Annotated in this window: 106 protein-coding genes, 1 tRNA gene, 1 other RNA gene and 1 pseudogene (2 of these 109 cut by a window edge); 59 read left to right on the forward strand and 50 right to left on the reverse strand. The window is 54.6% G+C overall.

Annotation, left to right across the window (positions count from 1 at the left end):
- Both QE396_RS20555 and QE396_RS20560 read left to right on the forward strand, forming a co-directional pair.
- On the forward strand, window positions 1-1,093 hold the 3' portion of the coding sequence (locus QE396_RS20555) for an oligosaccharide MFS transporter (protein WP_020883649.1). The gene continues 173 nt to the left of window position 1, outside the view; the window shows 1,093 of its 1,266 coding nt (coding positions 174-1,266); its start codon lies off the left edge, out of view; its stop codon occupies window positions 1,091-1,093.
- A 27-nt stretch (window positions 1,094-1,120) separates the two neighbouring features.
- A complete protein-coding gene (locus QE396_RS20560; protein ID WP_020883650.1) occupies window positions 1,121-2,308 on the forward strand; it encodes a glycoside hydrolase family 88 protein in 1,188 nt (395 codons plus the stop codon).
- 58 nt (window positions 2,309-2,366) lie between these two features.
- On the opposite strand, the gene QE396_RS20565 is transcribed toward QE396_RS20560, so the two are convergent.
- From QE396_RS20565 to qseB, 4 genes are all read right to left on the reverse strand, one after another.
- The gene (locus QE396_RS20565) at window positions 2,367-2,681 is read right to left on the reverse strand and encodes a putative quinol monooxygenase (protein ID WP_014171627.1); all 315 of its coding nucleotides are present in this window, start codon (window positions 2,679-2,681) and stop codon (window positions 2,367-2,369) included.
- 30 nt (window positions 2,682-2,711) lie between these two features.
- A complete protein-coding gene (locus QE396_RS20570) occupies window positions 2,712-3,293 on the reverse strand; it encodes an NAD(P)H-dependent oxidoreductase (RefSeq protein WP_020883651.1) in 582 nt (193 codons plus the stop codon).
- A 105-nt stretch (window positions 3,294-3,398) separates the two neighbouring features.
- Window positions 3,399-4,748, reverse strand: coding sequence for a quorum sensing histidine kinase QseC (qseC, locus tag QE396_RS20575; protein ID WP_014171625.1), 1,350 nt, complete (start codon window positions 4,746-4,748; stop codon window positions 3,399-3,401).
- The gene (gene qseB, locus QE396_RS20580) at window positions 4,745-5,404 is read right to left on the reverse strand and encodes a quorum sensing response regulator transcription factor QseB (RefSeq protein ID WP_309952311.1); all 660 of its coding nucleotides are present in this window, start codon (window positions 5,402-5,404) and stop codon (window positions 4,745-4,747) included. The genes qseC and qseB overlap by 4 nt, the downstream gene beginning before the upstream one ends.
- 138 nt (window positions 5,405-5,542) lie before the next feature.
- On the opposite strand from qseB, the gene QE396_RS20585 reads away from it, so the two are divergent.
- The 4 genes from QE396_RS20585 (at window position 5,543) to ftsP (ending at window position 10,695) form a co-directional block, all read left to right on the forward strand.
- Entirely contained in the window at window positions 5,543-5,944 is a 402-nt protein-coding gene (locus QE396_RS20585; protein ID WP_020883653.1) for a YgiW/YdeI family stress tolerance OB fold protein, read from the forward strand.
- 118 nt (window positions 5,945-6,062) lie between these two features.
- On the forward strand, window positions 6,063-8,321 hold the full coding sequence (parC, locus tag QE396_RS20590; RefSeq protein ID WP_014171622.1) for a DNA topoisomerase IV subunit A: 2,259 nt from the start codon (window positions 6,063-6,065) through the stop codon (window positions 8,319-8,321).
- A 164-nt stretch (window positions 8,322-8,485) separates the two neighbouring features.
- Window positions 8,486-9,223 carry a 1-acylglycerol-3-phosphate O-acyltransferase gene (gene plsC, locus QE396_RS20595; protein WP_020883654.1) on the forward strand — a complete coding sequence of 246 codons (738 nt, stop codon included), beginning with the start codon at window positions 8,486-8,488 and terminating at the stop codon, window positions 9,221-9,223.
- Between the two features lie 59 nt (window positions 9,224-9,282).
- Window positions 9,283-10,695, forward strand: coding sequence for a cell division protein FtsP (gene ftsP / locus QE396_RS20600; RefSeq protein WP_020883655.1), 1,413 nt, complete (start codon window positions 9,283-9,285; stop codon window positions 10,693-10,695).
- Here the strand turns inward: ftsP and QE396_RS20605 are convergent.
- Window positions 10,679-12,205 (reverse strand): TrkH family potassium uptake protein, encoded by a 1,527-nt coding sequence (locus QE396_RS20605; protein WP_309952314.1) that lies wholly within the window; start codon window positions 12,203-12,205, stop codon window positions 10,679-10,681. The two genes, ftsP and QE396_RS20605, sit on opposite strands and share 17 nt — an antisense overlap.
- Window positions 12,206-12,405: 200 nt before the next feature.
- On the opposite strand from QE396_RS20605, the pseudogene QE396_RS20610 reads away from it, so the two are divergent.
- Window positions 12,406-14,578 (forward strand): annotated as a pseudogene (locus QE396_RS20610) (YgiQ family radical SAM protein).
- A gap of 35 nt (window positions 14,579-14,613) precedes the next feature.
- Here QE396_RS20610 and dkgA read toward each other — a convergent pair.
- Both dkgA and yqhD read right to left on the reverse strand, forming a co-directional pair.
- Entirely contained in the window at window positions 14,614-15,441 is an 828-nt protein-coding gene (dkgA, locus tag QE396_RS20615; RefSeq protein WP_020883657.1) for a 2,5-didehydrogluconate reductase DkgA, read from the reverse strand.
- Between the two features lie 105 nt (window positions 15,442-15,546).
- Complete coding sequence (yqhD, locus tag QE396_RS20620) at window positions 15,547-16,710, reverse strand: alcohol dehydrogenase (RefSeq protein ID WP_020883658.1); 1,164 nt, start codon at window positions 16,708-16,710, stop codon at window positions 15,547-15,549.
- Between the two features lie 195 nt (window positions 16,711-16,905).
- On the opposite strand from yqhD, the gene QE396_RS20625 reads away from it, so the two are divergent.
- Entirely contained in the window at window positions 16,906-17,805 is a 900-nt protein-coding gene (locus tag QE396_RS20625) for an AraC family transcriptional regulator (RefSeq protein WP_020883659.1), read from the forward strand.
- A gap of 47 nt (window positions 17,806-17,852) precedes the next feature.
- Here QE396_RS20625 and yghB read toward each other — a convergent pair whose 3' ends face one another.
- Both yghB and metC read right to left on the reverse strand, forming a co-directional pair.
- Window positions 17,853-18,512 carry a DedA family general envelope maintenance protein YghB gene (gene yghB, locus QE396_RS20630; protein WP_014171613.1) on the reverse strand — a complete coding sequence of 220 codons (660 nt, stop codon included), beginning with the start codon at window positions 18,510-18,512 and terminating at the stop codon, window positions 17,853-17,855.
- A gap of 149 nt (window positions 18,513-18,661) precedes the next feature.
- Window positions 18,662-19,849 (reverse strand): cystathionine beta-lyase, encoded by a 1,188-nt coding sequence (gene metC / locus QE396_RS20635; protein ID WP_020883660.1) that lies wholly within the window; start codon window positions 19,847-19,849, stop codon window positions 18,662-18,664.
- A gap of 251 nt (window positions 19,850-20,100) precedes the next feature.
- Between metC and exbB the strand changes: the two genes are divergently transcribed.
- A complete protein-coding gene (gene exbB / locus QE396_RS20640; protein WP_014171611.1) occupies window positions 20,101-20,832 on the forward strand; it encodes a tol-pal system-associated acyl-CoA thioesterase in 732 nt (243 codons plus the stop codon).
- Window positions 20,833-20,836: 4 nt separating this feature from the next.
- Window positions 20,837-21,262 carry a TonB system transport protein ExbD gene (gene exbD, locus QE396_RS20645; RefSeq protein WP_014171610.1) on the forward strand — a complete coding sequence of 142 codons (426 nt, stop codon included), beginning with the start codon at window positions 20,837-20,839 and terminating at the stop codon, window positions 21,260-21,262.
- A gap of 45 nt (window positions 21,263-21,307) precedes the next feature.
- Here the strand turns inward: exbD and QE396_RS20650 are convergent, their stop codons facing one another.
- Together QE396_RS20650 and QE396_RS20655 are read right to left on the reverse strand one after the other, a co-directional pair.
- On the reverse strand, window positions 21,308-21,760 hold the full coding sequence (locus tag QE396_RS20650; RefSeq protein ID WP_020883661.1) for a hypothetical protein: 453 nt from the start codon (window positions 21,758-21,760) through the stop codon (window positions 21,308-21,310).
- A gap of 1 nt (window position 21,761) precedes the next feature.
- Window positions 21,762-22,166, reverse strand: coding sequence for a hypothetical protein (locus tag QE396_RS20655; RefSeq protein WP_020883662.1), 405 nt, complete (start codon window positions 22,164-22,166; stop codon window positions 21,762-21,764).
- A 102-nt stretch (window positions 22,167-22,268) separates the two neighbouring features.
- Here QE396_RS20655 and QE396_RS20660 point away from each other — a divergent pair, with 102 nt between their 5' ends.
- Window positions 22,269-22,772, forward strand: a complete 504-nt coding sequence (locus QE396_RS20660; RefSeq protein WP_020883663.1) for an ESA_00282 family adhesion-associated protein — start codon at window positions 22,269-22,271, stop codon at window positions 22,770-22,772.
- Window positions 22,773-22,853: 81 nt separating this feature from the next.
- Window positions 22,854-23,342 (forward strand): TIGR00645 family protein, encoded by a 489-nt coding sequence (locus QE396_RS20665; RefSeq protein WP_014171606.1) that lies wholly within the window; start codon window positions 22,854-22,856, stop codon window positions 23,340-23,342.
- 52 nt (window positions 23,343-23,394) lie between these two features.
- Here QE396_RS20665 and QE396_RS20670 read toward each other — a convergent pair whose 3' ends face one another.
- Together QE396_RS20670 and QE396_RS20675 are read right to left on the reverse strand one after the other, a co-directional pair.
- Window positions 23,395-24,435, reverse strand: a complete 1,041-nt coding sequence (locus QE396_RS20670) for an aldo/keto reductase (protein ID WP_020883664.1) — start codon at window positions 24,433-24,435, stop codon at window positions 23,395-23,397.
- Between the two features lie 148 nt (window positions 24,436-24,583).
- Window positions 24,584-27,175 carry an autotransporter outer membrane beta-barrel domain-containing protein gene (locus tag QE396_RS20675; RefSeq protein WP_020883665.1) on the reverse strand — a complete coding sequence of 864 codons (2,592 nt, stop codon included), beginning with the start codon at window positions 27,173-27,175 and terminating at the stop codon, window positions 24,584-24,586.
- Between the two features lie 507 nt (window positions 27,176-27,682).
- Here QE396_RS20675 and QE396_RS20680 point away from each other — a divergent pair.
- The gene (locus QE396_RS20680; protein WP_020883666.1) at window positions 27,683-29,230 is read left to right on the forward strand and encodes a methyl-accepting chemotaxis protein; all 1,548 of its coding nucleotides are present in this window, start codon (window positions 27,683-27,685) and stop codon (window positions 29,228-29,230) included.
- Between the two features lie 80 nt (window positions 29,231-29,310).
- On the opposite strand, the gene QE396_RS20685 is transcribed toward QE396_RS20680, so the two are convergent.
- Together QE396_RS20685 and yghU are read right to left on the reverse strand one after the other, a co-directional pair.
- A complete protein-coding gene (locus tag QE396_RS20685; RefSeq protein ID WP_020883667.1) occupies window positions 29,311-29,643 on the reverse strand; it encodes a glycine zipper domain-containing protein in 333 nt (110 codons plus the stop codon).
- Window positions 29,644-29,803: 160 nt separating this feature from the next.
- Window positions 29,804-30,673: a glutathione-dependent disulfide-bond oxidoreductase gene (yghU, locus tag QE396_RS20690; RefSeq protein ID WP_020883668.1), complete on the reverse strand. Its 870-nt coding sequence runs from the start codon at window positions 30,671-30,673 to the stop codon at window positions 29,804-29,806.
- A 213-nt stretch (window positions 30,674-30,886) separates the two neighbouring features.
- Between yghU and gss the strand changes: the two genes are divergently transcribed.
- Window positions 30,887-32,749, forward strand: coding sequence for a bifunctional glutathionylspermidine amidase/synthase (gss, locus tag QE396_RS20695; RefSeq protein WP_014171600.1), 1,863 nt, complete (start codon window positions 30,887-30,889; stop codon window positions 32,747-32,749).
- A 65-nt stretch (window positions 32,750-32,814) separates the two neighbouring features.
- Here the strand turns inward: gss and pgaD are convergent, their stop codons facing one another.
- The 4 genes from pgaD to pgaA are packed head-to-tail and all read right to left on the reverse strand — an operon-like array spanning window position 32,815 to window position 39,017.
- Window positions 32,815-33,246, reverse strand: coding sequence for a poly-beta-1,6-N-acetyl-D-glucosamine biosynthesis protein PgaD (pgaD, locus tag QE396_RS20700; protein ID WP_014171599.1), 432 nt, complete (start codon window positions 33,244-33,246; stop codon window positions 32,815-32,817).
- Window positions 33,243-34,574, reverse strand: coding sequence for a poly-beta-1,6-N-acetyl-D-glucosamine synthase (gene pgaC / locus QE396_RS20705; RefSeq protein ID WP_041162851.1), 1,332 nt, complete (start codon window positions 34,572-34,574; stop codon window positions 33,243-33,245). Before pgaC ends, pgaD begins: the two co-directional genes overlap by 4 nt.
- A complete protein-coding gene (pgaB, locus tag QE396_RS20710; protein WP_041162850.1) occupies window positions 34,567-36,570 on the reverse strand; it encodes a poly-beta-1,6-N-acetyl-D-glucosamine N-deacetylase PgaB in 2,004 nt (667 codons plus the stop codon). Before pgaB ends, pgaC begins: the two co-directional genes overlap by 8 nt.
- An 8-nt stretch (window positions 36,571-36,578) precedes the next feature.
- Window positions 36,579-39,017: a poly-beta-1,6 N-acetyl-D-glucosamine export porin PgaA gene (gene pgaA / locus QE396_RS20715; protein WP_309952324.1), complete on the reverse strand. Its 2,439-nt coding sequence runs from the start codon at window positions 39,015-39,017 to the stop codon at window positions 36,579-36,581.
- Between the two features lie 671 nt (window positions 39,018-39,688).
- Between pgaA and QE396_RS20720 the strand changes: the two genes are divergently transcribed.
- The 4 genes from QE396_RS20720 (at window position 39,689) to QE396_RS20735 (ending at window position 44,269) form a co-directional block, all read left to right on the forward strand.
- Window positions 39,689-40,216 (forward strand): LuxR C-terminal-related transcriptional regulator, encoded by a 528-nt coding sequence (locus QE396_RS20720; protein ID WP_044857798.1) that lies wholly within the window; start codon window positions 39,689-39,691, stop codon window positions 40,214-40,216.
- 257 nt (window positions 40,217-40,473) lie between these two features.
- Complete coding sequence (locus QE396_RS20725) at window positions 40,474-42,939, forward strand: SIR2 family protein (RefSeq protein WP_047366603.1); 2,466 nt, start codon at window positions 40,474-40,476, stop codon at window positions 42,937-42,939.
- Window positions 42,940-43,020: 81 nt separating this feature from the next.
- Complete coding sequence (locus QE396_RS20730; RefSeq protein ID WP_007945884.1) at window positions 43,021-43,887, forward strand: hypothetical protein; 867 nt, start codon at window positions 43,021-43,023, stop codon at window positions 43,885-43,887.
- Entirely contained in the window at window positions 43,880-44,269 is a 390-nt protein-coding gene (locus QE396_RS20735; protein ID WP_020883675.1) for a hypothetical protein, read from the forward strand. Before QE396_RS20730 ends, QE396_RS20735 begins: the two co-directional genes overlap by 8 nt.
- Before the next feature lie 123 nt (window positions 44,270-44,392).
- Here QE396_RS20735 and QE396_RS20740 read toward each other — a convergent pair.
- The 4 genes from QE396_RS20740 to QE396_RS20755 form a co-directional block, all read right to left on the reverse strand.
- Window positions 44,393-45,513 (reverse strand): IS3 family transposase gene (locus QE396_RS20740; RefSeq protein WP_127353198.1). Its coding sequence is split into 2 segments (ribosomal slippage): window positions 44,393-45,255 and window positions 45,255-45,513, totalling 1,122 coding nucleotides; the frame shifts between segments, so codons are not numbered across the junction.
- Between the two features lie 241 nt (window positions 45,514-45,754).
- Complete coding sequence (locus tag QE396_RS20745) at window positions 45,755-47,644, reverse strand: DUF262 domain-containing protein (RefSeq protein ID WP_020883678.1); 1,890 nt, start codon at window positions 47,642-47,644, stop codon at window positions 45,755-45,757.
- A gap of 774 nt (window positions 47,645-48,418) precedes the next feature.
- Window positions 48,419-48,494 (reverse strand) — tRNA-Phe (locus QE396_RS20750).
- 95 nt (window positions 48,495-48,589) lie between these two features.
- Window positions 48,590-49,303: a DUF554 domain-containing protein gene (locus QE396_RS20755; protein ID WP_025203244.1), complete on the reverse strand. Its 714-nt coding sequence runs from the start codon at window positions 49,301-49,303 to the stop codon at window positions 48,590-48,592.
- Between the two features lie 255 nt (window positions 49,304-49,558).
- On the opposite strand from QE396_RS20755, the gene QE396_RS20760 reads away from it, so the two are divergent.
- Entirely contained in the window at window positions 49,559-51,694 is a 2,136-nt protein-coding gene (locus QE396_RS20760) for an ornithine decarboxylase (RefSeq protein WP_309952329.1), read from the forward strand.
- A 50-nt stretch (window positions 51,695-51,744) separates the two neighbouring features.
- Here QE396_RS20760 and QE396_RS20765 read toward each other — a convergent pair whose 3' ends face one another.
- On the reverse strand, window positions 51,745-52,437 hold the full coding sequence (locus tag QE396_RS20765; RefSeq protein ID WP_014171591.1) for a response regulator: 693 nt from the start codon (window positions 52,435-52,437) through the stop codon (window positions 51,745-51,747).
- Complete coding sequence (locus QE396_RS20770) at window positions 52,427-54,052, reverse strand: sensor histidine kinase (RefSeq protein WP_073396400.1); 1,626 nt, start codon at window positions 54,050-54,052, stop codon at window positions 52,427-52,429. Before QE396_RS20770 ends, QE396_RS20765 begins: the two co-directional genes overlap by 11 nt.
- A gap of 345 nt (window positions 54,053-54,397) precedes the next feature.
- Between QE396_RS20770 and QE396_RS20775 the strand changes: the two genes are divergently transcribed.
- The 8 genes from QE396_RS20775 to citG are packed head-to-tail and all read left to right on the forward strand — an operon-like array spanning window position 54,398 to window position 61,715.
- Window positions 54,398-55,759 carry a 2-hydroxycarboxylate transporter family protein gene (locus QE396_RS20775; protein WP_309952332.1) on the forward strand — a complete coding sequence of 454 codons (1,362 nt, stop codon included), beginning with the start codon at window positions 54,398-54,400 and terminating at the stop codon, window positions 55,757-55,759.
- 17 nt (window positions 55,760-55,776) lie between these two features.
- Complete coding sequence (locus QE396_RS20780) at window positions 55,777-56,640, forward strand: fumarylacetoacetate hydrolase family protein (RefSeq protein WP_014171588.1); 864 nt, start codon at window positions 55,777-55,779, stop codon at window positions 56,638-56,640.
- Window positions 56,641-56,650: 10 nt separating this feature from the next.
- Complete coding sequence (gene citC / locus QE396_RS20785) at window positions 56,651-57,676, forward strand: [citrate (pro-3S)-lyase] ligase (RefSeq protein ID WP_014171587.1); 1,026 nt, start codon at window positions 56,651-56,653, stop codon at window positions 57,674-57,676.
- 16 nt (window positions 57,677-57,692) lie between these two features.
- Entirely contained in the window at window positions 57,693-57,986 is a 294-nt protein-coding gene (gene citD, locus QE396_RS20790; RefSeq protein WP_020883681.1) for a citrate lyase acyl carrier protein, read from the forward strand.
- Window positions 57,983-58,858 (forward strand): citrate (pro-3S)-lyase subunit beta, encoded by an 876-nt coding sequence (gene citE / locus QE396_RS20795; RefSeq protein WP_014171585.1) that lies wholly within the window; start codon window positions 57,983-57,985, stop codon window positions 58,856-58,858. The genes citD and citE overlap by 4 nt, the downstream gene beginning before the upstream one ends.
- Before the next feature lie 10 nt (window positions 58,859-58,868).
- A complete protein-coding gene (citF, locus tag QE396_RS20800; protein WP_262105210.1) occupies window positions 58,869-60,386 on the forward strand; it encodes a citrate lyase subunit alpha in 1,518 nt (505 codons plus the stop codon).
- Between the two features lie 2 nt (window positions 60,387-60,388).
- On the forward strand, window positions 60,389-60,928 hold the full coding sequence (gene citX / locus QE396_RS20805) for a citrate lyase holo-[acyl-carrier protein] synthase (RefSeq protein WP_032680312.1): 540 nt from the start codon (window positions 60,389-60,391) through the stop codon (window positions 60,926-60,928).
- Window positions 60,906-61,715, forward strand: a complete 810-nt coding sequence (gene citG / locus QE396_RS20810) for a triphosphoribosyl-dephospho-CoA synthase CitG (protein WP_309952340.1) — start codon at window positions 60,906-60,908, stop codon at window positions 61,713-61,715. Before citX ends, citG begins: the two co-directional genes overlap by 23 nt.
- 18 nt (window positions 61,716-61,733) lie before the next feature.
- On the opposite strand, the gene QE396_RS20815 is transcribed toward citG, so the two are convergent.
- The 4 genes from QE396_RS20815 to mutY form a co-directional block, all read right to left on the reverse strand.
- A complete protein-coding gene (locus QE396_RS20815; protein WP_020883685.1) occupies window positions 61,734-62,990 on the reverse strand; it encodes a nucleoside permease in 1,257 nt (418 codons plus the stop codon).
- Between the two features lie 245 nt (window positions 62,991-63,235).
- Window positions 63,236-64,312, reverse strand: a complete 1,077-nt coding sequence (gene mltC, locus QE396_RS20820) for a membrane-bound lytic murein transglycosylase MltC (RefSeq protein ID WP_025203253.1) — start codon at window positions 64,310-64,312, stop codon at window positions 63,236-63,238.
- Window positions 64,313-64,368: 56 nt separating this feature from the next.
- The gene (locus QE396_RS20825) at window positions 64,369-64,641 is read right to left on the reverse strand and encodes an oxidative damage protection protein (RefSeq protein WP_032678953.1); all 273 of its coding nucleotides are present in this window, start codon (window positions 64,639-64,641) and stop codon (window positions 64,369-64,371) included.
- Between the two features lie 26 nt (window positions 64,642-64,667).
- A complete protein-coding gene (mutY, locus tag QE396_RS20830; protein ID WP_181012589.1) occupies window positions 64,668-65,720 on the reverse strand; it encodes an A/G-specific adenine glycosylase in 1,053 nt (350 codons plus the stop codon).
- A gap of 144 nt (window positions 65,721-65,864) precedes the next feature.
- Between mutY and trmB the strand changes: the two genes are divergently transcribed.
- From trmB to QE396_RS20845, 3 genes are read left to right on the forward strand one after another with little or no spacing between them, the layout of a single operon-like run.
- Window positions 65,865-66,584, forward strand: a complete 720-nt coding sequence (gene trmB / locus QE396_RS20835; RefSeq protein WP_020883687.1) for a tRNA (guanosine(46)-N7)-methyltransferase TrmB — start codon at window positions 65,865-65,867, stop codon at window positions 66,582-66,584.
- Window positions 66,584-66,910: a YggL family protein gene (locus QE396_RS20840; RefSeq protein ID WP_020883688.1), complete on the forward strand. Its 327-nt coding sequence runs from the start codon at window positions 66,584-66,586 to the stop codon at window positions 66,908-66,910. Before trmB ends, QE396_RS20840 begins: the two co-directional genes overlap by 1 nt.
- Before the next feature lie 56 nt (window positions 66,911-66,966).
- The gene (locus QE396_RS20845; RefSeq protein WP_020883689.1) at window positions 66,967-67,683 is read left to right on the forward strand and encodes a DUF2884 domain-containing protein; all 717 of its coding nucleotides are present in this window, start codon (window positions 66,967-66,969) and stop codon (window positions 67,681-67,683) included.
- 61 nt (window positions 67,684-67,744) lie between these two features.
- Here QE396_RS20845 and QE396_RS20850 read toward each other — a convergent pair whose 3' ends face one another.
- From QE396_RS20850 to QE396_RS20875, 6 genes are all read right to left on the reverse strand, one after another.
- Window positions 67,745-68,107, reverse strand: a complete 363-nt coding sequence (locus tag QE396_RS20850; RefSeq protein ID WP_020883690.1) for an endonuclease domain-containing protein — start codon at window positions 68,105-68,107, stop codon at window positions 67,745-67,747.
- 63 nt (window positions 68,108-68,170) lie between these two features.
- On the reverse strand, window positions 68,171-69,313 hold the full coding sequence (hemW, locus tag QE396_RS20855; protein ID WP_020883691.1) for a radical SAM family heme chaperone HemW: 1,143 nt from the start codon (window positions 69,311-69,313) through the stop codon (window positions 68,171-68,173).
- Window positions 69,306-69,899, reverse strand: a complete 594-nt coding sequence (locus QE396_RS20860) for an XTP/dITP diphosphatase (RefSeq protein ID WP_020883692.1) — start codon at window positions 69,897-69,899, stop codon at window positions 69,306-69,308. The genes hemW and QE396_RS20860 overlap by 8 nt, the downstream gene beginning before the upstream one ends.
- Window positions 69,900-69,902: 3 nt before the next feature.
- Entirely contained in the window at window positions 69,903-70,199 is a 297-nt protein-coding gene (gene yggU, locus QE396_RS20865; protein ID WP_014885193.1) for a DUF167 family protein YggU, read from the reverse strand.
- Window positions 70,196-70,762 (reverse strand): YggT family protein, encoded by a 567-nt coding sequence (locus QE396_RS20870; protein ID WP_309952350.1) that lies wholly within the window; start codon window positions 70,760-70,762, stop codon window positions 70,196-70,198. The genes yggU and QE396_RS20870 overlap by 4 nt, the downstream gene beginning before the upstream one ends.
- A 21-nt stretch (window positions 70,763-70,783) precedes the next feature.
- On the reverse strand, window positions 70,784-71,485 hold the full coding sequence (locus QE396_RS20875; RefSeq protein ID WP_020883693.1) for a YggS family pyridoxal phosphate-dependent enzyme: 702 nt from the start codon (window positions 71,483-71,485) through the stop codon (window positions 70,784-70,786).
- Window positions 71,486-71,502: 17 nt separating this feature from the next.
- Between QE396_RS20875 and QE396_RS20880 the strand changes: the two genes are divergently transcribed.
- Window positions 71,503-72,528 carry a type IV pilus twitching motility protein PilT gene (locus QE396_RS20880; protein ID WP_020883694.1) on the forward strand — a complete coding sequence of 342 codons (1,026 nt, stop codon included), beginning with the start codon at window positions 71,503-71,505 and terminating at the stop codon, window positions 72,526-72,528.
- Here QE396_RS20880 and ruvX read toward each other — a convergent pair.
- The 8 genes from ruvX to metK all read right to left on the reverse strand — a co-directional run bounded on the left by ruvX (window position 72,494) and on the right by metK (window position 79,605).
- Window positions 72,494-72,910, reverse strand: coding sequence for a Holliday junction resolvase RuvX (gene ruvX, locus QE396_RS20885; RefSeq protein ID WP_014171567.1), 417 nt, complete (start codon window positions 72,908-72,910; stop codon window positions 72,494-72,496). The genes QE396_RS20880 and ruvX overlap by 35 nt on opposite strands.
- Window positions 72,910-73,470 carry a YqgE/AlgH family protein gene (locus tag QE396_RS20890; RefSeq protein ID WP_020883695.1) on the reverse strand — a complete coding sequence of 187 codons (561 nt, stop codon included), beginning with the start codon at window positions 73,468-73,470 and terminating at the stop codon, window positions 72,910-72,912. Before QE396_RS20890 ends, ruvX begins: the two co-directional genes overlap by 1 nt.
- 86 nt (window positions 73,471-73,556) lie before the next feature.
- Window positions 73,557-74,504, reverse strand: a complete 948-nt coding sequence (gshB, locus tag QE396_RS20895; protein ID WP_020883696.1) for a glutathione synthase — start codon at window positions 74,502-74,504, stop codon at window positions 73,557-73,559.
- Window positions 74,505-74,543: 39 nt separating this feature from the next.
- Entirely contained in the window at window positions 74,544-75,275 is a 732-nt protein-coding gene (gene rsmE / locus QE396_RS20900) for a 16S rRNA (uracil(1498)-N(3))-methyltransferase (protein ID WP_020883697.1), read from the reverse strand.
- Window positions 75,276-75,327: 52 nt separating this feature from the next.
- Window positions 75,328-76,035 (reverse strand): deoxyribonuclease I, encoded by a 708-nt coding sequence (endA, locus tag QE396_RS20905; RefSeq protein WP_020883698.1) that lies wholly within the window; start codon window positions 76,033-76,035, stop codon window positions 75,328-75,330.
- Between the two features lie 94 nt (window positions 76,036-76,129).
- Window positions 76,130-76,627, reverse strand: a complete 498-nt coding sequence (locus QE396_RS20910; protein WP_032670169.1) for a SprT family zinc-dependent metalloprotease — start codon at window positions 76,625-76,627, stop codon at window positions 76,130-76,132.
- Between the two features lie 58 nt (window positions 76,628-76,685).
- Window positions 76,686-78,083: a galactose/proton symporter gene (gene galP / locus QE396_RS20915; RefSeq protein ID WP_014171560.1), complete on the reverse strand. Its 1,398-nt coding sequence runs from the start codon at window positions 78,081-78,083 to the stop codon at window positions 76,686-76,688.
- Window positions 78,084-78,450: 367 nt separating this feature from the next.
- Window positions 78,451-79,605, reverse strand: a complete 1,155-nt coding sequence (gene metK / locus QE396_RS20920; protein WP_014171559.1) for a methionine adenosyltransferase — start codon at window positions 79,603-79,605, stop codon at window positions 78,451-78,453.
- A gap of 662 nt (window positions 79,606-80,267) precedes the next feature.
- Between metK and yqgB the strand changes: the two genes are divergently transcribed.
- The 3 genes from yqgB (at window position 80,268) to speB (ending at window position 83,514) form a co-directional block, all read left to right on the forward strand.
- A complete protein-coding gene (gene yqgB, locus QE396_RS20925; RefSeq protein WP_071605459.1) occupies window positions 80,268-80,399 on the forward strand; it encodes an acid stress response protein YqgB in 132 nt (43 codons plus the stop codon).
- 8 nt (window positions 80,400-80,407) lie between these two features.
- Window positions 80,408-82,384 (forward strand): biosynthetic arginine decarboxylase, encoded by a 1,977-nt coding sequence (gene speA / locus QE396_RS20930; protein ID WP_020883700.1) that lies wholly within the window; start codon window positions 80,408-80,410, stop codon window positions 82,382-82,384.
- A 209-nt stretch (window positions 82,385-82,593) separates the two neighbouring features.
- On the forward strand, window positions 82,594-83,514 hold the full coding sequence (speB, locus tag QE396_RS20935; protein WP_309952357.1) for an agmatinase: 921 nt from the start codon (window positions 82,594-82,596) through the stop codon (window positions 83,512-83,514).
- Between the two features lie 3 nt (window positions 83,515-83,517).
- Here speB and QE396_RS20940 read toward each other — a convergent pair whose 3' ends face one another.
- Complete coding sequence (locus tag QE396_RS20940) at window positions 83,518-84,729, reverse strand: MFS transporter (RefSeq protein WP_020883701.1); 1,212 nt, start codon at window positions 84,727-84,729, stop codon at window positions 83,518-83,520.
- A 416-nt stretch (window positions 84,730-85,145) separates the two neighbouring features.
- Here QE396_RS20940 and QE396_RS20945 point away from each other — a divergent pair, with 416 nt between their 5' ends.
- The 14 genes from QE396_RS20945 to QE396_RS21010 all read left to right on the forward strand — a co-directional run bounded on the left by QE396_RS20945 (window position 85,146) and on the right by QE396_RS21010 (window position 97,840).
- Window positions 85,146-85,469: a non-heme iron oxygenase ferredoxin subunit gene (locus tag QE396_RS20945; RefSeq protein WP_020883702.1), complete on the forward strand. Its 324-nt coding sequence runs from the start codon at window positions 85,146-85,148 to the stop codon at window positions 85,467-85,469.
- Window positions 85,466-85,774: a recombinase-like helix-turn-helix domain-containing protein gene (locus tag QE396_RS20950; protein WP_014171555.1), complete on the forward strand. Its 309-nt coding sequence runs from the start codon at window positions 85,466-85,468 to the stop codon at window positions 85,772-85,774. The genes QE396_RS20945 and QE396_RS20950 overlap by 4 nt, the downstream gene beginning before the upstream one ends.
- Before the next feature lie 10 nt (window positions 85,775-85,784).
- On the forward strand, window positions 85,785-86,807 hold the full coding sequence (locus QE396_RS20955; RefSeq protein ID WP_020883703.1) for an aromatic ring-hydroxylating dioxygenase subunit alpha: 1,023 nt from the start codon (window positions 85,785-85,787) through the stop codon (window positions 86,805-86,807).
- Complete coding sequence (locus QE396_RS20960) at window positions 86,807-87,556, forward strand: SDR family oxidoreductase (RefSeq protein WP_020883704.1); 750 nt, start codon at window positions 86,807-86,809, stop codon at window positions 87,554-87,556. The genes QE396_RS20955 and QE396_RS20960 overlap by 1 nt, the downstream gene beginning before the upstream one ends.
- Before the next feature lie 12 nt (window positions 87,557-87,568).
- The gene (locus QE396_RS20965) at window positions 87,569-88,357 is read left to right on the forward strand and encodes an IclR family transcriptional regulator (protein WP_020883705.1); all 789 of its coding nucleotides are present in this window, start codon (window positions 87,569-87,571) and stop codon (window positions 88,355-88,357) included.
- A gap of 78 nt (window positions 88,358-88,435) precedes the next feature.
- Entirely contained in the window at window positions 88,436-89,362 is a 927-nt protein-coding gene (locus QE396_RS20970; protein ID WP_020883706.1) for a VOC family protein, read from the forward strand.
- Window positions 89,359-90,546: an NAD(P)/FAD-dependent oxidoreductase gene (locus QE396_RS20975; RefSeq protein WP_020883707.1), complete on the forward strand. Its 1,188-nt coding sequence runs from the start codon at window positions 89,359-89,361 to the stop codon at window positions 90,544-90,546. The genes QE396_RS20970 and QE396_RS20975 overlap by 4 nt, the downstream gene beginning before the upstream one ends.
- Before the next feature lie 25 nt (window positions 90,547-90,571).
- Window positions 90,572-91,828: an MFS transporter gene (locus QE396_RS20980; RefSeq protein WP_020883708.1), complete on the forward strand. Its 1,257-nt coding sequence runs from the start codon at window positions 90,572-90,574 to the stop codon at window positions 91,826-91,828.
- Between the two features lie 10 nt (window positions 91,829-91,838).
- Window positions 91,839-92,369, forward strand: a complete 531-nt coding sequence (locus QE396_RS20985) for a cupin domain-containing protein (protein ID WP_020883709.1) — start codon at window positions 91,839-91,841, stop codon at window positions 92,367-92,369.
- A gap of 9 nt (window positions 92,370-92,378) precedes the next feature.
- Window positions 92,379-93,149, forward strand: a complete 771-nt coding sequence (locus QE396_RS20990) for an alpha/beta fold hydrolase (RefSeq protein WP_020883710.1) — start codon at window positions 92,379-92,381, stop codon at window positions 93,147-93,149.
- Window positions 93,133-93,927: an SDR family oxidoreductase gene (locus QE396_RS20995; protein WP_020883711.1), complete on the forward strand. Its 795-nt coding sequence runs from the start codon at window positions 93,133-93,135 to the stop codon at window positions 93,925-93,927. The genes QE396_RS20990 and QE396_RS20995 overlap by 17 nt, the downstream gene beginning before the upstream one ends.
- A gap of 9 nt (window positions 93,928-93,936) precedes the next feature.
- The gene (locus tag QE396_RS21000) at window positions 93,937-94,707 is read left to right on the forward strand and encodes an aspartate dehydrogenase (protein WP_020883712.1); all 771 of its coding nucleotides are present in this window, start codon (window positions 93,937-93,939) and stop codon (window positions 94,705-94,707) included.
- A 9-nt stretch (window positions 94,708-94,716) separates the two neighbouring features.
- The gene (locus QE396_RS21005) at window positions 94,717-96,186 is read left to right on the forward strand and encodes an aldehyde dehydrogenase (RefSeq protein ID WP_014171542.1); all 1,470 of its coding nucleotides are present in this window, start codon (window positions 94,717-94,719) and stop codon (window positions 96,184-96,186) included.
- A gap of 13 nt (window positions 96,187-96,199) precedes the next feature.
- Window positions 96,200-97,840 (forward strand): thiamine pyrophosphate-binding protein, encoded by a 1,641-nt coding sequence (locus tag QE396_RS21010; RefSeq protein ID WP_014171541.1) that lies wholly within the window; start codon window positions 96,200-96,202, stop codon window positions 97,838-97,840.
- 59 nt (window positions 97,841-97,899) lie between these two features.
- Here QE396_RS21010 and QE396_RS21015 read toward each other — a convergent pair whose 3' ends face one another.
- Both QE396_RS21015 and QE396_RS21020 read right to left on the reverse strand, forming a co-directional pair.
- Window positions 97,900-99,168, reverse strand: coding sequence for an OprD family outer membrane porin (locus QE396_RS21015; protein ID WP_020883713.1), 1,269 nt, complete (start codon window positions 99,166-99,168; stop codon window positions 97,900-97,902).
- A gap of 220 nt (window positions 99,169-99,388) precedes the next feature.
- Entirely contained in the window at window positions 99,389-100,147 is a 759-nt protein-coding gene (locus tag QE396_RS21020; protein WP_020883714.1) for a M48 family metallopeptidase, read from the reverse strand.
- A 272-nt stretch (window positions 100,148-100,419) separates the two neighbouring features.
- Here QE396_RS21020 and tkt point away from each other — a divergent pair, with 272 nt between their 5' ends.
- The 7 genes from tkt (at window position 100,420) to QE396_RS21055 (ending at window position 108,852) form a co-directional block, all read left to right on the forward strand.
- Window positions 100,420-102,411 carry a transketolase gene (gene tkt, locus QE396_RS21025; protein ID WP_020883715.1) on the forward strand — a complete coding sequence of 664 codons (1,992 nt, stop codon included), beginning with the start codon at window positions 100,420-100,422 and terminating at the stop codon, window positions 102,409-102,411.
- A 382-nt stretch (window positions 102,412-102,793) separates the two neighbouring features.
- On the forward strand, window positions 102,794-103,813 hold the full coding sequence (epd, locus tag QE396_RS21030) for an erythrose-4-phosphate dehydrogenase (protein ID WP_014171537.1): 1,020 nt from the start codon (window positions 102,794-102,796) through the stop codon (window positions 103,811-103,813).
- A gap of 49 nt (window positions 103,814-103,862) precedes the next feature.
- A complete protein-coding gene (pgk, locus tag QE396_RS21035) occupies window positions 103,863-105,026 on the forward strand; it encodes a phosphoglycerate kinase (RefSeq protein ID WP_020883716.1) in 1,164 nt (387 codons plus the stop codon).
- Window positions 105,027-105,117: 91 nt separating this feature from the next.
- Window positions 105,118-106,197, forward strand: a complete 1,080-nt coding sequence (fbaA, locus tag QE396_RS21040; RefSeq protein ID WP_014171535.1) for a class II fructose-bisphosphate aldolase — start codon at window positions 105,118-105,120, stop codon at window positions 106,195-106,197.
- A 187-nt stretch (window positions 106,198-106,384) separates the two neighbouring features.
- Window positions 106,385-107,239 (forward strand): small-conductance mechanosensitive channel MscS, encoded by an 855-nt coding sequence (gene mscS / locus QE396_RS21045; protein WP_020883717.1) that lies wholly within the window; start codon window positions 106,385-106,387, stop codon window positions 107,237-107,239.
- 145 nt (window positions 107,240-107,384) lie between these two features.
- Window positions 107,385-108,020, forward strand: a complete 636-nt coding sequence (gene argO, locus QE396_RS21050; protein WP_014171533.1) for an arginine exporter ArgO — start codon at window positions 107,385-107,387, stop codon at window positions 108,018-108,020.
- Window positions 108,021-108,111: 91 nt separating this feature from the next.
- Window positions 108,112-108,852: an oxidative stress defense protein gene (locus QE396_RS21055; protein WP_020883718.1), complete on the forward strand. Its 741-nt coding sequence runs from the start codon at window positions 108,112-108,114 to the stop codon at window positions 108,850-108,852.
- A 47-nt stretch (window positions 108,853-108,899) separates the two neighbouring features.
- Here QE396_RS21055 and argP read toward each other — a convergent pair whose 3' ends face one another.
- Window positions 108,900-109,793: a DNA-binding transcriptional regulator ArgP gene (argP, locus tag QE396_RS21060; RefSeq protein WP_008499727.1), complete on the reverse strand. Its 894-nt coding sequence runs from the start codon at window positions 109,791-109,793 to the stop codon at window positions 108,900-108,902.
- Window positions 109,794-109,920: 127 nt separating this feature from the next.
- Here argP and rpiA point away from each other — a divergent pair, with 127 nt between their 5' ends.
- Both rpiA and serA read left to right on the forward strand, forming a co-directional pair.
- A complete protein-coding gene (rpiA, locus tag QE396_RS21065) occupies window positions 109,921-110,580 on the forward strand; it encodes a ribose-5-phosphate isomerase RpiA (RefSeq protein WP_014171530.1) in 660 nt (219 codons plus the stop codon).
- A 272-nt stretch (window positions 110,581-110,852) separates the two neighbouring features.
- Entirely contained in the window at window positions 110,853-112,085 is a 1,233-nt protein-coding gene (serA, locus tag QE396_RS21070) for a phosphoglycerate dehydrogenase (RefSeq protein WP_014171529.1), read from the forward strand.
- A 45-nt stretch (window positions 112,086-112,130) separates the two neighbouring features.
- Here serA and QE396_RS21075 read toward each other — a convergent pair whose 3' ends face one another.
- The 3 genes from QE396_RS21075 to zapA all read right to left on the reverse strand — a co-directional run bounded on the left by QE396_RS21075 (window position 112,131) and on the right by zapA (window position 113,307).
- On the reverse strand, window positions 112,131-112,727 hold the full coding sequence (locus QE396_RS21075) for a 5-formyltetrahydrofolate cyclo-ligase (protein WP_032670177.1): 597 nt from the start codon (window positions 112,725-112,727) through the stop codon (window positions 112,131-112,133).
- A 25-nt stretch (window positions 112,728-112,752) separates the two neighbouring features.
- A non-coding RNA gene (gene ssrS / locus QE396_RS21080) (6S RNA) lies at window positions 112,753-112,936 on the reverse strand.
- Window positions 112,937-112,977: 41 nt separating this feature from the next.
- A complete protein-coding gene (gene zapA / locus QE396_RS21085; RefSeq protein WP_020883720.1) occupies window positions 112,978-113,307 on the reverse strand; it encodes a cell division protein ZapA in 330 nt (109 codons plus the stop codon).
- A gap of 168 nt (window positions 113,308-113,475) precedes the next feature.
- Here zapA and QE396_RS21090 point away from each other — a divergent pair, with 168 nt between their 5' ends.
- Window positions 113,476-114,054 (forward strand): YecA family protein, encoded by a 579-nt coding sequence (locus QE396_RS21090; RefSeq protein ID WP_025203274.1) that lies wholly within the window; start codon window positions 113,476-113,478, stop codon window positions 114,052-114,054.
- A gap of 31 nt (window positions 114,055-114,085) precedes the next feature.
- On the forward strand, window positions 114,086-115,343 hold the 5' portion of the coding sequence (gene pepP, locus QE396_RS21095) for a Xaa-Pro aminopeptidase (protein WP_108648580.1). 56 nt of this gene lie beyond the right edge of the window; 1,258 of the gene's 1,314 nt are visible here — the first part of the coding sequence; its start codon is at window positions 114,086-114,088; the stop codon falls past the right edge of the window.

Consider the following 115,343-nt stretch of genomic DNA (forward strand, 5'->3'; position numbering starts at 1 on the left):
CTCCGTCATTCTGAAGCCCATCTATGGCTATATTCTCGATAAGATCGGCATGAGCAAATACCTGCTCTATTTTGTGGTGGCAATGTCTGCCCTGATGGCGCCGTTCTTTATTTATGTCTATCAGCCGCTGTTAATGTCCAACACGCTGCTGGGGATTATTATTGGCGCACTCTATTTAAGCTTTGCCTGGTATGCGGGCGTGGCGGCGTGCGAATCCTATTCTGACCGTTTTAGCCGTTTAAACGGTATGGAGTTTGGTCAGATCCGGATGTGGGGCTCCCTTGGCTGGGCAGTGGCGTCTTCCTTCTCCGGCCTGCTGTTTAATCTCTCGCCAGCGTATAACTTTATGATGGGCAGCGTGGCATCGGTGGTGATGCTGATTGTCCTGTTGAGCCTGAAAGTGAATACTAACTCCGCACATGCCGGCGAAGTGCTGACGAAAGAGAAAATTGCCCCGTCAGACGTTTACGCGCTGCTGCGTAACCGTAAATTCTGGGCTTTCTGTCTGTACGTGGCGGGTGTGGCGTGGATGATGTTTATCGCCGAGCAGCAGTTTTCGCGCTATTTCGTGACCTTCTTTGATGATATTCACCAGGGCAATGCGGTGTTTGGTTATCTGGGGACCGTGCAGTCGGGAATGGAGTTTGTCATGTATATGGTGATCCCGCTGCTGGTGAACGCTATTGGTGCCAAACGTGGGCTGTTAATTGTCGGGCTGGTGGTCGGTGCGCGTCTGATTATTTCCGGTCTGTGTGATTCACATCTGTTAATTTCCATTCTTAAGCCGCTGTACGGTCTGGAAATTTGTCTGCTGCTGGTCTCCGTCTTTAAATATATTGCCGAACATTTCGATAAGCGCGTTAACGCCACTATGTATTTGCTGGGATATCAGGCGATGCTGTACGTCGGCAATGTCGTGGTCTCGTCGCCTGCTGGCTATATGTATGACCGCATCGGTTTCGAGAACACCTATATCATCATGGGCGCCACGGCGCTGATCTTCACGTTTATTTCTGCCTTTACGTTATCTGCCTGCCAGAGTAAATGGCGCGGCCCCCGCGCGCTGAACGTAGCAGAACCCTCATCACGATAATTAAGCCGTCAAAGAAGGAACCGAAATATGTTAAGTCGTATCGCAGAGGAACGCCTGCCCGCTATCCCCGTGCCCGTTGATTCGCGCGTATTCCGCGATGAACTGAGTTCAGCGCGCGACCATGTCCTCGCGCTGATTAGCCGCCATTTAACGGCGTTTGGTGAGCAGTTCCCGGCGGAAACCTGCCAGCAGGGTTTTTATCCGCTGACCGACAACGTGGAGTGGACCACCAGCTTCTGGACCGGGCAGCTGTGGCTGGCGTGGGAGATGAGCGGCGAAGCGAAATTCCGCGCGATGGCGGAAAAACATGTGCGCTCGTTTGGCCTGCGTATCGCCGGGCGCCACGACACTAACACCCACGATCTGGGCTTTTTGTATACGCTCTCCTGCGTGGCGGCCTGGCGACTGACCGGTAACCGTGAGGCGCGTGGCTTCTCGCTGCTGGCGGCAGAGGCGCTGCTGGAGCGCTTCCACGAGAAGGCAAAAATTATTCAGGCGTGGGGCGATCTGGCTGACCCGGAACAGGCCGGGCGGATGATTATCGACTGCAATATGAACCTGCCGCTGCTCTACTGGGCGAGCGAACAGACGGGCGATCCGCGCTTTGCCGATGCTGCTAAAGCACACGTGATGCAGGCAGCGAGGTACCTTATCCGTGAAGATGCCTCAACGTTCCACACCTACTATATGGATGTGCACACCGGCGCGCCGCGCTACGGCAATACTCAGCAAGGCTATGCCGATGACTCCTGCTGGTCACGCGGGCAGGCGTGGGGAATTTACGGCTTCCTGTTGAGCTACATCTATACCGGTGATGCGACGATGATTGCCCTGTCGAAACGGCTGGCGAACTACTTCCTCAACCGTCTGCCGGAAGATTACGTCTGCCACTGGGATCTGGCGCTGGTCGGCACGGATGCGCTACGCGACGCGTCCTCGGCGGCGATTGCGGTATGTGGCCTGCTGGAGCTGGTGAAGCACCTGCCGGTGACCGATCCGGATCGCGAGCGGTATTCTGAATGGGCAAAAGGAATGATGTCGTCACTGACGAAACACTACCTGATGGGCAAAGATGAGAAGGGCACTGGGCTGCTGAAGCACTCCGTTTATCATCTGGCAAGCAATAAAGGCGTGGACGAGTGCGCGAGCTGGGGGGACTACTTCTACGTGGAGGCGTTGGTCAGGTTTACCCAAAGCTGGAAGTTGTACTGGTAATATGCCTCCCTGACCCTCTCCCGGAAGGGGGAGGGCAGGAATCAGGAACAGGGTAAACTTACACCCCTTGCTCCAGAATGCGGATATGCGTTTCCAGCACATCGCCCTTCACCGCGTCGCTCCACGCTTTCATGTGCGCGGTCTGCAGGTGGGCTTCAAGATGGGCCACGGTTTCCCACTGCTCAATCATAATGATCGAGTCTGGGGCCGTAGCCTGGAAGCTGGCGGTAGTGGTGGCGTCGACCATCGGCGCGTAACCGTGGCAGCCTTCTTCCTTCAGTACAGTGGGGATAATTTTCACGAACTCATCCAGCACCGCCTGGCGGTGATGTTGGCCTGGACGAGTACGGATTTCAGCAATAACAGTAAGCATGGTTAACTCCTTCTAATTCCAGGTTACCAGTTAAGCAAAAATTTCCGCGAGATGCTTGCGATATTCTGCGATATAGCGCGGGACGTCAGGCATTTTGATGACGTCGTTCACGATAAAGGTTGGCAGCGGCGTCATTCCGAGGAACTGGTTAGCTTTGTGGAACGGCAGATATGCGCCGTCAACGCCCACCCCTTCGAAGAACTGATCTTTCTCGGTGAACGCTTCCAGCGGTGCGTTCCAGGTCAGGGACAGCATATATTTTTTGCCCTGAATCAGGCCGCCAGAACCGTATTTTTTGGATGCGTCGGAGCGGGTGCGACCGTCGCTGGCGTACAGTGCGCCATGGCCTTCGGTGAAGACATCATCCATGTATTTTTTCACGGTCCAGGGGGCGCCCATCCACCAGCCAGGCATCTGCCAGATAATCACGTCAGCCCACAAGAAGTTCTGCACTTCCGCGTTGACATCGTAATCGCTGTCCGCGCGCACGATCTTAACATCATGCCCGGCGTCGCGCAGAAAACCGTCCGCGACCTCGGTCAGGGTGTCATTCAGCTGGCCTTTAGAGTGCGCAAATTCTTTTGCACCGTTGATAATCAGAATGTTGCTCATGAGGTGTCCTCGAAGATGAAAGTATGGCGAGGATTCTACGCGCGCGAGCGATGCGGTTAAATGAGCAAAATGTGCAAAGTCTTTTGCATTAAACGCAATAATCCCTTACCAGCTGACCTTCACTTCGAAGCCGCCTTCTGCCGCATTGCCCAGCGCGACGCGCATACCATGCAGGGCGGCAATGCGCCTGACGATAGATAACCCCAGGCCGCTACCCGTTGCATCCTGTCCCGGTGGGCGATAAAAACGCTCACCAATACGCGCCAGCGCATCGGTGGAAACGCCGGGGCCGGTGTCACGCACGGTAAAACGCCGGGTGTCCAGCGTGACGTCCACCACGCTGCCATGCGGGCTATAACGCACGGCGTTGTCCAGCAGGTTACGCACCAGCAGGCTCAGCAGCAGCGGCTGGCCCTGACGTGTGACCTGCGGGGCATGAATGTTCAGGCGAATATCAATCCCGGCCTGCTGTGCCGGATGCCAGATATCCAGCACCGCCGACTGCAGGAGATCGGCCATCACGATCGGTTCGATATCGTCGAGGTTATCCAGCGAGTCCAGACGCGACAGCGTAAGGAGCTGATCCACCAGCCGGGATGCGCGATCGATACCCGCATGCAGCTGCGCCAGCGCTTTTTGCTGCGCCTGCGGATCGTCCTGATACAGTTGCGCCACGTCGGTTTGCACCTTCAGGGCCGCGAGAGGGCTGCGTAGCTCGTGCGCGGCATCTGAGGTAAAACGACGCTCGCGAGTCATCATCTCCTGGGTTCGCGTGAACAGATGGTTCAGCGAGTCGAGCAGCGGGCGCACTTCAGTGGGAACCCCCTGAGTCGGGAGCGCGTCGGTGGCATCCGGTGAGCGGGAGCGCAGGGTCTGCGCCAGTTTTTTTAACGGTTTCAGTTCCCGGCTCAGCAAAACGATCAGCAACAACAGCATCAGGGGCAGCGCCACCAGCCACGGGGTCAACTGGGAGCTGACCACATCTACCGCCATCTCCTGGCGATACTCCCACTCTTGGCCGACCACCACGCGGTACTTCCCGTCGGGTGAGGTGAGCCATAAAAAACGCCACTCGTCGTTGTCGCCCTGTAGCCGTCCATTATCAAACCCGTCGCGGCGATAGTGGTACGGAATGTCCCGCCCGTTTTCGCCGTCATTTAACATCATCTTGCCGTCGGTGGCGTAGATGGCGAAGGCCAGCGCGTCGTCATCCAGACGACCGTGCTTCGCTTTTTTGGGGATCTCACGCATCCGTTCGGGGGCCCGGATCTCATCCAGATCCATGGTCAACAGCCGTTTGGCAAACAGCATCTGCTGCGTATCGAACAGCTTATCCAGCGTGTGGGTGGTCTGCTGCCAGGCGACCAGGCTTGCGGCAAACCACGCCGTCAGCGACAGCACTAAAAAGAGGAGCGTCAGGCGCAGCTTCAGGCTCAGGCGTTGGGTCAGTTTCATGCGTCACCCAGGGTATAGCCGATACCGTGCACGGTGCGGATAAATTCGCTGCCCAGTTTACGACGAAGATGGTGGACGTGGACTTCAACGGCGTTGCTGGAGACGTCGTCGTCACAGGTGTAGAGCTTTTCCTCGATCAGCTTGCGCGGCAGCACGCGGCCCGCGTTACGCATCAGCAGCTCCAGCAGGGCGAACTCTTTCGGCTTGAGCGTCAGCGTTTCGCCGTCCAGCGTGGCCACGAGACTGGAGGGATCGAGCGTGACCTTTCCGTGGTGCAACTCGCTGCGGGTCTGGCCGTGGCTTCGGCGCACCAGCGCCTCAAGGCGGGCAGCCACTTCGATCAGTGCAAAGGGCTTGCACAGGTAATCATCCGCCCCCAGACGCAGCCCTTCGACACGCTGGTTCAACGCATCCCGCGCCGTCAGAATCAATACCGGCTCGCGGCGTCCGCTTTCGCGCCAGGCGCGCAGAATCTCCAGTCCGTCGATTTCCGGCAGCGTCAGATCCAGCACTACGGCATCATACGGTGCAGAATGAAGCGCGGTCTGGCCGGTTTTTCCGTCGGTGAACCAGTCCACGCTAAAGCCCATTTTGCTTAAACCCGCCTTGATGCCATCGCCGATCAACTTGTCGTCTTCAACCAGTAAAATGCGCATGTTCCCTCCTTGATAACGTCAGTAAACCCTCTGCATCAGCCTGCTGTACAGTAATAATAAATAAATTTTTCCCTTAAGAAGTTGTTAAGGTTTACCCTGTTAAATGGACTGCGAAACCACATTAAAGGGAGAGTTAATATGAAAAAATTCGCTGCGATTGCCGCCATCATGATGATGACCACTGCCCCTGTTTTTGCTGCACAGGGCGGATTTAACGGCCCCTCTGCCGCACAAACCCAGGCCCAGACGCAGGCGGGCGGTTTTGTCGATAATGACGCGAACCTCACCACCGCGGTGAAAGTGAAGGACATGAAGGACGACAGCTGGGTGAAGCTGCGCGGGAACATCACTCAGCGCCTGTCTGATGACCGCTACACCTTCCGCGATGAGACCGGTACGGTTAACGTGGAGATTGACCACAAGCGCTGGAACGGCGTGACCGTAACCCCGCAGGATAAGGTGGAAATTCAGGGTAAAGTCGATAAAGAGTGGAACGATTTTGAAATCGACGTGAAGCAGGTTATCAAACTGAACAAATAACCCCGAAAGGGCCGCGGATGCGGCCCTTTTTCTTTGTGACTCAACACGCCAGATAAGGTAGTATCTGCGGCAATATTGCCTGAAACCTTTCGGTTTCTGAGTTGAGGAATCACACATAATGAGCGATATGGCAGAGCGCCTCGCGCTACATGAATTCACGGAAAACGCCTACCTGAACTACTCCATGTACGTCATCATGGACAGGGCGTTGCCGTTTATCGGGGATGGCCTGAAGCCCGTTCAGCGCCGCATCGTCTATGCGATGTCCGAACTGGGGCTAAATGCGACCGCCAAGTTCAAAAAATCCGCCCGTACCGTCGGTGACGTACTGGGTAAATACCATCCGCACGGCGACAGCGCCTGTTATGAAGCGATGGTGCTGATGGCACAGCCGTTCTCTTACCGTTATCCGCTGGTGGATGGTCAGGGGAACTGGGGCGCGCCGGACGATCCGAAATCCTTCGCAGCGATGCGTTATACCGAATCCCGTCTCTCCCGCTACGCTGAAGTGCTGCTGGGCGAGCTGGGTCAGGGAACCGTGGACTGGGTGCCAAACTTCGACGGTACGATGCAGGAGCCGAAAATGCTGCCTGCGCGTCTGCCGAACATCCTGCTGAACGGCACTACCGGTATCGCGGTGGGTATGGCGACGGACATTCCGCCGCACAACCTGCGTGAAGTGGCGAAAGCCGCCATCACCCTGATTGAACAGCCGAAAACCACGCTGGACGATCTGCTGGATATCGTGCAGGGGCCGGACTACCCGACCGAGGCCGAAATCATCACCTCGCGCGCGGAAATCCGCAAAATCTACCAGAACGGCCGCGGCTCCGTGCGCATGCGTGCGGTGTGGACCAAAGAGGACGGCGCAGTTGTCATCACCGCGCTGCCGCACCAGGTCTCCGGCGCGAAAGTGCTGGAGCAGATTGCCTCCCAGATGCGCAATAAAAAGCTGCCGATGGTGGATGATCTGCGCGACGAATCCGACCACGAAAACCCGACGCGTCTGGTGATCGTGCCGCGTTCCAACCGCGTGGACATGGAGCAGGTGATGAACCACCTGTTTGCCACCACCGATCTGGAAAAAAGCTACCGCATCAACCTGAACATGATCGGCCTCGACGGTCGTCCGGCAGTGAAAAACCTGCTGGAGATCCTGAGCGAATGGCTGACGTTTCGCCGCGATACCGTTCGCCGCCGTCTGAACTATCGACTGGAAAAAGTGCTTAAACGCCTGCACATCCTTGAAGGTTTGCTGGTGGCGTTCCTCAATATCGACGAAGTTATTGAGATTATCCGTTCCGAGGACGAGCCGAAGCCGGCGCTGATGTCGCGCTTTGGCATCAGTGAAACCCAGGCCGAAGCGATCCTTGAGCTGAAACTGCGTCATCTCGCCAAACTCGAAGAGATGAAGATCCGCGGTGAGCAGAACGAACTGGAAAAAGAGCGCGATCAGCTGCAGGCGATCCTCGCGTCCGAACGCAAGATGAACAACCTGCTCAAGAAAGAGCTGCAGGCTGACGCCGATGCATTCGGTGACGACCGTCGTTCTCCGCTGCATGAGCGCGAAGAAGCGAAGGCGATGAATGAGCACGACATGCAGCCATCTGAGCCGGTCACCATTGTGCTGTCTCAGAGCGGCTGGGTGCGCAGTGCTAAAGGTCACGATATCGACGCGCCAGGGTTGAGCTACAAGGCGGGCGATAGCTTTAAAGCGGCCGTGAAAGGTAAGAGCAACCAGCCGGTCGCCTTTATCGACTCGACGGGGCGCAGCTACGCCATCGACCCGATCACGCTGCCTTCTGCCCGCGGACAGGGCGAACCGCTTACCGGTAAGCTGACGCTGCCGCCGGGTGCGACGGTTGACCATATGCTGATGGAAGCCGATGACCAGAAACTGCTGCTGGCGTCTGACGCGGGGTACGGCTTTATCTGTACCTTTAACGATCTTGTTTCCCGCAACCGTGCCGGTAAGGCGCTGATCAGCCTGCCTGACAACGCGCATGTGATGCCGCCGCTGGTAGTGGAAAACGACAGCGATATGCTGCTGGCGATCACTGCCGCCGGACGTATGCTGATGTTCCCGGTCAGCGACCTGCCGGAATTGTCAAAAGGCAAGGGCAACAAGATCATCAGCATCCCGTCAGCGGAAGCGGCGAAAGGGGTAGATGGTCTGGCGCACCTCTTTATTCTGCCGCCGCAGAGCACGCTGACCATTCATGTCGGCAAACGTAAAATCAAGCTTCGTCCGGAAGAGTTGCAGAAAGTGGTGGGCGAGCGCGGTCGACGCGGCTCGCTGATGCGCGGCCTGCAGCGTATTGACCGCGTGGAGATTGACTCTCCTGCGCGCAGTACCGCGGGCGACAGCGAAGAGTAACGCCGTTATCTCCCCCTCTGTTCCGGAGGGGGAATTTCAATAAAATTTCCCGTAAAATCGTTGTTAATTCGTGCGTTGCGATTAACAATACGCGCTCGTAATAAAGTCCTTACCTGGCCACAGGTGAAGTATAATTGTCAGCTGTCAGGGCTTCAGAGGTCGCTATGCTATTCATTGTTCGTTTAATTCTTACCATTATTTACTGCATTCTGGTCTGTATTTTCGGCTCTATTTATTGCCTGTTCAGTCCGCGCAATCCGAAACATGTCGCCACCTTCGGCCATATGTTCGGCCGCCTTGCGCCGCTGTTTGGCCTGAAGGTAGAAAAACGCCTGCCGGAAGGGGCTGAGAACTTCGGTAACGCCATCTTTATCGCTAACCATCAGAACAACTACGATATGGTGACGGCCTCCAACATTGTTCTGCCACCGACCGTGACCGTGGGCAAAAAGAGCCTGCTGTGGATCCCTTTTTTCGGCCAGCTGTACTGGCTGACCGGTAACCTGCTGATTGACCGTAACAACCGCGCGAAAGCGCACAGCACTATTGCTGAAGTGGTTAATCACTTCAAAAAGCGCAGGATCTCAATCTGGATGTTCCCGGAAGGGACGCGCAGCCGTGGCCGTGGCCTGCTGCCGTTCAAAACCGGTGCGTTTCATGCTGCAATTGCGGCAGGTGTTCCAATTATTCCTGTGTGTGTTTCCAATACTTCTAATAAGATTAATCTTAACCGCCTGAATAACGGGCTGGTGATTGTCGAAATGCTGCCGCCGGTGGATACCAGCAAATACGGTAAAGATCAGGTTCGCGAGCTGGCAGCACACTGCCGTGAACTGATGGCTCAGCATATTGCGCTGCTCGACAAAGAAGTCGCAGAGAGAGAAGCCGCCGGTAAGAAGTAAGCCGGCGTTAAAAGGGAAAACGAATTCCCGCGTTGTTAGTCGTTTCAGATGGAGCTTATATGTCATTCAGTCGGCGTCAGTTTATTCAGGCTTCCGGGATCGCCCTTTGTGCGGGTGCGCTGCCGCTGACAGCCAACGCCGCCGGGCAGCAACAGCCGCTGCCCATTCCGCCGTTAATAGAATCCCGTCGCGGGCAGCCGCTTTTCCTGACGCTACAGCGCAGCCACTGGTCCTTTACCCAGGGCACGCGTGCGCCGGTGTGGGGCATTAACGGACGTTACCTTGGGCCGACCATACGCGTGTGGAATGGCGATGACGTTAAGCTGATCTACAGTAACCGTACGACAGAAAATGTCGCCATGACCATCAGTGGCTTACAGGTGCCTGGCCCGCTGCTTGGCGGCGCGGCACGCATGATGTCGCCTAATGCTGACTGGGCGCCCGTTCTGCCGATTCGTCAGAGCGCGGCGACGCTCTGGTATCATGCCAATACCCCTAACCGCACGGCCCAGCAGGTATATAACGGCCTGGCCGGTATGTGGCTGGTGGAAGATGAAATCAGTAAATCCCTGCCAATCCCGAACCACTATGGCGTGGATGATTTTCCGGTCATTATTCAGGACAAACGGCTGGATAATTTCGGTACGCCGGAATACAGCGAGCCGGGCAGCGGTGGCTTCGTTGGCGATACGCTGCTGGTTAACGGCGCGCAAAGTCCGTATGTCGAAGTGTCGCGCGGATGGGTACGTCTGCGTCTGCTGAACGCCTCTAACTCGCGCCGCTACCAGCTGCAAATGAGCGATGGCCGTGCGCTACACGTCATCTCCGGCGACCAGGGTTTTTTACCGGCCCCGGTTTCCGTGAAGCAGCTGGCGCTGTCGCCAGGCGAACGCCGCGAAATCCTTATTGATATGACCAACGGTGATGAGGTGTCGATCACCTGTGGCGAAGCGGCCAGCATTGTGGACCGCATTCGCGGTTTCTTTGAGCCGTCGAGTATCCTGGTCTCCACCCTGGTGCTGACCCTGCGTCCTACCGGCCTGCTGCCGCTGGTGACCGACAGCCTGCCGATGCGCCTGCTACCGCAGGAGATCATGAGCGGTTCGCCGGTGCGCAGCCGCGATATCAGCCTGGGCGACGATCCGGGGATCAACGGCACGCTGTGGGACGTTAACCGTATCGATATTACCGCGCAGCAGGGTACCTGGGAGCGCTGGACCGTTCGCTCGGACATGCCGCAGTCGTTCCATATCGAAGGGGTGAGTTTCCTGATCCGCAACGTCAATGGCGCGATGCCGTTCCCTGAAGACAGGGGCTGGAAGGATACCGTCTGGGTGGATGGGCAGGTCGAACTGCTGGTCTACTACGGACAGCCTTCGTGGCCGCACTTCCCGTTCCTGTTCCACAGCCAGACGCTGGAGATGATGGACAGGGGATCCGTCGGCCAGATGCTGGTCAACCCGGCACCCTAAACCACGATACGATTCCCGGTTCGCCGGGAATGTTTATGCCCGCCAGAAAAAAGCGTGAGCACAGGATCAGTACCGGATAAATTTCCAGACGCCCCATAATCATCGCCGCACACATCAACAGCTTGGCCTCGTCTTTTAACGTCCCGAAGGTTGATGCCGTTTCGCCGAACCCCAGCCCCATATTGTTAATGCAGGCCGCAACGGTGGCAAATGACGTGAACAGATCGTATCCCAGCAGGTTCAGCGCCCAGACGAAAAAGCCCGTTATCATCACGTAGAGAAAAAAGAAGCTCCACACCGAGCGCAGAACGCGTTCATTCACGACGCTTTTGCCGACCTTAATGCTCAGCAGCGCGCGCGGATGCGCAAGTTGATTCATCTCCTGAATACACTGCTTAAACATGATGAGAAAACGCAGCGCTTTGATCCCGCCGCAGGTAGAGCCGACGCAGCCGCCAAAAAAGCTGGCGCTCAACAGCAGGAAAATGGTGTGGGGAGGCCAGTGAGCGTAATCGGCCGTCGAAAGACCGTTGTCGGTCATCATGGAGCTGGCCAGAAAGAAGGCATGTACCAGGCTGTCGGTACCGTTGTACATCCCCGCGTGCCACACCTGCCAGGCGGTGATGGCGATAATGACGGTGGCGGCACCAAGAAAGAACTTCACCTCCGGGCTGCGCCGAATCGGTTTCAGCGTGCGGCGCGCGATGACGACATACCAGAGGGTAAAGTTAAACGCGGAAAGCAGTGAAAAAGCCCCGGCGACAAGCTCAATCGCGTGGCTGTCGTAAAACCCGATGCTCTCACTTCGGGTTGAAAACCCACCCAATGAGACGGTGGAAAGCCCGTGACAGACGGCGTCAAAAAAAGGCATGCCCGCCAGCCAGTACGCCAGCGTGCAGACCAGTCCCAGCGCCAGATAGGTTACCCACAGCGTACGCGCGGTATCGGCGAGTCGGGGCGTCAGGCGTTCCTCCTTAAACGGCCCAGGCATTTCCGACTGATACAGCTTCATGCCACCGATACCGAGCAGCGGCAGGACCGCGACGGCCAGTACGATGACCCCTAATCCGCCAATGAAATTGAGCTGAGCGCGGTAATAAAGGTACGATTTCGGCAGGGCACTGACGTCTCCAATCACCGTCGCCCCGGTGGTGGTGATCCCTGAGACCCCTTCAAAGAGCGCATCGGAAAAGGAGAGTTGCAGACCGTCATCCATCCATAACGGCATGGCGCTAATCAATGAAAACAGCAGCCAGAACAGAACGATAATCACGAAACCGTCACGGGTGCGCAGCTGTATACCGGAATGACGTGTTGCCCGCCAGGTAAGTCCGCCAAGGGTAAAAAATGTCAAAAAGGTGGTTAAAAAAGCAAAGTAGGTTCGCTCTTTATTCAGCAGGGCGATAACCATCGGCGGCAGCATGGACAGGCTGTACAGAAGAACCAGAAAACCGCAGAGGTGAAGCACAACCCGCAGCTGGGACACATGTAACGAATCGTTGAACTTCACAAAGAAACTCCGTGCCAGAATGCATCCCGGTAACTGATTACCGCAAGATATAGTGGATATTATGATCCAAAATTAACAGTGCGCTGTATTTTAACGGCTTCCTGGATTTTCTGTTTACTTCTTGCATCCTTTTCTTCAAATCCGGCGGACTAACAGCGTATAATCCCGCTCCTTTTGTCTATTTTTTCTTCGGAAGCACTATGAGCGCAATTTCCCTGATCCAGCCGGATCGTGACCTCTTCTCCTGGCCCCAGTACTGGGCGGCCTGCTTTGGACCGGCGCCGTTCCTGCCGATGTCCCGGGAAGAGATGGACCAACTGGGCTGGGACAGCTGCGATATCATTCTGGTGACGGGCGATGCCTATGTCGACCACCCGAGCTTTGGCATGGCTATCTGTGGCCGTATGCTTGAAGCGCAGGGCTTCCGTGTGGGGATCATCGCCCAGCCTGACTGGAACAGCAAAGACGACTTTATGCGTCTGGGGAAACCCAACCTGTTCTTCGGCGTGACCGCAGGCAACATGGACTCGATGATCAACCGCTATACCGCCGACCGTAAGCTGCGTCATGACGATGCCTACACGCCGGATAACGTCGCGGGTAAACGTCCTGACCGCGCGACGCTGGTCTACACCCAACGCTGCAAAGAAGCCTGGAAAGACGTGCCGGTTATCCTGGGCGGCATCGAGGCGAGTTTGCGCCGTACCGCGCACTACGACTACTGGTCAGACACCGTGCGCCGTTCGGTGCTGGTGGATTCCAAAGCCGATATGCTGATTTACGGTAACGGTGAACGTCCGCTGGTGGAAGTGGCGCACCGTCTCTCACAGGGTGAGCCGGTGAGCAGCATCCGCGACGTGCGCAACACGGCGATCATGGTGAAAGAGGCGCTGCCGGGCTGGAGCGGGGTGGATTCCCGTATCATTGATATGCCGGGTAAAATCGACCCGATCCCGCACCCGTACGGCGACGATCTGCCGTGTGCGGATAACAAGCCGGTAGAGCCAAAGAAAGCCGAAACGAAAGCTATCGTTGTTCAGCCACCGCGCCCGAAACCGTGGGAAAAAACCTACGTGCTGCTGCCTTCCTTTGAGAAGGTCAAAGCCGATAAAGTGCTCTACGCGCATGCGTCCCGTATTCTGCACCACGAAACCAACCCGGGCTGCGCGCGTGCGCTGATGCAAAAGCACGGCGAGCGCTTTATCTGGATCAACCCGCCGGCAATCCCGCTTTCCACCGAAGAGATGGACAGCGTCTTCGCGCTGCCGTACAAACGCGTGCCGCATCCGGCATACGGCGAGAGCCGAATCCCGGCGTATGAAATGATCCGTTTCTCAATAAACATCATGCGCGGCTGCTTCGGCGGCTGCTCCTTCTGTTCCATTACCGAGCATGAAGGGCGCATTATTCAGAGTCGCTCCGAAGATTCGATCATCAATGAGATCGAAGCCATTCGCGATACCGTGCCTGGCTTCACCGGGGTGATCTCCGATCTGGGCGGCCCGACTGCGAACATGTACATGCTGCGCTGTAAGTCACCCGCGCGCGGAACAGACCTGCCGTCGTCTGTCGTGCGTGTATCCGGATATCTGTCAGCACATGGATACCAATCATGAACCGACGATCAACCTTTACCGTCGTGCACGTGACCTGAAAGGGATCAAGAAGATCCTGATCGCTTCCGGGGTGCGTTACGATATTGCCGTGGAAGATCCGCGCTACATCAAAGAGCTGGCGACGCATCACGTGGGTGGCTACCTGAAGATTGCCCCTGAGCATACCGAAGAAGGCCCGCTGTCCAAGATGATGAAGCCGGGTATGGGCAGCTACGATCGCTTTAAAGAGCTGTTTGACACCTACTCGAAGCAGGCGGGTAAAGAGCAGTATTTGATCCCATACTTCATCTCCGCGCACCCTGGCACGCGCGATGAGGACATGGTGAACCTGGCGCTGTGGCTGAAACAGCGTCGCTTCCGTCTGGATCAGGTGCAGAACTTCTATCCATCACCGCTCGCGAACTCAACGACCATGTATTACACCGGCAAGAACCCGCTGGGTAAAATTGGCTATAAGAGTGAAGATGTAGTGGTGCCGAAAGGGGATAAACAGCGCCGTCTGCATAAAGCACTGCTGCGCTACCACGATCCGGCTAACTGGCCGCTGATCCGTCAGGCGCTGGAAGATATGGGTAAAAAGCATCTGATCGGCTCGCGCCGCGACTGCCTGGTGCCTGCGCCTACGCTTGACGAGATGCGTGAAGCGCGCCGCCAGAACCGCCATACGCGTCCGGCATTGACCAAGCACACGCCGATTGTGCATCAGCGTTCAAACGGTAACGCCAGTGCGAAGAAACCCGTGAAACGTAAAGCGTAAAAAATAAAAACCCCGGCGAGCCGGGGTTTTTTTATTCACCCGCCAAACTGATCGGGATCCGGGCCTAAACGCTTGCCCTTGTCCAGCTTCGCAATTTCACTCAGTTCATCTTTATCCAGGCGGAAATCCCAGACGTCGAAATTCTCAGCGATACGCGATGGCGTGACCGATTTCGGGATCACCACCAGGCCGTTATCCAGATGCCAGCGAATAACGATTTGCGCCGGCGTCTTGCCGTATTTATCCGCGAGATCGCGAATAATTTTCTGGTCGAACACCCCTTCACCGCCCTGTGCCAGCGGGCTCCAGGACTCGGTCTGGATCTTGTGCGTGGCGTTCCAGGCGTGAAGCTGACGCTGCTGCATCAGCGGGTGCAGCTCAATCTGGTTGATAACTGGCGCGACACCCGTCTCGTCAATCAGGCGCTGCAGGTGGTGAACCTGGAAATTACACACGCCGATGCTTTTCACCAGCCCTGCCTGCTGCAGCTCAATCATCCCTTTCCAGGCGTCAACATAGTGATCGATAGCCGGGACTGGCCAGTGCATCAGATAGAGATCGACGAAATCGAGCTGGAGTTTGTCCAGACTCTCCTGCAAGGCTTCGCGGGGGCGTTTTTGATCGTCGTTCCACAGTTTGGTGGTAATGAAAAGGTCGTCGCGGGGCATGCCAGCGCTGGCCAGTGCCTTACCCACGCCGTCCTCATTTTTGTACGCGGCGGCGGTATCAATCGACCGATAGCCGACTTCCAGTGCTTTATGAATGGCGGAGACGACCTCGTCGTTACCGGCTTTCCATACACCTAGCCCCAGTTGGGGCATCACGTTGCCATCCTGCAGCTTGATTACGGTTTGGTTTGCCATTTTTCCTCCTTCAGGTGCTCATCGTCGGAGGGAACCCCCGACGATGTGATGTGCATTAAGTCTGGACGAAATGTCAAAAAACGAAAGGCGGGATGTCAAAAACGCTTAGCGTGCCGCTTCGTAGATACGACGGCTCACTTCCAGCGTAATGTCGCCGTGCTCGCCCAACTGGGTCATACCGTGTTCTTCAAGTTTCGCCAGCAGGGCAGGGATGGAGCTGCCATCCAGGCCATAGCCGGACAGACGCGTTGGCACGCCCAGACCTTCAAAGAAGCTGCGGGTTGCTTCGATAGCCGCGTCGATACGCGCATCGTCAGAACCTTCGGTGATGTTCCATACGCGCTCAGCGTACTGCAGCAATTTAGCGCGTTTGGTATCACGTTTTTCGTTCCACAGTGCAGGCAGGACGACGGCCAGCGTTTGCGCGTGATCCAGACCGTGCATGGCCGTCAGTTCGTGGCCCAGCATATGGGTTGCCCAGTCCTGCGGCACGCCGGCACCGATCAGACCGTTCAGCGCCTGGGTTGCCGCCCACATCACGTTGGCGCGCACATCGTAGTTTTCCGGCTCTTTCAGCGCTGTCGGGCCGTCTTCAATCAGCGTCAGCAGAATGCCTTCCGCGAAGCGATCCTGAATTTTGGCATCTACCGGGTAGGTAACGTACTGCTCAACGGTGTGCACAAACGCATCAACCACACCGTTCGCGACCTGACGTGCAGGCAGGGTGTAGGTGTAAACCGGATCGAGGATGGCGAATACAGGCTGAACGTGATCGTTCATAAAGGCCTGCTTATCACCCGTGGTTTTACGGGAGATAACGGCACCTTTGTTGGATTCAGAACCGGTCGCAGGCAGGGTCAGCACGGAACCCATTGGGATCGCGCTTTTGATATCGCTGCCGCGGGTTTCCAGAATGTGCCACGGGTCAATACCGTCCGCGTAGTGCGCCGCAGCGGCGATGAATTTGGTGCCGTCCAGGACGGAGCCGCCGCCGACTGCCAGCAGGAAGGTGACTTTTTCATCACGGGCGATCTTGACCGCGTTCATCAGTGTTTCATAAGACGGGTTAGGCTCGATACCGCCGAACTCACGCACGTCCAGACCTTCCAGCGCGCTGTAAACCTGATCCAGTACGCCGGTTTTTTTCACGCTGCCGCCACCGTAGGTGATCAGTACGCGGGCATCAGCGGGGATCTGTGCGCGCAGGTCGGCGATAGCGCCTTTACCAAACAGAATGCGGGTTGGGGTGTGGAGATTAAAATTATTCATTGCTCGTTCCCTTATGTGGGTGAAAAACCGTGGTGGCGCTGAAGGCGACCTGATGCTGCACATTGTGGCCGTCCGGGGCTATCCTCTCAATGCACATTCCTGCCGATGTCTTGCCCATTTCTACAGAGCGCTGGAGAAAACACGGTAAACTGCGCACACTGTCAACGTCGGAAACCGTAGCCGGAGTAACGTAAAATGAACCGTGAAGCGATCTGCCTTCAGCTTACTGCGCAGATTAAAAGACTGATTGATAAAGAAAATGGCGTCGGTGACATGTTGCCTGACATTCGTCTTCTGTATGGGACGCAGCCAGGGACACGCACACCGGTCATGTACCAGCCGGGCATCGTTTTTCTCTTTTCAGGCCATAAAATTGGCTATATCAATGAGCGCGTGTTCCGGTATGACACCAATGAATATCTTCTGCTCACAGTACCTTTACCCTTTGAATGTGAAACTTTCGCGACAGAAGCGGTACCGCTGGCGGGCATTCGTTTAAATGTTGATATCCTACAGCTGCAGGAACTGCTGATGGAGATTGGCGAGGACGCATTGTTCCGGCCGTCGATGCCCGCGAGCGGGATTAACTCCGCGACGTTATCCGAGGAGATCCTCTGCGCCATTGAGCGTCTGCTCGACGTTATGGAACGGCCGCTGGATGCACGCATCCTGGGCAAACAGATTATCCGCGAAATTCTTTACCATGTGCTGCTGGGGCCGGGCGGTGGGGCATTACTCGCGCTGGTCAGCCGCCAGACGCACTTCAGCCTGATTAGCCGCGTGCTCAAGCGTATCGAAAGCCAGTACACGGAAAACCTGAGCGTTGACCAGCTGGCGGCGGAAGCAAACATGAGCGTCTCGGCGTTTCATCATAATTTTAAGTCGGTGACCAGCACCTCACCGCTGCAGTATCTTAAAACCTATCGGCTGCATAAGGCTCGTATGCTGATGATCCACGACGGCATGAAGGCCAGCGCGGCGGCGATGCGGGTGGGCTATGAAAGTGCGTCGCAATTTAGTCGGGAGTTTAAGCGTTACTTCGGCGTCACGCCGGGGGAAGATGCGTCGCGCATCAGAATGATGCAGGGGACCTGAGGGGAGAGTCCAGCCGGGTAAGCGTAACGTCACCCGGCTTTTTTATATCACGCGCTGCAGTATTTCTTCTTAATCACAACCGCAATCGTCCCGAGCAGTCCCGCGACCAGCAGGAAAAGCGGGAGGATCATCAGGAAGGTCATTACCTGGTCTTCGTGGTGTTTCACAAAGGGGATCATATTCAGCGCGTAGCCAAGCGTGGTCACCACGCCTACCCACAGCAGGGCACTCAACCAGTTGAAGAACTGGAAGCGGCGGTTTGACAGCCCGGAAATGCCTGCCATGGTCGGCAGCAGCGTGCGAACAAACGCCAGAAAACGCCCGGCCAGCAGCGCCAACAGACCGTGGCGGTCAAACATGCAGGTCGCACGTTGATGATATTTATGCGGTAACTGCGCCAGCCAGCCTTTCACGACGCGCGTATTGCCGAGCCAGCGGCCCTGCAGATAGCTCAGCCAGCAACCGAGGCTGGCAGCGGAGGTGAGTATGACCATCGTCGGCGTGAAGTCCATGACGCCTTTACCGATTAACGCCCCGGCCAGTAAAAGCAGGCTGTCACCGGGTAAAAATGAGGCTGGCAGTAATCCATTTTCCAGAAACAGGGTTGCGAACATCACGAAATAGACGATACCTACAACGTGAGGGTCCGCCAGCGCGGCAAAATCGTGTTGCCAGAGCGCCGCAATAATATCTTGAATAACAGCCATGGACTTTCCTGTGGAACAGCAGATGCAGATATAGCGCTATTGTACTCCCTAATTCGCCTGTGGGGTTTGATCGCGGGCGCAACTAATGCAGACTTTTCTGGTGGCAGTGTTCACAAAAGCGTCCAGGGAGTACATTTTCAGCATGCACTCTACACGATACGTTCAAACCCTGCCGCTAAATCCGCAATTAAATCGTCAACATCTTCTAAACCAATATGCAGTCGAATCAGCGTGCCGCTGAAATCCACTTCTCCACCGGGGCGCAGAGCCGCAATTTGCTCCGGCTGGTTAGGCAGGATCAGGGATTCAAACCCGCCCCAGGAGTAAGCCATGCTGAAGAGGGTAAAATGATCCAGGTAGTTCGCCAGTTCGTCGTTATTGAGCCGTTTTTTAAGAACAAATGAGAACAACCCGCTACTGCCCGTAAAGTCACGTTGCCAGAATTCATGGCCTTTGCTGCCCGGAAGCGCCGGATGATTAACGCGCTCGACCTGCGGGTGCCGGGCCAGCCATTCGGCCACCTTCAGACTGCTTTCATGGTGCTGACGCAGGCGCACTCCCAGCGTACGGATACCGCGGCTGGTCATGTAGGCCGTATCCGCATCCACCATCTGGCCCATCAGGTAGGCATTCTCCCGAAGTTGATCCCAGCAGCGCGCGTTGGATACGGCAGTACCGATCATGCCATCAGAGTGGCCAATCAGATATTTGGTCGCTGCCTGAATAGAGATATCAATGTCGAATTCCAGCGCCCTGAACAGCACGCCCGCCGCCCAGGTGTTGTCGATCATGATGATTGCCTCGGGGGCTTTGCTGCGCACTGCTTTCACAATAGCCGGGACGTCGTGCACTTCCATGGTGATAGAGCCTGGGGATTCCAGAAACACAATGCGCGTGTTCGGCTGGATAAGTTCAGCGATACCTTCGCCAATCAGCGGATCGAACCAGCCGGTGGTCACGCCGAGCTTGCTGAGGATTTTGGTGCAAAAATCCTGGCTTGGTTCATAAGCGGTATTGGTCATCAGGATATGGTCGCCCTGTTCCACAAACGCCAGAATGGTATTGGCAACTGCCGCCGCACCACAGGGGAACAGGGCGCAGCCCACGCCGCCTTCCAGTTCGCACATGGCTTCCTGAAGTGAAAAATGGGTTAGCGTGCCACGACGGCCATAGAACAGCCCGCCTTTGGCGCGGTTGCGCGTGGCGATTTTTTTATCCTCGACGGTATCAAATACCAGCGAGGAGGCGCGTTGAATCACGCTGTTGACCGATCCCTGTGTGTATTTTTTGCTGCGTCCTGCCTGTACCAGCGTGGTATCAAGATGCTTCTTTGTCATGTTCGCTAACCCTGTTTTTATACGTCTGGACGTCCAGACTACCACGATTGTAAAAATCTGCACCCGGGGGCTTATCGAATAAGCAGAAAATATTAGCAAAAATACGCATAAGAAATTTTTACTGCGTAAGCGCAAGGAAAGTGAACGAAAATTACGGCAGTATGTAAATACTAATGAGAACTACTATCAATTCGACGACGTTTTGATATTATTACGGTCAGATTTTGTGATTTGCGTCCTGGAGATACAGAGTGGGTAATAATTTGATGCAGACGGATCTCTCCGTCTGGGGCATGTATCATCATGCTGACATCGTGGTTAAGATTGTGATGATCGGCCTGGTTCTGGCGTCCGTGATCACCTGGGCTATCTTCTTCAGTAAGAGCGTCGAACTGCTGTCGCAGAAGCGTCGCCTCAAGCGGGAACAACAGCAACTGGCTGAAGCCCGCTCCCTGGATCAGGCCTTAGACATGACCTCATCCTTCCATGGAAAAAGCCTGACCACCCTGTTAGTCAACGAAGCACAGAACGAGCTGGAACTCTCCGCAGGCAGTGAAGATAACGAAGGTATTAAAGAACGTACCGGTTTCCGCCTGGAGCGTCGCGTTGCTGCCGTTGGCCGCCATATGGGCCGCGGTAACGGTTATCTGGCCACTATCGGGGCGATCTCACCGTTTATCGGTCTGTTCGGTACGGTCTGGGGCATCATGAACAGCTTTATCGGCATTGCGCAGACGCAGACCACCAACCTGGCGGTGGTTGCGCCAGGGATTGCCGAAGCGCTGCTGGCGACCGCAATCGGTCTGGTCGCGGCCATTCCTGCGGTCGTCATCTATAACATCTTCGCGCGTATGATTGGCAACTATAAAGCCACGCTCGGTGACGTCGCCGCGCAGGTGCTGTTGCTGCAAAGCCGCGATCTTGACCTCAATGCCAGCTCCGTTAAACCGGTGCATGCGGCGTCTAAACTGCGCGTAGGTTGATTGTATGGCGATGCGTCTTAACGAAAATCTGGACGATAACGGTGAAATGCATGAAATCAACGTGACGCCGTTTATCGACGTCATGCTGGTTCTGCTGATTATCTTCATGGTGGCTGCGCCGCTGGCGACGGTCGACGTGAAGGTGAATCTGCCTGCCTCTTCCAGCCAGCCGCAGCCGCGTCCTGAGAAACCTGTCTATTTGTCGGTGAAAGCGGATAAATCGATGTTCCTCGGCAACGACCCGGTGACGGATCAGTCTGTTATCCCGGCGCTGGATCAGCTCACCGGCGGCAAGAAAGACACCACGGTCTTCTTCCGCGCGGATAAAACCGTCGATTACGAAACCATGATGAAGGTAATGGACACGCTGCATCAGGCGGGTTATCTCAAGATTGGGCTGGTCGGCGAAGAGAAAGCGGCCGCGAAATAACAAAGAAGCTGGCGAAAGCCGGCTTTTTTTATGCGTGTCGGGCGATCAGTTTTTTGTCTCAGTGGACGCAGGCGCAGGCGCGTGGGACGCCAGCGCGTCTTCATCAAGCGCAACGCAGGTGACGTTTGACGTGCGGTACTCGCCGTCGGACAGTTTGCGCGTCAGGCGCAGGGTGGCCACTTCTCTGGCGAGCAGATACTGATAATTGGCCTCCAGACGCCCGAGAAGCTTCTCTTTCAGCTCAGGCCGCTGTTCGATGAGGGTATTCATCACCGCGCCGTATATCTCTTCCTTCACCTGCAAAGGATAAATCTCGCGGCGATTATGCCATTTCAGGCGTACCAGCGTCGCCGGGATCGATACCAGGTCCTGAGTTATTCGCGTCATCTCGGCATTTTTTGTGTTTCGCAGTGCATCGAGATTTTGCTTTAAGATAAATTCATCACTTTTTTTGTTATCTAAAGCCAAATAAACGTCGTTATCTTTAATTTCTTTCACGTTACTCTTCCCCCAGGTTATAAAAAATAGGGTTATTGGTTTCGCGCGTAATGAGATTAAGCCAAATTTCATTGCCGGCTTCGTTTATTTCTTTGGTTTTTTCCGCGATTATTTGACTTAATTTCTGGGCATCTATTTCACCTTCGGCCTGCAGGTCATTCAGCAGGTGGACAAAGGCTTCTATTTTAACGGCGCGAAATAACCGGTCCTTTATATGACGGTCGTGCTCTTCCAGTAACATATTACGGGATTTACCGGTGCGAGAAACGCCTATTAATATGTCAGACTCGTAATCAGAGAGCTTTCTTTTCCCCTGAGTGAAATTAGCCTCTTTTTCTGCTTCCGTCGTTTGCTGTTCCACAGGCGCAATGTGGTACTTAGCCGGGACGAGGTAGTCGGGCAGCATTTTAATTTCCTTTAATTACAACAGGGTGGGGTTGGTAAAGGCGTGAGATTCGTTGACAATATCATGAGGCAATTTTAAAATCAAAAAAAATGGAGCCTACCCATGAACAGCATTTTTTTTACGGTCATCACATTACTATTACTGACCGCTGGTGTTCTTTTATTGATGCAGGAGTTCAATAAAACGCAAGTGTCGAAAGACGCCAGTGAACCTCCGCTACCTGAACTGATGACAAAAGAGGAAGGCGAAGACCATTTCTCCGTATTGATGAACTCGGTTACACCGGTTTGGTACTGGCGGGTGAACCATGAATATATCGACTTTTTGCACGCGACAATTAAGCGAATGAAAATGTCGGAAATTAATGACACGCCTGGGTTGTTTGAAGCGCAGCGCCGCTGCAGCGACCTGAATTCCGCGGTGTATAAATATTATGACAATATCAAAAAGCGTTGCCTTAACGGTGAGAAGGTCTCCTGTTCCGATCTGGACGTATTAAACCTGCGCCAGTGTTTTCGTGAGTTCAGCCTGGAGGCGTATCCGGAACTGGTGGTGCTGGTCTGGCCGGAGTATGCGCGCCCGGACGTCAATCCTGACAATGTCTGAACGTACAACGAGTGAGTTGTTGCAAACAGTCAGCGCCGTTGAGATATACTGGGCGCTGGTTTCGTTTGCAGACAGGACTTTATGGAACGCTTCTTTGAAAACGCGATGTACGCCTCTCGCTGGATACTGGCACCCGTCTATTTTGGCCTTTCGCTGGCGCTGATTGCGCTGACGATTAAGTTTTTCCAGGAAATCTTGCATGTTCTGCCGAACATCTTTTCCATTGCCGAAGCAGATTTGATTCTGGTTCTGCTTTCGCTGGTGGATATGACGCTGGTGGGCGGATTACTGGTGATGGTGATGTTCTCCGGCTATGAGAACTTTGTCTCTCAGCTCGATATCGACGAGCGCAAAGAGAAGCTCAACTGGCTGGGCAAAATGGATGCCTCGTCGCTGAAGAATAAAGTGGCCGCGTCGATTGTGGCGATCTCATCTATCCACCTGTTACGCGTATTCATGGACGCCAAGAATGTCCCGGACAACAAACTGATGTGGTACGTGATTATCCATCTGACGTTTGTGCTGTCTGCGTTCGTGATGGGGTATCTGGATAAGATCAGTAAGAAGTAATTTTCCCCCCTCTTCCCAAGGGAGAGGGGGGGCGTGAGCGCGACAGACCGCGCTATTTATCCGACGACGCCTGCCACAAATTCAATTCCCCATCCGCAACATGCTGGTCAATCCTTTTCAGCTCATCGTCGCTAAAGCGCAGGTTATTCAGGGCCTGCACGTTCTCTTCGATCTGCTCCGGACGGCTCGCACCAATCAGTACGGACGTCACGCGTTCATCCTTCAGCAGCCAGCTCAGTGCCATTTGCGCCATCGTCTGACCACGGGCCTGTGCCATCTCATTCAGTAAACGCAGGCTGTTCAGGTTGGCTTCAGTCAGCATGTTCTCCGTCAGACCGCGCACCTTCTTGCCTTCACGCTGCATACGAGAATCTTCAGGAATACCGTTCAGGTATTTTCCGGTCAGCAGACCCTGCGCCAGCGGCGTAAACGCAATGCAACCCGCCCCATTTTTCTCAAGCGTATCCAGCAGGCCGGTGTGATCGACCCAGCGGTTGAGCAGGTTGTAAGATGGCTGGTGGATAAGCAGCGGGATCTTCCACTCATGTAACAGGTCCGCCATTTTCTGGGTGCGCTCCGTGGAGTAGGAGGAGATACCGACATACAGCGCTTTACCGCTCTGCACAGCCTGGGCCAGCGCAGCGGCGGTCTCTTCCATCGGCGTATTTTCATCCACGCGGTGAGAATAGAAAATATCCACATACTCCAGCCCCATGCGCTTGAGGCTCTGATCGAGACTGGCGAGCAGGTATTTGCGCGACCCGCCCGACCCATACGGCCCCGGCCACATGTCATAGCCTGCTTTGGTTGAGATGATCAGTTCATCGCGATACGCGGCAAAATCTTCCCGCAGCAGACGACCCATGTTTTCTTCCGCGCTTCCCGCCGGCGGGCCGTAGTTGTTGGCAAGATCGAAATGGGTAATGCCGAGGTCGAAGGCTTTATGCAACAGCGCCCGCTGAGAGTCGAGAGGCTGTACGTGGCCGAAACTATGCCACAGACCAAGCGACAGCGCCGGCAGGCGCAGGCCGCTTTTTCCGCAATAGCGGTACTGCATATTTTCGTAGCGGGCGGGGTAAGGGTGCCAGGACATGATGTCTCCTTTCTTGTCGATGAATTTTCGAAACAACGTTTTCATTCTGTGCTTATCAAATCACAAATCCTGTTGATAAGCGATGACATGCCTGACCACCCTGAATGATTAAAGCCCGGCAGCATCAGACTGACCGGGCGTTCACTCGTCAGAAGCTGTAGCTCATCCCCGCCTGCACGCTGGCATCGTTGTCCACGTCACCGGTGCCGACATACACCCCGGTATTGAGCGTGAAGTTATGCGCTATCGTTGCATTGATGCCTGCTCCGAAGATCCCCATCGTGTTGTTATGGCCGGAGGTGGTGTGGTAATCCGCCGCCTGAATATCAGTATCGTCGCTGAACTCTTTCTGGAAGCGTGCGTCGATCCACGGCATCATCTGCACGTTCTTGCTCAGATCGCGAAGCGTTGTGGTGAGTCTCAACCCGACCCCACTGTTCCAGGAAGAGACCTGACTGTCGGCGAAGGCCACTTCACTGTCGGAGAAGCCGTTTGCTTTGGTTTGATCCCAGCCTAAGGTGGCGTAAGGCTGCAGCAGGGTTTCACCTGGCAGCAACACGTTCACACCGGTACGCGCCTGCGCCATATACAGGGTGCCATCCGTCGAACCGTGCAGTGCTTCGGTCATGCCGCTGGTATTCCCCGTCACGTTATTCGCAGACAGGGTGTACCGCATATCGCCATAGCTGAAGCTACCGTCGGCAAACATACCCCATGTTCTGCCGTTAAGCGCCTGCTGCCAGCCACCGTACAGGCTGTAGTAATTTCCGTAGACGCTGTCATTAAAGCTATCAGCGCCGTCATGGGTATCCTGCACGCGGCTGCGTGTCCATGCCAGTGCAATACCGCCAGTGACGCTATCACCGTTGTCCAGATGCGCCGTCCAGTCCACCCCACCCTGAGCGCCCTGGGTGATGCTCTTATAGTCAACATCATTGCTGAAATTGCCATTCTGATAGAGGAAATCACCCCAGACCTGCGCACCTTCCTCCTGCTTGCCGAGCAGGTTAGCCAGATGCACCTGATTCATATGGTTGCTGATATCATCAGCCACCTGATGTCCGGCCTGCTCGGCAGCGTCCAGACCGGCAACAAGGCCCTGAACGTCGCTCGCGAGGCTGCCCTTCTGGCTGTTAAATTCGATATTCCACGACTGCGTATTATCGGCGGTAAGGCGTGTCTGCGGCGCGGTATCTGCGGCCACAATATTCAGACTGTTGTCATAGTTATAAGCGCCGCTACGGTTTTCAACATTCTGTTGGCCATTTGTGAAGGTGGCCGCCGCATAATTTTGCGGGGTGCTGGTGCCTGAAGTGGTGAACGTACCCAGAATCACGTTCTGCTGATTTTGTGCCGAGGGAGTAATGCTGTTGACGACAACGGCGTTATTAACCCCGGTGATATTGCCGAAATCAACAAAGCTGTCGGTGCTCATATTTACCATCGCATTACTGCCGGTGGTAGTAGCGACAAGCGTTGAGCCATTTTGCAAACTCCAGTTGGTGGCATCGTTAATTTTATCAATGGCGATGCTGTTATTGCTGGTCGTGTTCACCGTCTCGAACTGACTAATTTCACCAGAAACAGAACTGCCGGCATCCATTGACAGCGTGTCGCTACCGTCACCGCCATCAACATTGCCGTTAACATGAGAATTATTGGTCAGCACGACCGTATCATCGCCCGCACCGGTTGTAATATCACCATTTACAGTGGCATTGTTTTGCAGCGTGATGGTGGTATTGCCGCTGTTTTGACCGGTATTTACCGCACCATTAATGGTGCTGTTATCCACCAGAACAGAATTCGCTGAACTGCCGTTCAGGGTAATATTGCCATTCACGACGCTCTTATTAGTAAACGTAAGTGATGTCGACCCCTTTTCATTAATAACGCCAATATCGCCAGTGACGGTACTGTTATTCAGGGCCAGGGAATCGGCCTGGGTGCCGTACATGGCGATAGCAAGATCGCCCACGCCATCCAGGTTGATGTCACTGAACGGCTTATACTCGCTGAGTTTTTCGGCCAAATGATCCATGTTCTGCGCGATTTCACTCTGCGAGGCATCGACGGTGGCTCCGGTCAGCGTAATGCGGGTATTTGATTGATCGCTCCCTGCATAAATACCGCCCTTATCCATTGTACTGTTGCTGAGGGTAATATCCTGTTCGCCAGCACCGGCGCTTACAATGCTGCCGTGCAGCACGCTCCCATTCTCAATATTGACGGTGTGGTAGCCTTTATCCAGTGGATCGAGATAAATCGCTGAGCCCATCATATAGGTTTTATCACGCTGGTAATTGCCTGTGCTGTTTTCACCGTTCAGCGTCGCGCCATCAACCGTCACGGTGGTATTGGTGGTCGCGCCTCCGCTACCGACTTCAATCATATCGGCCGTAGCGCCGTTATTCAGGGTGATATTCGCGGTACCGCCGTTGCTTCCCTGGATATAGTGGCCTGACATATCCGTTCCGGATACCGTTAATGACTGCGTGTCGCCATCACCTCGATGACCATCCATGAAAATATTATTCGCCGTGGCGTCGGCCATAACCGCATTTGTCACACCGGGATTTTGATAAAAGCTGTCATCGGTATATTTCGTTAATCCACAGGTTTGCGTCGTCACGCCATCCTCACACGGTGTCGCTGTCGTCATTGCTGCCTGGGTACCGAAAGAGGTTAAAGCCATTAAGACACACTGCGAAAGCAATGTGCGGTTCATAAATTTACGCATCTGAAACTCCGTTAATAAAAAATCGTCGACATCCTTGTAAAGGAATTTATTTAATTTAAGAAATTTCTCATAAGTAAAGGATGTAATGAAATTTAAAAGATAAGGAGTAAGTTATTGGGGTATTTAAATCAGGAAATCTGATAATTAGGTGTTAATATATTTATGTGATAAATAGAACTGAATAGTTACCCTGCAAATTAAGCGGGTTTTCGCGAAAGGGTAGCGCTATTGATTGACGCAACCTGTTGATGATGTACTCCTCAGGAGGTATGGCCGTTAATTTAATGCGCTGCAGTTTTACATTTATTTATCCACTGACAAAGTAAAACACATTCTTAGCAGGGTAATTTTCCCCTTCGAAAATGTCTCTTTTTTCTGAATGAACGCAGGGGCAGTAAAAATTTTAATAAAAATAATGCGTGAAAGGTGATGAATTTGCTCATTCCTGCCGATAACGAGGGTAAGACTCGCCTCTGGGCGAATTCACCCTCACGGCAAGGAAGACTTATGAATATGTTGCGTAATTTCACGATCCGTTTCGTCATGCTGACGATTCTCGGGATCTTTTGTTTAATGTGGGCGGGCGTGGGGCTTTACAGCACCTGGTCTCTGTCACGGGTATCAGAGGGCAATGAGGTGGATCGCCAGCTGGTCAAACAGATGACCATACTCAGTCAGGGTAACGATCAGTATTTTCGCTTTGTGACCCGGTTGAGTCGCGCGATGGAAGTGAAAGCCGCGGGCGGCACACCGGACCTGGCCCCTGCCCAGCAGGCGCTGGACAATATGGGGAAGAAACTGGCTGAGATGAAGGCAATCTCACCAGGACCGATGGATGAGCAAGTTTCAGCTCAGGTGATCGGTAGCTGGCAGGCTTTGCTTGAGCAGGGCGTAACGCCGCAAATGCAGCAGGCGAAGCAGTCCTCTCTGGAGGGCTACCGTCAGCAGGCGAATAACATCACCCCTCCGCTGAGTCGTGCGTTTGGTGCTGCTGCGGAGAACTTTAACAACGCGGCCGCCCGGGCACTCGACAGCACCCGAGTGGTCGTGGACAGCCTGACCAGCATGACCCGCACGGTAATTATCACCGCCACGATTATTGGCCTGTTAATACTGCTCTTCACCGACCGTTACCTGGTGGCGATGCTGGTAAAACCGCTGGCTCGCATTCGCCAGCAGTTCCGCCAGATTGCCCAGGGCGATCTCAGTCAACCGATTGAACCGTTCGGTCGCAACTGCGTGGGTCAACTGGTTCCTCTGCTGAGCGCGATGCAGGATAGCCTGCGAGAAGCGGTGAGCTCTATTCGCTCCGGCAGCGAGAATATCTGGCGCGGCGCGACGGAGATCTCCAGCGGTAATAACGATCTCTCGTCCCGTACCGAAGAGCAGGCCGCCGCACTGGAAGAGACGGCGGCCAGCATGGAACAGCTGACCGCCACCGTGAAGCTGAACGCGGAAAGCGCGCGTCAGGCCAGCCAGCTGGCGGATGTGGCGTCAACAACGGCCAGCCGCGGCGGCTCGCTGGTGGAAGAGGTGGTGACCACCATGAGCGGTATTTCTGAGAGCTCGAAGAAGATTGCTGAAATCACCAATGTGATCAACAGCATTGCCTTCCAGACCAATATCCTGGCGCTCAACGCTGCCGTGGAAGCGGCGCGCGCGGGCGAGCAGGGACGTGGGTTTGCCGTCGTGGCCGGCGAGGTGCGTAGCCTGGCAAGCCGCAGCGCCAACGCGGCAAAAGAAATTGAGGGATTGATTACCGATTCCGTTTCCCGCGTTGAGCAGGGCGCAAAGCTGGTGGGCGACACGGGCACCACCATGGATGCCATTTTGCGTGATGTGACGGAAGTGACGACCATCATGAAGCAAATCGCGTCTGCGTCTGAGGAGCAAAGTAAGGGGATTTCGCAGGTGGGTATTGCTATCACGCAAATGGATGGCGTGACACAGCAAAACGCCTCGCTTGTGGAAGAGGTCTCGGCAGCGGCCTCCGCGCTTGAACGTCAGACCGAAGAGCTTCAGCGGTCGGTGCAGAAATTCCGCCTCTCGGCATAAACACTGCTAAAAGGCCGCCGTGTGCGGCCTTTTTTTCGATTAAATGCAGGCGAGCCAAACGGAGCGCCGCCCGCCGCTTATCAGTGGGTGGCTTCACCAATCAGTGCGCCAGAGCCGGCACCGACGGCGGCCCCTTTCAGTACGCTGTTGCCTGTTACCGCCGCAGCACCTGCACCCACCACGGCACCCACCGCACCGCCTTTACGCGCAGCTTTACCTTTGTCGCCGTTTTTGAACATCGCACCGGTACCCGCGCCAACGACCGCACCGCCTACCGTGGATTTCAAATCTTTGCCCGTGGCTGCGCCAATTGCTGCACCGGCCACTGCACCGGCGGCGGTTTTATCTATCGCCATACCAGAAGTGGAAAAGATCAGGGTGCTGATAATCAGCGCTGTTTTCATCAATTTCATAACAAATCCTTTGTGACTGCTGTCGGTTGAGTCCGCTTTTCTCGTCATCTGACCTGAGAAAAACGTCCGCATAGTGCCAGTAATATCGGCTCAACCCTTAAGCAAATCATGCCCCTGGCAGGGATCCCTGTTGCCGGGCGGTGGTCCGCCCGGCAGAGAATTACGCCTGACGCTTGTCTTCCGTATTGGTCTCGAAGTCGCTCGCCGCGTGGCGTTCGTGGAGCTGCTCGTTGAGCTCGCCGCTGGTGCGGTTAACGATACGCCCGCGCTTCACGGCAGGGCGGTGTGCCACATCTTTCGCCCAGCGCTGAACGTTGGTGTACTTCTCAGCGTCGAGGAACTCTGCGGCGTTATACACGCTACCCAGTGCCACGCAGCCGAACCACGGCCAGACCGCCATATCGGCGATGGTGTACTCTTCACCGGCCACGTAGCGGCTACGCGCCAGCTGTTTATCCAGCACGTCGAACAGGCGTTTGGCTTCCATCGTGAAGCGGTCAATCGCGTACTCAATCTTCACCGGTGCGTAGTTATAGAAGTGGCCGAAACCGCCGCCGAGGAACGGGGCCGCGCCCTGCAGCCAGAACAGCCAGTTCAGGGTTTCCGTACGTCCCGCCGGATCTTTTGGCAGGAAATGGCCGAACTTCTCTGCCAGATAGAGCAGGATGCTGCCGGATTCAAATACGCGCGTGGGCGGTGTCGTGGAGTGGTCACGCAGCGCCGGTATTTTCGAGTTCGGGTTCACTTCAACAAAGCCGCTGGAGAACTGGTCGCCTTCACCAATGCGAATCAACCATGCATCGTACTCGGCACCCGTCACGCCAAGCGCCAGAAGCTCTTCCAGCATGATGGTCACTTTCTGCCCGTTTGGTGTGCCCAGAGAATAGAGCTGCAGCGGATGCGAACCCACGGGTAACTCTTTCTCATGCGTCGCACCGGAGATCGGACGGTTAATATTGGCGAACGCGCCGCCACCGTTCTTTTTCCATTCCCACACTTTGGGTGGCTGATAGGTATTTTCGTCTGACATGTTGGCCTGCCTTTTTTGTGATGTGTTGAGGGAGTGTAGCAGGAGTTCATGGGAGGGTTTAGCGAACTGAGCGCAATACATTTCCCCTTCGCGCCACGCTACACAGACAGCGGAACGGGTGTATGATAAATCCCACCTCTGTCAGGTTAATTACAACGTGCAGACGACGACAACCCTTTCAACATTGCCGCCTGCCCGTCTTAGGTTGGATACATGCGTAAAGGAAAGTTAAGCAGTGACGCGCCATTCGGGACGTTATTAGGTTATGCGCCGGGTGGCGTGGCGATTTACTCTTCAAACTACGGCAGTCTCGATCCGCGTCGTTATCCGGAAGACGCGGATTTTCGCAGCTATATTGGCAATGAATACATGGGCCACAAGTGGCAGTGTGTTGAGTTCGCCCGCCGTTTTCTGTTCCTCAATTATGGATGTGTTTTCACCGACGTCGGTATGGCGTGGGAGATCTTCTCTCTGCGCTTTTTGCGCCAGGTCGTGAACGATAACATCCTGCCGCTTCAGGCCTTTGCCAATGGGTCGAAACGTGCGCCGCAGGCCGGGGCGTTGCTTATCTGGCAAAAGGGCGGGGAGTTTCATGAGACCGGCCACGTTGCCGTGATCACGCAACTGTTAGACGATAAGGTGCGCATTGCCGAGCAGAACGTTATTCACTCCCCGCTCCCGCTCGGACAGCAGTGGACGCGCGAGCTGCGAATGACCGTTGAGAACGGTACTTACACGCTCCATGACACCTTTAACGATACCGAAATTCTCGGCTGGATGATCCAGACGGACGACACGGAGCACAGCATCCCGCAGCCGGAACTCGACGGTGAACTGCTCAAAATCAGCGGTGCGCGGCTGAAGAATAAACGTCAGTTTGACGGGAAATGGCTCAACGAAAACGACGCCCTGCAGCAGGCGTATGTCCGCGCAAACGGCCACTTTATCAATAAAGATCCCTGCCAGTATTTTACCATCACCGAAAGTGCCGAGCAGGAGCTGATCAAAGCGACCAATGAACTGCACCTGATGTACCTGCACGCGACCGACAAAGTGCTGAAAGACGATAACTTACTGGCGCTTTTTGACATCCCTAAAATCCTCTGGCCGCGTCTGCGCCTCTCATGGCAGTGGCGTCGTCACCATATGATCACCGGTCGTATGGATTTCTGTATGGATGAGCGTGGCATCAAGGTTTACGAGTACAACGCCGATTCCGCCTCCTGCCACACGGAAGGGGGATTAATCCTCGAAGAGTGGGTGAAGAACGGTTACCGCGGTAACGGCCACAATCCGGCGGAAGGTTTGCTGGAAGAACTTACCGGCGCGTGGAAGCACAGCCATGCGCGTCCGTTCGTGCACATCATGCAGGACAATGACGTCGAAGAGGATTATCACGCGCTCTTTATTCAGCGCTCTCTGCTGCAGGCCGGGTTTGAAACCAAAATTCTGCATGGACTTAACGCTCTCAGCTGGGATGCAGCCGGGCAACTGATTGACGATGAAGGCCGTCACGTTAACTGCGTGTGGAAAACCTGGGCGTGGGAGACGGCGATAGAGCAGATCCGCGAGGTGAGCGAAACCGAATACGCCGCCGTGCCGATCCGCACCGGGCATCCGGCAGGTGACGTACGGCTGATTGACGTCCTGCTGCGTCCGGAAGTGCTGGTGTTCGAACCGCTGTGGACGGTTATTCCCGGCAACAAGGCGATCCTCCCGGTGCTCTGGCAGCTGTTCCCGAATCACCGTTATCTGCTCGATACCGATTTCGAGGTTAACGACCTGCTGAAACAGACCGGTTACGCCATCAAACCGATTGCCGGACGCTGCGGCAGCAATATCGATCTGATTAGCGCCGGGGATGAAGTGCTGGACAAGTCGAGCGGCAAGTTTGTCGATCGCAAAAATATCTACCAGCAGCTGTGGTGCCTGCCGAAGGTGGATGGCAAGCATATCCAGGTCTGTACGTTTACCGTGGGCGGTAACTACGGCGGCACCTGTCTGCGCGGGGATGATTCGCTGGTGGTGAAGAAAGAGAGCGACATCGAACCGTTGATTGTGGTGAAAGACAAGTAAGCTGTTCCGGCTGTCAACACACACCCGCAAGTGTTCCTTGCGGGTGTTTTTCGTTTTCTGGCGGCTCAGGGATGCTCGTCGTGCTGCTGACTTATCTTCAGGTCAATGATGCGGCCGATCTGGTCATGATAGACCGTCAGCAAATTGTACTGACTCATCTCTGAAATGATTTGCGGGGGGACGTTAAAGCTTCTCGCCAGCTCATCGTGACGCCAGGCATCGGGACGCCGCCGCCTTACCTGAGCGCGACGGCGATTGTACTGATACCACAGAATGAGCAACCAGCCGTTTAGCGCGGCGATCAGCAAATAGATCAGCACCGTATTAAACGAGGCAATAATAATGCCCCAGCGGTAGTTGCTCTCCTCGGTTACCTGCATCCACAGATTGGCATAGAGGAAAAACAGAAAACCTCCCCATGCCAGCAGCGTCAGCACCGCATCAAAAAGACGGGGCAATAGCCGATGTTCAGTCAGAATTAGCGTATTTTCGTTCATTGAATGCTTCCTTTTCCCCGGTCCGGACTGATCCAGCGCGCACGTGCACGCTGACGTTTAAGCATGACTTTTGGAAAGGCGACGAGGGTGGTGAACAGACCAATCATCCAGTACACCATCGGGAACCAGATCACCCAGAAAAGTGAACTCGCCACGTTTCTTTCATAGCGCCGCTCGATATACAAACTGACGAGGAATTGCATCAGACACATGACCCCCAGAAGCAACCCGGTAAATTCAGGAGGAAACAGACTCTCGACGGTCAGGTTTGTGGGTAACGTAATGATATGGCTGACAATGAACAGCAACACGGTTACCGCATAGGCGAATGCCCACAGCGTTGACAACGCGTACTCTAAAAACAGCGGCCACATGCGATGATGTTCCCAGCGCACGATCTTGCGAAGGTTAACCAGAAAGACCTCTGCACCGCCCTGCGCCCAGCGTAAACGCTGTTTCCACAGACCTTTTAACGTCTCTGGCATCAGGATCCAGCACAGTGCCCGCGGCTCAAAAAAGATATCCCAGTGTCGAAGCTGAAGCTTCCAGCTGATGTCGATATCTTCGGTGATCATATCCGGGCTCCAGTACCCCACATCTGCCAGCGCCTGTCGGCGAAAGGCCGCAATAACCCCGGAGACGGTAAAGACCCTGCCGTAGATCCGCTGCGTCCGTTTGATGAGACCAATAATCGATGAGAACTCGCCTACCTGAATACGGCCAATCAGCGTTGATCGTGTGCGAATACGCGGATTCCCGGTGACGGCCCCGACGTGGGGATACTTAATCAGCGGCTCTACCAGATAGGCTGCGGTATCACGATCGAGCAGGGCGTCGCCATCAATACAGACCAGCAGATCGCCGCGCGCCGCCGCCGCACCGGCCTTAAGCGCCACCGCCTTCCCCTGGTTTTCTGCGAGGTGAATGACGCGCAGGCGCGGCTGTTCCTGCGCCAGCTGCTGCAGCACCTCTGCGGTGTTGTCAGAAGAACCATCGTTGATCGCGATAACTTCGATATGGGGGTAGCGCTGATCCAGCGCGGCGCTAATGGTCTCCCGGGCATTTCTTTCCTCGTTGAAACACGGGATCAGGATTGAAATTAACGGATCGCCGGCTAACGTGGGAGCAGGCGTCTGCTTATCCCATGACCAGTGCCGTTCAAGCTGAAACCAGAAATAGAGCCCCCCGGTTATCCAGAGCACGGACATGAACAGTGGCCAGAAGAAGACAAAATCCAGAATCAGTTCTCCGGTAAAAAGGGCAGCCACGCCCAGAGGCAACCCGAATACCAGGCATAAAATAGAGAATGCGATAATGCGATCAGTCATTGTCAGGGTACCAGTACGAAGAGAATTCAGGCCTGATGCGTGAAATATCAGGTTGGTTGTTGATGAAATCGTCGGGGTAGTAACCATAATTTTTGATGCCGTTCAGCTGGAGTATGCGCATCCACTGCGCCAGACGCGTGTCGGGCACGGCACGTTGAGGTTTCTGCTCCCAGTCCCGGGCCTGTAGCTCGAAAATGGTTTTATTGAGCGCACTGGGCCGTGCGGCAACGGCGGCGATCAACCGCGTGAGCCAGGCATCGCTTTCCTCTGCCGGAACGGATTCCATCAGCGGCATAGCCATCGGAACCGTCCAGTCGTAGGTCATCAGAAAATCATCCAGATTTTGTGCAAACCACGCTTCGCTCTCGGGCTGCAGGATGGGCAGGGCGAACATATTCCGCGCAGTTTTAATCTGCGGGCCGCGTATGTTTTTTACCGCCTGGCTAAGGCTGCGGGTAAAGCCGATGAGCGTCTGACTTTTAAAGCGACTCCAGGCATGAAGGGCGGCCGGATCGTGTTGCATTGCGGCGATGCTGCGGTTATTCCAGGCGCGCAGGGCATCCGGGCCGGCATCTTCAAAGTCTGTCAGTACCGCATCGTCGTGAAATAAGATCCCATTGAAGCTGGCGTAGCGGGCAAGATCTTCATAGATTTCCGTGACCTGCTGACGAACCTCGGGGTTCCACGGGGAGAGGCGGATGTAGGGGTCGGTAGCCTCGTGCAATTGGCCCGTTTGACGATCCCAGCGCTGTACCCGCGGGAGTGCGGGGGAGAGATCGAAAGAGAGCACCGGCATCCACGCATAGACTTTTACGCCTGCACGGGTTTGCAGCTGCCAGGCGACAAAATTAAACAGATCGGCGCGCACCGGAAGCCGGCTGTTAGGGAAGTAGAGCGCTTTGATCGTGCCATCGCCCAGCGGATCGGAAAACGCCTGCAGGAAAACATGACTGATTTTCATGTCGTAAACCCGCTGGACAAGTTTGTTGATGTTGTTGGTTTGCTGGGCCGGATCGGGATCGTAAACATAATCGAGATCGACATGCATGACGCGCACGGGATCGGCCTCCTGAATCTGGCTGACCGTGCTGGCAAAGGATTTGAGCGAGGGATTTCCGGAAATCAAAAGACGCGGAATATTGCCGAGATCGCGCACATCCGCCAGCCCATCCTCAAGGGTAAAAGCCAACTGATAACCCTGCTTTCTGGCGATGGCGAGCGATGTGCCGTTCGCGGCGCCATAGGGCCAGACCCAGGCGCGGGGCGCTTTTCCCGTCACCCGGGTAATTTTGTCGGTAACTTTGCGCACGTCATCAGCGATCCGCTGGTTGAACTGCCGATCGGTTTCATAACGCCCCGTCGCTTTATCGTAAAAGCGGTTGGCGATGGCGGGTTCACGGCTTCCCTGTGGGTTAGCCGGTATGCCGTAATGCGAAGCCCAGGTATGCGAGCCAATCTCAACCAGCGGAGACTGGCTTAGCTCCCGCACCATATCCCAGGTTGCAAAGCGCTCGCGGGGTGTCATCAGTCCGCCGAAATTGACCTGCTGATTCGCTGGCGTATCTACCCAACTGCCCACCGGTGCCCACAGCGCAGGGACGTTCCAGGCCTGAAGGAGTGGCCAGACGCGGGTGTAGAAACTGCTGTAGCCATCATCAAAACTGAGTAAATAGGCTCTGGGCGGCAGCGTTTTTTTGCCCTCATGCGCATCCAGAATATCCTGCACGCTAATGGCGTGATAACCGTGATGCACAAGCCAGCCGATCTGCTCGTTTAGGGCGCTGGTACGAACGGACAGGTAGCGCTGATCGGCTGCATCATCTTCAACGTCATGGTAGGCCAGAACCAGAAAATGGTTTTTTGGCCAGGGTTTACTCGCCTCAGGCTGTGGTCGTTCCTGGGGGGACATAAACGAGAGGGCCTGAGCGCAGACGCTCGCGCTGAGGCATAACCAGCCGATAATTATCAGGCTCACAGAAAAACGTTTGTTCAGCATATTCATCCTTAAAAGCGTAAATTCGCATCAAACGTGACGGAGAGATTGCTTTCTCGTTTACCGTCGAAAGGGCGCTTGTCCCAGTTCAGCATCACGCCGCTATCAATGACGTTGTTCCATTGAATGCGCTGCCCGTAACCCAGCAGGGCGATGGCACCAGCGGGCTGATTTTTCTGCCAGTATTCCCCGCCTCCGAGAACGACCTGCTGGCTCCAGAGCGTGTCGTAATGGCGGTACATCTGGTGATTGACGGACAGGGCCGCCGTTACGGAGAGATCCCGCTCCGGGTTGTAATAGAGCGTGTCCCGCAGGGTGTTGGTACTCGCTGATATACCCGGTTCGAGATCCAGCGTCAGGGTGGGTGTCTGCCACAGCCGCTCTTTACCCGTAAGGGCGAACTCCTGGCGGCGGTTATGGTCGGAAAAGTGGCTGGCAGAGGCGTTAAACTGGTACTCACGGCGTTCGTTTTGATACCAGCGGACCCAGCCTTCTCCCCGGTTTGCGCTGACGCCATTACGCAGTGCCCGTAAAGGCGTCGTGCGTGAAAGACGTTCGAGGTTTCCACCCACCTGCCAGCTATCGTTCAGGCTGTACGCCGCCGAGAGGCGAGCACCGGGCTTGTTTGCACCGTGATAATGGTTACCGGAGAGTTCTGCTTCGACCAGAAGGTCGCGAGGCCGCCATTCGATGCCGGCAAACAGGTGGCTGCTGCTGCCTTTGCCTTCGTCGAAATTGCCCTGCGCAAATCGGGTTCCACCAAACAGCCGCCAGTTATCCGCGACGGGCGGACCGTAGATCGTGGCATCCCAGCTCAGATCGTGTGTGCCGCTGACGGGGTTATCAGAGTGCAGTCCTTTGCCCGCGTTCAGACGCAGTTCGGACAGATGATGGACGTTTCTGAGCCTGTCCAGACGTCGGGCGCTCCCGTCGACAGGCGCGCGGGCGATAACGTCATCGGCCAGTAAGTCCATCTGTCGCCACTCCTGCAGATCCATTGCGACGTAGGCCTGCTGCCGTTCCAGCTCGATATTGGATGGCTCCAGCGTCTCGGCCATTTTGAGCTTTTGCTCCGCCGCCCGCGGCAGACCCCGCGCCTGAAGTAAGGTGGCGTAGTCAATCTGTAATCCCTGATTTCCCGGCGCTGACGCAGCCAGACGTTGCGCCAGCTTTTCGGCTTGCGGAAGGGCATTGGTCATCAGCAAATAGTTAAAGGTGAGCGATTGCCCGATGAGCCATTGATCGTTGGGTTGCGGGGTTGGCGAACCGAAATCGTAGCGGGTCCAGGGCGTGTTACGGGTTATCTTCTCAACATACTGGCGAGCGGCCTGATACTGCCCGGTATCCAGCCAGGCGTAGAAAAGCGCATGATCGTCGTCCTGCGGATCCGGCGCATAGTCTGGATAACGTTTGAGAAGCGAGAGGGCGGCATCGGCATTTTTCTCCTCCAGATACGCGGAGATAACCCAGCCAATTGCCCAGGTCGGCACGGGATGCTGAGCCGACGTTAACGCCTGATATTCCCTGATGACCTGTGGATAATCACCGTGGGCGTAAAGCGCGCCAAGCCGATCGACACGGGCCCGGATAACGTCCTCCGCTGCCTGAGGTTCGTTTTGCCAGCGGGACAGCAGCTCGTCATAGCGGTTCAGCGCCGCTTGCGCGAGCTGCAAACGCTCTGTTTCAGTACGGGCAGGCACATCGGCAAGGCGTACCATTTCAGCAGCGGCGTTGAGTGCCAGACGGCGGCGTTGCGCGGGGAGCAGCGTCACCGTTTGTGAAAGCCGCAGGGCAGGCGTGTCGGCCCGGTTGTCTGTTAACGCATCAATCAACTCAGTACGAAGGGCGTCATCCGCTGGCGCACTATTCAACGCACGGATGTCTGCCAAAAGCCGCTCCTGGTTTTTCCCCTGACGTGAATAGACATAAGAGAGCGTCTGGAGGTGAGCCAGAGAGGGCTTTTCCGCCACCCGTTGCCGGGCTTCCTGCAGAGCCAGTGTATCCATGTGGGCGTCGGCGAGGGTTTTGATGTAGCCGATGCGATAATCGTCGTTATCCGGTGCAAGGTTACACGCCTCCTTCCAGAGCATTAACGCAGGTTGCCACGCCTTTTGGTTTCGCCTTGCCTGAGCAGCAGCAGCCACGCCACGGGCAGGAAGAGGCATATAGACCTTATAACGCAGCCAGACCTGAATAACGTCGTCATCACGACCCGCCCAGGACGCCACCTGCAACCAGTCCGCAACCTGCTCAGGCGTCAGGGCATGTTGCTGCTGATAACGCTGAAGATATTGCAGAAAAGGTGCGTAATTACCGTTACGCGCCTGCTGAATCTGTTGTTCATATACTGATTCTGCTGCCTGAACCAGAAAGGGGAAAAGTAATAACAGAAACAATAAAGCGGGAGTGCGGTAAAAGAATAACGTATTGAAGCGAAGTGATCTTTCCATATCTATTTGCCATTTGTTTATCATAAATCCATTGCATAACACGGCCGCCTTTAAGCACGGGGTTAAAGGCCATAAATGAGAACGTTTAATCTGAATGCAGTTACGTTATGGGGTACTTACTTAAAGGTAATTATGGGTCCTTATGGTCAGGGCTAAGTGGCTGGTAATGTACACCCGATATGTTGGCAGATAAATATGTTGAAAAGCAGGGTGGTTGTTTTGAGATAATTCTGTAATGAGCTGTCCTAAGCGATTATTTTGAAATGAGTTTATATTTGTAAGTTTATGATTTTGTTGGTTTTTATTTATATTGTGACAAATTTGTTTATATTTTTAATGTGCCTTATTGGTGTGAATTAAAGTACTTTCCGGTGCATGTTTGGGAAGTTTCATGACAAAAATTCTTAATATCCATAAAAGTGACTTTTCTGAGATTGTTTTTTACTTATAATTAATGGCAGCCATTGAATGATAGTCTATGGGAAGACGTATCAATGAATGTGCGAATTGAGGGTCAATCAAAGCCAGAATACATTTATCGTTAATATAAAAGCGCTATAAAACGAAGGCGGACTTCTTTCCGAAGGGTCGTTCTTGCTTTAATCTAAAAGGGATGGTTAGTGGCAACTTCAATAGTGTTAGTGACACAGGATCGCTACCTTGTCAGGGGGATGAGGATATTTTTTCCGGATATAATCCTGCTGGACTCCATTGACAGAAAGATATTTGATAACGGCGCAGATGAATATTCTGTATTGATTGATAGCCGTGCACCGCTGCGTTTATATGATTACCTGATACGCCATCCGGCCAGAACGAAAAAAACAATCTGCTGCGTTATGCTCGATATGCGGCATCGCGAGGAGAATCTGCTCAGCATGAAGTTGTTCATGAACACGTCGCTCACGGCACCCGATATGGCGTCGTTATTCAACCTGGTGCTCAACATGAAGGGCAAACGTCTGACAACAAAGTGGCTGCTGAACTTACGGCTGAGCACGCATGAAGCCATTATGCTGCGGTTGCTCAGGGCTGGCATGGCGATGGAAGAGGTGGCACAGGAACTGAATACGTCGATTAAAAGCCTCTACCGTAAACGGACCGCGCTCTCAGAACGGCTGGGGGCAGAGAACTTCAACGAGGCTTGTTTGTTTATCTTTAAAAATAAACTGCTGGATTCGGATGGGAACGATCCCTAGCTTTGCTTTACCCCAAAAGCAAAAACCCGCCACGAGGGCGGGTTTTCTGAAGAGTGGTGCCCCGGACTCGGAATCGAACCAAGGACACGGGGATTTTCAAAACTCGTGTCAGCTGTAACTACCGCGAACGAGCATCCAACTGTCCAAAAAAGGCTTCACAGAAAAAGAGCTTTCTCTTACTCTGTACTAAGTTTATCAGTAACACTGATTTAAAAGAAAAAGTAGGCCTCTTATTAATTCAAATTCAAGGATGTCCCATGAACCTAAGCATTCCTTCAAAAGATGATGATCATTATGAACTTAACGAGCTGCTGAGACGCATTGTTGGGGGGAATGCAGTACTCTTTCTTGGATCAGGTTTTTCTGCTGATGCAAGAGGTGTGACCGATGAGGAAATGCCCTTAGCTGGCCCTCTTGCAAATGCTATAGGTGAATTAGGCCATTTTGATGGCGAGAGCGATTTGCGCTATGCAGCAGATCGCTATATAGATGAAAATGATCCTCGTTCCATGGTTGATCTTCTTCGCCAAAAATTTACAGTCAAAACTGTCGGACAGCATCATAGAGACATTGCTAATGTACCGTGGCGATGCATTTATACGACAAATTATGATCTTTGCATTGAACGTGCTGCCTCCGATGTGGGAAAAATAATTACGACTGTTGATGTTTCTGATTCTCCTGCATCTTTCACTGGTATGAGTGATATTTGTGTTCATCTGAATGGCTCCCTTAAAAATTTGAGCACAGAAACCCTAAATAATGATTTTAAACTATCTACTGCATCATACCTTTCACCTGAATCCTTCCTGACATCTTTATGGCATTTTCCATTCCAAAGGGATCTTGAATTCTCAAGTGCAATAGTTTTTGTTGGTTATTCAATGTATGATATCGAGATTCAAAAAATTTTGCATCTGAATGCGCATTATGCTGAAAAAACCTACTTTATAACTAGGAAGTCTACGAACTCTCGCTCGACATATACTTTGTCTAAATATGGTAAAGTTCTTCCCATAGAAACAAAAGGGTTTGGGCTAGCGTTATCTTCTTATATAAAAAATAATCCTATTGGAAAAACAGAGTTCTTTCTAACAAGCTTATGGCGCTACGAGAGTACTCCATATGATAAAGCTATTAGGGATTCAGATGTTGATAGTTTTTTAATGAGGGGGGATATAGCGGATTCTATTATCGACGCATCTCACTCAGAACAAAATGGGTCCCCAATATTGATCAATAGAGTAATGTTGAAATATGCAAAAGAATTATTATATTCTGGTGCAAACATTGCTGTTATAGGTGATTTTGGAAATGGCAAATCTGTTTTCATTCGACAGTTACGATCATTATTGACAGGGCAGTCTTTTGATGTTTACACGGCAGATCACAAAGATATCCATCAACATGATGATCTTGATAAATTAATAAAAAGTGGTGTTAAAGCATTCCTTGTTGTTGACTCGTACGAGCAGAATATGGAACTTGTGCAGCATTTTGCCGAACAAAGTCCACCGAACATTCAACTCATTTTGGGTGCCCGTACTAATAATCATGAACGATGCAGAAAAACTCTTCTTCAGCAGGGACTAAACCTCAGTGAAGTTGCAATAGATGATCTGGAGGAAGAGGATGTCAGAGAATTTATAAATATAGTTAGCAATGCGGGTTATTGGGGGGATAAGGCCGCAATATCCATGGCTGCTAAGCGTAATCTAGTAATTCAAGATTATAGAAGGCATTTATCTTTAAATTTGTTAGGGCTACTTGAATCTCCTCAAATGGTTAATCGCGTTCAAGTATTACTGACTGATTTGATTAAAAATAAGGACAAAAAGGATACAATCTTTGCGATTGCACTCCTCTCAATAATTGACTTCCCATTGACATCAAGCCTAATTTCTGACGTGGCAATGAATGCAGAGATCTATAGTTCTGAATTACGGAGTGATGAAAATTTTAGCCAGTTATTCCATATACATGGCTCTCTTATTACTACGAAATCTAGCCTTTTCGCACTTGCAATGATCACCCATCAGTTCACTTCAGCTTATATAGTTGATCAACTTTTAAAAATTGTGGAGATGTTAGGCGATACTCGTGCTGAAGTACAAGAAAGGAAAGATATACAAAAAAGTTTGCTTCGATTCTCTGTAGTAGAGCGTTTACTACCTGAGAAACAAAAGAAAAACAATCTTGTTCGTTATTATGAACAAGTTAAATTGAAAGTTTCATGGCTTCAACATGACCCACATTTTTGGCTTCAATACGGAATGAGTCAAATTACGTACAAAGAGTATGAAAAAGCTCAAGATTTCTTTAAACAAGCATATGCCCTTGCATCACGGAGAGACGGGTATCACACGATTCAAATTGATACGCAGCAAGCGCGCCTTTATTTACTTCGTTCATTAGAGTCGCAGGATAATGCTCAGACTCAAAAGTACTTCGTCGATGCAAATCAACTAATAAGAAAGTTGCCAAATGATTCACACACATATCGCCAAGTTGAATTATATCGAAATGTGTTTGAGCAAAACTATCCCAATTTTTCAGGTAGTAGCAAAGCTTATTTTGAACAAGCCTGTCGTGCAATATTGCAAGATATAAATAATGTGATTCGTGATCAAGAGAGATCCACTCAGCCTTCCAAAGTCCATGAAAGAGTAAAAAGAATGCTTGAGAAAATTCTAGATGAGGTCAAAACAATGCGAGTGAAATGAAGGTTATCTTGCAGATTGAACAATGTAGTCCTCAATCATTAGCACTCTTGGATGACATCATTTTAATAAAAGGATAGTTACATGGATTTGCAATACTCTATCAGGATTAATTTCGACGAAGAATTGATGGAGAGACCTGAAAGGGTTTTTGAGGCAATGGGGCTTTATGTAAAAGGATTTAATGGACTTTACACTGCTTTTGTCAAGGGGGTCGATCACAATCTTAACATTCAATATGGATTAAGGAAAACTAGAGATGGTTCTTTAATTGCAGACGTTGGCCATATATTAAAGGATAAAACTAAGCATTTAAATATCTTTTCAGTTTGGGATGGTATTTATAGGGGACTAGAAAAAGCTATTGTTGATGTAGGAAAAATAGATTGTGAAGGCGATGTAAAATCATTTGTCGATAATGTCAATGCTCAATTACCAGCTAATGACAGCCGTATTTGTGAATGTGATGCGAATCTTTATGAAGTGGCAAAAAACCTTAAGTTAGTTTTTGAAGGGATGCAAAAATTGTCACCAAATGAAACGACCGAGTTTGGTATAAATGATAAGTTTCATAAAATTAGCTCAAGTTTCAATTTCCCTCGCGCCCCAGATGAGCTTTTTGAGGATAAGATAATACCTTTTCCGTCTCGGGATTTACTCACTATTAAACGACCTGATTATGTCGGTAACGCCCAATGGGATTTTCTAAGTACTAAAAGGAAATCAAAAAAAATCAGTGCTAAAATTTTAGATGAGATATGGATAAATCGTTGGAGAAATCATGAGGTTCAGTTTTGGCCTGGTGATGCACTTCTTGTTAAAATAATCACGAGGCGCTATGTGAGTGGTACTGATGGCGTTGTAAGTTATAAAGATGAAATCATTAATGTTCTGGATGTAATATCTCAGGATAAAATAGAACAGGCACTTTTGGATTTGAAAGATGAATAATCCAAAATACTCTTCCGCTATTACTGATGCTCTATTTATATTACTCCCGTTTTTCGTGTTGTTTTTAATTAAATTTATGCAAAGTGATATTTATGCAATGTTCAGGTTATCTGATTATTCTCTGGCTATTTCAATTATGTATGGGCAGTTATTGGGGAAGACATTGAGTGTACATGAACGAAAGAAAAAAGATGGTAACTTTCAACTCTTTCAGGTGATAGTATTTATTGTGTCTATATTAAGTATTGTTCTTTATGCAGGATTCCAGTTAATAGTTAAAGTCCCTGACTTTGTTTATACCACCCAGTTGATAATTTTTGTTTTAGGCGTTTTCTTTTACATTCCAATTGGAACGTTAGTGAATAAAATTATAGACAAGTGAGTATGTAATTGTCAGGTTATTATTCCCCCTCCCGAAAAATATAAGCATCGCGGTAAAGCGAACCATTCACTTTTAGAGAGCTCCCGACATATTGTGACCTGCCCCCAAGATTAGATACAACCTTCAGCTAGTAATGTCGGTTGTTTTTTCTTCATATTTCCCGTTTCTCCAGTCCGCTGCAAATACAGCCGGAGTCTGGTAGTTCAGCGAAGAATGTGGACGGCATTCGTTATAATCCTGTCGCCAGTCATTAATCGTTTTCCTGGCATGAACAATATCGCTGAACCAGTGCTCGTTCAGGCACTCATCTCTGAATCGTCCGTTAAAACTCTCAATAAATCCGTTCTGAGTCGGCTTGCCTGTCTGGATAAGACGCAATTCCACGCCATGCTCATAGGCCCATTGATCCAGTGCGCGACAGGTGAACTCTGGTCCCTGATCGGTTCTTATCGTAGCCGGATAACCACGAAACAGCGCGATACTGTCCAGAATACGCGTGACCTGCACGCCTGAAATCCCGAATGCGGCGGTAATCGTCAGGCACTCCTTCGTGAAATCATCCACGCAGGTCAGGCACTTGAACCTGCGACCGTTGGTCAATGCGTCCATCACAAAATCCATCGACCAGGTCAGGTTCGGTGCATCTGGGCGCAGAAGCGGAAACCGTTCGGTCGCCAGCCCTTTACGGCGTCGTCTGCGTTTTACGTTCAGTCCATTAAGATGGTAAATGCGGTGTACCCGCTTATGATTGACGTTAAGACCCTCCCGACGCAGTAGCTGCCAGATGCGCCGATAACCAAAACGTCGGCGTTCAAACGCCAGCTCAGTGATACGCCCTGATAAATGCGCATCAGAAGATGGAGGCTGAGCATCATAACGGCAAGTCGACAGAGACAAACCTGTAAGCCTGCAGGCACGACGTTGCGACAGACCGGTCGCATCACACATCACCACCACGGCTTCCCGCTTCTGGCCTGTCGTCAGTACTTTCGCCCAAGAGCCACCTGAAGCGCCTCCTTATCTAGCATAGCTTCGGCAAGTAACTTCTTGAGTCGGGCGTTCTCCTCTTCAAGCGACTTAAGTCGCTTTACCTCAGGAACTTCCATGCCACCAAACTTCTTGCGCCAGGTGTAGAAAGTAGCGTCTGAAATAGCGTGCTTACGGCAGAGTTCCCGGGCAGAAACCCCGGCTTCAGCCTCACGGAGAATACTGATGATCTGTTCGTCGGAAAAACGCTTCTTCATAGGGATGCCCTCACGTTGCTGATGAAGACATTACTAACATCACGGTGTATTAATCAACGGGGAGCAGATCAGAGCCTCTTTAGGAAAATATCCTTTTGATAATAATTTCTCTAATAAAGTCATTTTTGTATTTCTCAATTCAATGTCATTATGGTTCTAATCGCAGTGGACTAGCTATATTGTCGATACATCAAAATGCTAATAATGTTGTACCTTATATAATGCCGCCAGAATCAGTTTATTAATCGCCTTTCGCCCACATTCTCAGTGCAGCATTCCCCAGCAACTCGCTTCGGGCGAGAATTTGCTCCTCATCCCATTTATCCATAGCGATCAGTGGCACGTTCAAGCGCAGGCTGGTATGGGTAATAAGACCATCCCGTTTCTTAAGGAACGCAGAGTGTTGGGCCGAACGATTCACGCTGAGGTTGAGCAAGGTTAGATTTCCCAGCGTTGCGATAGCTTGTTGCCGTTTCCAGACAAGTTGCTGCTCGTGTGTAAGCTCAGCGCCGGCCAGAACTATCTGATTCACTGACGTAGCGTCTAAATTTGTCACGGTATACCCATTTTCGAGAGGCCAATGGGAGTACCAGTTTTGAGGCATGAGGTGATCAATATCGAGACTGGAAAGGTTTGGAACAACTGGCTCCTCAGTTTTCACCGAGCGACGAAGTTCCCCCTCAAGCTCGGTTAGCATTGAGCGCATCTTCTGCGCATCAAGCCTGCCAGGGTAAAGTCGTGCAGAGGTGCAAGCATTGAGGAATTCTGAGTCAGTCGGCCAACGGGAGGCCTCACCATTCAAGCTATTAAGGGTGCTGCGTAACTCAATACTGGAAATGCCGGTTTTAGCTAAGTGACGCACGACATTCATAAAGACGTTGTTATAGTTCTTGGGCGTCAGGCCACACACCGCTCTTCGTACCACATACGAGACAAGATCGTTGTACATGGTTGTCTTTTCAGCATCAGAAATGTCAGCAACTGAAATGAGCAATGCAAGAGGATAAATCGTGGTCACGTCATAGGCTGAGATACGTCGACCAAGGCACGCGATAGGAGTTGTGCCCAAACCACCGATCAGTTCTTTGTATTGAAGAGCATATCTATTGAGGAGTTCAACCTGCTGATCGGCTCGGTGTGAAGGCGAGCCCTTAGTTACATAGTCCCGATATTCATTGTAAAGGCGAGAAAGGTCTACTTCACGTTGCTTTTCTGCTTGCAGTGTTGCGTGAATTAGCCACTCTAGGCGAGGTTTGTTTATACGACCACGGCGTTGTTTTTCAGTCCAGTACGAGTCTTCAAAGGGTTTCCAGTTATTTTCATACAACGTAGCGGCATTGATGCCATCATGTTCAGCGCGCATAAAAATATAGTTGCGAATGAGGTCCGTCGCATGAAGTTCAGCGCCCCGGCCATTTAACGTTTCAAAAATGATTTGAGCGTCGTCTTCTGCCTCAAGAGATATGCTGACCAGTTTCAGGTCTGCCATGACAGCTTCAATCAACGCCTCTGCATTTTGTTGTAAGGAGTGACCCTCCGAGCTAATCCACTTGATAAAGTTGCCACTAAAGAACCACAGCGCCTCCAGTGACGGAGGATGGCTGAAATGCTTACGCAGTGTGCCATGCAATGTAAAGCTATCAGAGAAAACCTTACGGAGGTCATCGAAATTATCAACGTTAAGACTTTTAATAAAGTGAGCTTGATCGCGAAATGTTGGCCACAGCTTGAAGCGTTCGACCTCTTTATTTCGCATTGTTGCTTCGTTTGTGTTTTGCAAGCAAGGCAGCACTAGCATCTCTAAATCGGAAAGGCCAGTTGCACGCAAGGCCAGTCGGATGGATGCCAGAATATATTGGAGCGTAGTCAGTCGTTGCTGACCATCGATAATGTGCAGAGTGTCCACGCCCATCAAGCCGTTCTTGAGTTGTGGCTCCAGCACTACCGCGCCAAGAAAATGGGGAGTCGGTTTTGTACCCGAGAGGCGGATCTGAGCTTTTTCGGTGATATCCTCCAGCAAAGCAGACCACTGATTTCGTTGAGTCCATACATAGGCTCGCTGATAGAAAGGAACGCAATATTGTCGGCGATCCTGGAATATTTGCTGGACAGTTAGCGTCTCGGATTTCATGGGTTACCTTTATGCGGCATAAAACAACAGTGAGAGATTCAGGAGCGTCAGAAACGGTTTCAGCTAACCGCCATCCTTCGGTCATAGTTTGTGAGTCCACTGGTTCAATGGATTAAATTACACATATTCGATTTTACCTATAATCAACTGATTTTATTAACTTCATTTGGATAATACAAACGAATAGTACTGCCAGTACTGTACAGGTCGTGTGGTTCCTGTTGAGGTATATCAAGGATATAAAAAGATACTGGTTCTTTCGGGGGGGCAGTCTAGTGGCCTAGTAAAATTGTCTATCTAAATAGTGGTGTAAAATGCCCTCTTATGGCTGCGAGTTCACAGCATCACTTACTGGAGACGGGAGAAAGTTGGTTGAAGGAGGGCTGGTAACCGATTGTATTGAGGACCGTGAACAAGGTCGGGAATCCTTCCCAGGGTTGTGAGGGGTTGAGCAAGCCTACCGGCGCAGTAGAGTTTTGCACACATCAAAAGTGAAGTGATGCTGCTTACCTTCTCCTGACCGGACAAAGACCGGATTCTGTCTTGCTGTGATGAATCCACCAGATAGGCATACAAGTTGGAAATAGTGTTTATTGACCGTTTGAAGTCGAACAGACAACGACACTGTGACCGGAAGGGCAGGGAGTCGCTAAAGGGAAATGCTCGAGTGGGGCACAAGGGGTAAAGCAGCGGGCATCTGTGACTAGAACACCCAGAAATCTACCGGAACCCTGAAAAGCAAAAACCCGCCTTGTGAGCGGGTTCTTTAAATAGTGGTGCCCGGACTCGGAATCGAACCAAGGACACGGGGATTTTCAATCCCCTGCTCTACCGACTGAGCTATCCGGGCAACGGGGCGCATTAAACCTGATATGCCCTCTGCCGTCAACGAAATTTGTTGTTTTCGTAACGGACTGCACACTCTCTCACCAGTTCGCCGTAAACTTAAGCAAAAAAGTGCGTCCAGAGCGCGGATAGCGGCATTGCAATCAACAACGCGGGCAGCATATTCACCACCGCAAACATCTTTATTCCGCATATCCGCAGCCCTGTCGCCAGCAGCAGCAGGCCACCGACGGCGGTGAAGTCGGCCATCATCGCCGGCGTGGTGAGAGGAAGGATCAGTGTGGCGCAGGTAGCGAGGGCCAGCTGGATAAGCAGCATGGGCACGCAAATCGCGGCGACGGCGATGCCGAGGGTCGTGGCGAAAATGGTGGCCGTGAAGAAATCAAGAAACGCCTTCGCAATCAATATGCTGGGGTCGCCAGTCATGCCTTCCTGCATTGAACCGAAAATGCCTGTGCCGCTGGCGCAAAAAAGAATAATTATCGCGACGTAGTTCTGAATAAACGACTCGTGAGTGCCGTTTTTCGCCTTGCCCGGGTGGGCAATCAGGTTTTTGGCTTTGCTGACCGCATTGTTAATACCCTTTTCCAGATAGCAGAACTCGCCAATGAGCGCGCCGAGCAGGGTAGCAAGCACCATCACCGGCAGGTTGGCGCACTTAATCACCAGCAAAATGCCGATACCTAACGAGGCCAGGCCGAATATTGAGGGCATGGAAGAGCGAATACGCTCCGGCAACCGCTGACTTAATACGGCGCCAAGTACGCCGCCCAGCAATACGGCACCGGCATTGATAAAGGGTCCGATAACCACCGTGAACTCCTGTTAGTTAATCATGGGTATTGCAGGATTATGACACGCCAGGGGCCTGTTAAGCTTAGGTTTAGGCGGGTTAACACATACTGATTGCTTCTTGCACCTCAAAATAAAAGGTGACATGATTGCGCGAAATTTCTCCTTCCTGTGTACGGAGCCGCCAATGATGATGTTGTCTGTCGCTGCGCGAACGCTCACCCGTATCGATATTATCTACTCCTGTCTCACCGTTCGGTGAGGGTAACTGCACTTATGAAAACCATGAAAATCGCCGTCAGCCGCGAGCTGGTCTCTACTGTGTCTACGCACCGCGAAAAGGTGACGCTGGATAACACTGATTTTACGGATGTGGCGGCAGTCGTCATTACCCCCACGGAAAGTTGCAGCGGCATTCTGGCATTGCTTAAACGCACGGGCTTTCAGCTTCCGGTGTTTATTTACTCGCAAGAGCCGTCTGACGTTCCTGATGGCGCAACGGCAGTGATATCAGGTAAAGCTCAGGAGTTTCTGGAACTGGAGACGGCGGCCAGCCGGTATGAAGAGAATCTGTTGCCGCCATTTTTTGACACCCTGAGCCAGTACGTGGCGATGGGCAACAGTACTTTTGCCTGTCCGGGACACCAGCACGGTGCATTTTTTAAAAAACACCCTGCGGGACGGCAGTTCTATGAATTCTTCGGTGAGAACGTATTTCGCGCCGATATGTGCAATGCCGATGTGAAACTGGGCGATCTGCTGATCCACGAAGGCTCCGCCAAGCATGCCCAGAAGTTCGCAGCAAAAGTCTTTAATGCTGATAAAACCTACTTTGTGCTGAACGGCACTTCCGCTGCAAATAAGGTGGTCACCAATGCGCTGCTGACCCGCGGCGACCTGGTGCTGTTCGATCGCAACAACCATAAGTCCAACCACCACGGTGCGCTGATCCAGGCGGGTGCTACGCCGGTTTATCTCGAAGCAGCGCGTAACCCGTTTGGTTTTATTGGCGGGATTGACGCGCAGTGTTTTGACGACGCGTACCTGCGAAATCAGATCCGTGAAGTTGCGCCGGAAAAGGCCATGGAGAAACGCCCGTTTCGTCTGGCGATCATTCAGCTTGGCACCTACGATGGCACGATCTACAACGCCCGTCAGGTGATCGAGAAGATCGGCCATCTTTGTGACTACATCCTGTTTGATTCGGCCTGGGTGGGCTACGAGCAGTTTATTCCGATGATGGCGGAAACCTCTCCGCTGTTACTGGATCTGAACGAGAACGATCCGGGCATTTTCGTGACGCAGTCGGTGCATAAACAGCAGGCCGGGTTCTCGCAGACTTCGCAGATCCATAAAAAGGATAATCACATTCGCGGCCAGGCGCGTTTCTGTCCGCACAAGCGCCTCAACAATGCGTTCATGCTCCATGCCTCGACCAGTCCGTTCTATCCGCTGTTCGCAGCTCTCGATGTGAACGCGAAAATCCATGAAGGGGAGAGCGGGCGCCGGCTTTGGGCGGAGTGTGTTGAGCTGGGTATTGAGGCCCGCAAGGCGATCATTGCCAACTGCCATATGATCAAACCGTTTATTCCGCCGATGGTGGCCGGGCGTCCGTGGCAGGATCATCCCACTCACGCCATCGCCAGCGAGCGCCGCTTCTTCAGCTTTGAGCCGGGGGCTAAATGGCACGGGTTTGAAGGCTATGCCAGCGAGCAGTATTTCGTCGATCCGTGCAAGCTGCTGCTGACCACGCCGGGTATTGATGCGGAAACCGGGGAATATACCGAGTTCGGCATTCCGGCGACCATTCTTGCGCACTACCTGCGTGAAAACGGCATTGTGCCGGAGAAATGCGATCTCAACTCGATCCTCTTCCTGCTGACGCCTGCCGAAAGCAGTGAGAAGCTGGCGCAGCTGGTGGCGATGCTGGGTCAGTTTGAACAGCATATTGAAGACGATACGCCGCTTGCTGACGTCCTGCCGACCATCTACCAGAAATACCCGGTACGGTATCGCGATTACACCCTTCGCCAGCTCTGCCAGGAGATGCACGATCTCTACGTGAGCTTTGACGTTAAAGATCTGCAGAAGGCAATGTTCCGTAAAGAGAGTCTGCCAGAACGGGCGATGAATCCGCAGGATGCGAATCAGGCGTATATTCGCGGGAAGGTGGAGCTGGTGCGCATCCGTGATGCCGGCGGACGCATTGCCGCCGAGGGCGCGCTGCCGTATCCCCCTGGCGTACTGTGCGTGGTACCGGGTGAAATCTGGGGTGGGGCGGTACAGCGTTACTTCCTGGCGCTGGAGGAGGGAATCAACCTGCTGCCTGGCTTCTCGCCGGAACTGCAGGGCGTTTACAGCGAAAAGGATCCCGACGGGATTAAACGACTGTACGGGTATGTTTTGTCATAGTCGCCGTCATCCGTAATCCCGGCCCTCTCCCCAAAAGAGAGGGTCAGGGCTCACACCGCACTTCTTTTATACATCCTGCGTGGATGCCCAATCTTCCCGTACAACATCTCTACGCTCAGAAACCCCGCCTCCACGCAGTGCTCCAGATAGCGTCGGGTGGTGGTTTTACTTAATCCTGTCTCCTGCACGACCTCGTCGACGGAAAAACAGTGTGTCGCCTTGTCGTTAAACAACGCCTGCACCCGTGCCAGCGTATTCTCCTCAATGCCTTTGCTGCCGTTATCCAGACGGTAGTTTTTCGCCTGCAGCTGGTAGAGCGAGTCGACGTTCTGCTGGTCGACAATCTTCCAGACCCGCTGTTGTTCGGCAAACTGCACAAAGCGTTCAAGCGACTGGCTGAGGCGTTTCCAGGAGACCGGCTTCAGGATGTAATCAAAGGCGCCATTCCGGATGGCCTGGCTGCAGGTGTCCATGTCGCTGGCAGCAGTAATGAAAATCACCGAACAGTTGGCGCGGGTGAGCATGGGGTCATTGATCAGTGTGATCCCTTTACCGTCCGGCAGATAGTTATCCAGCAGCATAAGCTGCGGCTGTTTGCTTTCAAGCTGGACCTGGGCGGCAGCGAGAGACGAGGCGATCCCTACCAGCCTCAGGCGCGGATGTTTACCGATAAGTTCCGCGTGCAGTTGCGCCAGTTCGTTCTCGTCTTCAACAATCAATACGTCGATAAGTTCATGTTGCATAGTCGGTATCTTCCAGTTGCTGGGCGGGACGCCGGGCGGGAATAAACAGTGAGAAAATGGCGCCGCGCGGGGTGTTATCGGCAATTTCTATCGCGCCGCCAGCCTGCGTAACAAAGCTTTCGATCAGATACAGGCCAATCCCGTGATCGCCGCGTGTTTTGGTGGTGATGCCGCGTTCAAATATCCTGTCACGGATCTCCGGTTTGATGCCAACGCCCTGGTCGGCCACTTCGATAATCAGCTCCTGCTCGCTCAGTTTGATCAGCACTTCGACCGGTGCATGGGGAAGCGGTGAGCGCTGCGTTGCTTCGATGGCGTTATCCAGCAGGTTGCCGATGATTGAGATCAGCTCTTCTTCAGCCAGCGACGGGAACGGCCTGTCCAGCCGGCAGGCCGGGTCAAAACTGAGCTCGACTCCTTTCTCCCGCGCGCGGGCGGCTTTACCCAGCAGCAGGCCACACAGGGTCGGGGAGCTGAAGCGGGAAGAGATAAAGTCCAGCAGCTCCTGAGCGTGTTCCGACTGCGCCTGAATATAGCCAATCGCCTCTTCATAGCGGCCCATGTGCAGCAGGCCGGACAGAGTGGTCATGCGGTTCAACTGCTCATGACGCATGATGCGCAGGTTATCGACATAGCGTTTAACCTGGCTGAGCTGGGCGCTAAGCGAGTCAATTTCATTCCGATCGCGGAAGGTGATCACCCAGCCCTGCAGCGAATCCTCAAGCATGATGCGCACCCGGCTGGCAATCACCGTGAGGGTGTTAAAACGGCAAATTTCATCATGGGTATCTTTCGCCAGCATCGTCTGCGTCGAGAAGAACGGGACAGGGTCGATAACCTGGCTAATCAGCTGCCCGCGCAATTCACGGGCTGGCTGGCTCAGGCCAAGCAACTTGCGCGCCGCCTGGTTGATCACCTCAATGCGCAGCTCATCATCGATGGCGATCACCCCTTCATAGATAGACTCCATCATCGCCTTTTGCTGGCGCACCAGCAGGCCGATTTCTCGTGGCTCCAGGGAGAAGATCTGCTTCTTAATACTGCGGGTAAAGAACCAGGAGAAGATAAAGAGCGCAATCAACAGCAGCACGGCGGCCAGCAGGATATTGACCACTTTGCTGACGGTAATGGTATCAAGGTAGCTGGTGAGATAACCCACCGAGACAATCCCCACCACTTGCCCCGCATCGTTGAAGATGGGCGCTTTGCTGCGCAGCGAAATACCCAACCCCCCTTTGCGGATGGTGGTGGTGCTTTTTCCCAGCAGGACCTCCTCATTGTCTCCACCGATAAGCGTCTTGCCCACTCTGTCGGCAAAGACCGAATGAAAAAGATGCAGACCTTTATTATCTCCAATCACAATAAAGCTGGCGTCACTGTGAGCGGCAATTTTCTGCATAAAATCATGGATGGCTTTGATATCTTTTTGTTCAACCTCATCACGTAATGAGGGAATAAGTGCGATCTCTTCCGCCTGTATTTTGGCACGTGCGCTCATTTCCTGATAAAGCTGCTTGCCGACATCGACGTAATAATATCCGCCCAGTAACGCAAAAAGTACTGAGAAAAAGGCGACCAGCGAAATAAACAGCTTAATCTGAAACGATACTTTCATAACTATCACGCGAGGTAGCAGCAAAGATTGCCAATATATCATCTTTTTTCGCGCGGATACCCGGTTTGCCGAAAACTTGTGATCCCTTGCACAGCAGGCCCTGTAAAAGAATTTTCCGAATAGCCTATGCGCCTGAAGCCGTCTGGAGAAATGTTATTTGATTGTTCGTTTTAGAAAAGAAACCATAAAAACCACGGCAATAAATAAGGCGTAAATCACATTAAATAAAAGAAACCATTAAAACCATAGCTGCCATAAAAACTTCGCTTTTAATATGCCATCCCTCACATAAAGTAAGCCTTTGTGACTCTAAGCTGAACGCACAAAATAACTAAGGGGCTTATTATGAGCACAACTGACGATTCTTTCTCTGTTACCCACGACCCGATTGATATTCAGCGACCATCACTCAAAGAGCGCTGGTGGCATATTATGGATACGTGGAAAATCGGAATTATCCCTCTGCCACTGTTTGTCCTGGCCGGCGCGCTGATTGCCATTGATTGCCTCGGCGGCATACTGCCCAGCGATATCGTGGTGATGGTCGCCACGCTCGCGTTCTTCGGCTTTGCCTGCGGTGAGTTTGGCAAGCGCCTGCCGATTGTCGGTAAACTCGGCGCGGCGGCGATTTGCGCCACCTTTATTCCTTCGGCACTGGTCTATTACGGTCTGCTGCCGGATGTGGTGGTGGAGTCCACCACGAAGTTCTACAAATCCACCAACATTCTGTATCTCTACATCTGCTGCATCATTGTCGGCAGCATCATGAGCATGAACCGCACCGTGCTGATTCAGGGCTTCCTGCGCATCTTCTTCCCGATGCTGTGCGGCGAAATTGTCGGCATGATTGTTGGCATGGGCGTAGGGATAGCGCTGGGCCTTGAGCCATTCCAGATCTTCTTCTTTATCATTCTGCCGATCATGGCGGGCGGTGTTGGGGAAGGGGCGATCCCGCTCTCCATCGGCTATGCCACCCTGCTGCATATGGACCAGGGCGTGGCGCTCGGTCGCGTTCTGCCTATGGTTATGCTCGGCGGCCTGACGGCAATCATCATCTCCGGCTGCCTCAATCAGCTCGGTAAACGTTACCCGCACCTGACCGGCGAAGGCCAGCTGATGCCTAACCGTGCGAATACCGATGAAACCACCGCACAGCCTGCGTTCTCCGGTAAAGCAGACGTCACCACGATCGCTTCTGGCGCACTGCTGGCCGTTCTGCTCTACATGCTGGGGATGCTCGGCCACAAGCTGATTGGCCTGCCTGCGCCGGTTGGCATGCTGTTTATGGCGGTGCTGGTCAAGCTTTGCAATGGTGCTTCTCCGCGTCTGCTGGAAGGCTCTCAGGTGGTGTATAAATTCTTCCAGACGTCAGTAACCTACCCCATTCTCTTCGCCGTGGGCGTGGCCATTACCCCCTGGCATGAGCTGGTCGCCGCATTCACGCTGACCAACCTGCTGGTGATTGTCAGCACCGTCTCCGCGCTGGTGGCGACCGGTTTCTTCGTGGGCAAAAAGATTGGCATGCACCCGATTGATGTCGCCATCGTCTCCTGCTGCCAGAGCGGCCAGGGCGGTACCGGTGACGTGGCGATTCTGACTGCAGGCAACCGTATGAGCCTGATGCCCTTCGCCCAGATTGCTACCCGTATTGGCGGCGCGATTAACGTCTCCATCTCTCTGCTGATACTGGGCAACTTCCTCGTTTAAGTTTTCAGGAAAGAACAATGAAACTCGCAAGCTTTTTATACCAGGGAACACGCAGCTACGGCATCGTTCAGGCCGAAGGTGTGATTGATTTAGGTCGCCGTCTCGGCGACCGCTACAGCGACCTCAAAGCGCTGCTGCAGGGCAACGGGCTGGCCGAGGCCACCCGTTATCTCAACGACGCCGTGGATGTCCCTCTGAATGCCATCACCTTCTTACCGGTGATTGAGCAGCCGGAAAAAATCCTCTGCGTGGGCATGAACTACGCCGACAAACGCAAAGAGTTTGACCAGCACAACCCGGCGCCGACGCTGTTTGTCCGCTTCCCGGATTCACAGACCGGCCATAACGAACCGGTGCTGAAGCCGCGCCATTCCAGTGAATTCGACTACGAAGGAGAGCTGGCGGTCATTATCGGCAAAGCCGGAGAGAACATCAGCCGTGATGAGGCGCTGCGCCATGTGGCGGGTTACAGCTGCTATATGGACGGCTCCGCCCGCGACTGGCAGCACACCTGGTTTACGGCAGGCAAGAACTGGCGTCAGACCGGAGCGTTTGGCCCGTGGATGGCGACGGCTGATGAGATCCCGGACCCGCACCAGCTGGCGATCCGCACCTGGCTTAACGGCCGTATGGTGCAGGAAGACAACACCAGCAGCATGATCCACAAGGTCGCGGAGCTTATCGAATACATCAGCACCTTTACCCGCCTCAGCCCGGGCGATGTGATCATCACCGGCTCCCCTGGCGGCGTGGGCAAAAAGCGCAACCCGCCGCTGTTCATGAAAGAGGGCGATCGCATTGAGGTTGAGATCGAGCATATCGGTCATCTGAGCAATGTGATCATGGAAGCGCCCGCCACCGGGCTTGCGGCAGCACACTGAGTAGAACGGCATGAACAGTCAACCCACTATTGATTTTCGCCACACCCTTGTGGCGAAACACCCGGAACGCTTAAGCCAGATCCGTTACCTGCTGGCAGACAGCGGCCTTGGCCTGGACAACGACATCACGCTGTTTGTCGAAGCCTGGTCCGGCACGCAGCTGGTGGGTTGTGCCGGGCTTGCCGCTAACGTCATCAAGTGCGTGGCGGTAAACGAGCAGCTTCGTGGGGAGAACCTCAGCGCACGGTTACTGGCAGAGGTGGAAAATGCGGCGCTGGAGCGCGGCCATTTTCACCTCTTCCTCTGCACCCGTCCGTGCAACAAGGAGCGCTTTGGCCGCAGCGGCTTCTGGCCGATTGCCCAGAGCGGGAACAACGCGGTGCTGATGGAGAACACCCCGCAGGGGATCCAGCGCTACTGCCGCGCGCTCAAGTGTCAGCGCAAGGCCGGGAAGAAGATTGGCGCGATCGTGATGAATGCGAATCCGTTTACCCTCGGCCACCGGCATCTGGTCGAGCAGGCCGCGGGGCAGTGCGATGCGCTGCATCTGTTTGTGGTGCGCGAGGATGCCTCGTTCTTCCCGTTCAGCGCCCGGCTAGAGATGGTACGGGCGGGCGTGGCGCATCTGCCGAACGTGATTGTGCATGAAGGATCGCAGTACATCATCTCCCGCGCCACGTTCCCGGCCTACTTCCTGAAAGAGACCGGCAAAGTACAGCAGGCGTGGAGCGAAATCGATGTGCTGATCTTCCGGGACTTCATCGCCCCGGCGCTGGGTATTACGCATCGCTTTATCGGTTCGGAGCCGTTTTGCGATATCACCCGTCAGTACAACCAGACCCTGCACGACCTGCTGGCCTCACAGATTGACGTGGTGGAAATGCCGCGCATCAAGGTCACCGGCAACGCTATTTCCGCGTCGGAAGTCCGCCGCTTGCTTAAGACACAGCAGTTTTCCCGGATCCGGGAGATTGTCCCGGACTCCACCTTCGCGCACCTCGAAACGCATTACCGTGCGAGTGCGGAAGTCGCATAACTATCAGGAATTTATCATGAAAATTGTAAGGGAGGCGCTGGCCGGTACACAGGAGTCCAGCGACCTGATGGTAAAAATTGCCCCCGCTCAGGGTGAGCTGGAAATTATCATCCACAGTGAAGTGATTAAGCAGTTTGGCGAACATATTCGCCAGGTCGTTAACGACACATTGCGCGCCATGAACGTGCACCAGGGATTAATTATTGTTGAAGACAAAGGGGCGCTGGACTGTGTGATCCGCGCCCGCCTGCAAAGCGCGCTCCTGCGCGCAGCCGATGAGCCAACACTTAACTGGGGGGCGCTGAAATGAGCAAACTCCGCCGCAGTATGCTGTTCCTGCCGGGCGCAAACGCCGCCATGCTCTCTACGGCATTTATCTACCGCCCGGACTCCATCATGTTTGACCTTGAAGACGCCGTCGCCCTGCGCGAGAAGGATACCGCGCGCATGCTGGTGTTTCATGCCCTGCAGCACCCGATGTATCAGGATATCGAAACCGTGGTGCGCATTAACCCGCTGAGCACGCCGTTTGGCTTGCTGGATCTGGAAGCCGCCGTGCGGGCAGGGGTGGACGTGATTCGATTGCCGAAAACCGACACCCCAGAGGATATCGATGAGCTGGAAGGGCATCTGGCGCGTATTGAGCGTGAATGCGGGCGCGAGCCGGGCTCGACCCGCGTCATGGCGGCTATTGAGTCGGCGATTGGGGTGATTAACGCCGTGGCCATTGCCCGCAGTTCTCCGCGCTTAATCGGGATCGCGCTGGCCGCCTTTGATTATGTGATGGACATGCAGACGGAACGCGGGGATGGCACTGAGCTGTTTTATGCCCGCTGTGCCGTGCTGCACGCCGCCCGCGCCGCGGGTATCGACGCTTTCGACGTGGTGTGGTCGGACGTTAACGATGAAGCCGGCTTCCTGCGTGAGGTCGATTTGATCCGCAAGATGGGCTTTAACGGTAAATCGCTGATTAACCCACGTCAGATTGACCTGTTACATAACGCCTATGCCCCAACCCAGCAGGAAGTGGATCACGCGAAACGGGTGATTGAAGCGGCAGAAGAGGGGGAGCGTAACGGCCTGGGCGTCGTGTCGCTCAACGGCAAAATGGTCGATGCCCCTATTATTAACCACGCGCAGATGGTGCTGGAACGCGCGGCGGCCTCCGGCGTGCGTCGTTAAGGATTACACAATGAATCAGACAGAACTTCTCCATGTGAATTTCCCCCATCTGCGGGACTTAAAACCGTTTGATACCGCCCACAGCGCAACGCCATGGCTGAACAGCCCTGACGAAAAACACACCCGTAAGCTCTGTGCTTCGGTCGAAGAGGCGGTGTTACGCAGCGGGTTACAGGACGGGATGACCGTCTCCTTCCACCACGCGTTTCGCGAAGGCGACCGGGTGATCAATACCGTCGTGGCGCTGCTTGCGCGTATGGGCTTTAAAAACCTGACGCTGGCTTCCAGCTCGCTGATGACCTGTAACGACGCGCTGATCGAACACATCGAAAGCGGCGTTATCACCCGGATTTATACCTCCGGTATGCGGGGCAAGCTGGCAGACGCTATCTCACACGGGTTGATGGCCGAGCCGGTACAAATTCACTCCCACGGCGGGCGCGTGAAGCTGTTGCAGGACGGTGAGCTGAATATCGACGTGGCGTTTCTTGGCGTGCCGTGCAGCGATGAATTTGGCAACGCCAACGGCACGCGCGGGAAATCGTGCTGCGGCTCGCTTGGCTATGCAATGGTGGACGCGCATTTCGCCCGCAAGGTGGTGCTGCTGACCGAAGAACTGGTGCCGTTCCCGAATATGCCCGCCAGCCTGGTGCAGGATCAGGTGGATTACATTGTGCAGGTGGAGAGCGTGGGTGACCCGGCGAAAATCAGCGTCGGTGCAGCTCGCGTGACCAGTAATCCGCGTGAGCTGATGATTGCCCGCTACGCGGCGGATGTGATTGAACATTCAGGCTATTTCAAACCCGGTTTTTCCATGCAGACCGGCTCCGGTGCGGCGGCTACCGCCTGTACCCGCTTTATGGAGGAGAAAATGGAGCGCAGCGGCGTGAAGGCGCGCTTCGCGCTCGGGGGCATTACCGGCAGCCTGGTGGATCTGCACGAGAAAGGCCTGATCGAAAAGCTGCTCGATACCCAGTGTTTCGACGGCGAGGCTGCGGCCTCGCTGGCACGAAATCCGAATCATGTGGAGATCTCCACCAACGTTTATGCCAACCCCGGCAGCAAGGCAGCAAGCTGCGACCAGCTTGATGTGGTGATCCTCAGCGCCCTGGAAATTGACGTCGATTTTAACGTCAATGTTATTACCGGCTCTGACGGCGTAATGCGTGGGGCATCCGGCGGACATTGTGATGTGGCCGCGGCGGCGAACCTGACCATCGTGGTCGCCCCCCTGCTGCGTAGCCGTATTCCAACCGTCGTGAAGCGGGTGACCACCCGGCTGACGCCCGGGGAGAGCATCGACGTGCTGGTTACCGATCACGGCATCGCGGTTAACCCGGCACGCCCGGAAATCCGCGAACGACTGCTTGCCGCAGGTCTCAACGTTGTCGATATCAACGCGCTTTTCGAGCGGGCGATATCACTGACCGGCGTACCAAAACCCATTGAGTTTACCGACAAAATCGTTGGTGTGATCCGCTACCGCGACGGCAGCGTCATCGACACCGTTCGACAGGTGAAGGAGTAATGATGACTGTAGCGACACCCGTGCGGGCGGGTGTCAGCCTGGAGGAGCTGCTGGCGGCGAAAGAGCGCCGTGCAGCACGCCAGACTGACTGGCTCACGCACTATCAACAACCGGTGATTTCTCTCACGCTCGTCACCCCCGGGGAGATCAAAGACAGCCTGCGCTATCGCAATACGATGGGCGTGGCATTGCAGATGTGCGACCAGCTGCTGTGGGAAAACCGCTGGCAGGTGCTGGACCGCCAGGTGCTGTGGCTGCCCACCGGGCCAGAAGCAATCTGGTGCGTGGCGCATCCGGCGGCGGAAATCAAAGCGCACTGTACGGATCTGGAGCAGACTCACCCGCTCGGCAGGCTGTGGGATTTGGATGTGATCTGCCCGGCACAGGGGCATGTGGGGCGCCAGTCTTTAGGGGCACACCTCCGGCGCTGTCTGGTATGTGATGAGCCTGCCCACGCCTGTTCCCGTTCGCGTAAGCATCCTGTAGAGCAGGTGGTGGCTCGCGTGGAGAAGATGATCGATGACTGGTTTGCTCGCGACTAACCCGCAGCCATGCGATGTGCCAGGGCTCGCCGAAGAGGCGTTATGGCAGGAGCTGGCGTTGACGCCCAAGCCGGGTCTGGTCGATAAGCTCAACAACGGTGCACACCGCGATATGGACCATGCGCTGTTTGCCCGCAGTATTGCGGCTATCACCCCGTGGTTTGCGCGCTTTGCAGAGCTGGGTCATACCCATGCGGATAAACCCGCGGCGGAACAAATACGGATCATTCGCCCGATGGGCATTGCCTGTGAACAGGCAATGTACGCTGCAACGTGCGGGGTGAACACGCATAAAGGCGGCATTTTTGCCCTTGGTTTGCTGTGCTTTGCCGCCGGACGTGTGAAACACGCCACGGCTGAGAGCCTCTGTAGTGAGGTGAGTCACCTCTGTCGCGGGCTGGTGGCGCGTGAGCTGGCAGCGCGCAGTGGACAGTCGACGGCAGGGGAGCGGCAGTTTCAGCGGTATGGGTTAACCGGCGCGCGGGGCGAAGCGGAAAGCGGTTTTGCCACGGTGCGTGCAGCGCTGGCGCAATGGAACGGGCACGCGCTGCATGACCTGCTGCTGCGCCTGATGGCGATGAATCAGGACAGTAATCTGGTGTCGCGCGGCGGTATGGAAGGGCTGCGTTATGTGCAGGGTTATGCGCGGGCATTACTGACGCGTGGCTGGGATCGTGATGCGTTAATACAGATGGACAATGCGCTCATTGAACGGAATTTAAGCCCGGGGGGCAGTGCGGATTTATTGTCGGTAGGATGGGTGCTGGCGAAATTACCCCTCTCCTGAAAGGAGAGGGGATAATCATTAATGCGCGATAGGCTGCGCAGCGTGCGGTTCGCGTACGTGCTTGTACTTGAACAGTGCGATAAACGCGAAGAACAGTACCAACGAGTATGCGGCGAAGATAAGCCACACGGGCTGCCAGTTGGTGATGCCGTTAGTGGTGTACATCTCAACCACTTTACCGCTCACCACACCGCCCAGAATACAGCCGAAGCCGTTGGTCATCATCAGGAACATACCCTGAGCACTGGCGCGAATTTCAGGTTTCACCTCTTTTTCCACAAACACCGAACCAGAGATGTTGAAGAAGTCGAAGGCGCAGCCGTAAACAATCATCGACAGAACCAGCAGCACGGTACCGAACGGGCTTGGGTCGCCGTAGGCAAACAGACCGAAGCGCAACATCCATGCAGCGATACTGATCAGCATGACGTTCTTGATGCCGTAGCGGCTCAGGAAGAACGGGATGGTCAGGATGAACAGCGTCTCAGAGATCTGAGAGATGGACATCATCACTGACGCATGTTCAACGATAAAGCTGCCAGAGAACAGCGGGTTATTGTCGAAGCTGTGCAGGAAGGTGTTGCCGAACATGTTGGTGATCTGCAGTTCCGCACCCAGCAGCATGGAGAAGATAAAGAAGATCGCCATGCGTTTGTTTTTAAACAGCGCAAAGGCGTCCAGACCGAGCATGGTGCTCCAGCTTTGGTTTTTCTGCTGGTTAGACACCGGAATATGCGGCAGGGTCAGGGTGAACAGCGCCAGCACCACGGAGAGTGCCGCCCCGATGTAGAGCTGCATATGGCTCAGTTCGAAGCCTGCGAAGCTCACGCCCCACATTGCCATGATAAAGCCGATGGTGCCCCAGATACGGATTGGCGGGAAATCGGTGACGATTTCCATACCGGCAGATTTCAGGCGGTAGTAGGAGATGGTGTTGATCAGGCCAAGCGTTGGCATGTAGGCTAGCGAGTTAAACAGGATCACCATGAACATCGCCCCCGGCGTGGTGACCTGGGCTGCCATAAACAGCGTCCCCGCACCCACCAGATGGCAAAGCATGTACAGCCATTTCGCACTTAACCATTTATCCGCCACGATCCCCAGCAGCGTTGGCATAAAGACAGCCGCAATGCCGAGCGAGCTGTAGACGGCACCGATAGACGCACCATCGAACTTGAGCGTCACAAACATATAGGAGCCGAGTGTAGTCAGCCAGCTACCCCACAGGCAGAACTGCAGAAACGACAATATTTTAAGCTGCAGCTTAAGGTTCATGTTACTTTCCTCACAAGTGAGCGGGAGATATGTTGTTATAGGAACATTCAGGGTTGTTATTTGATGCAATTCTATCAGCAGGCGAGGTTATGTTTTGTTACCTCCCGCAAAAAAATGCAATCCACATTAATTTGCAGTTTGGATTGTGATGCAAATAACATTTTCGTATGGGTGGGAGCGGGGAGGGAGCGGTCTGATGTCCTCACCCTGGCCCTCTCCCACAGGAAGAGGGCAGGGTAAAGGGTTTAGCGTCGACGGTAGTTTTTTTGCGCCGTGTTCACTTTATACAAATAACGACGCGATTCCGCAGACGGGTGTCGGGTGGTGAGCGTGGAATAGACATCCCCCGGCGCCATACTGTTGATGATATTCGCCGCCTGCACTTTGTCACTCGAGAAGACGCGCAGGACGCTGCCCGCCCCGCCGTTATACGCGGTGATCACCGCATAGCGACGTGATGTCGGGTTATCAATTCCCCCCAGGTAGACATTGTTGAGCATCGCCAGGTAGGCGGTACCGGTATCAATGTTGCTTTGCGGATCGAACAGATAACTGCGGCTCGGCGTACCGGATTTCCCCTGAGCGCGGAAGACGTCTTTACCTGCGCTGTGCTGCACGACCTGCATCAGTCCCAGCGCGTCGGAACGGCTTACCGCGTACGGGTTAAACGACGATTCGGTCTGCATGATCGCCAGGATCAGCGACTCATCCACGCCGTACTTACGCGAGGCCTGACGCACCATGCCAATGTACTTATGCGCACGTTTGTCGAGGTGGTTCGGCACGAGGTTAATGGTGACGCTGTAGATGATCTTCAGGCCGTTAGAGCGGCTTTTCAGGCGCGTCTGCAGCAGATAATCGGCAAATTTTGTGGCACGCCCTTCCCAGCGAATGGCCTGTCCGGTCTGATCGACAACCTGGCCGTACAGGAACGGTTCTTTGGAGATGGTGATGTCATCGGCGTCGGAGTAGAGATCGATTGAGCCTGGATCATCACCCATCAGTAAGGTTTTCACGATCGCCTGACGTAACCGTGCGGCAGGTTCGGTGCCTGCGATGGTTTCAACCGTGATAGTCCCCTCATCAAAGTTGATGTGGCTACGGGTCTGATAGGCGTCGGTGTACTTAACGTAGTCCTTAGGTCCGGCAATAAGAACTTCGTTAAATCCCCATATATTTTCGATGTTATGGGCAAACTGCCCCATTAAAATGTCAAAACCGTTGGTGTCCTTTATCCAGGCTTCGTTGTAATCATCGCCTTTTTTGGAAGAACAAGAGACAAGCAACGGCGCAACAAGGGCTAGCGCTAAAAATTTTTTCATCATTCCGGGAGTGCGTGTTGTGTTTGCTTGTACGGCGGAGTTGCCCCCGCACGCTGTTATTGTTCCGGCGGCGTATAGCCTTCGATGTGGACGTCTTTGCCTTCGAACAGGAAGTTCACCATCTCCTGCTCAAGCAGCTTGCGGTGCTCCGGGTTCATCATGCTGAGTTTCTTCTCGTTGATCAGCATGGTCTGTTTTTTCTGCCACTGTCCCCAGGCTTCTTTGGAAATTTCGTTATAGATGCGCTTACCCAGTTCGCCCGGATAAAGCTGGAAATCCTGGCCTTCAGCGTCACGCTGCAGGAAAGTACAAAAAATAGTTCTGGCCATACTCATTCCTCTGTTGGTGGCTGATGCTAAACCATTGCACCGGCACGTAATTGCTGTAACAGGCGCTCCACGGGAGCCGCCAGCCCGACTGATGGCGGTTGCGCTAAGTTATACCAGAGAGCCGCTCCTTCATCCATGCAGGCGGTGATTGAGGACACGGGAAGCCACATCGGTACAATATCCAGATGGAAATGGCTAAAGGTATGACGAAACGCGGTCAGCTGCGTCAGGTTATCGGCAGCGATGCCGCGCTGTTTAAGCCATTCCCGTAACAATTCTTCATCTTCAAACTGTGGGAAGCAGTATAGACCACCCCACAGGCCGCTCGGCGGCCGCTGCGCCAGAAAGACGCCTTCGCCATGCTGCATCAACAGCATGTAGCCGGTGCGCTCTGGCAGCGTCTGCTTTGGCTTTTTGCCCGGATACTGCGCCCATGCGTGGTTCGCATAAGCCACGCAGAGATTATTAACCGGGCAAAGTTCGCATTTCGGTTTTGATCGCGTGCAGACCATGGCCCCCAGGTCCATCATCGCCTGGTTAAAGCGCTCCACGCCTTTTGCCGGGGTAACCGCTTCGCTGATCTCCCACAGCCGTTTTTCGACCTCTTTTTTTCCCGGCCAGCCGTCAACGGCATAGCATCGTGCGAGGACGCGCTTCACGTTGCCGTCGAGGATCGGGAAATGTTTACCTAAAGACAGGGAGAGGATCGCGCCTGCGGTTGAACGTCCGACGCCGGGCAAATCAGCCACTTCATCGAAGGTTTCCGGAAATGTGCCGTGGTGTCGGGTCGCCACCTGCTGCGCGGCTTTATGCAAATTGCGCGCACGGGCGTAGTAACCGAGACCGGTCCACAGGTGCAACACCTCGTCTAATGGCGCATTGGCCAGGTCGGTCACCGTTGGGAAACGTGCCATAAAGCGCTCGAAGTAGGGAATCACCGTAGCGACCTGCGTTTGTTGCAACATCACTTCGGAGAGCCATACTTTGTAAGGCGTTTTTTCAATTTGCCAGGGCAGGGTTTTACGCCCGTATTTGTCGTACCAGTCCAGCACCTGGGCTGAAAATTGAGAGGCTTGCATGGTCATCGATTCGTATAATCAGGGACGCCGATTGCAGCACAGCGTCAATCTGCTGTAAACCGGATCTTTCCCATGCTTGCATAGAAGCCTTAACTTTGGATAATGCCCGTTTCCCGAACATTCTCACAAGCAGACAACTCTTTTATGAAAAACGACGTCATTTCACCGGAATTTGATGAAAACGGTCGCCCGCTGCGCCGTATTCGCAGCTTTGTCCGCCGTCAGGGTCGCCTGACCAAAGGGCAGCAACATGCGCTGGACAACTACTGGCCGGTGATGGGCGTTGAGTTCAGCGAGCAGCCTCTGGACTTTACCGAGCTGTTTGGTCGCGACGCGCCGGTAACACTGGAGATTGGCTTCGGTATGGGGTCTTCACTGGTTACCATGGCCCACGCGCGCCCGGAGCAAAATTTCCTCGGCATTGAGGTGCACTCACCAGGCGTAGGCGCATGTCTGGCAACGGCTCATGAAGAGGGCGTTGAGAACCTGCGCGTTATGTGTCACGACGCGGTTGAAGTGCTGCACAAAATGATTCCTGACAATTCTTTGACCATGGTTCAGCTCTTTTTCCCTGACCCGTGGCACAAAGCACGGCATAATAAACGCCGTATCGTTCAGGCGCCGTTTGCTGAGCTGGTAAAAAGTAAGCTGAAACTGGGCGGTGTCTTCCATATGGCGACCGACTGGGAACCTTATGCGGAACATATGCTGGAAGTCATGTCGTCTCTGGACGGGTATAAAAACCAGTCTGCAAGCAACGACTATGTACCGCGTCCGGATTCACGTCCGGTGACAAAATTTGAACAGCGTGGCCATCGTCTTGGTCACGGCGTATGGGACTTAATGTTCGAGAGGGTGAAATAATGGCAAAGAATCGTAGCCGTCGTCTGCGTAAAAAAATGCACATCGAAGAATTCCAGGAAGTGGGCTTCTCCGTTGCGTGGCGTTTCCCGGAAGGCACCAGCGTAGACCAGATCGATCAGGACGTAGATGCGTTCATTAATGAAGTGATCGAGCCAAACAAGCTGGCCTTTGATGGTAGCGGTTACCTGGCATGGGAAGGTCTGATCTGCACCCAGGAAGTCGGTAAATGCACCGAAGAACATCAGGCGCTTGTGCGCAAATGGCTTGAAGACCACAAACTGGAAGATGTCCGCGTCAGCGAACTTTTTGACGTTTGGTGGGACTAATTAAGCAGTAAGGGGCCAGCATTAGCTGGCCCATTTTGTCTGAGGGAGTGTTTAAGATGCGCAAAACGTTGCTGGCTGTTGCCTTAATGGCAACCGGATTCACCGCTCATGCGGAGTATAAATGTAGCGTCACCCCGCGTGATGACGTGGTGTTAAGCCCGCAAACCGTGCAGGTCAAAGGCGAGAACGGTCATCTGGTGATTACGCCGGACGGGAACGTCACATTTAACGGTAAACAGTACAACCTGACCCCCGCTCAGCGTGAGCAGGCGAAAGACTACCAGGCCGATTTGCGTACCGCGCTGCCGTGGATTGATGAAGGTGCCCTGACGCGCGTAGAGAAGAGCCGCGTCGCGCTGGATAAGATCATCACCAAAGAGGTGGGAGAGAGCAGTAACATGCGCACCCGCCTGACGAAGCTCGACAAACAGCTGAAAGAGCAGATGAACCGCATTATTGAGCATCGCTCCGACGGCCTGACGTTCCATTACAAGGCAATCGATCAGGTTCGTGCCGACGGTCAGCAGCTGGTGAACCAGGCAATGGGTGGCATCCTGCAGGACAGTATTAACGAGATGGGGGCTAAAGCGGTGCTGAAAGGCGGCGGTAACCCACTGCAGGGCGTGCTCGGTAGTTTGGGTGGGCTGCAGACCTCGATTCAGAACGAGTGGAAGAACCAGGAAGACGATTTCCAGCAGTTCGGCAAAGACGTCTGTAAGCGCGTGGTGTCGCTGGAAGATAGCCGCAAGGCGCTGGTGGGAACGCTGAAGTAATTTCCCCTCACCCTAACCCTCTCCCCAAAGGGGCGAGGGGATGGTTTGCGCCCTCTCCCTTTCAGGGAGAGGGCCGGGGTGAGGGTTGCAGCATTTGCAGTGTTTCAAGGATCTTTTCTAACACCGCTTCTTCGTTATTCCAGAGTTCGTTGTTCCAAAATCGAATGACATACCAGCCTTTCTCGTTAAGCCAGCACGTTCTTTGACGATCGTATTCCTGCTTTTCATCATGTTGCCCGCCATCCAGTTCAATAGCCAGATGAGCCGCACAGCAGGCGAAATCCAGAATGTAGTGATCTACAGGATGTTGTCGACGAAATTTATAATTTTCGAAGCGGCGGCTGCGCAGTAGATACCAAAGCCGTCTTTCTTCTTTTGTCAGCTCCCGTTTGAGCTGTTTTGCATAAGTACGAGTAATATCCATCCCCACACTCTGCCAGCCTTTTCCTCAGCCGGCAGAATGGGGTGCAAAATCCTGAATAAGCCTTCAGGAATCATCTGCGAGGAACAACTCAAGCAGGGAGTTTAAAAACAGTTTGCCGTGCTCGGTGATTTGCCAGTAATCCTCACACTCGGTGAGATATCCCTGCGCCAGCGCCTCGTCAATCTGCGGACGAATCGTGGCTTCCGGCAATCCGGTATAACGCGCAAACTCCGCACGTGGTGCGGGTTCCAGCAAGCGGAAGCGGTTCATAAAGAACTCAAACGGTTTATCCGCCGCCTCAACATCATGCTGACGTTCAAGGTAGCGGCCTTCCATGTAACCACGCGGATGACGCGTTTTGGCGGTACGCAGGATGCGCCCGTCAGGGAAGGTCACTTTACCGTGTGCGCCACAGCCAATCCCCAGATAATCACCAAAGCGCCAGTAGTTCAGGTTGTGCTGACACTGGTAACCCGGCTTCGCGTATGCGGAGGTTTCGTATTGCTGATACCCTGCCGCGGTCAAAAGCTGATGACCTTGCTCAAAGATATCCCACAGGGCGTCATCATCCGGCAGCACCGGCGGACGGGAACCAAACAGCGTGTTTGGCTCAATAGTCAACTGATACCAGGAGAGATGCGGTGGGTTAAGCGCGATCGCCTGACGCAGATCGTCCAGCGCTTCCTCCAGCGACTGGTCCGGCAGGCCGTGCATCAAATCCAGGTTAAAGCTGCGCAGGCCTAAGCCAGTGGCCAGGTTTGCCGCGCGCTTTGCCTCTTCCGGGCCGTGAATGCGCCCCAGACGTTTCAGCTTCGGCTCGCTAAAGCTCTGGACACCGATCGAGATGCGGTTTACGCCTGCACGTTGATAATCGACAAAACGGTCGGCTTCAACGGTGCCGGGGTTGGCTTCCATTGTTATTTCAGCATCCGCGGCCAGGTTCAGGCGCGCACGCACGCCGTCCAGCAGCGTTTGCATCGCCGGGCCAGAAAGCAGGCTCGGCGTACCGCCACCAATGAAAATGGTCTTAACTTCACGTCCCTGTGCGTAAGGTACATCGGCATCGAGGTCGGCCAGCAGATGCGCAACGTAGTCATCATGCGGCACTTCACCTTTCAGCGCGTGCGAGTTGAAATCGCAGTACGGGCATTTCTGCACGCACCACGGGATGTGAATATAAAGACTCAGAGGCGGCAAATTAGCCATTACGCAGTGCTTCCAGTAACAGTTTCAGGGCGCGTCCACGGTGGGAAATCGCGCTTTTCTCTTCGCGGGACAGTTCCGCAGCGGTTTTGCCCTCAGACGGGACAAAGAAAACCGGGTCGTAGCCAAAGCCACCACTGCCTGCCGCTTCACGGGTAATCACACCCGGCCAGCTGCCGTGGCAGACGACTGGTGTAGGGTCTTCGGCATGACGCAGATAGACCAGTACGCAGTGGAACTGAGCCTGGCGTTTATCATCTGGCACGTCTTTCAGCGCGACAAGCAGCTTTTCCAGATTCTGCTGGTCGGTGGCATCGATACCTGAATAGCGTGCGGAGTAGATACCCGGCGCACCGCCAAGGGCATCTACCGCCAGACCGGAGTCGTCGGCAATCGCGGGCAAACCGGCAATCTGTGCGGCATGGCGCGCTTTCAGGATCGCGTTTTCGATAAACGTCAGCCCTGTCTCTTCGGCGGAATCCACACCCAGTTCGGTCTGTGCAACGACATCCAGTCCAAAATCATTTAATAGCGAGGCCAGCTCGCGCACTTTACCGGCGTTACCGGTAGCGAGAACAACTTTCTGCATGGTTTAATCCTGCTCTGTCAGCGCCGCGACTTCCGTCGGGATAGATTGCGGGTTGAGAATTTTTACCTGTTTATGCCGCCCAAGTTCACCTTTCTCGATGATCACCTGGCTTTTGGCGACACGAAACTGTTTTGCCAGATATTTGGTCAGATGCGCATTCGCCTGGCCATCAACCGGTGGGGCAGTGATGGCGACTTTTAGCTCGTCGCCATGCAGTCCAACAATACTGTCACGGCTGGCTTTCGGCTGAATATACAGCCGTAAAACCAGCCCGTCAGCGCAGGTGCTCACTGCACTCATAGCGCCATCCACAGCCCCGGCAGCAGCATATCGCCCGTGGACTGTAACAGCTCAGCGATCCCCATATTCACGACGTACAGCAGCAGAACTAGGATCATCGGAGAGAAATCGATGCCGCCCATAGACGGAAGCAGGTTACGGATTGGACGCAGCAGCGGTTCAGCCAGCTGAATTAACGCGTACTCCACCGGGCTACGGCCCTGGCTCACCCAGCTCATGATCGCCATGACCAGCAGTACCCAGAAGATCAGCAGACCGACGGTTTTTATCAGGATCAGAACAGCGGCAATCCAGATTATCGGCTGGAAGGTGATAACCATAAACAGCACAATCGCTTTGATAACGCTCAGAATAAACGCGACCAGCAGAGAAGCACTGTCAATGGGGCCCATCGCCGGAATGACGCGACGCAGCGGTCCTACGATAGGTTGCGTGATTTTCACGACAAACTGCGCGAACGGATTGTAAAAATCACAGCGGGCCCACTGCATCCAGACGCGCAGTAACAGCGCCATCGTATACAGCTCAATGACCGTTGAAAGCAGGAAAGTCAACGTCTTCATGGCGTTCCTCAGGTTTCCTTATTATTGGGTGTAATCGCGCGCACCGAAAATTGCCGTGCCGATGCGTACCATAGTGCTGCCTGCCGCGATGGCGGCTTCCATATCATCCGACATGCCCAGAGAAAGCGTGTCTACCGTTTCATAGCGCGCTTTAAGCGCCTCAAATGCTACAGCCATTTGCTGTGCCACGGCAAACTGCCTTTCATAACTTGACTCCGGTGCCGGGATGGCCATTAACCCGCGCAGGGTTAAGCGCGGCAGTGCCGCGACGTCTGCTGCCAGCGCATCCAGTTCTTCCAGCGCTATACCGGACTTGCTGTTTTCGTCACTGATGTTGACCTGAATCAGCACATTCAGCGGCGGTAACGCTTCAGGGCGCTGGTCGTTCAGACGCGAAGCAATACGCAAACGGTCAATGGTATGGCACCAGTCGAAATGTTCAGCGACCAGACGGCTTTTGTTCGACTGCAAGGGGCCAATAAAGTGCCATTGCAGATCCGTCTTCCCCTGTTCCTGGAAGAAGCGAATTTTATCCACGCCCTCCTGCACGTAGTTTTCACCAAACGCATGCTGACCCGCCGCAATCGCATCTGCGATGGCGCTCGCAGGCTTGGTTTTACTCACTGCAAGTAACGTAATTTCTTCTGAAGCACGGCCGCAACGTGTTGCTGCAGCTGAGATTTTGTCCCGGACCTGTGCCAGGTTGTGCGCAATGTCGTTCATTTTCCGAGGAGTATTGTATGGATGTGGAAGAAATTGTGGCCCTTAGTGTAAAGCATAATGTCTCCGATCTACACCTGTGCAGTGATTCACCACCGCGCTGGCGCAGAGCAGGTCGTCTTGAACCCGCGCCGTTTCCGCCTCCCGAAGTCGATACGCTATTAAAGGCGTGGCTCAACGATGAACAGCAGGGAACGTGGTGGGCGAACGGGCAGGTGGATTTTGCCGTCACCCTGGCGGGCAACCAGCGCCTGCGCGGAAGCGCGTTTAAACAGACAAGCGGCGTCTCAATGACGCTGCGGCTGTTGCCCGGGGTCTGCCCGCAACTCTCCGCGTTGGGGGTGCCCCGGGTTGTTCCTGAGCTGTTATCCAGTGACAACGGGTTGATCCTGGTCACCGGGGCAACCGGCAGCGGTAAGTCCACTACGCTGGCAGCGATGGTGGATTTTCTTAATCACCATACTGACGGGCATATTCTGACGCTCGAAGACCCGGTGGAGTTTCTGTACCAGAGCGAACGGTGCCTGATCCAGCAGCGCGAGATTGGCCAACACAGCCCGTCATTTGCCGACGCGCTGCGCGGGGCGTTACGCCAGGATCCTGATGTCATACTGCTGGGAGAGCTGCGCGACAGTGAAACAATCCGCCTCGCGCTGACGGCGGCAGAAACCGGACATCTGGTGCTCGCGACACTGCATACACGCGGGGCAGCGCAGGCGATTGAGCGGCTGGTCGATACGTTTCCGGCGCAGGAGAAAGATCCGGTGCGCAATCAGCTGGCCGGCAGCCTGCGGGCGGTGCTGGCGCAAAAGCTCCTCCCCGATGCGCAGGGCGGGCGCGTGGCGCTTTATGAGCTGCTGGTGAATACTCCGGCGGCGGCGAATCTCATTCGCGAAGGAAAAACGTGGCAATTGCCCGGTATTATTCAAACCGGCCAGCAGGCGGGGATGCAGAACTTTGACCAGAGCCTGGCTGAAAGACGGGCGCAGGGGCAACTCCAGGCCCCGGCGCTCAATAACCCTGTTCGAAATAGCTTTCGAGAATGATGACAGCGGACGCGGAGTCAACGCTGCCTTTGTTGAGAGCCCTGAAGCCGCCGTGTTCAAAAAGACCTGCACGTGCTTCAACGGTGCTCAGACGCTCGTCGTGGAGCTTCACGGAGACGCCAAAGCGGCCATGGATTTTATTGGCGAACTTACGCGCTCGGGCGGTAAGCGGTTGTTCAGTGCCATCCATGTTCAGCGGTAACCCAACGATGACGTCATCCGGCTGCCACTCTTTTAGCAGGCGCTCGATGAGGTTCCAGTCCGGTGTGCCGTCACTGGCCTTCAGGGCCGTGAGCGGGCGTGCGGTACCCGTGATTCGCTGACCCACGGCGACGCCTATGCTTTTGGTGCCAAAATCGAAGGCCAGAAGTGTTCCGCTCATCAGGCATGCCCCGCTACGCCAGGCATAGTCAGGATATCAATGCCGATCAGTTTCGCGGCGTCACGCCAGCGATCGGCAATAGGGGTTTTAAACAGAATGTTCATGTCCGCAGGCGCGGTCAGCCAGGCGTTATCGAGGATCTCTTGCTCAAGCTGGCCTTTCTCCCAGGAGGAGTAGCCCAGGGCCACCAGCACTTCCGACGGCTGCTCAGCGGTACCCAGCGTTTCGAGCACGTCGCGAGAGGTCGTAATGACGGTGTTGTCAGAGATGCGAATACTGGAAGAGAAGACCGGCGGCGTATGCAGGATAAAACCGCGATCCTCTGCGAGTGGCCCGCCCAGCATCACCGGTTTATCAAGCCTGATTTCCGGCAGACGCTCTTCAGCCGAAATTTTCAGCTTGTCCAGAATCCCTTCAACCTGCAGGTTTTCCAGCGGTTTGTTGATGATAATGCCCATCGCGCCGTCTTCATTGTATTCACAAATATAAACCACAGCGCGGCGAAAAATCGGATCCTGGAGAGCAGGCATGGCAATAAGAAAGTGATGCTGTAAATTCATTGTCAGAGGTACTGTTTCCTGGTTTAAAAAGCGACAGCCCCAGTATGCGGACAAACCGGGGTGCTGTCACTAATAGTATTGAAAGGTTATTTCTGTAAACGTTTCTCGATGGCGTCCATCAGCATTCCGGTGATCGAAATCGGGAATTCCGCTTCGATTTCACGAATACAGGTTGGGCTGGTCACGTTCACTTCGGTCAGACGATCGCCGATGATATCCAGGCCGACAAAAATCAGGCCCTTGGCTTTCAGTGTCGGGCCAACGCGGCGGGCAATTTCCCAGTCGCTTTCACTTAACGGGCGCGGCTCACCGCGGCCACCGGCCGCCAGGTTACCGCGGGTTTCGCCGCCCTGCGGGATACGCGCGAGGCAATACGGCACCGGTTCACCATCCACCACCAGAACGCGTTTATCGCCATCTTTAATGGCCGGGAGGTAGTTTTGTGCCATGCAGTAACGCGTGCCCAGCTCGGTCAGCGTTTCGGCAATCACCCCAATATTCGGGTCGCTCTCTTTCACGCGGAAAATAGATGCGCCACCCATGCCGTCCAGCGGTTTCATGATGATGTCGCCGTGTTTCTGCCAGAACGCTTTCAGCTGTGCCTTGTTGCGGGTCACCAGCGTTTCAGGCGTCAGGTCAGAGAACCATGCGGTGTAGAGCTTCTCGTTACAGTCGCGCAGGCTCTGGGGTTTGTTGACGATCAGCGTTCCTTTCTCTTCCGCGCGCTCAAGGATATAGGTGCAGTAGATGTATTCGGTGTCGAACGGAGGGTCTTTACGCATCAGAATGACATTGAGGTCGGCAAGGGCAATATCCTGCTCGGTGCCGAATTCATACCATTTGTCGTAATTCTGCTCGACGTTAACGATGCGGGTGCGTGCGCGGGCTTCACCGTTGATCAGGTAAAGATCGTTCATCTCCATGTAGTGGAGTTCATAGCCGCGACGCTGCGCTTCCAGCAGCATCGCGAAGCTGGAATCTTTCTTGATGTTAATGTTTGCGATGGGATCCATCACGATGCCGAGCTTGATCATTTTCATCTCCGTTAAAAGCCTGAGGGCTCAGGCTTAGCGTTAACCCAGATCGCCAAAACGCACCTGTAGCGCGGTAATGGCTGTGAGTGCCGTTGTCTCAGTACGCAGAACGCGAGGTCCCAACAGAATATCAGTAAACTGGTAACGCGCCGTCATGGCAATTTCGTCAGCGGACAAGCCGCCTTCCGGACCAATTAGCAGGCGAACACGTTCAACGGGTAGCGGCAGCGTATTGATGCTGGCGCTGGCGCGTGGATGGAGATTGAGCTTCAGCCCGCTTTCCTCTTCAGCACACCAGTCCTCCAGATCCATCGCCGGGCGGATCTCCGGAATACGGTTGCGGCCACTCTGTTCACAGGCAGCAATGGCAATTTTCTGCCACTGCTGGATCTTTTTATTCAGACGTTCCGCATCCAGTTTAACGCCACAGCGCTCAGAAAAAAGTGGCGTAATGAGGCTTACACCCAGTTCAATGGATTTCTGGATGGTGAATTCCATCTTTTCTCCGCGCGACATCACCTGTCCCAGGTGTATGTGCAGCGGAGATTCACGGTCATCCACTTCGCCGCGCAATATCGTTACGTGCACGCTTTTTTTATCAGCACGCGTAATTTCCGCGTCGAAAACCTGATTAGAACCATCAAACAGCTGAATAGCTTGTCCTGCTCCCATGCGCAGTACGCGACCAACATGGTTGGCGGCATCGTCAGAGAGGGCAATTTCGCGGCCGACGGTAATCAGCTCAGGGTGGTAGATGCGAGGAATGCGCATAGTCAGAAATTCCATATGTCATGCGGTGTAAGCGAATTGCCGCTAGTGTAGGTTAGCTCTTTTGCGCCTGGCAAGCCCGCTGGACGTAAGGGTTGTGATTACCCTGAACTTTCGCGATGCGCGCGTCACGCTGGCATTCCCATTCCGTCACCGGATATTGCTTGTCCCATGCGTTGAACAGCTGCGTCTGCTGGCGGGAAAGGTTGAGGTCGTAACGGTCACGCATATAGAAATAGGTGCGGGCGATACTGCCGCGCGCGCGGGCTGGGGGCTCAGCGACTTTCTCTTTAAAATCAACCTTCATGCCGCACTGGCCGTACTGACCCTCTCCGCCGTTCCACTGGCTGTACATAAAGTTGCCGCGATCGCCATTCACCTCGCCAACCGCGGGTTGCAGGTTGTGCATATCGCTTTCCATCTGGCGATAGACCGGATCTTTGGCGCAATTTTTACGACCGCCATCCTGCCAGCACTGACGCTGGTGGCCAAACTGCCATGCCGGCACCACATGTTCCCACTCGATGCGGCTGGCGCGGTTTTCATTCTTACGCACTTTATAGCCGCAGGATTCGAGATCAACGATCCCTTTTTTACCCTGCCAGTTAATCTTACAACCGCAATAAAAATCACCGGGAACATCCGCGTTGACCTTTACGCCTGCCGCTTTTGCCTGGGAGAAACTGTTAATACCGTCGGCCAGAGCCTGGCCGGAGAGTGCTGTCGCCAGAAAAGCGACCGCGAGAGAAAAATTACGGGACATCTTACACTCCGTGTCAAAACGAGCCCGCAACGTAACGAATGTTGTTCCTGTATGCAATCAGTCAGATCAGGAAAGTTCCTGAAAGTTCAGTTGGTTATTCCGCGACCAGCGGTTCACCACATTTGACGCAACGGTAGGTGGCCTCGCCGCGCACCACGCGATTATGACGGCGGACGGTAAGCTGATGCTGCTGACACTGGCAGCGGTAGGGGAAGGTATTGCGGCGTACCGACTCAAGTTCAAACTGATGGGTTCTGCGTGCCGGAACGCCCAGCACGGCTTCCATCATCCACTTCCACTCTTTGCCGTGGGGTGCCACGCGGCCAAAGTGTTTCCATACCAGCAGGTGCGCCAGCTCGTGCGGCACCACTTCCTCAATAAACGCCTGCTGATTTTCCAGCATCAGCACCGGGTTCAGACGGATCTCATAAGATTCGAGCCACGCTGTGCCCGCCGCCGTGCCACGCTGTTGATAGACGAGTTTCGGCTCAGGGTAATTCCGGCCGAGTTTCAGGTTGGCCTGGGCGAGTTTTTCCCGCAGGCTGCGCATAACGGCTTGCTGAAGGGCGATGGGGAGACGGGGTGCTTTCATAGGGGCAGAGCATAAAGCGCGAAGCGGGGAGGTGCAAGAGGCACCTCCCGCCAGAGAATTAGTCGTGTGCGCCAATCTCGCGCAGTGGACGACCCTTCATCAGGTTACGTTCAATATGTTCCAGTGACACGTGTTTGGTTTCAGGAACCAGCCACAGCGTCAGAACAATAAAGAAGATGTTCAGGCCGGAGTAGACCCAGAAGGTGTTCGCGTTGCCCAGCGTATTGAGCATGGTCAGGAACGTCGCACCGACAATCATGTTGGCAATCCAGTTGGTCGCGGTGGAGCAGGTGATACCGAAATCACGCCCTTTCAGCGGCTGGATTTCAGAGCACAGCACCCAAATCAGCGGACCGGCGCTCATCGCAAACCCGACGATGAACATCAGCAGCATGCCCACTGCGAAATACTGGGCGGTTGGAGAGTGAATCCCCACGTGCATCATCGTGCCGAGAACACCCATACCGGCGGCCATCACCAGGAAGCCCAGCGTCAGGGTTGGCTTACGGCCCCAGCGGTCCACCAGACCGATAGCGATAAAGGTCGCCAGAACGTTGGTCAGCCCAACGATGACGGTCCCCCACATCTGCTCGGTGGTGTTGGTATACCCCGCCAGTTCAAAGATTTTTGGCGCGTAGTACATGATGACGTTCATCCCGGTGAACTGCTGCATCACCTGCAGGAGCACGCCCAGGAATACCGCACGACGGAAGTTGCTGTTTTCTTTAAACAGCGCCCAGCCTGACTGTTTTACCTTCAGGCTCTCGCGGATCTCTTCCAGTTCGTTTTTCGCTTCCGCGCTGGTATCGCGCAGTCGCAGCAGCACGCGTTCGGCATCGACGAAACGACGCTTCGCTGCAAACCAGCGTGGGCTGTCCGGCAGGAAGAAAACGCCAATCAGCAGCAGAATGGCAGGGATAATGATCACGCCAAGCATCCAGCGCCATGCGCCGCTGTAGCTGAACGCGGTATCGGAAAGGTAAGCTCCGAGGATGCCGATGGTGATCATCAGCTGGTACATCGAAATCATACTGCCACGGATTTTCTCGGGTGCGATTTCAGAGAGATAGAGTGGGGCGGTATACGACGCCACACCCACGGCCAGACCAAGCAGCACGCGAGAAAGCAGCAATACCTCAACGTTTGGAGCCGCTGCTGAGAAGAGCGAACCGGCAACAAACAGGATTGCACCGATCATCAGGCTCTTTTTGCGGCCCAGCCTGAAAGAGAGCCAGCCGCTGCCCACGGCACCCACGGCCGCACCAAACATCATGGAACTTACTACCCACTCCTGGGTGTGAGCGCTTATCTGGAACTCTTCAGTGATAAAGGGTAACGCACCGGCAATCACGCCAATGTCCAGGCCAAAAAGTAATCCTGCCAGGGCGGCGAGGAAGCAGACGAAAAATGTCATCGCCTTATTGGACGTACGCCCCTGTTTTTTATTGTCAGGCATTATGCCCTCCAGTTGGGTTATCAGTTTTATCGATGTTAAGGGTAAGTGAGCAACCCGTATAAATATGTGAGATAAATCACATTGGTGTAATCGGTTACACTGGTGTGCAACCGTAAATAAAATTAAAGCTTTGAAAATATAGAGGTAAATTAGTTGATGTGCATCGCGTTTGAATGAATTTCAGACTTAACTGAAAGGAAATGTAACAGCATAAGACATGCGATCATGCAAAGAGATTATTCTGAAAGCGGGGTATATCGGGTGGGGTGTAATCGGTTTCACGCAAAGCGCAATGTCAGGCTCTCTGGCTGACAAAAGCAAAAGGCCAGCACGGGGCTGGCCTTTTTTAACATTCGCTGTCAGTCGATTATTTCAGACCGGCAGCTTCACGCAGCAGAGCGGCTTTGTCGGTTTTTTCCCATGGGAAATGTTCACGACCAAAGTGACCGTATGCAGCGGTTTCTTTGTAGATTGGGTGCAGCAGATCCAGCATCTGAATCAGACCGTATGGGCGCAGGTCGAAGAACTCGCGCACTAGCAGCGTCAGTTGCTCGGATGGCACTTTCTCGGTACCAAAGGTTTCAACCATGATGGAGGTCGGTTCAGCCACGCCGATAGCGTAGGAAACCTGAATCTCACAGCGGTCAGCCAGGCCAGCAGCAACGATGTTTTTCGCAACATAACGCGCAGCATACGCAGCAGAACGGTCAACTTTAGACGGATCTTTACCGGAGAAGGCACCGCCACCGTGACGTGCCATGCCGCCGTAGGTATCAACGATGATTTTACGGCCGGTCAGACCGCAGTCACCCATTGGGCCGCCGATAACAAAGCGTCCGGTTGGGTTGATGAAGTATTTGGTTGCGGAGCTCAGCCATTCAGTTGGCAGAACCGGCTTGATGATCTCTTCCATCACTGCTTCCTGCAGGGATTTCTGGTCGATCTCTTCGGAATGCTGAGTAGACAGAACGACCGCGTCAATACCGACGATTTTGCCGTCGTCGTACTGGAAGGTCACCTGGCTTTTCGCATCAGGACGCAGCCACGGCAGGGTGCCATTCTTGCGCACTTCAGCCTGACGCTGCACCAGACGGTGTGCGTAGGTCACTGGCGCTGGCATCAGCACGTCAGTTTCGTTGGTTGCATAACCAAACATCAGGCCCTGGTCGCCCGCGCCCTGTTCCAGCGGATCGGCACGGTCAACGCCCTGGTTGATGTCCGGAGACTGTTTGCCAATTGCGCTCAGTACCGCGCAAGAGTTGGCATCAAAGCCCATATCAGAATGGACATAACCGATCTCACGAACCGTGTTACGGGTGATCTCTTCGATATCCACCCATGCGCTGGTGGTGATCTCACCGCCAACCAGAACCATGCCGGTTTTGACGTAGGTTTCACACGCGACGCGCGCTTTTGGATCCTGCGTCAGGATCGCATCAAGCACCGCATCGGAGATTTGGTCAGCAATTTTATCTGGATGTCCTTCTGATACGGACTCGGACGTAAACAGGTGTTTTGCCATGTTTTATTTCACCTAAAAGGAATTTGTTTAGCTCAAGCTGCTGTGTGGAATAGCCAAAGGAGATAATTCTACCAAGGCCTGCAGGTTAATGACACTGGCAGTCTGAGTGTTAATCAGTATGGATGGATTAACATCTGGATGGCTATTTTAGGTCAGTTCTTCGCCCGATTTCCAGTTTTTTTTGACTAACCTCTCACTGAGTTGAATTCGCTGCTGGAAATTTTTCCTGACGGGGCTGGCAACCCGCGCATTTATCTTTTGCAATTTACCCCTGTTCTCGGTATAAAACGCGGCGCGCGGCTCATACCAATAAGCGCTCGATGAACTCATCGTGTCGCCACTTCCAGCCGGGTTAAGCAGTGAACTTTTAGCTTTGGCTTGTGGTCCGTTTCAGCAGGAGCGGCCGTGGAGGTGATACGAGATAATGAACCAGTGTTTTCCGCTAATTCAGCGCAGCCGTTCTGGCGCGTATTTGATTCCCGCAACCCGCATTTCTAATCTGCAAACCTGCCGATGTTATACCCATCTCGGGGCTTCTCAGGATTCCAGGGCCGGTCACGCTTTGTGAAAACTGAACAAGGGCGCTCTTGTTAAGACAAGAGTTTTCTCGTGGTTTCGCCGAACGTTGTCATAATTAAGTTCGGACACGTGTTTACAATGATATGAATATGAAACCGGTCGCACGGTCTGGTTTTCAGCATAGTCTGCTGGGAAATGGATCCGTTTATGGGTTGTTATCGCCGTATAACGCTGCGATAGTAGTCAACTGTTTTACACTTAATACAAAGAGTTGAGGTTCGCTATGTCTGACGACATGTCTTCGCTTTCGCCTTCGTCAGCGGGCGAACAGGGTGTACTACGTTCCATGCAGGAGGTTGCGATGAGCTCCCAGGAAGCCAGCAAGATGCTGCGCACTTACAATATTGCCTGGTGGGGCAATAACTACTACGACGTCAACGAACTGGGCCATATCAGCGTTTGCCCGGATCCTGACGTTCCTGAAGCGCGCGTGGATCTCGCCAAACTGGTGAAAGCACGCGAGGCGCAGGGCCAGCGTTTGCCTGCACTGTTCTGCTTCCCGCAGATCCTGCAACATCGTCTGCGTTCCATTAACGCCGCGTTTAAACGCGCGCGTGAATCTTACGGCTATAAAGGCGATTACTTCCTGGTTTACCCTATCAAGGTGAACCAGCACCGCCGCGTGATTGAATCCCTGATCCACTCCGGTGAACCGCTGGGCCTGGAAGCGGGTTCCAAAGCGGAGCTGATGGCCGTGCTGGCACATGCTGGCATGACCCGTTCGGTGATCGTCTGTAACGGTTATAAAGACCGTGAATACATTCGTCTGGCGCTGATTGGCGAAAAGATGGGCCACAAGGTCTATCTGGTTATCGAGAAGATGACAGAGATCGCTATCGTGCTGGAAGAGGCGGAGCGTCTGAACGTTATCCCGCGTCTGGGCGTGCGTGCGCGTCTGGCGTCGCAGGGCTCCGGTAAGTGGCAGTCCTCAGGCGGCGAAAAATCCAAATTTGGTCTCGCGGCGACCCAGGTTCTGCAGCTGGTTGAGATTCTGCGTGAGCGTGGTCGTCTGGACAGCATTCAGCTGTTGCACTTCCACCTCGGCTCGCAGATGGCCAACATTCGCGACATCGCCACCGGCGTACGCGAATCAGCACGTTTTTACGTTGAGCTGCACAAGCTTGGCGTAAACATTCAGTGCTTCGACGTGGGCGGTGGTCTGGGCGTGGATTATGAAGGTACCCGCTCGCAGTCCGACTGCTCCGTGAACTACGGCCTGAACGAATATGCCAATAACATCATCTGGGCGATTGGCGATGCCTGTGAAGAGCACGGCCTGCCGCACCCAACGGTGATCACCGAGTCTGGCCGCGCGGTTACCGCACACCACACCGTGCTGGTATCGAACATTATCGGCGTTGAACGCAGTGAAATTTCCGAGGTAACCCCGCCGGCTGAGGACGCGCCTCGTGCGCTGCAAAGCATGTGGGAGACCTGGCAGGAGATGCACGAGCCGGGTACCCGCCGTTCGCTGCGCGAGTGGCTGCACGACAGCCAGATGGATCTGCATGATATTCATGTGGGGTATTCATCGGGCACGTTCAGCCTGCAGGAACGCGCATGGGCAGAGCAGCTTTATCTGAACATGTGCCACGACGTACAGCAGCAGCTGGATCCGAGCAACCGTGCTCACCGTCCGATTATTGACGAACTGCAGGAGCGCATGGCGGATAAAATGTACGTCAACTTCTCGCTGTTCCAGTCGATGCCGGATGCCTGGGGTATCGATCAGCTGTTCCCGGTTCTGCCGCTGGAAGGGCTGAACCACGCCCCGGAACGTCGTGCGGTGCTGCTGGACATCACCTGCGACTCCGACGGTGCTATCGATCACTACGTCGACGGCGACGGTATCGCGACCACGATGCCTATGCCAGAGTACGATCCGGAGAACCCGCCGATGCTGGGCTTCTTCATGGTCGGTGCTTATCAGGAGATCCTCGGCAACATGCATAACCTGTTCGGTGACACCGAAGCGGTTGACGTGTTTGTCTTCCCTGACGGCAGCGTGGAAGTTGAGCTGTCCGACGAGGGGGACACCGTGGCGGATATGCTCGAATACGTTCAGCTGGATCCGAAAAAGCTGCTGACCCAGTTCCGTGACCAGGTGAAAAATACCGGTCTGGACGATGCGCTGCAGCAGCAGTTCCTGGAAGAGTTTGAAGCGGGTCTTTACGGATACACCTATCTGGAAGACGAGTAAGTAAACCTGCCTCTCTCTGTTGGAGAGGGGCGGCGTGAGGGCAAGGGGCACTACCCTCGCCTATACTCACTTGAACCCGTATGAATTAGCGGCGATAATTCGCCCCAATAAGCGATTTACAAATCAATCCCTTCCTCGTCGGGTTTAACGACGCGGAGGGGATTTTTTTTCATCTGTTTTTAATGTATCGACTTTAAAGAGGTCAGGACATGAGCACTTTAGGCCATCAGTACGATAACTCTCTGGTATCTAACGCGTTTGGTTTTTTACGTCTCCCGATGAACTTCCAGCCGTACGACAGTGACGCTGACTGGGTGATCACCGGCGTGCCGTTTGATATGGCCACGTCAGGCCGTGCTGGTGGCCGTCATGGTCCGGCAGCTATTCGTCAGGTCTCCACTAACCTGGCCTGGGAGCACAACCGCTTCCCGTGGAACTTCGACATGCGCGAGCGCCTGAACGTGGTTGACTGCGGTGACCTGGTGTACGCCTTTGGCGACGCGCGCGAGATGAGTGAAAAACTGCAGGCCCATGCCGAAAAACTGCTGGCTGCCGGTAAACGCATGCTCTCTTTCGGGGGTGACCACTTCGTCACGCTGCCGCTGCTGCGTGCTCACGCGAAGCATTTCGGTAAGATGGCGCTGGTGCATTTTGATGCCCATACCGACACCTACGCGAACGGCTGTGAATTCGACCATGGCACCATGTTCTTCACCGCGCCAAACGAAGGTCTGATCGATCCAAACCACTCTGTGCAGATCGGTATCCGTACCGAGTTTGATAAAGACAATGGCTTCACCGTGCTGGATGCCGGCCAGGTGAACGATCGCGGCGTGGATGACATCATCGCTCAGGTAAAACAGATTGTCGGCGATATGCCGGTTTACCTGACCTTCGATATCGACTGTCTGGATCCGGCGTTTGCCCCGGGCACCGGCACGCCGGTGATCGGCGGCCTGACCTCTGACCGCGCCATCAAACTGGTGCGCGGCCTGAAGGATCTGAACATCGTGGGTATGGACTTGGTGGAAGTGGCTCCGGCTTACGACCAGTCAGAGATCACTGCTCTGGCAGCGGCCACCCTCGCGCTGGAAATGCTCTACATCCAGGCCGCGAAAAAAGGCGAATAAGCCTTACGCCCGGATTGCTGCTGCGCGACGCATGCGCAGCAGCAACATGCCTCCTGCCAGCAGGGTGATAACCTGCGAGACGACCAGCACCGAAAAACCGGAGCTGACTGAACCCACCGATTTCATCACCATCCCCATCAGCAGCGGAATAAACGCCGCGCAAATATTCCCAATCCCGTTGATGATCCCGTAGGCACTGCCAACGGCTTCCCGCACCGCATGATGCTGGATAACCGCCGGAATGGCCGCCCCCTGAAGTCCCCAGAAAATATTGGCCGAGAGCATAAACAGCGCCAGCCAGCCGGGCTGGTGGCTCAGCATCAGCATGACGACGGAACTCGCCGTTAAGATCCCGCCCACCACAAACAGCAGCGGTGCCTTGTCCGGGCGCATTTTGTCGAGCAGCACACCGCCCAGAAACTTTGAGCCAAGACTCAGCAGAAAGGGGATAGCCGCGAGAAAGCCGGTCGCGTGCAGGGAGAAGTGGTGTTCATCGCGCAGCCAGGCCGGAAGCCAGGCGCTGCTGCCCCAGAGATAACTCAGCGTGGCGATTTCAACCAGCAGGATCCAGCCCAGAAGCGGCGTCTGCCAGGCAAGCGTAAAGGTCTGCACAAACCCGGACGTTCGGCGCTTTTCCGTATGTTGAGGGGCCGGCAGGAAACGCCAGATTAACCCTCCACCCAGCGCCAGATTGATCGCCGCGAGGGCATAAAATGAGCCCGCCCAGCCAAGGTGTGCCATCAGCCAGGTGATCAGCGGAAAGCCTACCGCCAGCCCCAGTGAAACGCCCAGCGCGGTAATGGCGTTGGGCTTACCAATTTCCCCGGCGCTAAAGTTATCGCTGATAAAGCGTGTTTTCAGTGAAAAGAGTGGGCCTTCGGCAATGCCCAAAATCAGTCGGGCGATGAGCATGCCCATCAGCGACCCCAGCAGTGGCGAGATGGCGCAGACCACGGCCCATATCGCAATGCTGGTTAACAATCCCTGTCGGTAATGTAATTTGCTTTCGATAACTGGGGTCAATAGTAAAGCGGAAAAACCATAACCCAGCAAAAAGCAGGTCATGAGCATTCCTTGTAACATTCTGTTTTCATTTAGCTGAAAATGTTCGGCAAATTCAGGGTTTAAAATCATCACCGAGATATTTACGCGGTCAACGTAGGAAATAATAATGAGCACCAGAAGTGCCAACGTGCCTTGCCATCTTGCCGTCATTTAATCCGCCTTAATCGTGCTGTCTGTTTATATTTTTTATGAACGTTATTGTCACGTAACTAAAATGATTCACCTGTGAAACTCATTGTTTTAATGAGATAAATTAAATTAAAGTTTCACAGGTGAAACACCAGAGGTATGCGCACATATAATTTTTAAGGAATAAAAATAAAAGAAGTCAATCTCTATTTAAAAAATAAAAGATCATCAAAAAAATGTATTCATTCACGCCTGAATAATGAAAATTTCATATCGCTGCATTTTTTCGTGATCGCTTGCACACTTAGCTAATTAAACCTCTACTGATTAACAAATTCGTCACATTCGCGCTTGACGAAACATTCTTCGCTTTTATATTGACCGTATTAAATAAGAAACAGAGTTTCATATATGAAACAAAAGCCTGGAGGATCGTGATGAGCTGGATAGGCGTATGTGACGCAGAACAAGTACAGGAAGATTTCCCTTTTAGCGGTAACGTCGAGGGCAAAGAGATCGGCGTTTATTTGATTGATGGCGAATATTTCGCGCTGGAAGACGTATGCCCGCACGCTTACGCGCTGCTGAGTCAGGGTTTCGTCGAGGACGGTAAAGTGGAATGTCCGCTGCATGAGGCGGTTTTCGATGTCAAAACCGGCCAGTGCCTGCACGGCCCTGGCGGACGTAACCTCAATCGTTACCCGGTTCGGGTATTTGAAAACCAGATCCAGATTACCTTCGTCGAGGAGACAGTGGCATGAGCGAAAGTCTGAACTTCAACCCGGCGCTGCCGGAAAGCCGTCAGTTTACCCCTCCGGCTGAGGGCGGTAACGGCGCCATCCATAAGCCCGGTGATTACCAGAACCTGATCTGGCAGACCCGCAGCCGCGTACCGGAAAACTGGGAAATCACGCTTATCTCCACGCTGGAAGACCTTTTCGAACAGGGCGCTGAAACCGTGCCGGAACTGGTCAACGGGCTGAACGCGGTACGTATGCACGATCAGCAGGGCGAGCCATGGAGCGATGCCAGCTTCCAGGCTTTCTTACAGGTTAACGGCTACTGAGGGCAATGCGATGACGACTACCGTACAAAACTATCTTGATAAAGGTCTGCGCGGCCTCTGGTACCCGGTGCTGGCCAGCTGGGAAGTTCAGTCTGCGCCCGTGGGGATCACCCGTCTGGGCGAACAGATTGTGGTCTGGCGCAACAAGGATGGCCAGGTGCAGGCGCTGGAAGATCGTTGTCCGCACCGTGGCGCGCGTCTGTCGATGGGCTGGAATCTGGGCGATCGTATCGCCTGCTGGTATCACGGCGTGGAAGTGGCGGGCAACGGCGAAGTGAAGGATGTGCCTGCGGTGGACAAATGTCCGCTGGTCGGCCAGCAGTGTGTGCGCAGCTACAACGTGCAGGAAGTACACGGGGCCATCTTCCTTTGGTTTGGCGTTACCGCCGATCAGCAACCCGACGAACTGAGCTTCCCGGACGAACTGGCTGACACCGACGCCTACAGCAATTTTCTCTGCACCGCCGCGTGGAAATGCAATTACCAGTACGCACTGGAAAATGTGATGGACCCGATGCACGGCACCTATCTGCACTCTTCGTCGCACTCCATGGCGGAAGGGGATCGCAAAGCGGATATGGTTCTGCAGCCGACGAAAACCGGGTTTATCTTCGAGAAAAAAGGCCAGAGCGGCGTCAACTTCGACTGGGTTGAGCTGGGCAACAGCGGCACCTACTGGATGCGTTTGTCCATTCCTTATAAGAAGCGTTTCGGGCCGGGCGGTCACTTCTTCATTGTTGGCATGGTGGTTCCGGAAGATAACGATAACTGCCGCGTCTTCTTCTGGCGTATCCGCCGCGTGCAGGGCTGGCAGCGCGATATGTGGCGTTTCATGTACCGTAACCGTCTGGAAAAACTGCACTGGGAAGTCCTTGAGCAGGACCGCGTGGTGCTGGAGAGCATGGCGCCAGATGCACGGGAACATGAATACCTTTACCAGCATGATGTGGGCCTTTCGCGCCTGCGCCGCATGATGCAAAAAGCGGCGAAAGAGCAGTTGGCGGCGCGTGAAGCTCAACAGGGAGCCGCCTGATGAATGGGCTGCTGAACGGGAAACGCATCGTGGTGACCGGTGCCGCGCGTGGGCTGGGCTTTCATTTCGCGAAAGCCTGCGCAGAGCAGGGCGCGGCGGTGGTGATGTGCGACATCCTTCAGGGCGAGCTGGCTGAAAGCGCGCATGGCTTAAGTGAGAAGGGCTATGCGATTGAATCACACGTTATCGATCTGGCCGATCCGCTCTCCATTTCGCGGGTGTTCAGCGCCATTGGCGAACAGGGACCGATCGACGGTCTGGTCAATAACGCAGCGATGGCGACCGGGGTCGGCGGCAAGGACATGCTTGATTACGATCCGGATCTGTGGGACCGGGTGATGAGCGTTAACGTCAAAGGCACCTGGCTGGTTACCCGGGATGCGGTACCGCTGCTGCGCGAAGGGGCAGCCATTGTCAATGTGGCTTCCGATACCGCGCTGTGGGGCGCGCCGCGCCTGATGGCCTACGTGGCCAGCAAGGGTGCCGTGATTGCCATGACCCGTTCAATGGCACGTGAGCTGGGTGAAAAACGCATTCGTATTAACGCCATCGCCCCGGGCTTAACCCGCGTCGAAGCGACGGAATATGTTCCTGCAGAGCGGCATCAGCTTTACGAAAACGGCCGGGCGCTCACCGGGGCGCAGCAGCCGGAAGACGTCACCGGCAGCGTGGTCTGGCTGTTAAGCGATCTGTCGCGGTTTATCACCGGCCAGCTGATTCCGGTCAACGGCGGTTTTGTCTTTAACTGAGGTAAAGCAACTATGGCAAGCGATCACGAAGTGAAGTACCTGGTGCCGGGGCTGGAGCGAGGCTTACAGCTGCTGCTGGCCTTTGGCGAGCAGCACCGTGAACTGACCTTTGCCGAGCTGCACAGGCTGGTCGATATGCCGAAAGCCACCGCCTACCGCGTGGTACAAACGCTGGAATACATGGGTTTTCTGGAGCGCAACACGCGAACCAATACCTTCTCGCTTGGCATGAACGTCCTGCGTCTGGGCTTTGAATACATCGCCTCACTGGATGTGGCGCAGGTCGGTCAGCCGGTCATCGAGCAGCTGCGTGACGTCAGCCAGTGCAGCAGTCATCTGGCGATCCGCGACGGGCGCGACATCATCTATATCGCCCGCGTCAGCGCCGCCGGTTCTCGCATCAATCAGGTGAGCATTGGTACCCGTTTGCCGGTGCACTGCACGTCGCTGGGGCGCATGCTGCTGACTGATATTTCGCGAGCCGATTTCGAACAGCTGTTCCCGCACGAGCGTCTGCCGGGCAACACGCCGGGCCAGATCCACGACCGTGAAGCGTTGTGGCAGATGGTGCAGCAGGACAAAGCACGCGGCTATGTGATCGGCGAATCCTTCTTCCGTCATGGCATCTCCTCCATCGTTTATCCGGTGTATGACCGCAGCGGAAGGGTGGCAGCCGTGGTGAGCATTCTGGTGCCTTCGGAGGAGATCCCGCAGACCGATCGCGAGCGCCTGCAAAACGATGTCCGCATGGCGGCGGATAAAATTTCTGGCTTCTTAGGGTATTTGTCACAGGCCAGTTAAATCATCAGGTTAACGCCAGGCGCTTCATTGCGTCGGGCATGTTTTACGCCCAATCTGGGCCAGACGAGGCAACGAACGATGTGTATAACCGGAATTGAAAAGCTGGAATTTGGCGTCGAGAACCTGACGCACTGCGCCAAATTTATGCGTGATTTTGGCCTGACGGGCGATGCCAGCGGCCAGCGTTTTACTACCCTGAGCGGCGCGCGCGTGGAGCTTAATCCTGTCGACAGCCCTGACCTGCCGCCAGCGTTTGAAGAAGGAAATACGTTGCGCCGGATGACCTGGGCAGTCGCCACCCGGGACGATCTGGAGGCGCTGCGCCCGAAGCTTGAGAAGCAACCCGGTTTTCGTGAGGTGGGCGACACGCTGGAGTGCCGCGATCCGAACGGCATGACCCTGCGCGTACAGGTCAGCCATCAGGTGCCGGTGGAGCTGAACGTCGAGCCGATTAACCAGTGGGGCGATGCCCGCCGTATCGACACGCCAAGCCCGGTCTACGATCGCGCCCAGCCTATTAACGTGGGCCACGTGGTGTTCTTCGTGGAGGAGCTGGCGGCGGTGGAGACGTTCTACCGTGAGGTGCTTGGGTTCCAGGTGTCTGACCGCTACATCAACCGTGCGGTGTTCCTGCGCTGTGGCGTGCGCGGCGGGCATCACAACCTGTTCCTTCTTCAGCTGCCTCACCGTAAGCGGGGTCTGAACCACGTGGCCTTTACCGTACGCGACATTCACGAGGTGATCGGCGGTGGGATAGCGATGAACAAAAACGCCTGGAGCACCTTTATTGGCCCGGGGCGTCATCCGGTCTCCTCGGCCTATTTCTGGTACGTCAACAGCCCAACCGGCGGGGCGTTTGAATACTACACCAACGATGATTACCTCACCGAAAACTGGCAGCCGCGCGAGCTGGAACATTCGCTGGTGTCGTTCACCGAGTGGGCGGTTGAGGGTGGGATTGACCACGACACTCGCCGTCAGCAGAAAAAGCCGGAGGCGGTATGACCTCGCGCATTGTCATTATTGGCGGCGGTCAGGCAGGTGGCTGGGCGGCGAAAACCCTGCGTGACGAAGGCTTCGACGGCGAGATTTGCGTCGTGGCGGAAGAGGCGTGGGATTTCTACGAACGCCCGCCGCTGTCCAAGGCTGCGTTACTGGAGCCGGACGCGCCGCTACCGCGTCTCTTTCCTGAAGCGGCGCAACAGGCATTGAACCTGACATGGTGCCGGCCGGTGCGCGCGGAATCTCTCGATTGTCACGCGAAAACGGTGCGCTTAAGCAACGGTGAATGCCTTAGTTACAACATTCTTTTGATCGCTACCGGTGGTCGGGCGCGTCTGCCGGGCGACGCGTGGGCGGCCCACCCGCAGGTCTATACCCTGCGCCACTGGCAGGACGCACAGCGGCTGAAGGCGCGCCTGGCAGAGAGTCAAAACCTGGCGATTATCGGCGGAGGCTGGATTGGCCTGGAGATTGCGGCCTCCGCGCGTAAATGTGGCGTCGACGTGACGCTGTTTGAGCAGCAGCCCGCGCTGTGCATGCGTTCGGTGAGTGCCGAGGTATCGCAGCAGCTGGAAACACTTCACCGCGAACAGGGCGTGGATATCCGCACCGGCTGCGGAACGCTGGAGCTGGAAGATAACAATGGTCTGCCGGTCATTCACTGTGACGGCAAGCGTGAAACCTTTGATGCCGTGGTCGTCGGGATCGGTGTTGATCTCAATCTGGAGCTGGCGCGCGATGCGGGTCTGCAGACTGAGCGCGGGATCGTGGTGGACGCTCAGGGGCGAACGTCGGATCCGTTTATTTTTGCTGCCGGTGATGTGGCCCAGCACCATCACTATGGGCTGTGTATTCAGTCGTGGGCCTTTGCCCAGAATCAGGCGGTTGCCACGGCAAAGGCGATGCTCAATCCCGGTGCCCCCGGCTATGACGACGCGCCGTGGCTGTGGTCGGATCAATACCAGCACAACATTCAGATCCTCGGTATTCCGCAGGCCGGCTGCACAACCCTTGCCCGGGATAATGCGCTGTTTTTCTCACTGGATGAAAACGGACGGCTGACCCAGCTGGTGGCGTTCAACGATGCGCGTACCGTCAAGCTGGCGAAACGCTGGATGGCTGCCGGAAGGGATCTGTCCGCGGTGCCGCTGGCTGACCCGACTTTTTCACTGATGTCATTGCGATAGCTAACCCGCACCCGTAGGGGGAGACATGACTACATTTGAGACTAACACCGCGCCGGTTGAGGCAAGCGGTGAGGGCACCCGCACGCCCGAAAAAGCGGTGCGCTGGGCCATCCCGCTGTCATTGCTGGCCTGCGTACTGCTGGCATTTTTCGACAAAATCAGCATTGCGGCGCTCTTTTCCGACAGCCATTTCCAGCAGGCGATGGGCATTGATTTTGACACCACGCGCCTCGGCATTCTGATGAGCGCCTTCCTGCTGAGCTACGGCTTCTCATCGGTCTTTTTAAGCGGACTGGGGGACAAGATTGCGCCGCTTCGCCTGCTCACCGGCATGATGGTGGTGTGGTGCGTGCTGATGGTAGCCATGGGGTTTACCCATAACTACACGATCATGATCGTCCTGCGCATTTTGCTGGGCGTGGCAGAAGGGCCGCTGTTTCCGCTGGCGTTTGCCATTGTGCGGCATAACTTCCCGCAGCATCTGCAGGCGCGAGCCACCATGTTGTGGCTGCTGGGTACCCCGGTAGGCGCGGCGATTGGTTTCCCTCTCTCTATCTGGCTGCTGAATGCCTTCGGCTGGCAGAGCACCTTCTTTGTGATGGCGATGCTCACCGTGCCGGTGCTGGTGTTCGTGCGCATTGGCCTGCGCGGGATCCGTCTGGGTGCCAAACCGGCTGCGGATCGCGAATCACAGGAGGAACGACGTGCCGCGCGGCGCGAGCTGTTTGTCAGTCCGCACTTCTGGATTATCTGCATCTTTAACATCGCGTTTCTCACCTACCTGTGGGGGATCAACGGCTGGCTGCCGGGCTACCTGATTAAAGGGAAAGGCATTCATCTTGAACACGCGGGCTGGCTGTCGTCGATGCCGTTTATCGCCATGCTGGCGGGTGAGGTGATTGGCGCATGGCTTTCTGACCGGGTCGATAAACGCGCGGTGGCCTGCTTTATCTCGATGGCTGGCGCGGGGTTAGGCCTGACGGCGGTCATGCATCTTGATACCCCGCTGGCCGTTATCGCGGCGATGAGCTTTAGCACCTTTATGTGGGGCACCGGTGCGCCGAACATTTTCGCACTGCTGGCGAAGGCTACCCATCCCCGGGTGAGCGCGACGGCGGGCGGTATTTTCAACGGGCTGGGAAACTTTGCGGGCGCGCTGTCGCCGGCGGTGATGGGCGCGTTGATCGCCTTCACCCACAGCATGGATTCCGGGCTGATTTTTCTGGCGGTGATGGCGGCGGTGGGCTGCGTCCTGTTACTGCCGCTGCTGAGACGTTACTGAGGAGAGTGTCATGACTGATTCAACCGTAACTGCAAAACCAGGCATTAAACCTGACCATCTGACCATGGAAGAGTGGATCGAGTCGCGCATTGCGCGCTTTGAAGGGCGTAAATATGACTGGAACGCGCTGAAGTTCCAGGCCGATTTCGATCCTAAATACCGCCGTGCGCAGATGCGCTACATCGGTACCGGGGCGACGGGCGTGGCAAGCGATACCAATACCGTGCCGGCTGAGCACTTTACCTTCTCCACCATGGTGCTGCCGTCGAAGTGCGAGGGACCATTGCATCTGCATGACGACGTGGAAGAGGTGTTCTTCATGCTTAAAGGGCAGATCACGCTGATGATCCAGGACGGCGATCACTACACCGAAACCGTGCTGCGCGAACGAGATCTGATCTCCGTTCCGCCGGGCATCTATCGCGGTCTGTTCAATCATGGTGAAGAAGAGGCGCTGATGTGCGTGATGCTCGGCACCAACAAGCCGGAAATCCCGACCTATCCGGCCGATCACCCGCTGTCGAAAGTGAAGCGGAACTAAGGGGGCGCGATGACGGGCTTTCGTGAACAGGGAAGCGGCATCCCGCTGATGCTGCTCCACGGCATCAGCTCCGGCGCTGCCTCCTGGCATAAACAGATGGCGCTGAACGGTTTTCGCGTGCTGGCGTGGGACATGCCCGGTTATGGCGAAAGCCCGATGCTGGTGGTTGAGCGCGCCAACGCGGGGGATTACGCCGACGCGCTGGCGGCCATGCTGGACCGCGCGGGCGTCTGGCAGGTCGTTCTGGTCGGGCATTCGCTTGGGGCGCTGGTGGCAAGCGCCTTTGCGGCGAAGTATCCCGAACGCGTACTGCATCTGGTACTGGCCGATGCCGCGCAGGGTTACGGCCAGGCCGAGCCGGCGCAGCGCGAGCAGGTCTGGCGTAACCGGGAGCAGCAGATGGCGCTTGGGGGCGAGATCCTGGCGCAAACCCGGGCCGCTAAATTATTACGCCCGGGCGCGCGTGAGGACGATATTGCCACCGTTGCGGCGGGCATGCGCAAACTGCGCCCGGAAGGCTACCTCGCTGCCGCATGGATGCTGGCACATGACGATATTCACGGCTGGCTGAAGCGTTACGCCGGTGACTTTGAAGTCTGGTGCGGCGAGCAGGACGCCATTACCCAGCCTGAGCTGGTTCAGGGGCTGGCGCTACGTTACGGCATGCCGTTTACCGCGATTCCCCTGGCCGGGCACGCCAGCTATCTCGATAACGACGCGTTTTTTAATCAACAGCTTTTACGTATCAACGAAGAGGTGCGCGATGAATGCACAAATTGACGGGCGCGTAGCGGTAGTCACCGGCGGTTCTTCTGGCATTGGTTTTGAAACACTGCGCTTGCTGCTGGGCGAGGGGGCAAAAGTGGCGTTCTGTGGCCGCGACCCGGACCGGCTTGCCAGCGCGCATGCGTCGCTGCAAAACGAATTCCCTGATGGCGAGATTTTCTCTCACCGCTGCGACGTGCTGGACGCAGACCAGGTTCAGACCTTTGCCCAGGCCGTTAAGTCCCGCTTTGGCGGGACAGACTTGCTGATTAATAACGCCGGACAGGGGTATGTGGCGCACTTCAATGACACCCCGCGCGAGGCCTGGCTGCATGAAGCCGAACTGAAACTGTTTGGGGTGATTAACCCCGTGCAGGCTTTTCAGCCGCAGCTGGAGCAATCGGATATTGCCTCCATTACCTGCGTGAACTCGCTGCTGGCGCTGCAGCCAGAGGAACACATGATTGCCACCTCCGCAGCACGTGCCGCGCTGCTCAATATGACGCTCACGCTCTCGAAAGAGCTGGTGAGTAAGGGTATCCGCGTGAATTCCATTTTGCTTGGCATGGTGGAATCCGGCCAGTGGCGGCGTCGCTTTGAGAACCGGTCGGATAAAAGTCAGAGCTGGCCGCAGTGGACGGCGGATATTGCCCGCAAACGCGGCATTCCGATGGCGCGTCTCGGTAAGCCGCAGGAGCCTGCGCAGGCTCTGCTGTTCCTCGCTTCGCCGCTGGCTTCGTTTACCACCGGTGCGGCGCTGGACGTTTCCGGCGGCTTCTGCCGTCATCTGTAAGGACACATCATGAAAAAAATCATGTTAATCGGCTACGGTGCCATGGCGCAGGCGGTCATTGAGCGCCTGCCCGAGCAGGTTGCCATCGGCTGGATCGTGGCGCGCGAGACGCATCATGCTGCTATCCGCCAGCAGTTTGGCGATGCGGTGGTGGCACTGACCTCGCCCGCATTATGTACGGATACTCCCGATCTGGTGCTGGAATGTGCCAGCCAGCAGGCGGTGGCGCAGTACGGGGAAGCGATTTTACGCCGTGGATGGCATCTGGCGGTGATCTCCACCGGCGCGCTGGCAGACAGCGCGCTGGAACAGCGTCTGCTCAACGCAGGCGGAAAGCTGACGCTGCTCTCCGGGGCGGTGGCGGGCATTGATGGCCTGGCAGCGGCAAAAGAGGGCGGGCTTGAGAAGGTGACCTACCAGTCGCGTAAAAGCCCGGCCAGCTGGCGCGGCAGCTATGCCGAGCAGCTTATCGATCTTAACGCCGTGTCCGAGGCGCAGATCTTCTTTGAAGGCAGCGCACGTGAAGCGGCACGACTGTTTCCGGCCAACGCCAACGTGGCGGCGACCGTGGCACTTGGCGGCGTGGGGATGGATGACACCCGCGTGCAACTGATGGTCGACCCGGCCACTCAACGCAATACCCACACGCTGCACGTCGAAGGGATGTTTGGCGAGTTCCATCTGGAGCTGAGCGGGCTACCGCTTGCCAGCAACCCCAAAACCTCCACCCTGGCGGCACTCAGCGCGGTTCGCGCCTGCCGTGAACTGACGCAGCGCTGAGGAGCGACGATGGACGATCTTAACATTTTCATTGGCGGCAACTGGCGGCGTGGCGGCGGTAACCTGATGCAGAGTCATTTCCCGGCAGACGGTGCGGTGAACGCCACGCTCCACGCGGCAAGCCTGGAGGATCTGCAGGAGGCTATCGACGCCGGAGAGCGCGCGTGGCGCGATCCTGCCTGGCGTAACAGCCTGCCGCATGCGCGTGCGAAGATCCTGCATAAGGTGGCGGATCTGATCGAATCCCGCGTCGATGAACTGGCCCGCATGCAGAGTCGCGACAACGGTAAACCGCTGGCGGAAGCGCGGGGGCTGGTGATGAGCGCGGCAGGCACGGCGCGTTATTTTGCCGCCGCCTGCGAGCTGCTGGAAGGTGAACTGCCGACCCCACGCCAGCCTGATGTGCTTACCCTCAGCCGATATGAACCGCTCGGCGTGGTGGCGGCTATCACGCCCTGGAATTCCCCCATTGCCAGCGAAATGCAGAAAGTGGCGCCGGCCATTGCTGCCGGTAACGCGGTGGTTCTCAAACCAGCCGAAGCCACCCCGCTGATGGCGCTGGAGCTGGCGCGTATTTTTGAGCAGGCAGGCTTACCCGCCGGGCTGCTGAGCGTGCTGCCGGGCAAAGGCTCGGTGATTGGCGATGCGCTGGCGCGTCACCCGAAAGTGCGAAAAATCTCCTTTACCGGTGGCACCACCACGGGCCGTCATCTGGCGCACGTGGCGGCGGAAAAATTGATCCCGGCCTCGCTGGAACTGGGCGGTAAATCCCCGACCATCGTGCTGGAAGATGCCGACGTTGAGCTGGCTGCGCGCGGGATCTGCTACGGCATTTTCAGCTCGGCAGGTCAGGCCTGTATTGCCGGTTCGCGGCTCTTTATCCATGAGCGCCTTTACGCCCCACTGATGGCGAGGCTGCTCGAGTTAACGCGCGGCCTGCGGGTCGGGCATCCCTTTACCGACGGCACCCATGTGGGACCGCTGATTAACGACGCGCACCGCAAGAGCGTGCAGGCTTACGTTGAACTGGCAAAGCGTGAAGGGGGCCGCGTGCTGTGTGGCGGGGAGATCCCTGCCGATCCACTGCTGGCAAACGGCAGTTACTTCCAGCCCACCATCATCGAAGGCCTGACCAACAGCGCGCGCGCCTGTCAGGAGGAGATCTTCGGCCCGGTGCTGGTGGCGATGCCCTTTAGCGATGAAGCCGCGTTGATCCGTGAGGCGAATGACTCCGTTTATGGCCTTGCCGCCGGGATCTGGACGCGGGATACCGGGCGCGCCCTGCGCCTGAGCGAGCAGCTTGAAGCGGGCACGGTGTGGATAAACACCTACAAAGTGTTTGCAATTTCGACCCCGTTCGGGGGCTTTAAAGAGAGCGGTCTGGGCCGCGAAAAGGGCATTCAGGGGCTGAAAGCCTGGATGCAGCAAAAGAGCATTTATCTGGCGACGGGTAACAGCGTCAACCACTGGTGCGACTGAGAAAGGGTGAGTAATGAGCGAAATGATAACCGTCGGCGACGCCATCGCCAGAACGCTGGAGCAGTATCAGGTTGAGGCCATCTACGGCGTCATCTCCATCCACAATTTACCCATCGCCGATGCGGTAGGGCAGCGCGGGAATATTCGCTTTGTACCCGCACGTGGCGAAGCGGGGTCGGTCACCATGGCCGATGCCCACGGCCGTTTTTCCGGGCTCGGTGTGGCGCTGACCAGTACCGGCGCCGGGGCGGGTAACGCCGTCGGCGCGCTGGTGGAAGCCATGAATGCCTGCACGCCGCTGCTGCATATCACGGGCCAGGTGGAAAAAGCCTGGCTGGATGCCGACACCGGCTTTATCCACGAAACCCGCGACCAGCTGACCTTCCTGAAGGCCAGCTCAAAACGGGCATACCGCATCAGCAACGCAAACCAGGCGATAGCGATCCTTCACAAGGCCATTCAGGAGGCGCAAACTCCGCCGTGCGGGCCGGTCTCCGTGGAGATCCCGATTGATATTCAGGGGGCGAAAATCCCCGTGTCGCTGATCACCGCTCCGGTGAAACCGACGTCGGTTTCCGCGGTTGATACGGCAGTGGTCGACACGCTGTGGGCGCAGCTTAAACAGGCCAGACAGCCGCTGCTGTGGCTGGGTGGCGGAGCGCTCGGTAGCGCTGATGCGGTAAAAAAACTGGCGGATGCGGGAGTGACGGTTATCTCCAGCACCCACGCGCGCGGCGTGCTGCCGGACAGCCATCGCGCCAGCCTGCGGGCGTTTCATAACTCGCCATCAGTTGAGGCGTTGATCGCGCAGTGCGACTTTACGCTGGTCGCTGGCTCACGCCTGCGCAGCAACGAAACCCGCTCGTGGACGCTTGAATTACCGCATCCCCGCGTCCAGATTGATATCGACCCCGCGGCGGCGAGCCGCAACTATCTGATGGACACAACCCTTGTGGCCGACTGCGCGGCGCTGTTAACCGCGCTGGCGGCTAAAGCTCAGGGGCGTGAATGGGGCGATGCACAGTGGGATACACAGGTGCAGCAGGCGCTGGCGAAAGCCGTTGCGGGACTGCGTGAGCAGTGCGGTGCTTATGCGAAGCTCAACGACGCCATCGAGAACGCGCTGCCGCAAGATGGCCTGCTGGTCCGTGATATCACCGTATCCGGAAGCCTGTGGGGCAGCCGTTTGTTCCGCGCCAACGGACCGCTGATGAACATTCACTCGCTGGCAGGCGCCATCGGCATGGGGCTACCGATGGCGATTGGCACGGCGATTGCCAACCCGCAACGCAAAGTGGTGGGGCTGGTGGGCGATGGTGGCGTAAGCCTGAATCTGGGCGAGATGGCAACGCTGGCGCAGGAGAAGGCCAACGTGACGCTGCTGGTGATGAACGACGGCGGTTACGGCGTCATGCGCGGCATTCAGGATAAGTATTTCGGCGGGCGTCAGTATTATAACGAGCTGCATACCCCGGACTTTACGCAGCTGGCGCATGCGATGGGGTTACAGGCGTGGAGCGTCGAACGGGCTGAGGATTTTGACGCGGTGATGACCGAAGCGCTTGCCATGCCAGGACCGTCGGTAGTGGAAGTGCGGATGGGACAGATTGGCGCGCTGAAGTTTGCCGGGCCGCCGCAGAAGACGTTGTACTAAGCGTGTTTACCCTCACTCCAGCCCTCTCCCTTAGGGAGAAGGGCGGGTGAGGGGCTTAATCAGAACACGTTAAACGGGTATTCCACGTACGCGCGGATCTCATCCCCGCCCACGTTATAGTCGCTGGCGTTGCTGGACACGCGCAGGACGGAGTAACGGAGTTTCAGTTTCAGATCTTTAGCCGGGCCGTCCTGCACCTGATACTGGATCTGGTTAAACCACTCATGCTCTTTACCGTTGCTGGTTTCAGAGGTCTTGATGTTGTCGCCACGCACGTAAGCTGTGGTCCAGCTCAGGCCCGGTAAGCCCAGACCGCCGAAGTCCAGCGCGTAAGAAGCCTGCCAGGAGCGCTCGTCTTCGCCGTTGAAATCAGACCAGTACGAGTTCGCCAGCCAGATGGTATTGCCGCCGTCACCTACGCCACCCTGATCGCGATAGCTACCATAATGATAGCCGGTGCTGCCGCTGCTCTGCTGATACGCCACCTTGAAGGTATGAATATCCCAGATGTAGCTTGCCGCCAGGCTCCAGATGCTATTGCTGCGTCCGGTATCAAGGCTGTCTGCGTAGCGCTGATCCAGGCGTGAGTTATAGCCGTTAAAATCGAGCACCAGCTGTTGCCCGGTGCTGAACGGCTGTTTGAAGTTCATTCCCAGGTACTGCTTGTTCATCACCTCTTCCACATGAGAGGCATACAGCGCACCGCTGAACTGGTCGTTGAACTGGTAGCTCGCACCGCCGAAGGAGAGGCTCTTCAGGCCGCTGTCGTGGCGGTCGTCACTTTTGCGCTGCTCATCGGTGAAGTAACCGGCGTTCACTTCCAGACCCGCGATCTCTTTTGAGGTCAGCATGGTGCCGGTAAAGCTTTCAAACAGCAGACGGGAATTGTCGGCATTCACAATCGGTAATTCCGGACGCTGGTTACCGTAGCTCAGCACGGTATTGGAAATACGCATTTTTGCTGTGGCGCCAAATTTCGCCAGATCGGATTTAGCCCGGCCATCATCTTCCTGTTTAAAGAAGTCAATGCCGCCCGCACCGCTCTTCCCACGACCGCCGTCCAGACGCACGCCATACTGGGCAATGCCGTCCACACCAAAGCCAACCAGCCCTTCGGTATAGCCTGATTCAAACGTGGCAACGATGCCCTGACCCCATTCGGCTTTGTCCTGCTGGCCCTGATGATAATCACGGCTGATATACGCATTGCGTAAAAACAGATCTAAATGGCTGTCATCAACAAACCCTTTGCTGTCGGATTGCTGGCTTGCAACGGCGGGTAATGCGGCGAATAAACTTAACGCAATTAATGATAATTCTTTTTTCACGGAGGGAACGTCTCTGTCTTAATATTGTAAATTGAATTACTGCGAGCTCGATAATTACCCGAATGGTAAATGATTGCAATAATTATGTGACGAGACGTTTCAGGGAAATAAGCCAGTGTTTGCGCGGCTTAGAAAGGTGCTAAAGTGCTATTACCGATATGTGCGGTTAAATTAACAATTCATGCGAAATAAAAAGGAGGCAAATATGCCTCCTTCTGAATTATTTAATTCCGTCTGCGGCCATACGGTCGCGAATATGCTGTGCGCGCTCTTCTGACGCCGGGTGGTCATCAAACATAGAGCTCTGGCGACCGGCTTCCAGTTTGGCCAGTTTTTCGAAGCTGGTGGCTAAACCTGATGGATTAATGCCGCGTTTGCGCAACAGATCGTAGGAGTAGTCATCCGCTTCGGATTCCTGACGCTGCGAGAACTGAGAGTTAACCAGCTTTTCACCCACATCGCCAAGCTGCGACTGTGACAGGCTGCCGACGATACCGCCCGTAGACGCCGCCGCGGCGCGGATGGCGTTAGTGCCTAACGCAACCTGCATGCCTTTCTTCACGTGGCCAAGTGCAACGTGGCCCATTTCATGGCCGATAACCGCTTCAACTTCGTTGTCGGTCATCATATCCATCAGCCCGCTGTAAACGCGGATGCAGCCGTTCGCCATCGCGAAGGCGTTTACATCTTTGGCCATGTACACCTTATAGTTCACCGGCTGGCCGTTAATGTTATCACCCAGCGCGGAGGCTATCTTATTCAGACGCTGCGTGTAGGTACTATTGGCCGGGGCAAGCGTGGCTTTTCCGTCCATATCTTTACAGGCCTGGTCGCTCAGCGCTTTAACCTGTGCGTCGCTCAGGGAGTAGGCCTGAAAGGCTTCTGCGCCTGAGGACATCAGGCCGTTAGAATCCATATTCTGACAGCCGCTCAGCAGGAGCGTTGTACCCAGGGCCAGCACTATTGCACGCATTTTCATGATGTCGCTTCCGTACTCGTTAATCTGAATAAAATCTGAAAAGTGCACCGGCAACGAAGCCGGGGTCGGGCTAAGTATAAGGAATATCTACGGGGCCGGGCGAGCAGATTGCGCAACATGCGAGCATGATCCAGAGATTTCTTAAGCTGCAAAAGAATGCTCCATGTACATGACATGCCGCTTGGGTTACATTGTTGGCACTTTTTTCCGGCGTAGCCCAAAACGCGCTGTCGTCAAGGGCATGGCCTTTAACAGTCCGATCTGGAGTTAAAATGTCCTCACGTAAAGAGCTTGCTAATGCTATTCGTGCGCTGAGCATGGACGCAGTACAGAAAGCCAAATCCGGCCACCCGGGCGCCCCAATGGGTATGGCTGATATCGCCGAAGTCCTGTGGCGCGATTTCCTGAACCACAACCCGCAGAACCCTTCCTGGGCTGACCGCGACCGTTTCGTGCTGTCTAATGGCCACGGCTCAATGCTGATCTATAGCCTGCTGCACCTCACTGGCTACGATCTGCCAATTGAAGAGCTGAAAAACTTCCGCCAACTGCACTCCAAAACGCCAGGACACCCGGAAGTGGGTTACACCGCAGGTGTAGAAACCACCACCGGCCCGCTGGGTCAGGGTATTGCTAACGCGGTGGGTATGGCGATTGCCGAGAAAACCCTGGCCGCGCAGTTCAACCGTCCAGGTCATGACATTGTTGACCACTTCACCTACGCATTCATGGGCGACGGCTGCATGATGGAAGGCATTTCTCACGAAGTGTGCTCCCTGGCAGGTACCCTGAAGCTGGGCAAACTGGTTGCGTTCTATGACGACAACGGCATCTCCATCGACGGTCACGTTGAAGGCTGGTTCACTGACGACACCGCGAAGCGTTTCGAAGCTTACGGCTGGCACGTTGTGCGTGGCGTTGACGGTCACGATGCTGACTCGATTAAACGTGCAGTAGAAGAAGCGCGCGCTGTGACGGACAAGCCGTCACTGCTGATGTGCAAAACCATCATTGGTTTCGGTTCCCCGAACAAAGCGGGTACCCACGATTCCCACGGTGCGCCACTGGGCGACGCGGAAATCGCTCTGACGCGCGAAGCGCTGGGCTGGAAATATCCTGCTTTCGAAATCCCATCTGAAATTTACGCGCAGTGGGATGCTAAAGAAGTGGGTCAGGCGAAAGAATCCGCATGGAACGAGAAGTTCGCTGCCTATGCGAAAGCCTTCCCACAGGAAGCGGCTGAATTTACCCGTCGTATGAAGGGTGACATGCCGTCTGACTTCGACGCCAAAGCGAACGAGTTCATTGCTAAACTGCAGGCGAACCCATCCAAAATCGCCAGCCGTAAAGCCTCTCAGAATGCGATTGAAGCGTTCGGTCCGCTGCTGCCAGAATTCCTGGGCGGCTCCGCTGACCTGGCGCCATCTAACCTGACAATCTGGTCTGGTTCTAAAGCAATCAACGAAGACACTGCCGGTAACTACATCCACTACGGTGTGCGTGAATTCGGTATGACTGCGATTGCGAACGGTATCTCCCTGCACGGTGGTTTCCTGCCGTACACCTCTACCTTCCTGATGTTTGTCGAGTACGCGCGTAACGCCGTGCGTATGGCTGCGCTGATGAAACAGCGTCAGGTGATGGTCTACACCCACGACTCCATCGGTCTGGGCGAAGATGGTCCAACTCACCAGCCGGTAGAGCAGGTGGCTTCCCTGCGCGTGACGCCAAACATGAGCACATGGCGTCCATGTGACCAGGTTGAGTCCGCCGTGGCGTGGAAATACGGTGTTGAGCGTCAGGACGGTCCAACCGCACTGATCCTCTCCCGCCAGAACCTGGCACAGCAGGAACGTACTCCAGAGCAGCTGGCGAACATCGCCCGTGGTGGTTACGTGCTGAAAGATTGCGCGGGTCAGCCAGAGCTGATCTTCATCGCGACCGGTTCTGAAGTTGAGCTGGCTGTTGCCGCATGGGAAAAACTGTCTGCCGAAGGCGTTAAAGCGCGCGTGGTTTCCATGCCGTCTACCGATGCGTTCGACAAGCAGGATGCCGCCTACCGCGAATCCGTACTGCCTAAAGCCGTTACCGCGCGCGTGGCAGTAGAAGCAGGTATCGCTGACTACTGGTTCAAATATGTGGGCCTGAACGGCGCAATCGTCGGCATGACCACCTTCGGTGAATCTGCTCCGGCAGAGCTGCTGTTCGAAGAGTTCGGCTTCACCGTTGAAAACGTTGTCGCGAAAGCAAAAGAACTGCTGTAATTGTTTGTAGGGGAGGGGCGCGAGCCCCTGTCCGTGCTCTCACTGAGAAGAGGGCGCAAACACCCTAAACGGTAACCTTTGGGTTACCGTTTTGTTTTTTTCACGCTATCCGCCTTATATGTCCACTATTCCTCAAACATGTAACGTTCCTGTGAATTATTCCATCCAAAATGTGACGCAAGTCATATAGCGCGCTTATTGCTCTGGACAGACATTCCTTTTATTCCCTGATTCGCTTATTCTAGCTGAAGCGTTTCAGTCGATTAAATGTTCGACAATTGACCAATCAATCGCAGTTTGTGACAGCAAGGATTCCCCTTCGGGCGTAGCTGGATTACTCTTTCAGCCACCTCAAACTCAGGGATAGCTTTGCAGGAGATCTATGACCGTACGCGTAGCGATTAATGGCTTCGGTCGCATCGGGCGTAACGTGGTTCGTGCTTTATATGAATCCGGGCGTCGGGCGGAAATAACCGTGGTGGCTATCAACGAACTGGCGGATGCTGCGGGCATGGCGCATTTGTTGAAATATGACACCAGCCACGGACGCTTTGCCTGGGATGTTCGCCAGGAAAGAGATCAGCTGTTTGTCGGCGACGATGCCATCCGCGTGCTGCATGAGAGCAGTATTGCCGGGCTACCGTGGCGTGAACTGGGTGTGGATATCGTACTTGACTGTACTGGCGTATACGGTAACCGCGAGCATGGCGAAGCGCATCTGACAGCAGGTGCGAAAAAAGTCCTGTTTTCCCATCCTGGCAGCAACGACCTCGACGCGACCGTCGTATTTGGCGTGAATCAGCATGAGCTGCAAGCCGAACACCGCATTGTTTCCAACGCCTCCTGCACCACCAACTGCATTATTCCGGTCATCAAACTGTTAGACGATGCGTATGGCATTGAATCCGGCACCGTAACCACGATTCATTCAGCGATGCACGATCAGCAGGTGATTGACGCCTACCACCCGGACTTACGACGCACGCGAGCCGCGAGCCAGTCAATCATTCCGGTGGACACAAAACTGGCGGCAGGTATCACCCGTTTTTTCCCGCAGTTTAACGATCGTTTTGAAGCAATTGCCGTACGTGTACCGACGATTAACGTCACCGCAATTGACCTGAGCGTGACGGTGAAAAAACCGGTAAAAGCCTGTGAAGTCAACCTGTTGCTGCAAAAAGCGGCACAGGGGGCATTTCATGGTATAGTTGACTATACGGAATTACCGTTGGTCTCAGTAGATTTTAACCACGACCCGCACAGCGCCATTGTCGATGGCACTCAAACGCGCGTCAGTGGCGCACACCTTATCAAGACGCTGGTCTGGTGTGATAACGAATGGGGCTTTGCTAACCGAATGCTCGACACCACGTTAGCAATGGCCGCTCAAGGTTTCAGGTAAGACGCATCGTGCGTCTGCAAAACTTTAAGAATCAACGAGAGGATTCACCATGTCTGTAATTAAGATGACCGATCTGGATCTGGCTGGTAAACGCGTTTTCATCCGTGCTGATCTGAACGTACCGGTTAAAGATGGCAAAGTGACCAGCGACGCGCGTATCCGTGCATCTCTGCCAACCATCGAACTGGCTCTGAAGCAGGGCGCTAAAGTGATGGTGACCTCCCACCTGGGTCGTCCAACTGAAGGCGAGTACAATGAAGAGTTCTCTCTGCTGCCAGTTGTTAATTACCTGAAAGACAAACTGTCCAACCCGGTTCGCCTGGTAAAAGATTACCTGGACGGCGTAGACATCGCTGCCGGTGAACTGGTTGTTCTGGAAAACGTTCGCTTCAACAAAGGCGAAAAGAAAGACGACGAAGCGCTGTCCAAAAAATACGCTGCACTGTGTGACGTATTCGTGATGGACGCCTTCGGTACTGCTCACCGTGCGCAGGCTTCAACCCACGGTATCGGTAAATTCGCAGACGTCGCGTGTGCCGGTCCTCTGCTGGCTGCTGAGCTGGACGCACTGGGTAAAGCGCTGAAAGAACCTGCTCGTCCAATGGTTGCAATCGTTGGTGGTTCTAAAGTTTCTACCAAACTGACCGTACTGGATTCCCTGTCTAAAATCGCTGACCAGCTGATCGTTGGCGGTGGTATCGCGAACACCTTCGTGGCGGCACAAGGCCATAACGTCGGTAAATCCCTGTACGAAGCGGATCTGGTTGACGAAGCAAAACGTCTGCTGACTACCTGCGATATCCCGGTTCCAACGGATGTTCGCGTCGCGACTGAGTTCTCTGAAACAGCGGCTGCGACCCTGAAATCTGTTAACGACATCAAAGATGATGAGCAGATTCTGGACCTGGGCGACGTTTCTGCACAGAAACTGGCTGAAATCCTGAAAAACGCAAAAACTATCCTGTGGAATGGTCCTGTTGGCGTGTTCGAATTCCCGAACTTCCGCAAAGGTACTGAAATCGTTGCTAACGCTATCGCAGACAGCGAAGCGTTCTCTATCGCAGGCGGCGGTGATACGCTGGCAGCAATCGACCTGTTCGGTATTTCTGACAAGATCTCCTACATCTCCACTGGTGGCGGCGCATTCCTCGAGTTCGTGGAAGGCAAAGTACTGCCAGCAGTAGCAATGCTCGAAGAGCGCGCTAAGAAGTAAGCCATTCAAGGGCAGGGAAACCTGCCCAATTTTCAGCGCGCTTTAAGAGCTCGCACCTTTTCTAACGGCCGAAGATACAGGACTAAGCAACATGTCTAAAATTTTTGATTTCGTAAAACCTGGCGTGATCACTGGTGATGACGTTCAGAAAGTGTTCCAGGTAGCTAAAGAAAACAACTTCGCTCTGCCAGCAGTTAACTGTGTTGGTACCGACTCCATTAACGCCGTACTGGAAGCTGCTGCAAAAGTTAAAGCACCGGTTATCGTTCAGTTCTCTAACGGTGGCGCAGCATTCATCGCTGGTAAAGGCGTGAAAACTGACGTTCCTCAGGGCGCGGCAATCCTGGGCGCAATCTCTGGTGCGCACCATGTACACCAGATGGCTGAACACTACGGTGTTCCGGTTATCCTGCACACTGACCACTGCGCGAAGAAACTGCTGCCGTGGATCGACGGTCTGCTGGACGCGGGTGAAAAACACTTCGCAGCGACCGGTAAGCCACTGTTCTCTTCTCACATGATCGACCTGTCTGAAGAGTCCCTGCACGAAAACATCGAAATCTGCTCTAAGTACCTGGCGCGCATGGCCAAAATGGACATGACCCTGGAAATCGAACTGGGTTGCACCGGTGGTGAAGAAGACGGCGTGGACAACAGCCACATGGACGCTTCTGCACTGTACACCCAGCCAGAAGACGTTGATTACGCTTACACCGAGCTGAGCAAAATCAGCCCACGCTTCACCATCGCAGCGTCCTTCGGTAACGTACACGGCGTTTACAAACCAGGTAACGTGGTTCTGACCCCAACTATCCTGCGTGATTCTCAGGAATACGTTTCTAAGAAACACAACCTGCCGCACAACAGCCTGAACTTCGTCTTCCACGGCGGTTCCGGTTCTTCTGCTCAGGAAATCAAAGACTCCGTAAGCTACGGCGTAGTGAAAATGAACATCGATACCGACACCCAGTGGGCAACATGGGACGGTATCCTGCAGTACTACAAAACGAACGAAGCTTACCTGCAGGGCCAGCTGGGCAACCCGAAAGGCGAAGACCAGCCGAACAAGAAATACTACGATCCACGTGTATGGCTGCGTGCTGCGCAGACTTCCATGGTGGCGCGTCTGGAGCAGGCTTTCAAAGAACTGAACGCGGTTGACGTTCTGTAATTTAAGCAGCTCATAGCATCAGAAGGCCCGCAAATGCGGGCCTTTTTTTATGCTTTTTCAATGGTCTGCCCGGTCCGTTTATGTGATCTGTTTGGCAAAACCGGTCCTTTTTGTTTACCCTTTACTGACCTGCCTGTCTCCATGGGGGATGGATTTTGTGTTTTTGGGATAACAAAAGGAAGACTAAATGGAACAACTCGATGTTGTAGACAGCATCAATAATGCCGGTAACTGGCTGGTGCGCAACCAGGCGCTGCTGCTGAGCTATGCCGTTAACATCGTCGCGGCGATTGCCATCATCATCGTCGGGATGATCGTGGCGCGTATCGTATCAAACGCCGTAAACCGCGTGATGCTGGCGCGTCACATTGACGCCACTGTGGCTGACTTCCTCTCTGCACTGGTGCGCTACGGTATTATTGCCTTTACGCTGATTGCTGCACTGGGGCGTGTTGGCGTACAGACTGCCTCGGTGATTGCTGTTCTCGGTGCCGCCGGTCTGGCCATTGGTCTGGCGCTGCAGGGGTCGCTCTCGAACCTGGCAGCGGGTGTGTTGCTGGTAACCTTCCGTCCGTTCCGCTCTGGCGAGTACGTTGACCTGGGCGGTATTGCCGGCACAGTACTGCAGGTGCAGATTTTCTCAACCACTCTGCGAACTGTGGATGGCCGTATCGTGGTGGTACCGAACGGGAAAATCATCGCGGGCAACATCATTAACTTTTCCCGCGAGCCGGTGCGTCGTAACGAGCTGATTATCAGCGTGGCGTATGACTCTGATATCGATCAGGTGAAATCGCTGATCGCCAATATCATTGCCTCCGACGATCGTATTCTGAAAGATAAAGAGCAGACCGTTCGCCTGAACGAGTTGGGGGCATCCTCCATCAACTTTGTCGTGCGCATCTGGAGCAAAAGTAGCGATCTGCAAAACGTTTACTGGGATGTTCTGGAACGTATCAAACGTGATTTTGATGCCAACGGGATCAGCTTCCCGTATCCACAGATGGACGTGAACCTTAAACGCGAGAAAGAAGCCAAGTAATCCTCTTCCTCAGCAGGCCCGGTGAGCGGCATCGCCACCGGGCCTTTTATTAGCAATACTAATCACCAATTAATATTATCAATTTCCTCTAATAAGGTTCTCGCAGTATAGTCAGCTCCCACGACAACTTGCTGAGAATTTATTCATGTTATCTTACTATTTTCAAGGCCTTGCATTAGGCGCGGCCATGATTCTTCCCCTTGGCCCGCAAAACGCGTTCGTGATGAACCAGGGCATTCGCCGTCAGTATCATCTCATGATTGCCCTGCTGTGCGCGGTGAGCGATTTGCTGCTGATCTGCGCCGGAATCTTTGGCGGCAGTGCGCTGCTGATGCAGTCTCCCTGGCTGCTGGCGCTGGTGACCTGGGGTGGCGTGGCGTTCCTGCTGTGGTATGGGTTCGGGGCGCTGAAAACGGCAATGAGCAGCAATCTCGAACTGGCGAGCGCCGAGGTCATGAAGCAGGGCCGCTGGAAGATTATCGTCACCATGCTGGCGGTCACCTGGCTCAACCCGCACGTTTATCTGGATACCTTTGTGGTGCTGGGCAGCCTGGGTGGACAGCTCGACGTTGAGCCAAAACGCTGGTTTGCCCTGGGTACCGTCAGCGCCTCATTCCTGTGGTTCTTCGGTCTCGCGATTCTGGCGGCATGGCTGGCCCCGCGTCTGCGTACCGCTAAAGCCCAGCGGATCATCAACACGCTGGTGGGCGTGGTAATGTGGTTTATCGCCTTTCAGCTGGCAAAAGAGGGGATTCATCATGTTCAGGAATTGCTCAACTAAGCGTTGTCTTATGGACAACTGAGCGTGAGCCGCTAAGCTTGCTGGCATGCGCCCTGTTGTTGGGCACTCTTCGCAACATGGAGGAATGACAGTGAAGTTTAAAGTGATGGCCCTGGCGGCATTAGTGAGTTTAGGTGCGGTGTCGGTGCAGGCAAGTGAATTGCCTGATGGCCCGCACATCGTCACTTCAGGCACCGCAAGCGTGGATGCGGTACCCGATGTTGCAACGCTGGCAATTGAAGTGAACGTAGCCGCGAAAGATGCCGCTTCTGCCAAGAAGCAGGCTGACGATCGTGTTGCGCAATATCTCTCTTTCCTGGAGCAGAACGGTGTCGCTAAAAAAGACATCAGCTCTGCCAACCTGCGTACCCAGCCTGATTACGACTACCAGAACGGTAAAAGCATCCTGAAAGGCTACCGTGCCGTGCGCACCGTTGAAGTGACCGTGCGTCAGCTCGATAAACTGAACTCGCTGCTGGATGGCGCGCTGAAAGCGGGTCTGAACGAAATTCGTTCCGTCTCACTGGGCGTTGCGCAACCGGAAAAATACAAAGACCAGGCGCGTAAAGCCGCCATTGATGATGCAATCCATCAGGCGCAACAGCTGGCGTCCGGGTTCAACAGTAAGCTCGGTCCGGTATACAGCGTGCGTTACCACGTCTCAAATTATCAGCCAAGCCCGATGGTACGGATGATGAAGGCCGACGCGGCACCGGCGTCTGCTCAGGAAACTTATGAGCAGCCGACGATTCAGTTCGACGATCAGGTTGATGTGGTATTCCAGCTGCAGCCGACCCAAAGTCAGCAGACTGAGCCGGCAAAAGCGCAGTAATCTGTCTTCACTTTCCCCCTCTCCCGTCAGGAGAGGGGAATTGTTCCTTAATCCTGTCTCAACACCTTATGCCCATACGCCAGCAGCGCGTCGGTGACGTTGCGCATCATGCGGCTTTCTGGCGCAAAACGGTGCCAGTAGAGCATCCGGCGCTGATACAGCCCCGGCGTTAAGTCAATCAGCTCACCGCTTTTCAACTCTTTCTCTATCTGCAGGTGCGGGATCATACAGCAGGTGGTGCCCTGACGTGCGAGCTGCACAAACGCTTCAGACGAGTTCACGATATGACATGGCACGCTGCCCGGCGGCAGATCGAAGTTTTGCTGCAGGAAGGCCTGATGCATATCGTCCAGATGGTCGAACGCTACCGCAGGGGCTTTCAGCAGCGCGGCGCGGGTGACGCCGTTCGGGAAGTAGCGCTCGGCAAACGCTTTTGAGCCGACAAACAGGTAGTCCAGTGCGCCCAGCTGATCGACAAGACAGCTCGGCAGCGCCTGAGGCTGGATACTAACCGCCCCAACCACTTCACCGCGACGCAGGCGCTCCTGCGTACGGGTTTCATCTTCAACCTGCAGATTCAGGCGAATCGGGGAGTCTGCTAATACCGGCGCAAGGGCTGGCAACAGCCAGGTTGCCAGACTGTCGGCGTTCACCGCCAGCGAGAGCAGCAGCGGCGTTGAGCCGGTCTGTTCGTCGCCCAGCCACTCATCTTCGAGCAGTTCAACCTGGCGCAGCAGGGCGAGGAGCTTTTGCCCTTGCTCCGTTGGACGCGGTGGAACGGTACGTACCAGCAGAGGCTGCCCGAACATGTTCTCCAGCTGTTTGATGCGTTGTGATACGGCGGACTGAGTGATACAAAGCTTTTGCGCTGCGCGCTCAAAACCGCGTTCACGAATAACTGCATCAAGTGCCTGTAGTGTTCTGTAGTCCGGACGTTTCATTGCTCTGGCTGACTCCTTAATTTTGCTTAATCTGCACTATGACACAATTTTCCCTTCGTGGCAGACGAAATCCACCCGACGTGTTCTATAATGCGGCCTACGTTTTCACACCACAGGCTAAACGATCATGACGCAGGATGAACTGAAAAAAGCAGTAGGATGGGCCGCTCTCCAGTATGTGCAACCGGGTACCATTGTCGGTGTTGGTACGGGCTCGACGGCGGCACACTTTATCGATGCGCTGGGCACGATGAAAGGGCAGATCGAGGGCGCAGTTTCCAGCTCCGACGCTTCCACGGAAAAGCTGAAAAGCCTTGGCATCACCGTTTTCGATCTGAATGAAGTTGACCGTCTTGGCATCTACGTTGATGGCGCGGATGAAATCAACGGCCATATGCAGATGATCAAAGGCGGCGGTGCGGCGCTGACGCGTGAAAAAATCATCGCCTCCGTGGCGGATAAATTCATCTGTATCGCCGATGCGTCAAAGCAGGTTGATATCCTGGGTAAATTCCCGCTGCCGGTAGAAGTGATCCCAATGGCGCGTAGCGCTGTGGCGCGTGAACTGGTGAGACTGGGTGGACGCCCGGAATATCGTCAGGGCGTCATCACTGACAACGGCAACGTGATCCTCGACGTTCACGGTCTGGAAATTCTCGACGCCATTGCGCTGGAAAATGCCATTAACGGTATTCCAGGCGTAGTGACTGTGGGGTTATTCGCCAACCGTGGCGCGGATGTCGCGCTGATCGGCACGGCAGATGGCGTGCAAACCATTGTAAAATGATCTGATGGGGGGAGCCCTCCCCCCGCTAAAAAAATTTTGAAAAGCTAAATTCGGTGACTTGTGTCACGCTTTTTACCTCTCGTTTGCCGATCCTGCCGCATTCGCAAATTTCTACAGCATTTTCCTCTGTCATTTTGCTCTGTATGACTTTTCTTCAGAGTGCCGGCGCAAACGTTCATATTGCTGCAATAGTTTTTTTTGATATGTTGGCTACAGCGGATTTAAATCCAGCACAACATCAGTTCAGACAAAAACAGGGTCGGGTAAGGTAAATGGCAAAGGTATCACTGGAGAAAGACAAGATTAAATTCCTGCTGGTTGAGGGCGTGCATCAGAAAGCGCTTGATAGCCTTCGTGCAGCAGGTTACACCAACATCGAATTTCACAAAGGCGCGCTGGACACCGAAGAGCTGAAAGCGTCCATCCGTGATGCCCATTTCATTGGCCTGCGATCCCGTACCCAACTGACTGAAGACGTGATTGCCGCGGCGGAAAAGTTGGTTGCCATCGGCTGTTTCTGCATCGGTACCAACCAGGTTGATCTGAATGCCGCCGCAAAACGCGGTGTGCCTGTCTTTAACGCCCCCTTCTCCAACACCCGTTCCGTGGCGGAGTTAGTGATTGGCGAGCTGCTGCTGTTGCTGCGTGGTATTCCGGAAGCTAACGCCAAAGCGCACCGCGGCGTGTGGAACAAACTGGCTGCGGGTTCATACGAAGCCCGTGGTAAAAAACTCGGTATCATCGGCTATGGTCACATCGGTACTCAGCTGGGGATCCTGGCTGAATCCCTGGGTATGCATGTCTATTTTTATGATATCGAAAGCAAACTGCCGTTGGGCAACGCCACTCAGGTTCAACACCTCTCTGACCTGCTGAACATGAGCGACGTGGTCAGCCTGCATGTGCCGGAAAATGCGTCGACGAAAAACATGATGGGTGCTGAGGAACTGGCGCTGATGAAGCCGGGGTCACTGCTGATCAACGCCGCGCGCGGTACGGTTGTCGATATTCCGGCGCTGTGCGATGCGCTGAAGCGTAAGCATCTGGCGGGGGCGGCAATTGACGTCTTCCCGACTGAGCCTGCTACCAACAGCGATCCGTTCACCTCTCCGCTGTGCGAATTCGACAACGTGATCCTGACGCCGCACATCGGCGGCTCGACGCAGGAAGCGCAGGAAAATATCGGTCTGGAAGTCGCGGGCAAGCTGAGCAAATACTCCGACAACGGTTCTACGCTCTCTGCCGTGAACTTCCCGGAAGTGTCTCTGCCGTTGCACGGTGGCCGTCGTCTGCTGCACATCCATGAAAACCGTCCGGGCGTGCTGACTGCGATCAACCAGATCTTTGCCGAGCAGAGCGTCAACATTGCCGCGCAGTATCTGCAAACGAACTCTCAGATGGGTTACGTGGTGATTGATATTGAAGCGGACGAAGATGTAGCGGAAAAAGCGCTGCAGAGCATGAAGGCTATTCCGGGTACCATTCGTGCCCGTCTGCTGTACTGATTCTGTTTCTGTGAGCATAAAGCCGGGTCGCTACCCGGCTTTATTTTACCAGCGCCAGGTTTTGCCCGGCGTCACTACCGCAGGCAGCGGAATATCCCACTTCTCTACCGGCAAGGCTTCCACGCCCTGGCAGTCATGTGCGTACCCCACAGGCTGTAAATGATACTGCTGCCAGTTTTGCAGCGTCCTGTCATAAAAACCGCCACCCATCCCTAAGCGCTGACCCTGCTCATCAAACGCCACCAGCGGCGTGATCAGCACATCCAGTTCTGAGAGGGGGAGGACGTCGCGGACGTCGAGTTTTGGTTCGGTGATTTTCAGACGATTCACCACCAGTTCGCTGTGCGGATGGTAGTGTAAAAACAGCAGATTTCCCTGGCTAAACGGGTGCAGCACCGGCAGATACACTCTCTTCCCGGCGCGCCACAGTTGTTCGATCAGCGGTTGAGTATCCAGCTCGCCATCAAACGAGAGGAACAGGGCGACGGTACGCGCCATCACAACAGGGGGATAGGCCATCATACGGGCTGCGCCTTGCTGGGCAAACTGTGCTTGCTGTTCGGGAGTTAACGCACGACGGCGTTGACGCATGAGTTGACGGATGTCCTGGCGTGAGGAAGAGACTTCAGGGAGTTGGGTCATGGTAGTCGGTAGAAGAAAAAGAGAGGGAATCTCCGAGATGCCGCCGCAGGCTGTAACCCTTGAACCCTTGGTTCAAGGTGAATGTGTCGTCATAGTTTTAAGGCTTCTCGGACGAACCGAGCATGCTCACCAACCATGGAGCGCCACATTCTTGTGGTATGAAATATCGGCTCAGGGGACTGGCCCGCTTGCGAACATCTCAGAGAAATTTTGTCTTCACAGTTACTCTACCATAGTCAACTGAGAAGTGTTATTCAAACTTTGGTCCCGGTCTTTCGGGATTGCGACCTTGATCAAGCAATGCCTGTTCAATGGTCTGCTGGAGCATTTTAATGCGCTGCTCCATGCTTGCCGCGTAATCGCGGGTCTTCGCTTTTTCCTGAGCCAGTTCATAACTGATGTTCAACGCGGCGATGAAAACCAGCTGCTCAGTATTTGTGACTCTAGTGCGTTCTTTGAGATCTTGCAACCGCTGATTCAAATCGTCCGCAGCCTGATTCAAGGCATCCCTTTGTTCAGGCGGACAATTCACTCGCAGTGAACGGCCAAAAATCTGGAGATCGACGGGTTGTGCAGACATGCCACCTTCCTGCTGATTGACTGCGCTGCCTTCGCTTACTGCCCCGGGGGCTGCGAAGGGGCGACACTATAGCTACCCTGATGTGAAGATACAAGCCCTTTTCTGGTATCACCAGGGTCCAAAGTGGTAGCATATCATGAATATTCCTCCCAACGATGACGAATGCGCATGTCTATACAGAACGAAATGCCTGGTTACAAGGATTTAAACCAGTTACTGAACCAGCAGGGAGTCGGTTTAACCTCTGCGGAAATGCACGGTCTGATCAGTGGCATGCTGTGCGGCGGAAACAGCGACAGCTCATGGCAGCCGCTGATCCACGACCTGACGAACGAAGGGCTGGCGTTTGGTCACGAGCTGGCGGAAGCCGTGCGTAAAATGCACTCCGCGATCAGCGATTCGCTGGAAGACGATGGCTTCCTTTTTCAGCTTTATCTGCCTGAAGGCGATGACGTCAGCGTCTTCGATCGTGCCGATGCGCTCGCAGGTTGGGTCAACCACTACCTGTTGGGGCTGGGCGTCACGCAGCCGAAACTCGATAAAGTGACCGGCGAAGCGGGTGAGGCGATCGACGATCTGCGTAACATTGCGCAGTTGGGCTACGATGAAGACGAAGACCAGGAAGAGCTGGAAATGTCTCTCGAAGAGATCATCGAATACGTTCGCGTTGCTGCTTTGCTGTGCCACGACCACTTTACGCGTTCGCAGCCGACCGCGCCGGAAGTCCGAAAGCCAACCTTACATTAAGAAAAATAACGCACAGGAGGGTGTCATGGTTATCTCAAATCAAGAGTATTCGCGCCGTCGTCAGGCGCTGTTGGCCAATATGCAGCCGGGCAGCGCCGCGCTGATTTTTGCTGCGCCAGAAGTGACGCGCAGCGCCGACAGCGAATACCCCTATCGCCAGAGCAGCGATTTCTGGTACTTCACCGGCTTCAACGAGCCGGAAGCGGTACTGGTGCTGATTAAGAGTAATGACACCCACAACCACAGCGTGATTTTTAACCGCGTACGCGATCTCACTGCCGAAATCTGGTTCGGCCGCCGCTTAGGGCAAGAGGCTGCGCCAGAGAAGCTGGGGGTGGATCGGGCGCTGGCATTCAGTGAGATCAACCAGCAGCTCTATCAACTGCTGAATGGCCTGGATGTGCTTTACCACGCGCAGGGCGAGTATGCGTATGCCGATGAGATTGTCTTTACCGCTCTGGATAAGCTGCGCAAAGGTTCGAGGCAGAATCTGTCCGCCCCGGCCACCCTGACGGACTGGCGTCCGGTGGTGCATGAGATGCGTCTGTTCAAATCGCCGGAAGAGCTGGACGTGATGCGCCGCGCGGGTGAAATCAGCGCGCTGGCGCACACCCGCGCCATGGAGAAATGCCGCCCGGGAATGTTTGAATACCAGTTGGAAGGGGAGATTCATCACGAATTTAACCGCCACGGCGCGCGTTATCCTTCTTACAACACCATTGTCGGTGGCGGTGAAAACGGCTGCATTCTGCACTACACCGAAAACGAAAGTGCGCTGCGCGACGGGGATCTGGTGTTGATTGACGCCGGATGCGAATTCCAGGGGTATGCGGGCGATATTACCCGTACGTTCCCGGTGAACGGTAAATTCACCCCCGCACAGCGCGCGGTGTATGACATCGTCCTCGAATCGCTCGAGACGGCGCTCAGGCTGTACCGTCCAGGCACGTCTATTCAGGAAGTGACCGGCGAAGTGGTGCGCATCATGATCACCGGTCTGGTGAAGCTCGGTATCCTGAAAGGCGACGTGGATACCCTGATTACCGAGAACGCGCATCGTCCGTACTTTATGCACGGCCTGAGCCACTGGCTGGGGCTGGATGTGCATGACGTGGGAGCATACGCTGCCGATCGTTCCCGCGTGCTGGAGCCAGGCATGGTATTAACCGTTGAGCCGGGGCTGTATATCGCGCCGGATGCCGACGTGCCGGAAGCATACCGCGGGATTGGCATTCGTATCGAAGACGACATCGTCATTACCGAAACCGGCAACGAAAACCTGACCGCCA

The sequence above is a fragment of the Enterobacter sp. SORGH_AS_0287 genome (assembly GCF_031453695.1).
GTDB classification, from domain to species: Bacteria; Pseudomonadota; Gammaproteobacteria; order Enterobacterales; family Enterobacteriaceae; genus Enterobacter; species Enterobacter ludwigii.

Coding starts and splice junctions, on each gene's coding strand:
- QE396_RS20560 (WP_020883650.1), top strand. CDS start 1,121: ATGTTAAGTCGTATCGCAGAGGAACGCCTGCCCGCTATCCCCGTGCCC.
- QE396_RS20565 (WP_014171627.1), bottom strand. CDS start 2,681: ATGCTTACTGTTATTGCTGAAATCCGTACTCGTCCAGGCCAACATCAC.
- QE396_RS20570 (WP_020883651.1), bottom strand. CDS start 3,293: ATGAGCAACATTCTGATTATCAACGGTGCAAAAGAATTTGCGCACTCT.
- qseC (WP_014171625.1), bottom strand. CDS start 4,748: ATGAAACTGACCCAACGCCTGAGCCTGAAGCTGCGCCTGACGCTCCTC.
- qseB (WP_309952311.1), bottom strand. CDS start 5,404: ATGCGCATTTTACTGGTTGAAGACGACAAGTTGATCGGCGATGGCATC.
- QE396_RS20585 (WP_020883653.1), top strand. CDS start 5,543: ATGAAAAAATTCGCTGCGATTGCCGCCATCATGATGATGACCACTGCC.
- parC (WP_014171622.1), top strand. CDS start 6,063: ATGAGCGATATGGCAGAGCGCCTCGCGCTACATGAATTCACGGAAAAC.
- plsC (WP_020883654.1), top strand. CDS start 8,486: ATGCTATTCATTGTTCGTTTAATTCTTACCATTATTTACTGCATTCTG.
- ftsP (WP_020883655.1), top strand. CDS start 9,283: ATGTCATTCAGTCGGCGTCAGTTTATTCAGGCTTCCGGGATCGCCCTT.
- dkgA (WP_020883657.1), bottom strand. CDS start 15,441: ATGGCAAACCAAACCGTAATCAAGCTGCAGGATGGCAACGTGATGCCC.
- yqhD (WP_020883658.1), bottom strand. CDS start 16,710: ATGAATAATTTTAATCTCCACACCCCAACCCGCATTCTGTTTGGTAAA.
- QE396_RS20625 (WP_020883659.1), top strand. CDS start 16,906: ATGAACCGTGAAGCGATCTGCCTTCAGCTTACTGCGCAGATTAAAAGA.
- yghB (WP_014171613.1), bottom strand. CDS start 18,512: ATGGCTGTTATTCAAGATATTATTGCGGCGCTCTGGCAACACGATTTT.
- metC (WP_020883660.1), bottom strand. CDS start 19,849: ATGACAAAGAAGCATCTTGATACCACGCTGGTACAGGCAGGACGCAGC.
- exbD (WP_014171610.1), top strand. CDS start 20,837: ATGGCGATGCGTCTTAACGAAAATCTGGACGATAACGGTGAAATGCAT.
- QE396_RS20655 (WP_020883662.1), bottom strand. CDS start 22,166: ATGCTGCCCGACTACCTCGTCCCGGCTAAGTACCACATTGCGCCTGTG.
- QE396_RS20660 (WP_020883663.1), top strand. CDS start 22,269: ATGAACAGCATTTTTTTTACGGTCATCACATTACTATTACTGACCGCT.
- QE396_RS20665 (WP_014171606.1), top strand. CDS start 22,854: ATGGAACGCTTCTTTGAAAACGCGATGTACGCCTCTCGCTGGATACTG.
- QE396_RS20670 (WP_020883664.1), bottom strand. CDS start 24,435: ATGTCCTGGCACCCTTACCCCGCCCGCTACGAAAATATGCAGTACCGC.
- QE396_RS20675 (WP_020883665.1), bottom strand. CDS start 27,175: ATGCGTAAATTTATGAACCGCACATTGCTTTCGCAGTGTGTCTTAATG.
- QE396_RS20680 (WP_020883666.1), top strand. CDS start 27,683: ATGAATATGTTGCGTAATTTCACGATCCGTTTCGTCATGCTGACGATT.
- QE396_RS20685 (WP_020883667.1), bottom strand. CDS start 29,643: ATGAAATTGATGAAAACAGCGCTGATTATCAGCACCCTGATCTTTTCC.
- yghU (WP_020883668.1), bottom strand. CDS start 30,673: ATGTCAGACGAAAATACCTATCAGCCACCCAAAGTGTGGGAATGGAAA.
- gss (WP_014171600.1), top strand. CDS start 30,887: ATGCGTAAAGGAAAGTTAAGCAGTGACGCGCCATTCGGGACGTTATTA.
- pgaD (WP_014171599.1), bottom strand. CDS start 33,246: ATGAACGAAAATACGCTAATTCTGACTGAACATCGGCTATTGCCCCGT.
- pgaC (WP_041162851.1), bottom strand. CDS start 34,574: ATGACTGATCGCATTATCGCATTCTCTATTTTATGCCTGGTATTCGGG.
- pgaB (WP_041162850.1), bottom strand. CDS start 36,570: ATGCTGAACAAACGTTTTTCTGTGAGCCTGATAATTATCGGCTGGTTA.
- pgaA (WP_309952324.1), bottom strand. CDS start 39,017: ATGGAAAGATCACTTCGCTTCAATACGTTATTCTTTTACCGCACTCCC.
- QE396_RS20720 (WP_044857798.1), top strand. CDS start 39,689: ATGAGGATATTTTTTCCGGATATAATCCTGCTGGACTCCATTGACAGA.
- QE396_RS20725 (WP_047366603.1), top strand. CDS start 40,474: ATGAACCTAAGCATTCCTTCAAAAGATGATGATCATTATGAACTTAAC.
- QE396_RS20730 (WP_007945884.1), top strand. CDS start 43,021: ATGGATTTGCAATACTCTATCAGGATTAATTTCGACGAAGAATTGATG.
- QE396_RS20735 (WP_020883675.1), top strand. CDS start 43,880: ATGAATAATCCAAAATACTCTTCCGCTATTACTGATGCTCTATTTATA.
- QE396_RS20745 (WP_020883678.1), bottom strand. CDS start 47,644: ATGAAATCCGAGACGCTAACTGTCCAGCAAATATTCCAGGATCGCCGA.
- QE396_RS20760 (WP_309952329.1), top strand. CDS start 49,559: ATGAAAACCATGAAAATCGCCGTCAGCCGCGAGCTGGTCTCTACTGTG.
- QE396_RS20765 (WP_014171591.1), bottom strand. CDS start 52,437: ATGCAACATGAACTTATCGACGTATTGATTGTTGAAGACGAGAACGAA.
- QE396_RS20770 (WP_073396400.1), bottom strand. CDS start 54,052: ATGAAAGTATCGTTTCAGATTAAGCTGTTTATTTCGCTGGTCGCCTTT.
- QE396_RS20775 (WP_309952332.1), top strand. CDS start 54,398: ATGAGCACAACTGACGATTCTTTCTCTGTTACCCACGACCCGATTGAT.
- QE396_RS20780 (WP_014171588.1), top strand. CDS start 55,777: ATGAAACTCGCAAGCTTTTTATACCAGGGAACACGCAGCTACGGCATC.
- citC (WP_014171587.1), top strand. CDS start 56,651: ATGAACAGTCAACCCACTATTGATTTTCGCCACACCCTTGTGGCGAAA.
- citD (WP_020883681.1), top strand. CDS start 57,693: ATGAAAATTGTAAGGGAGGCGCTGGCCGGTACACAGGAGTCCAGCGAC.
- citE (WP_014171585.1), top strand. CDS start 57,983: ATGAGCAAACTCCGCCGCAGTATGCTGTTCCTGCCGGGCGCAAACGCC.
- citF (WP_262105210.1), top strand. CDS start 58,869: ATGAATCAGACAGAACTTCTCCATGTGAATTTCCCCCATCTGCGGGAC.
- citX (WP_032680312.1), top strand. CDS start 60,389: ATGACTGTAGCGACACCCGTGCGGGCGGGTGTCAGCCTGGAGGAGCTG.
- citG (WP_309952340.1), top strand. CDS start 60,906: ATGACTGGTTTGCTCGCGACTAACCCGCAGCCATGCGATGTGCCAGGG.
- QE396_RS20815 (WP_020883685.1), bottom strand. CDS start 62,990: ATGAACCTTAAGCTGCAGCTTAAAATATTGTCGTTTCTGCAGTTCTGC.
- mltC (WP_025203253.1), bottom strand. CDS start 64,312: ATGAAAAAATTTTTAGCGCTAGCCCTTGTTGCGCCGTTGCTTGTCTCT.
- QE396_RS20825 (WP_032678953.1), bottom strand. CDS start 64,641: ATGGCCAGAACTATTTTTTGTACTTTCCTGCAGCGTGACGCTGAAGGC.
- mutY (WP_181012589.1), bottom strand. CDS start 65,720: ATGCAAGCCTCTCAATTTTCAGCCCAGGTGCTGGACTGGTACGACAAA.
- trmB (WP_020883687.1), top strand. CDS start 65,865: ATGAAAAACGACGTCATTTCACCGGAATTTGATGAAAACGGTCGCCCG.
- QE396_RS20840 (WP_020883688.1), top strand. CDS start 66,584: ATGGCAAAGAATCGTAGCCGTCGTCTGCGTAAAAAAATGCACATCGAA.
- QE396_RS20845 (WP_020883689.1), top strand. CDS start 66,967: ATGCGCAAAACGTTGCTGGCTGTTGCCTTAATGGCAACCGGATTCACC.
- QE396_RS20850 (WP_020883690.1), bottom strand. CDS start 68,107: ATGGATATTACTCGTACTTATGCAAAACAGCTCAAACGGGAGCTGACA.
- hemW (WP_020883691.1), bottom strand. CDS start 69,313: ATGGCTAATTTGCCGCCTCTGAGTCTTTATATTCACATCCCGTGGTGC.
- QE396_RS20860 (WP_020883692.1), bottom strand. CDS start 69,899: ATGCAGAAAGTTGTTCTCGCTACCGGTAACGCCGGTAAAGTGCGCGAG.
- yggU (WP_014885193.1), bottom strand. CDS start 70,199: ATGAGTGCAGTGAGCACCTGCGCTGACGGGCTGGTTTTACGGCTGTAT.
- QE396_RS20870 (WP_309952350.1), bottom strand. CDS start 70,762: ATGAAGACGTTGACTTTCCTGCTTTCAACGGTCATTGAGCTGTATACG.
- QE396_RS20875 (WP_020883693.1), bottom strand. CDS start 71,485: ATGAACGACATTGCGCACAACCTGGCACAGGTCCGGGACAAAATCTCA.
- QE396_RS20880 (WP_020883694.1), top strand. CDS start 71,503: ATGGATGTGGAAGAAATTGTGGCCCTTAGTGTAAAGCATAATGTCTCC.
- ruvX (WP_014171567.1), bottom strand. CDS start 72,910: ATGAGCGGAACACTTCTGGCCTTCGATTTTGGCACCAAAAGCATAGGC.
- QE396_RS20890 (WP_020883695.1), bottom strand. CDS start 73,470: ATGAATTTACAGCATCACTTTCTTATTGCCATGCCTGCTCTCCAGGAT.
- gshB (WP_020883696.1), bottom strand. CDS start 74,504: ATGATCAAGCTCGGCATCGTGATGGATCCCATCGCAAACATTAACATC.
- rsmE (WP_020883697.1), bottom strand. CDS start 75,275: ATGCGCATTCCTCGCATCTACCACCCTGAGCTGATTACCGTCGGCCGC.
- endA (WP_020883698.1), bottom strand. CDS start 76,035: ATGTCCCGTAATTTTTCTCTCGCGGTCGCTTTTCTGGCGACAGCACTC.
- QE396_RS20910 (WP_032670169.1), bottom strand. CDS start 76,627: ATGAAAGCACCCCGTCTCCCCATCGCCCTTCAGCAAGCCGTTATGCGC.
- galP (WP_014171560.1), bottom strand. CDS start 78,083: ATGCCTGACAATAAAAAACAGGGGCGTACGTCCAATAAGGCGATGACA.
- metK (WP_014171559.1), bottom strand. CDS start 79,605: ATGGCAAAACACCTGTTTACGTCCGAGTCCGTATCAGAAGGACATCCA.
- yqgB (WP_071605459.1), top strand. CDS start 80,268: ATGAATATGAAACCGGTCGCACGGTCTGGTTTTCAGCATAGTCTGCTG.
- speA (WP_020883700.1), top strand. CDS start 80,408: ATGTCTGACGACATGTCTTCGCTTTCGCCTTCGTCAGCGGGCGAACAG.
- speB (WP_309952357.1), top strand. CDS start 82,594: ATGAGCACTTTAGGCCATCAGTACGATAACTCTCTGGTATCTAACGCG.
- QE396_RS20940 (WP_020883701.1), bottom strand. CDS start 84,729: ATGACGGCAAGATGGCAAGGCACGTTGGCACTTCTGGTGCTCATTATT.
- QE396_RS20945 (WP_020883702.1), top strand. CDS start 85,146: ATGAGCTGGATAGGCGTATGTGACGCAGAACAAGTACAGGAAGATTTC.
- QE396_RS20950 (WP_014171555.1), top strand. CDS start 85,466: ATGAGCGAAAGTCTGAACTTCAACCCGGCGCTGCCGGAAAGCCGTCAG.
- QE396_RS20955 (WP_020883703.1), top strand. CDS start 85,785: ATGACGACTACCGTACAAAACTATCTTGATAAAGGTCTGCGCGGCCTC.
- QE396_RS20960 (WP_020883704.1), top strand. CDS start 86,807: ATGAATGGGCTGCTGAACGGGAAACGCATCGTGGTGACCGGTGCCGCG.
- QE396_RS20965 (WP_020883705.1), top strand. CDS start 87,569: ATGGCAAGCGATCACGAAGTGAAGTACCTGGTGCCGGGGCTGGAGCGA.
- QE396_RS20970 (WP_020883706.1), top strand. CDS start 88,436: ATGTGTATAACCGGAATTGAAAAGCTGGAATTTGGCGTCGAGAACCTG.
- QE396_RS20975 (WP_020883707.1), top strand. CDS start 89,359: ATGACCTCGCGCATTGTCATTATTGGCGGCGGTCAGGCAGGTGGCTGG.
- QE396_RS20980 (WP_020883708.1), top strand. CDS start 90,572: ATGACTACATTTGAGACTAACACCGCGCCGGTTGAGGCAAGCGGTGAG.
- QE396_RS20985 (WP_020883709.1), top strand. CDS start 91,839: ATGACTGATTCAACCGTAACTGCAAAACCAGGCATTAAACCTGACCAT.
- QE396_RS20990 (WP_020883710.1), top strand. CDS start 92,379: ATGACGGGCTTTCGTGAACAGGGAAGCGGCATCCCGCTGATGCTGCTC.
- QE396_RS20995 (WP_020883711.1), top strand. CDS start 93,133: ATGAATGCACAAATTGACGGGCGCGTAGCGGTAGTCACCGGCGGTTCT.
- QE396_RS21000 (WP_020883712.1), top strand. CDS start 93,937: ATGAAAAAAATCATGTTAATCGGCTACGGTGCCATGGCGCAGGCGGTC.
- QE396_RS21005 (WP_014171542.1), top strand. CDS start 94,717: ATGGACGATCTTAACATTTTCATTGGCGGCAACTGGCGGCGTGGCGGC.
- QE396_RS21010 (WP_014171541.1), top strand. CDS start 96,200: ATGAGCGAAATGATAACCGTCGGCGACGCCATCGCCAGAACGCTGGAG.
- QE396_RS21020 (WP_020883714.1), bottom strand. CDS start 100,147: ATGAAAATGCGTGCAATAGTGCTGGCCCTGGGTACAACGCTCCTGCTG.
- tkt (WP_020883715.1), top strand. CDS start 100,420: ATGTCCTCACGTAAAGAGCTTGCTAATGCTATTCGTGCGCTGAGCATG.
- epd (WP_014171537.1), top strand. CDS start 102,794: ATGACCGTACGCGTAGCGATTAATGGCTTCGGTCGCATCGGGCGTAAC.
- pgk (WP_020883716.1), top strand. CDS start 103,863: ATGTCTGTAATTAAGATGACCGATCTGGATCTGGCTGGTAAACGCGTT.
- fbaA (WP_014171535.1), top strand. CDS start 105,118: ATGTCTAAAATTTTTGATTTCGTAAAACCTGGCGTGATCACTGGTGAT.
- mscS (WP_020883717.1), top strand. CDS start 106,385: ATGGAACAACTCGATGTTGTAGACAGCATCAATAATGCCGGTAACTGG.
- argO (WP_014171533.1), top strand. CDS start 107,385: ATGTTATCTTACTATTTTCAAGGCCTTGCATTAGGCGCGGCCATGATT.
- argP (WP_008499727.1), bottom strand. CDS start 109,793: ATGAAACGTCCGGACTACAGAACACTACAGGCACTTGATGCAGTTATT.
- rpiA (WP_014171530.1), top strand. CDS start 109,921: ATGACGCAGGATGAACTGAAAAAAGCAGTAGGATGGGCCGCTCTCCAG.
- serA (WP_014171529.1), top strand. CDS start 110,853: ATGGCAAAGGTATCACTGGAGAAAGACAAGATTAAATTCCTGCTGGTT.
- QE396_RS21075 (WP_032670177.1), bottom strand. CDS start 112,727: ATGACCCAACTCCCTGAAGTCTCTTCCTCACGCCAGGACATCCGTCAA.
- zapA (WP_020883720.1), bottom strand. CDS start 113,307: ATGTCTGCACAACCCGTCGATCTCCAGATTTTTGGCCGTTCACTGCGA.
- QE396_RS21090 (WP_025203274.1), top strand. CDS start 113,476: ATGTCTATACAGAACGAAATGCCTGGTTACAAGGATTTAAACCAGTTA.